Genomic DNA, 108642 nt, shown 5'->3' on the forward strand with positions numbered 1-108642 from the left:
TCAGACGAGCGGTTCGACGAGGTCTTCGAGCGCCGCCCGCGGGTCGTCGGCCTTCGCGACGCCGCTGGCCAGCAGGACCCCGGTCGCGCCGAGGTCGCTCGCCGAGACGAGGTCCTCGCCCGTCGAGATGCCGGCACCACAGAGGACGTCGACGTCGCCGTCGACGCGTGCCGCGGCGTCGACCGCACCGGTCACGACGTCCGGGTCGGCCTTGCTGACCGGGGTGCCGGTGCCGATGAGCGCCGGAGGCTCGACGGCGACGGCGTCCGGACCGAGCGCGGCGGCCGCACCGATCTGTGCGGGGTTGTTCGCACAGACGATGGTCTCTAGGTCCGCGCGGTCGGCGGCGTCGAGCGAGGCGTCGATGTCGGCCAGCTTCAGGCGGTTCTCGGAGTGGTTCAGCATCGTGCCGACGGCGCCGGCGTCGGCGACGGCCTCGGCGATCGTGCTGCCGGTGTGGCTGCCGTGCTCGTTGGGGCTGACGTGCTGGGCCCACGTCTCGACGCCCGTCTCGGCGACGGACTCGATGTGGGCCGCCTGCGGGGCGACGGCGACGCGGACGCCCGACTCGTCGCTGACGTCGGCAGCGGCGGTCGCTACTTCGACCGGATCACACGGGTAGGCCTTGAGGTTGACCAGAACGAACATGCGCGAATCAGCGATGGCCGCCCGCAAATAGGTTGTGCAATCCGGTCGACGCGTAGTGAAGGTTAAGGCCGCCCGGACGGAACGCACAGTCGAACCGTGACCCCCGGGGACTCGCCCGTGCCGACCGTGCTCGTCGTCGAAGACGAACAGCACCTCGCGGACCTCTACACCGACTACCTCGCGGACCGCTACGAGGTCCTGACGGCCTACAGCGGCGAGGAAGGTATCGCGCGACTCTCGAACGACGTCGACGTCGTCCTGCTGGACCGCCGGATGCCGGTCGTCTCGGGCAACGAGGTGCTGGCCGAGATCGAGGAGCGGGGGCTGCGCTGTCGCGTCGCCATGGTGACGGCCGTCAACCCGGACTTCGACATCATCGGCATCGGCATCGACGACTACCTGGTGAAACCTGTCACCCGCGACGACCTGTGCTCGGTGGTCGAGCGTCTCTCGAAGATCGCGACCTACAACGACAAGCTCCAGACGCTGACCAGCAAGAAACTGAAGCGGAACGTCCTCCGGGTCGAGAAGTCGCCCGCCGAACTCGAGGACAGCGAGCGCTACCAGCAACTGGAGGCAGACATCGAGGCGATAGCAGACAGCGTCGACGATCTCGCGACGGACCTGGACGTCGAGAAGTCGGATCTCAGGCTCTAGTCTTTGCGCTTGACGACGTCGCCGAGCGTGTACTCGCCGCTGCTGGACCCGCTGGACCACTCGGTGTCGTCGCTGCTCCCGCCCGCGCTGAGGTTGATGCCGAGTTCCTTCTCGAGTTTCTTCTGGACGTCGTCGCTGGGCAGCGAGTCACCGTGTTCGAGCTTCCGGATGAGACTCGCCTTCAGGTTGAGCTTCTGGGCCAGCTCCTTCTGGCTGAGGCCCTGTGACTCGCGACCATCACGGATGAGCTGGTCGTAGTCCTGTGCGAGCTCGTCCATCTCGTCGAACATGTCCCGGCGGCGCGTGCTCCCGCCCGAGGACGACCCGCCCGACGACGAGGACGACGAACTGCTGGACCCGCTCGAGGACGTCGAATACTTCGTGGAGGTCGAAGACGAGCTCTCCTGGGTCTTGACCTCCGTCCCGAAGTCCGTACACTCGTCACAGACGTCGAGTTCGGCCCCCTCGATCTTGACGCGGTTGGGGGAGGCGACATCCTTCCCGCACATCTCGCATTGAACCATGTTCCCACGGTAGACGGGCCGGCGGTATAAATGGTGCGCTGGCCCGTCAGTCCAGGGCCCGCATCGCGTAGTAGAACCGCTGGACAGCGGTGATGTGTCCCACGACGGCAAAGACCACGAGCAGCCAGCCGACGAGCGTGACCCCCAGCAGGTCCGGGTTGACGAACGCGGCCACGCCCGTCGTGAGGCCGACGAGCGCCAGCCGGTCGGCCCGGCCCAGCAGGCCGCCGTAGACACGGTCGAGCCCGACGGCCTCGGCCTGGGTCCCGAGGTAGGAGGTCATCAGGACGCCCGTGACGGCCGCGACGCCCAGTGCCCAGCGGTCCAGGCCCGCCGCCAGACCGACGATGATGACGAGGTCGGCGTAGCGGTCGAGGACGTGGTCCAGCAGGTCGCCACCGGCAGAGGCGACGTCGAGTTCTCGCGCCAGCGCGCCGTCGACGACGTCGAGCCAGCCGTTGAAGAAGACCAGGAGGGCGCCGGCGAAGTACAGAAGGGGGGTTCGCGCGGCGAACGCGTAGACGACGCCGGCGCCGACGGCAAGCAGGAACGCGATGACGCTGACGCCGTTGGGCGAGAGGCCGGCGGCCCGGGCGGCGCTGACGAAGGGCACGAGGGCGCGGTCCGCCAGCGAGCGGTACTGGTCGAGCGTCATAGCCAGTCGATGAAGGAGACCTCGCCCGCGCTGGGCTCGCGCTCGCCCGCGACGACGGCCTCGATGGCCGCCGCCACTTCGTCCGGGCCACGGTCGGTCGTGTCTAGCTCGTAGACCGCCTCGCGGCCGTGGCGGTCGACGGCCTCCGAGAGGACGACGTCCAGTGCCTCCGCCTCGGCGTTCTCGTAGGCCTTGGCGTCTGAATCGCCCCGCTCGCGCAGTCGCTCGACGATGGCGTCGGGGTGGGCACGGAGCACGACCACCCTGTCGGCCGGGAAGTGGTGGGCGAGGTGGGACTCGAAGACGATGTCGTCGCGGCCCTCGAGCCACCCCTCGACTGCGTCCAGGTCGGCCACGAGACTCCCCCGGTCCTCGTCGACGCCGGTCGAGAACCCCTCGGCTTCGATGACGTCGTTGAGGTGACCGACCTCGAGGTCGGTGTCCAGCCGGTCGGTCGCCGTCGTCTTGCCGGTCCCCGGGGTCCCGGTGACGGCGACCCTCACGCCTCGATCACCTCGATGACGTCGTTGAGCACCGCGACGGCCCGCTTCGTGTCGTCTCTGGTCCCGCAGGTGACGCGGATGCACTCGGGCAGGCCGAAGGAGGAGCAGTCACGGACGATGATGCCCTCCTCCTGGGCGGCCTCGGCGACCGCCGACGCGTCGCCCACCTCCGCGAGCACGAAGTTCCCCCCGCTCCGCCAGGTGTCGGCGGCCAGCTCCTCCCGGATGTACTCGCGGGCCCAGGCGGCCGTCTCGACGGACTTCTCGATGTGTTCGTCGTCGTCCAGTGCCGCCAGCCCGGCCCGGCAGGCGAGTTCGCTGGCCGCGAAGGGCGTGTTGATGCGCGCGTAGGCATCGGCCCACCCCTCGGGGACCAGGGCGTAGCCGAGGCGGACCCCGGCCAGGCCGTAGGCCTTCGAGAAGGTCCGCAGGATGGCGACGTCGTCACGCTCGTCCAGCAGCGGGCGCACGCTCTCGGATTCGCTGAACTCGCCGTAGGCCTCGTCGACGACGACCAGCGTGTCGTCGCCGGTCCCCGCGGCGATGGCCTGGATGGAGGCCGTCGAGAACTCCGCGCCGGTGGGGTTGTGGGGGCTCGTCAGGTAGACGATTCGCTCGCCGTCGTAGTCTTTCAGGACGGTGTCGGCCGTCTGGGCGAAGTCGAGCTCCTTCGAGAGGGTGTAGGCCTCGACGCCGCCGTGGTGGTAGCGGGCGCTCATCGGGTAGTAGGCAAAGCCCGGGTCGGGGACGAGCACGTCGTCGCCCGGTTCGAGCATCGCCCGGGCGAGGTAGTCCAGCGCGCCGTCGCCGCCGTTGGCCAGCCACACCTGCTGGGAGGTACAGTCCCACTCCGCCGCGATGGCGGCCACCAGGTCGGTGTGTGAGGCCTTCGGGTACGCGTGCATCCGCTCTGCCGACGCCCGGATGGCCTCGACGGCCCGCGGGCTGGGGCCGAACATGTTCTCGTTCGACGCCAGCTTCACCATGTCGTCGGGGTCGAGACCGAGCTCCCGGGCGACTTCCTCGATACCGCGACCCGCCCGATAGACCGTATGCGACGAGAGGTCCCGTGGTTCCATGGCTGACTCAAACGGGTGGGACGGCATAAACGTGGCCACATGTCCGTTCTGGCCGCCCCGGCGGCCGGGTGCCGGCAGGTCGATTCCCAGAGGTTCAAGAGGGGGCCGTCCTACCACCGGATATGAGCGTCGTCGACGCTGGCATGTTCGGTGTCCACCTGGTGTTCGCCGGACTCTGGTCGGGAAGCGTGTTGTTCACAACCTACGCCGTCTTGCCCCTGGCGATGGACGGCGAGGCACGTCCGGGACCGCTCTCGGCGATGACCGGGAAACTCCGGACCGTCTCGCGGGCCAGCGCGCTCCTGCTGTTGCTCACCGGCGGGCACCTCGCCGCGACCCGCTACACCGCCGAGTCGTTGACGGGGTCGCCCCGTGGCCATCTCGTCCTGACGATGGTCGCGCTGTGGTTCCTGCTGGCCGGCCTCGTCGAGGTCGCCGGGTCGAAACTCGAGGACGGGTTCGACGCACAGAAGGTCCGCGAACCGGCCCGCGAGGCCCGCCCCTTCCTGCTCGGAGCGTCGCTGGTCGCCGTGCTCCTGTTGCTCGACGCCGGCGCGATTCTCGGACTGTTCAGCTGACGGTCGGTCACTTTTGCAACCACTGAGGTCGAGATATATCCCGCTTAGCGGCGCTGAAGCGCGCGATCATGTTCTGGGCATCTGCCTCGTGGCTCGGCCCGATTATAGTAACTGATAGCCGGAGGGGAACAGTTTTTCTCGGGGTGTTTGATTGACCAAGATATGTCACAATCGGCTGCGACCGGCACGACCCGTTCGGGCGAAACAGGGTTGGAACACTCCGTGCGCGAGTTCCTGCATTACATCCCCGCTGGTGACACGATCCCCGACGAGACGTGGCGGCGTCGCCACCGAAACATCGTCGCCGTCGTCCTGGCGCACGTCCCCGTTCTCCTCTTGCTCGGACTCTACGAGGGGACCGAGTCGCTCGTAACCGGCGCGACGATACCGGCGATTCCGCTCTCGACGATTCTCCTCGAACTCGCCGTCGTCGTCGCCATCGCCGGGCTATCGGTGATCCCGAAACTGGACCGACGCGTCCGGACCGCGCTGGCCTCGACGAGTCTGCTCTCGTGTTCTGTCGTCCTCGTTCACTTCTCGGGCGGGTTCATCGAGGCACACTTCCACTTCTTCGTCGCGATGGCCGTCATCGCCATCTACGAGGACTGGGTCCCCTTCGCGCTCGGTATCGGCTACGTCGTCCTCACGCACGGCGTCTTCGGGATGATAAATCCGGAACGGGTATACAACCACACGGCCGCGATCAACAACCCCTGGGTGTGGGGACTCATCCACGGCGTCTTCGTCCTCGGTCTGGCCGCCGCACTGATGTCCCACTGGTACTCGACCGAGCGGTCCCGCGAGGAAGTGCAGTCGCGCCTGGCCGAGGTACAGGACAAGACGGCCGAGATAGACGACCTCGAGGCGCGGCGGGAGGAAATCGAGGCCGAGAAGGCCGAGGCCGAGCGGCTGAAGGCCGAAGCCGAGGCACGACAGGAGGAGGTCGAGGCGCTGGTCAGCCACCTCGAGGCCAAGGCCGACGCCTACAGCGAGGGGATGTCCCGGGCTGCCGAGGGCGACCTCACCGTTCGCCTCGACCCCGACAGCGAGAGCGATGCGATGACACAGATCGGCGAATCGTTCAACCAGATGCTCGACGAGACGGCCGAGGCGATGCGGGAGATACAGTCCTTCGCCGACACTGTCGCCACCGCCAGCGAGGAGGCCTCCGCCGGCACGGAAGAGGCCCGTGACGCCAGCAGCGAGGTCAGCGAGTCCATCCAGACCATCGCCAGCGGGGCCGACGAACAGCGCGAGATGCTCGAACAGGTCTCCGACGAGATGACCGACCTCTCGGCCACCGTCGAGGAGGCGGCCGCCTCCGCCTCGGAGATCGCAGAGCGGTCCCGCGAGATGACCGACGTCGCCGAGGAGGGCCAGTCGACGGCCGAGGACGCAATCGCCGACGCCCGCGAGGTCCAGGCCGCCATCGACGAGACGGTCGCGAACGTCGAGTCGCTCGACGACCAGATGGCCGAGATCGGCGAGATAATCGGTCTCATCGGCGACATCGCCGAGCAGACCAACATGCTCGCGCTGAACGCGAACATCGAGGCCGCGCGAGCCGGCGACGGCGGCGGTGGCGACGGTTTCGCCGTCGTCGCCAACGAGGTCAAGCAACTGGCCGAGGAGACCCGGCAGTCGGCGACCGAGATCGAGCAGCTCATCCAGGAGACCCAGTCCCAGACCGCCGAGACCGTCGAAGAGGCCCGGGCCGCCGAGTCGTACATGGCCGAGAGCGTCGGCGCCGTCGAGGACGTGGTGGCGGCGTTCGACACGGTCGCTGACAACGCCCGGGCGACCGACAGCGGCATCCAGGAGGTGCGCGACACCACCGACGACCAGGCCGCGAGCACCGAAGAGGTGGTCGCGATGGTCGAGGAGGTGGCAGACATCAGTCGTTCGACCGCGGGCGAGGCCCAGCAGGCGTCCGCCGCCGCGGAGGAACAGACCGCGTCCATCTCGCAGGTCACCAGCAACGTCGATTCGCTGCGCGACCAGGCGACGCGCCTCCAGGACCTCATCGAGACGTTCGACGTCGGCGGAGTGGAGGGCGCCGTGGCGTCCGGGGGGCGCGGAGCGAACATCGTCGACGGCGGCCGACTGGAGTAGCGCCCTACAACCGTTCTGCGACGTGGTCGGCGCCTTTCAGTGCGAGCGCGGCGATGGTGAGCGTCGGGTTCATCGACCCGCTGGTGACGAACGCCGACGAGGAGGCGACGGTGAGGTTCGCAAGGTCGTGTGTCCGCAACTGCGGGTTCACGACGCTCGTCTCGGGGTCGGTCCCCATCCGGGTCGTCCCCATGTGGTGGTAGGCCGGGCCGGTGTTCTCGGGCCCGACAGTCCAGGAGACGTCGGCGCCCAGTTCGCCCAGAACCGCGTGCTGGATCCCGTTGGCCCGATCGAGCGAGCGCTCGAGCCGGTCGCCGAAGGACCACCGAATGTCGGGGACTGGGTTGCCGTGGTCGTCGGTGGTGGTGGTATCGAGCGTGACCCGGTTCTCGCGTCGCGGCGGCTGGCCGACCAGGCCGCCCATCGCGATGCTGGTGCCGTAGTCCGCCCGGAGGTCCTCGAGCAGCGCGTGGCCCCAGTCGTCGGCGTCGAGGGCCAGTTCGACCGGTGAGGGGCCGGCGTAGTTCAGGAACTCCAGTTTGATGGGCGAGAGTCGCTCGCCGGACGACGGGACGACGGTCTCACCGGTCTCGACGCGTTCGACAGTCTGTCCCGGGTCGTCGTAGAACTGGTGACACTCGCTGGTGATGAACCCGACGTGGTTCTGTCTGGTCTCCCGGTCGAGGGTCCCCCCGGCACCCGCAAAGAGGTGGTCCATGAAGTACCGGCCGACCAGGCCCGAGGCGTTCGCCAGGCCGTCGGGGTGGGCCTCTGACCGAGACAGCAGGAGGAGACGCGGAATCTCGACGCCGCCGGCCGCGAGGACGAACTCGCGGGCCGCCTGTCGGTGCTCGGTCCCGTCGGGGGTGGCGTAACGAGCGGCGGTCACACGCCCGTCGCCGTCCGTCTCGAGACGCTGGACCGGGACGCGGTCGACGACCCGGGCGCCCGCGGCCTCCGCGTCCTCGATGTGGACGCTGGCGTCGTACTTCGCGCCGGAGGGACAGACCGGCTGACAGGTGCCGTAGCCGACGCAGGCGCTGCGGCCGTCGTAGCCCTCGGAGTTGCGGGCGTTGGGAACCGCGTGCGTCGTGATACCGAGCGCCTCGCAGGCCTCGGCGAACAGCGAGTCGCTGTAGGACGGCGGGAACCCCGGGAGCGGGAACGGTCCGTCGCGGGCCGGCGCGAAGGGGTTGTCGGCGTCACCCGCCACCCCCAGCGCCCGTTCGGCCTCGGCGTAGTACGGCCGCAGGTCGTCGTACCCGATGGGCCAGGCGGGGTCCTCGTTCCCGTGGTCGCCGTCGAAGTCTGCCGGATGGAGTCGCATCACCATCCCCTGCCAGTGCAGCGTCGACCCGCCGACGCCCTTCACGCGGGCGACGTTGAGCGGGTAGTACTGCTCGCCGGTGGCGCTGAACGCGTCTCGCTCGCCGCCCATCTCCCACACCGACCCGCGGTGGGCGGGGCGGATCGCCTCCTCCATGCGCCGCCGGCGACTCTCGAAGTCGAACCGCGGGCCCGCCTCGAGGACGACGACGTCGTGGCCGTCGCTGGCGAGCGTGCTCGCGGCGAGTGCCCCTGCCGGTCCGGCACCCACGACACAGACGTCGACGCGCGCTGACGGTTCCCGCCCCATCTGGCCCCGTCTTAGGCGGGCCTAAACTTATCCGTTGTCATCTCCGCGGCCGCCGCCCGCCCGGTCAGGGAATCTTGACCGAGTGTTCGAGCGTGCCGATACCCTCTATCTCGACTTCGACCTCGTCGCCGGTCGACAGCGGGCCGACGCCGGCGGGCGTCCCCGTCGAGATGACGTCGCCCGGTTCCAGCGTCATGTAGGCGGTTATCTCCGCGATGAGCTCGGGGATTGAGAAGATCAGGTTGTCACGGGACGAGGACTGCTTGGTCTCGCCGTTGACGCGCAGTTCGATGCTCGCGTCCTCGGGCACGTGCTCCGGCGTGGCCACCACCGGGCCGATGGGCGCGGCGTTGTCGAAGGCCTTCCCGCGCACCCAGTTCTGTTCTACGTCCTGGTCGTCCCGGTTCGAGATGTCGTTCACGCAGGTGAACCCGGCGACGACGTCCATCGCGCCCGACTCGCTGACGTTCTTGCACTGTTCGCCGATGACGACGCCCAGTTCCGCCTCGTAGTCGATCCGCTCTTTCCCGGACAGCAGCGTGAGGTTGGTGCCGTGGGAGGCGACGGAGTTGGGCGCCTTGAGGAACAGCATCGGCCGGTCCGGAATCTCGCTGTCGGTCTCTTCCGCGTGGTCGACGTAGTTCAGGCCGATACAGACGATCTTCGTCGGCTCACACGGCGGGAGGATGTCCACCTCGTCGGGGGAGTACATCTCGTCGCCGAACGCGATGCGACCGTAGGGGCCGGCAGCGGCGGTGACCTTGGGTTCGCCGTCCTCGACGGTCCAGTGGCCGCCTCGGACGTTCCCCGCGGAGTCACGGAATCGGACGCGCTTCATGGCTTTGCGGACTCGCGCGCGAGGGATAAGCGTTTAGGAGGCGGCCCCTTCCAGCAATCTGTTCGACGACTGTCTACCGCATCTACGTCGCCTGGGGTATCGCCACGTGGCTGAGTCCGGTCTGTCTCTTCGCGGTTGCTGGCCGCTCGCTCCCGATGTCTCGCACCGACACACCACCGGTGATAGGTGACCGAACCGCTTTTGAGACGTGACGGGCTACGGCCGGCAATGAACGTCCTCGTCGTCGGTGCTGGCGGGATGGGGCGCTGGTTCGCCCGGACCGTCCGGGACGTGGCGTCCGTCGCCTTCACCGACACCGACCCGGCCGTCGCCCGCGCCGCCGCCGAGGCCGTCGACGGGCGTGCGGTGCCGACCGACACGGACGAGCGGTTCGAGGTGGTCTGTGTCGCCGTCCCGATGCCGGCCGCCCGCGTGGCTATCGAGCAGTACGGCCCGCTCGCTGCCGACGCCGTCGTCGACGTGACCGGGAGCATGGCCGCTCCGGTCGAAGCGATGCGCGAGGCCGCGCCCGACGTCGCCCGGATGAGCCTCCACCCGCTGTTCGCGCCCGAGAACGCCCCCGGGAACGTCGCCGTCGTCACGGACAGCGGCGACGAGGCGACCGAGGCGGTGCTCGCGGTGCTCCGCGAGGCCGGCAACCACTGCTTCGAGACGACGCCGGCCGAACACGACGCGGCCATGGAGACGGTCCAGGCCGGGGCCCACGCGGCCATCCTCGCGTTCGCCCTGGCCGCCGACCCGGTGCCCGACGAGTTCCAGACGCCGGTCTCGGCTGGGCTGTTCGACCTCGTCGAGCAGGTCACCGGCGGCGACCCGCACGTCTACGCCGACATCCAGCGGGCGTTCGACGGCGCCGAACCCGTCGCCGAGGCCGCCCGTCGCATCGCAGACGCGGACTACGACGACTTCCAGCAGCTCTACGACGACCTCTCATGAACCAGGCGACGCGCGACCAGATCCGGGACAACGCCCGGTACCTTCGGAACGTCCGCCCCGTCGATCCCGAGGAGATATTCGAGTACGTCGAGGGCCATCCACACCCCGCCGTCGTCCGGCAGGTGCTGCGCGAGGAGGCCGTCGACCTCGGACTGCTCGAACGGGACGACGGGACGTTCGTGCCGGCACCGGAGGGCCCCCTCGAGGTTTCCTTCCACGGCGTCGACCGATTCCCGGCCGCGTACGAGTCGCGCCTCGACGACCTGCTGACCGACGCGTACGGCCCACACTGGGAGCGCGGCGACAGCGGCACCCGTCTCCGCGAGCGGATTCGCGACGTCAAGGAGGCGTACCTCCACGGAGCCGACGTGGAGTACGGCGCCCTCACCGCCCACGGGTACGCCGTCTACCACCTCCCGGATTACTACGCCGCGACCCAGTACCTCCTCGCTGCCCTCGTGGCCGACGGCCTGCTTCCCTCGCAACTGCGCGTACTGGACGTGGGCGCCGGCGTCGGCGGGCCGGCGCTCGCCCTGGTCGACCTGCTCCCCGACGACACCCTGCTGGAGTACCACGCCGTCGAACCCAGCGCCGCCGGGGACGTCCTCGAGACGCTCCTCGAGTCGACGGGCGCGAACATTCAGTGGACGGTCCACCGTGACCGCGCCGAGACGTTCGCCCCCGACGGCGAGTACGACCTCGTCGTCTTCGGCAACGTCCTCAGCGAGCTCGACGATCCTGTCGCGGTGGTCGAACGCTACCTCTCGGCGCTCGCCGCGGCCGGGACGCTGCTGGCGATGGCCCCGGCCGACCGGAACACGGCGACACAGCTCCGGACGGTCGAACGCGCCGTCACCGACGACGGGCCCGCGACGGTGTACGCCCCGACGGTCCGCCTCTGGCCCCACCAGCGACCGACCAGCGAGTCGTGGTCGTTCGACCGCAAGCCGGACATCGAGGTGCCCGAGATACAGCGGCGTCTCGACGAGGCCGGCGGCGGGACCGGCGAGTTCGTCAACGTCGACGTCCAGTACGCCTTCAGCGTCCTGCGGACCGACGGCCGGACCCGCATCGAGCTGACGCCCGACCGGGGCACCCACGCGCCGATGGCCGACGCGGAGCAGTACGTCACCGGCCGGGTGAACCTGCTGGCGGTCAAGCTCAGCCACGACCTCTCCGACAGCGAGGCTGCCAACCCGCTGTACCTGCTCGGCGACGGCAGCCAGTCGGTCGACCACTTCGCCGTCCGCACCGACCCCTCGATGCTCAACGAGGACCTCCGGACGGCCGACTACGGCGACCTGCTGTCCATCCAGAACGCGCTCGTCCTGTGGAACGACGACGAGGCGGCGTACAACGTCGTCGTCGACGGCGAGACGACCGTCGACCGGGCGCGGTGAATCCCGGGAGCACCGAACCGCGAGGAGACGGTGGGCTTTTCTCGGCCACGGCCCGACGGGGGGTATGGACGACCCGGCAATCCTGTTGACGAACGACGACGGTATCGACAGCGCTGGACTCCGGGCGGTGTACGAGGGCCTCTCGGACGTCGGCGACGTCACCGTGGTCGCTCCCGCGACGGACCAGAGCGCCGTCGGGCGAGCTATCTCCCACGAGGTCGACGTCCACGAACACGACCTGGGCTACGCCGTCGAGGGGACGCCGACGGACTGCGTCGTCGCCGGCCTGGAGGCGCTGGTCCCCCAGACGGACCTCGTCGTCGCGGGCTGTAACCGCGGGGCCAACCTCGGCGCGTACGTCCTCGGCCGTTCGGGCACGGTCAGTGCCGCCGTCGAGGCGACGTTCTTCGACGTCCCGGCCGTCGCCGTCTCGATGTACATCCCGGTGCGCGAGGACGCCGCGTTCACGGACATCGAGGCCAACGGGGACAGTTACGACGAGGCTGTGCGGGCGACGCGCTACCTCGCGGACCACGCCCTCGACGCCGGCGTCTTCGAGCAGTGCGACTACCTGAACGTCAACGCGCCCGTCGCCGAGTGGGGGCCCGCCGACATCGAGATCACCCGCCCCTCGCGACTCTACGAGATGGACGCCGTCCACGAGAACGCCCACGTGACCCTCCACGACCGCATCTGGGAGCGCATGGCCGACGGCGACATCCCCGACCCGGACGGGACCGACCGCCGCGCCGTCGTCGACGGGAAGGTGAGCGTCTCGCCGCTGACCGCCCCGCACACGACCGAACACCACGAGGCCCTCGACGCGCTGGCGTCGACGTACGACCCCGAGGCCAGCCCCTAACTTCATAGTCGTCGGTCGCCCCACGTTAGGTTGGATGGCGACGGCCCTTCGATACCGTTCCGGCCGGGTGCGTGCACTGGTCGGTGTCGTCCTGGCCGTCGTTTTGTTGCACCTGCTCGTCTTCTCGCTCGACACCGACGCGATATCGACTGCACTGCTCGAGGCGGACCTGCGGATGCTCGCGCTCGCGGCGGCGGCGGCGCTGTTCGCCCAGCTGTGCTGGAACCTGATGACGGTCTGGATACTGCGGACTGTCGACGACTCGCTGCCCCGGTATCGGCTGTTGCTCGCCGCGCTCGCCGGGACCTTCGGGAAACTCGTTCTCCCGCTGGGGAACCTCGGCGGCGCGGCGATCATCTCCTATGCCGTCACGGAGGACCTGGATCGGCGGTTCGGCGAGGTGTTCCCGCCCGTCTCGGCTAGCGAACTGCTCCGGTTCGGGAGTTCGCTCGGCGTGACCAGCGTCGGCCTGGCGGGGCTTGTCATCTCACCGGTCGCCGGTATCGAGGGCCCGTACGTCGTGGCGCTGCTCTCGACGGTCACCGCCGGGCTGTTCGCCGGCGCCGTGACCGTGGTCTACCGTCGCCAGGGTGTCGCCAGTCTTGTCGTACAGTTCGCGGCGCTGTTGCACCTGGTACTCGGCCGCGTATCGGCCCGCGCCACGCGGCGCCTGGCTCCCGAGCGCGTGGCCACGGGGGTCGAGTCGTTCCTCGAGTCCTTCGAGCGGGCGACCGCGGACCGCCGCCGCCTCGCCGTCGCCGGGACGCTCGGGATAGTCGGCTGGCTGGCCGTCGGCCTCGCGCTCTCGCTGTCGTTCTCGGCCGTCGGCGTCACCCTGCCGCTGGCGCTGGCGCTGTTCCTGGCGCCGGCGAGCGGCGTCGCGACGCTGCTGCCGACGCCGGGCGGCCTCGGAACCTCGGAGGTCGCGCTGACCGCGGCGGTCGTCGTCCTGGTGGTCACCTCGGCGGAGGTGGCCGCCGCCGCCGTCCTGCTCTACCGTCTCGTGTCGTACTGGCTGGTCGTCGCCGTGGGCGCGCTCGCGTCAGCCTACCTCTCGGCGTCGGTCTGGCGGGCACTGGAGTAGGGGCCTGGCCGGGCACGCTGCACCGTCGAACCGGCCCGGTTAAATCCGGGCCCCGACAGTCTCCTACCGACGCCCCGCCATGAGATTCAGAAACGCGCTCCTGTTCCTCGCGCTGGCCGTCGCCTGGGGCAGTGCGTTCACGGCCATCAAGTCCGGCCTGGCGTACTTCCCGCCCGTCCTCTTTGCCGCCCTGCGCTACGACCTCGCCGGCGTCCTGATGCTGGCGTACGCCGGCTACGCCACGGACCGCTGGCGCCCCCGGACGGGCGACGAGTGGCGCGCCGTCGTCGTCGGCGGCGTGTTGCTGATCGCGGCCTACCACGCCTTCCTCTTCGTGGGGGAACGCGGGACGACCAGCGCGACGGCGGCCATCGTCGTCAGCCTCTCGCCGATACTCACGACGGCGTTCGCCCGGGTCTTCCTGCCCGACGAACGCCTCACGCCGGTCGGCGTCGCGGGCCTGCTCGTCGGCTTCCTGGGGGTCGGTATCCTCAGCGCCCCGGACCCCGATACCGTCGTCACCGCCCGGACCGTCTCACTCGCGCTGGTCTTCCTCGCTGCCGCCTCGTTCGCCCTCGGGAGTGTGATCACTCGTCGCATCGACGCCCCGCTCCCCGTCGAGACGATGGAGGCGTGGTCGATGGTGCTGGGTGCGCTGGTGTTGCACGGTGCGAGCGCCGCCATCGGCGAGTCCCCGGCGGCGATTCGCTGGACGCCGGAGGCGTTCGTGGCGCTGGGCTTCCTTGTCGTCGTCGCCAGCGCGCTGGGCTTCCTGATATACTTCGACCTGCTGGACCGCCTCGGTCCCATCGAGATCAACCTGGTCTCCTACGCCGCCCCCGTCGTCGCCGCGGTGACCGGCTTCCTCGTCCTCTCGGAGACGCCGACGGTGCTCACCGCCACCGGGTTCGCGTGTATCGTCGTCGGGTTCGTCCTGCTGAAACGGCGCGCGATCCGGGACGAACTCCGCCGGCTCCCGGTCACAGCTCTCTGACGACGCTCGCGGGGTTCCCCTGGACGACGACGCCGGCCGGGACGTCCTCGGTCACGACGGCGCCGGACCCGACGACACTGCCGTCACCGACGGTCACGCCCGGGTTGAGCACGGCCTTGCCGCCGATCCAGACGTCGTCACCTACGGTGACGGGTTTCCCGTACTCGGCGCCCGCGGACCGCTCGGCCGCGTCGAGCGGGTGGGTTGCCGTGTAGACGTGGACGCCCGGGCCCAGCATGCAGTCGTCCCCGAACTCCACGCGACAGACGTCGAGTATCACGCACCCGAAGTTCGCGTAGAAGTCCGCCCCGACGCGGATGTTGTAGCCGTAATCACAGCGGAAGGGCGGCTCGATCTTCACCTCGCCACCGATGGATCCGAACAGGTCCTCGACGAGTTCCTCCCGCCGTTCCGTCTCGCCGGGGCTGGTCTCGTTGTAGGTACTGGTCCGCTCTCGCGCCGCGCGGCGCTCGGCGACGAGTTGCGGATCGCTCGGGTCGTACAGCTCCCCGGCGAGCATCTTCGCTTTCTCGGAAGGCATCGATGGCGCCTCGTACGCTCGGTCGCGGAATAAAAGTACGCTGCCCACCTCCGTCTCCGCTTTCAGATGGTGTATCGCACGATGTCGACCCGTCCACAGTCGGGACAGACCTCTCTGTCGGCGGTCGTGGAGGTCCCGCAGTGACGACACTCGTGAACGACCGTCTCGACGCCCGCACATCGGGGACACTCACGCTCGTCGCACGCGTGGTGCTGGCGCAATCGAGCGAGGGATAGCATCGCTATCGTACCCCTGGCCCGCTGTTCTCGTTGCTGGTCTCCGGTCGGGGCTGTCGGGTCTCGTGGTGTCTCATATCGTGTGTGCTCCTGTCTCAGCTGCCGGACTCGACTCGAATCTGGTGTTCGGTCACGTAGAGGGCTTTCAGCGTCGAGAACGGCGAGTCGATGCCGTCCGTGTTCTGCAGGCCGTAGTCGTAGTGCGCGGCCCCGTACTGGCCGACGGTCAGGTTGCCGGTGACGGCGAGGCCGTACAGGTCGCCCTGCTTGATGTAGAGGAACCCGGACCCGGTATCGCCAGCGGGCGCGTACACCAGCCCGTCGAACGACGCCCGGTTGTTGTTGGACCCTGCGATGGTCATCGTGAACTCACGCGGGGCGAACACGCTGAGCTGACTCGACTTCTCGCCGGGCACGTGGACGGCCGCGTTCTTGCCGACGTGGAAGTTCACGTCCTGGTTGCCGAGCCCGGTCGGCGAGACGGTCGTCGTACTCTCGCTCTCGACGATGATCTGCACGTTGCCGTCGCCTTCGACGGTGATGTTGCCGCCTTTGGTCAACTTCACGTAGTCGCGGACCACGATCGCCACGTCGCCACTGGTCGTATCTAGGACGAGCTCCTCGTCGTCGTCGAGCTCGATGTCGTGGACGTAGTACCTTCCGGCGTCCAGCTCGGCCGTCGATCCGTCCATGGTGAACTCGTCGGCCGTGATGAGCGGCGTGGCGCCGTTGTCGTTGTTTTGCTCGACTTCTGTCGCGACCCGGTCGACGAACGCGTCGATGGGGTCGACCGCCGTGACGCCGGATATCTGCTCGACGTCGCCGGCGATCTTGGTCTCCTCGGTGGAGTCGGGCGCCGGGTCACTGGTGTAGTCGACGCTCCCGTTGATATACGCGCTGCCCTGGACGTCGACGACGCCGCCGGACCTGACGTCTCCGTCGACGAGCGAGTCACCGCTCCCCTTGAAGTCACCCGCGGCCTGGATCAGGCCGTTGGCCGCTCTGGTCTCCGTGTAGTTGCCTTCGGAGGAATCGTAACTGTTGACGTACGCGCCCGTCCCCGCGATGGCGAGTTCGCCGTTGTTCGACGTCGCGATGAGGCCCGCGTCCACCGACGTGCGTCGCGGGAGGACGAGGAACAGTGCCGACACCTGCTCGTTCGCGTGGTCGTAGGCCACGATGGCGGTCGTCTCGTCCTCGAAGTACCGCCCCCAGGCCTCGTAGTACTCGCTCTGGACGGTCACGGTGATGGTTCCGCCAGCGGGCTGGTTCAGGAACCCGTCGGTCGCGTTGGGGTAGTGGCGAACCGGTTCGCTCCTGCGGGTGATCTGGACGTCACTGGTCAGTCCCTGATCGCCGTCGACGACGACCAGAGGCATCGTGAGCGTATTCTCGCGGTAGTGGAACTCGGGCCGCGAGAGCATCACGGAGCCCTCTCCGTCGCTCCGCCAGATGCCGCCGCCCTCCGAGGCGACGGTCGTCTCCCCGTTGACGTACTCGACCGTCCCGAGCGTGGCGTTCACGACCTCCGCGCTCGTGCCGTCGCTATCGTTGTACGCGTCCACGCGTATCCAGCTGGTCTCGTGGTGTCGAAGGTCGCCGTCGTTGGCGGTGAGTCCGAGGTCGACCGCTCTGGACGGCGAGTTCCCGAGCGCGACCGCGCTCGCCTCGCTGTCGAACGACGCCAGTGCGTTCTCCGCTGCCGAGACCTCCGCGTCAGTCTGTAGTTCTGCGATGACTGCAGACCCACCCACGACGACCGCGAGTACACCCAAAATGACGACCGAGAGCAGCAGGACCACACCGAGTACTTCCGATTGGCCGCGGCTCGCGGTTCGCCCGCCCGACAGCGGGGCGGTCACACGGTCGATCAATCGGTCGGGTTCTGCGTTCATGTATGGTAAATCGTTGTGTTGTCGGTTTTCGTTGCTGGTGTGGCCCCGCATTCCCGGTCTAGACCGACCCGATCTTCGAGGTCGGGTCCGCCACAGGAATCAGGGTAGCGTGTCGAATGTCTGAATGGTCAGTCGCGATTACGGTGCTTCAGAGGAGGCCAGAGTGGCGCTCTTGTCGTTGTTCGGGTTGTTGTAGACGACTCGGATGGTCTCGCCTGAGGTGACGGCTTGGCCCGAAACGAGTTCGACACCCGCTGAGACGCTCGTACCGTCAGCGACGGATTTTGGGATCGTATCCGAGGACGACCCCTTGACAGTCAGGTCATCCTCGGGGATGGTGTCACCACCGTCGTGCGTGACAGTCACGTCGCCACTGTCGTAGTCGAACTCGAAACTCGCCTGTGGCGTGGCGCTCGTCGAGCTACCGAGCCCGAGTACGAACGAACCGATGACGGCCGCGAGAATGACTGTGATCGCGACCATCAGGACGACCCCGATGACTGGCGACACTGCGTTTTCTTCGTCGAACATCGCTTTGAAGTTGCGTAGTTGCATGGTTCTGTTGGTTGTTGCTCGATGACCCCCGGGCGTGTTCGCGACACGATCGTCGACCCCCCGCGGTTTTCGTCAGTCTCTGGCCCGACCCGCTGTCAGCCCCGACACCCCGTCGCTGCCCTGCTGTCGTCAGCAGGGCACTCATCTGGTACCGGGATTCCGGTAACCCCGGCCGTATGTCACTGCGACTCCGCGCACCCTATCGGCCATCTCTGCAAGTTCTCCAAGCCGTCATGGGGTCATTGTTATTCGAGTGATAACGGAACGTTACTGGAAAGTAGAATACTTATTCCGGTGTATTAGTGGCCTAGTTCCGGTTTTTAACAGGCTCCTTCCGAGATGTTCTCGAGGGTTTGTGACAGTGTAACAACGAGTCCTGATTACGAACCGGGAGTCAACGCATGCCACTAGCAATCCGAACAGAAGACGGCACCGCGGCGACTCGCGCGTGTGAGCGCGGACGAGAACAGCTCGGAGGGTGTCGATGACGGACGTTCTCTCGACAGGGATCGACGTCCTCGACCGGAAGCTCGAGGGCGGCCTGCCGGCCGGGAGCCTCGTGCTCCTCTCGGCGGACCCCGCCAGCCAGTCCGAGCAGATGCTCTACGAGCTGACGGTCCCACGGTCGATGCTCTACCTCACGACGGCCCGCTCGCCGTCGGCCGTCATGGCGGCGGTCGAGAACGCTGGTGGCAACCTCGAGTCGACGAACGTTCACGCGCTGGGCGAACGACCGCTGAACGAGGCCTTCACACTCATCAGCAACTGTCCCCCGAACTCGACGATCATCATCGACACCATCGACATGCTCGAGACCCGGCAGACCCAGGAGTACCTCCACTTCCTGAACGACGTCCGCAGCGAGCTGCTGGCGAAAGACAGCTACGCCGTCCTCCACGGACTTGACGGTCGTCAGGTACAGGCCCAGCGAGACATCACCGAGTACCTCTCGGACGTCATATTCGAACTGTCGACGGAGATCCGCGGAGAGAACATCGAGAACCGGCTCATCGTCCCGAAGTTCCGCGGCGGCGTGCCCTTCGACGAGACGGTGAAACTGGAACTGACAAAGGAGGTCGCCATCGACACGAGCCGTGACATCGCCTGACTCTGTTGGCCTGCCACCGATTCTTCGTTCGTGGGTAGAGTGCGCTTCGGTTTCTAGTCTACTTCGTTCGTCGGCGCTCGTCCCGTCCCATCCGTCTCTACGCTCCCCCGTTTCAGTTGGCGGCTGCGTCTCTCTGGACCTCGTGTCCTCACACGAGTCCGCTCATTTGGGCCACGATTACCGCGAAGGAACTCCTTTATCATTCCAACGTCGCCTATCTCCGGGTCGTATCTGCCCATATAATATCATCTAATAGAATAACGAAAATAATGGCACTGCAGCCTGGTAGGTAATATCTTCTTACTCGGTGCGAGTCGTTTTCTGCGACCGTCAGGCCCTGCCTTCGTGGTAGCTGGTAGATACCGCCAGTTACACGAGTTATTACCAATTGGATCCCGGTCCTGTTAGGATACGTAAACACACGTAACGGGCGCAAGGGATGGCACCGGTGACTCGGTGACCGGGAACCGTAGCCGACGTGTGTTCAGGAGCGACACAATGAACGAACATACGATTGGAGCAGGGGCAGAATCGCGAGGTGGGGTCCACGATGGCTGCTGAGCAGCAGACAGCCACAGATGAGGGACCACAGGCGAAACCGGTGGTCGTCGGGACCTACACCTGGGACGACCTGATGGCAGAAGTCGGCTACGCCGACGACATCCCCTCGGTCGTCGAGACCGAACGGGACGAACAGGCGGACGACGACGGATTCCTCGGCTTCCTGGGACGAAAGAATCGGTCCAGTGGGACTGGACGCGTGCGGGCCTGGGACGCCACGGAGTTCTCTCCGGAAGCGTACCTGGGGTTCCACCCGGACGAACTCCCGGAGGTGCTCGGCCACGGCATCGCGTCGGCCCTTCGATTCCGGGCGCAGTTCGCTGCGTGGATCGAGAACACACCCGTGGTCAAAGACGAGTACACCTGGGAGCACTTCAAGTGGGAGTACTACTACGACGACCAGGGTGAGAAGCCGCGGGACGAGAACGGCGAGGTCGAACCGTTCGACCCCGAACAGTTCCTCGGTTTCGCCCCGGAGGAACTCGACTCGCGTCTCGCACGCGGAGCCGCGTTCGCCGAGACGCTCGACGACGTCTTCGAAGAGCGGACGGTCAACGTGAACCCGGATATCGACGAGGACCTGTTCTTCTCGGACGTCGACGGCGTCACGACCCTGGCGAACCGGTACGACCTCGAAAAGGCGGTTTCGATGGCCAAGAAGCGACATTTCGTCGAGATCGAACGCTACTGGGTCAACAAGCCCTACGCGTTCGTCGTCGTCTTCCACTCGATCAAGGAAAACGAGAAGAAGTACTACCTGATCGAGCCGTACCTGAACGACATCGAGGTCAACGTCAAGGACTACCTCACCGGTCGCCTCCGCAACGCCATCAAGTACTCGGAGGACGACGCGCTCATCGACGGGTCCGACGAGGACCGCTCGGTCATCATCGAAGACGAGACACTCCGGCTCTTAGACCAGTACGACCTCCTCGAGGGGAGCGACGACGACAGCGTCACGAGCCAGTTCAAAGCGCTCCTCTCGGACAGCGTCGAAATCGAGGAACACGACGGCGAACTCCGCGGTCTGAAAGCGCGACCGGAACCCGCAGTGCTCGCGGAGGACTCGGGCACGCTCACCGAAGCGCAGGTCGAACGCCTGCTCTACGAGCTCCAGCGCGACTTCCTGGGCTACGAGCGCATCGACGGCATCAAACACGACGTCAACGTCGAGGACATCTCCTGTGACGGGTACAACTCGCCGGTGTTCGTCTACCACTCCGAGTACGAGAACATCATCACGAACGTCTCCCACGACGAGACCGGACTCGACAACTTCGTGGTGAAACTCGCCCAGCGCTCGGGCAAGGGCATCTCGAAGCGCCGCCCACAGGTCGACGCCACGCTCCCAGACGGGTCGCGTGCACAGTTGACGCTGGGCCGCGAAGTCTCGGACCACGGGACGAACTACACTATCCGGCAGTTCAAGGACGTTCCCTACACCCCGATCGACCTGATCAACTGGAACACCTTCTCCCTCGACGAGATGGCGTTCCTCTGGCTCGCGATCGAGAACAACCGCAGTCTGGTCTTCGCCGGGGGGACCGCCTCGGGCAAGACGACCAGTCTGAACGCCGTCTCGCTGTTCATCCCGTCGAACTCCAAGATCGTGACCATCGAGGATACGCGCGAGGTGGAGCTGCCCCAGCGCAACTGGGTCGCCAGCGTCACTCGCCCCTCGTTCGGTGACGACGACACCGGTGACGTCGACGAGTTCGACCTGCTCGAGGCCGCACTCCGACAGCGCCCGGAGTTCATCGTGATGGGCGAGGTTCGGGGTGAAGAGGGTCGCACGCTGTTCCAGGTCATGTCCACCGGGCACACGACCATGACGACCTTCCACGCCGACTCCGTCGGCGAGGTCCTGAAGCGGTTCACCACCGCGCCGATCAACGTCTCGAAGACGATGTTCACCGGGCTCGACCTGGTGTCGGTCCAGACCCAGACCCGCGTGCAGGGCCGCAAGGTCCGGCGCAACAAGACCATCACCGAGGTCAACCACTACGACCCCGAGAACGACGAGATCAACGTCCGGGAGATATACGAGTGGCAGCCCGAGAGCGACGAGTTCCTGAAACTCGGCCGTTCCAACACGCTCGAAGACATCAAGTTCGACCGCGGCTGGGACAGCGACCAGCTCGAAGACGAGCTGTTCAAGCGCAAGACGGTGCTGGCCTACCTCATCGACAACGGCTTCTCCGACTACTCGGAGGTCGCCGCGACGCTCCAGGCGTTCATCAACGACCCGGACGCGATCCTGGGACTGATGGCCCGTGGCGAACTCGGCGAGAGCCTCGCTGACCTCCGCGAGATGGAGAGCGTCCAGATCGACATCGACCCCGAGAAGGAAGCACTCGTCCCCCGTCCGGAGCCGGACGACGAGACGGCCGAACTTGCGCGGGAGATCCTCGACACCGCGGAGTCGACGATACTCGGAGACTACCGAGAACAGGAGGCAGGGACGCTGTTCGGCGCGTTACCCGAAGCCATCCGTGCGGCGGGCGCGGAGATTCGGAGCGGACTGGCGACCGACGGCATGGGCGACGTGGACTCACAGCACTCCAGCGTCGTGGAACTGAGCGACGAACGAGCGGACGCGGAGCACACGGAGTAAGACGATGGAATACGTTTACGCAGCGCTCATGCTGCACGAGACTGGCACCGAGATCAACGAACAGAACCTCACCGCGACCGTCGAGGCGGCCGGCGGAGACCCCGAGGCGTCCCGCATCAAGGCTATCGTCGCGGCGCTCGAGGACGTCGACCTCTCGGCGACGGAAGCGGCGACGACGGAGTCTGCCGGGATGGACCTCGCACTCGAACGCGACGACTCGGACGACGGGTCGGACACGGAGCGCGACGAGTCCGACCGACTCGATGCGCTGTTCGACGTCGAGAACGACGCCGAAAGCGGGGGGCTTGAAGACGAAGACGACTCCCTCGAGGGAGGTGCACGTCCCAGTGACCCCGACGGCGAGGCCGAGGAGTCGAGCGACGAACCGGAGGCATAGATGAGTACGAAGACTGGTCAATCGCAATCCGTCCGCACGTTCGAGGGGAGTGCAGACCGGTTAGGGAACCTGTTCTATCCGGTCTACGAGTTCCTCTTCGACGACTCGGACGCGTTCGTCCAGTCCGTCGAGACGAAGCTCGCTGAGTCGCGGATGCCCGACACCGTCGAGATGTATCTCTCGCACGCCATCGCGGTCGGATTCCTCACGGGAACGGTGTTCTGGCTCCTCGGTATCGGACTGGGGTACGTCCTCGCCTCGCTGGGCTTCCTGGCCGGACCGTTACTGGGCGTTCCACTGCCGGACAGCGGCGTCCTCGTCGAGCTCGTGCGAACTCTCAGAGCGCCCTTCGTGGTCCTCTTGCTGGGGTTCGTCCTCGGCGGACTCGGCTTCGGGGCCGGGTTCGGGACCGTCGTCGGGATCCCGTACCTCCGCGCCAACGAGCGCAAGCGCGAGATCAACATGCTCCTGTCGGACTCGGTGTCGTTCATGTACGCCCTCTCGCTGGGCGGGCTGAACCAGCTCGAACTGCTCGAGGCGATGGCGAAAGCCGACGACACCTACGGCGAAGTCGCTCGCGAGTTCCAGGCCATCGTCCGTGAGACCAAGACACTCGACGTCGACTACCGGACGGCCATCAAGAACCAGATGGACCACTCCCCGAGCGACGAGTTCCGCGAGTTCCTCGTGGACATGCTCTCTGTCATCCACAGCGGTGGGAACATGACGCAGTTCCTCGAGGACAAGAAGCACAAGTACATGCGCACGGCGAAACAGGAACAGGAACAGACGCTCGACGTGCTCGAGCTCCTGGGCGAGATGTACATCACCATCTCCCTGTTCCCGCTGTTGCTCATCATCATCCTCGTGGTGATGAACATGCTCGGAAACGCGTCACAGATGATGCTGTACGTCACTGTCTACGCGCTCATCCCGATCATCGCGCTGGCGTTCCTGGTGCTGGTCACCACGGTCAAGCGCGACGAGTTCGGCGACGGGGTCATCAAGCCACGCGACGCGAGCATCTGGCTGGACACCGAGAACCAGTCCGGCATCAGCAACCTCGGGTTCATTTCCTCTTTCAGAGGCACGTACTACATCTTCGACCGCATCGCGGCGAAGCGAGGGCTCGAAGAGACCGTCGAACTGCTGTCCAAGCCACACCTGTTCTTCAGGGACAACCCGCTGTACACGTTCGCGCTGAGCGTTCCGGCGTCCGTCTCGCTGGTCGCAGCGGCGGCGCTGTCCGGTGCCGTGCCCACCTCGTGGGCCGACGTGGTCCAACAGCCGGTCTGGTCGACGTTCGTCTACGTCTACATCCCGCTGTTCCTGGTCGTGACACCGATGGCCGTGTTCCACACCTGGAACCAGCGGTCCCGGCGCGCGATACTCGGGAACCTCTCGGACACGCTCCTGAAGCTATCTTCCGTCAACGCGACGGGGGCGACCGTCCTCGAGTCGATCAAGACCGTCTCGGAGACGTCGTCGGACAAGCTCGCAGAGGAGCTCCGGATCATCCACCACAAGGTGCACTTCGGGATGAGCCTCAAGGAGTCGCTCATCGAGTTCAACAACAAGTACCAGATGCCGCAACTCGCGCGGACGGTGAAACTCGTCACGAAAGCTCAGGAAGCGTCCAGCCACATCGCTGTCGTCCTCGCGACGGCCGCGCGTGCCAGCGAGAACGCCGACGACCTCCGACGGGAGCGACACTCCCGCTCGATGATGCAGGTGGCGATCGTGCTCATGACCTACGTGACGCTGCTGGGCGTGATGGCGCTACTGAAAGTGCAGTTCATCGACGTCATGGCGGACTTTGGCTCCGCTGGGACCACGGGGAACGCAGGCGGGATGTCACTCGGCGGCGCCGTCGACGCGGACCTGCTGTCGTTGATGTTCTTCCACGCCGTGACCATCCAGGCCGTGTTCGCCGGCCTCATCTCCGGATACCTCCGTGAGGCGACCCTCCGCGCCGGCGCGAAGTATATCGTCGTGCTCCTCGCGCTCTCCCTGACCGTCTGGGCGGTGGTGGGATAGATGCCGTCGTCCCGTACCGCTCGCGGCCAGTTGACCCTCGACTTCCTGACGGGGATGGCGGTTTTCTTCGTCGTCGTCGGGTTCGTCTTCATGTTCGTCCCCGGACTCGTCTCGTCGGCTCCGGACGACCAGGAGGCACCGTTGGTCGCCGATCGGGTCGCGAACCAGCTCGTCGACTTCCACCTCGGCGAGCCATCGACTGCGGCGCTGGAGCCGACCTGCACGGCCGACTTCTTCAGCCAGAGCAGCCCCGATTCGTGTGGGACGCTCGATACGAGCCAGCCACTGCACGACCGGTTAGGTATCGACGACCGGTATCGAGTGAACGTCTCGATCCGGCCCGACGACGCCGGTAGAACCGACAGCACGGCCCTCTGTACGAGCGGTGGGTCAGTCGGCCCGTGTTCGGGCAGCGGCACCCCCCTCGTCGTCGGAGACACGTACCAGTCCGGCGAAGGCACGGTCGTAACTGTAGAGCGCCACGTCTCGATAGACGGGACAGACGCGCTCCTGGTGGTGGAGGTCTGGTGACGATGAGTGACAGAGCACAGGTGTTCACACTCGAAGCGCTGGTCTCCGGGATGCTCCTCCTGGGCGCGGTTATCTTCGCGCTCCAGGCGACGGCCGTCACGCCACAGAGCGCGACGACGGCGAGTTCCCACTCGGTGACCCAGCTCGAACGGGTCGCCGCCGGCGTCCTCGAGGACGCCGCCGAGGACGGCTCGCTCAAGCGGACCGTCCTCTTCTGGGACCCGTCCGAGGAAGCGTTCCGCGGGCTCGAATCGTACGAGTCGGGCTACCAGAACGGTGATCTCCCGACCACGTTCGGCGAGCAGCTCCGCCGGAGCTTCGCGACCGGTGGCGTGGCCTACAACGTCAACGTCCGGTATCAGGTGCCCGGAGACGACCCCGAGACCGTGACCGTCGTCGACAGCGGGACGCCCAGTGACGACGCCGTCCGCGTCGCGACGCTCGTGACGCTCTACGACGACGATCCCCTGTACTACGACGACGACGACAACGACTCGACTGCGGCAGTCCCGAGCGCGGACACCGTCTCGTCGGGGTCGTTCTACGCGCCGGACGATTCACCCGGAAGTGGCGTGTACAACGTCGTCTCCGTGGAGGTGGTTCTGTGGTCCACCTGATCTCGGTGCGAGACGCCACGGACCGCGGACAGGTCCTCCTCGTGACGACGTTCGGTATCGCCGTCCTGCTCGTCGCCCTGACGCTGGTGTTGAACGCCTCCGCGTTCGCCCAGACGATGGCGACGACCAGCAGCGACGACAGTCGAGCGGCAGTCGGCTTCACGACCGCCGCCACGGACGGCGTCGCGGGCTCGATAGCCTACGCGAACGAACACCGCAACGAGAGTCAGGTTGCACTCCGATCCGAACTCGAAACGAGCGTCGCCGACTGGAGTGCCAGTGCTGACGACGACGCAGCGATGCGGGGCGGTCGTACGAACGTGACCCTGACCGGGTCGACCCACGAGACCCGCATCTCACAGACCGTCTCGACGCGTGACTTCCGGAGCGGCGCGACCAGCCCCGAGGACGACTGGACGCTCGCCAGCGACGTCTCCGAGGCGAGAGATCTTCGACTGAACGTCTCCGAGAGCGCGCTCGTCGAGTCCGACCCCGACGGTGACGTCGGCACGCTGACCGGCGACGATGTGTTCCATGTGCTCGTCACCGAAGACGACGGCGACACCTGGCGGCTGTTCGTCTACACGAACCAGTCCGACGTGGTCGTCAGGGTTGAGGACACGAGCGGGACCCTGTACAGCGCGTGTACGGTCGACCCCGCGTCGGGCGAATCTGTCACCGTCGACCTGGTCGACGGGAAGTTCGACGGGAGCGACTCGTGCAGTGGTTTGGACACCTTCGGTGACGTCGACAGTCCGTACAGCCTCGCGTTCCGCTCGGCAGCCAACGTCGAGGGGACCTACACGATGCTCGTCGAACACGGTCCGACCGGCGTCGACGACAGCAACTACGCGGACGACGAGACCAGCGGCCCGACCGCAGAGGGCCAGATCTCGTCGGCCTCTATCCGACTCACGTACGTGAGTTCGAGCGTGGAGTACGTCACCGAGACGACGGTCGAGGCAGGTGATGGCGATGCGTGACCGAGGCGTCTCGCCGGCAGTCGGCTTCGTGACGACGCTGGCCATCACCCTGCTGCTGGTCGTCTCGCTTTTCACGTCGACGGGCACGCTCGTGGCGTCTGAACGCGACCAGACCGTCCAGGCGGAACTGTCTGTCCTCGGCAACGAGTTCGCGAACCAGCTGAGCAGCACGGACACGCTGGTCCGTGCGAACGGTTCCCCCACGACGGTCCGCGTCACCGACCGACTCCCCGAACGCGTCGGCGGTGAACAGTACCGCATCGCCATCGAACAGACCGGTACCAGTGGCGACGCCTACCGATACCGACTCATCGTCACGAGCGCATCGGTGGACGTCTCGGCGGTCGTCGACCTCAAGACGGGCACGCCCGTCGAAGAGACGACCGTCGACGGTGGCGAGGTCACCGTCTCGTACGACGAGGCGACGGGGACTCTGGAGGTGAACGGCTGATGGACCGCGGCCAGAGCACGACGATCGGCTTCGTCGTCATCTTCTCGATGGTCCTCCTGATGGTGGCACTCATCAGCGCCAGTGGCTTCGCGACGCTCGACCACGTCCAGGACTCCGAGCGCGTCAACAACGGCGTGCGCTCGTTCGAGATCCTCTCGGACAACGTTGACGACGTGGTCGGCGACGAGGTCCCGAGCCGGACGACGACGGTGAAGCTCTACGACTCGCAGCTCTCGGCGGCCGGGACCACCACTATCGAAATAGACGTCCCCGCGGACGGATTCTCCCACGCGTTCGAGGTCGCTCCGATCGTCCTCGACGCGGGAGCCGGGACGGACGTCGTCTACGAGAACGGCGCGGTCATCCGGTCGGACCCCGACGGAGAGGTGATGGTCGACGAACCGGCGATGCTCCTGACCACCGACTACACCGTGCTCCCAGTCGTCCGGACCGAGACCGTGTCCTCGACGGCCGTCGGCGGGCAGTCCAGTGCCACGATCCGCACCACGCGCGCCGGTACGACCGTCCTGCGGACTGACACCGAGAGCGGTGGCGTCTACGACGACGTCACGCTCACGGTGACCAGCCCGCGCAGCGAGGCGTGGTTCCGGTACCTTGACGCGCAGTCGGCGACCGACACCTGCACTCGCAGCGGAGACACCGTCACCTGTACGCTGACCACCAGCGAGGTGACGGTCTCCGTGACCGACGTCGACGTCCGATTCGACACCTGAACTACGCCCGTCGAGTGTAATCGCTGTCCGGTCACCCCCCGAACGCGCTCCCGACTGCTCCCGGCGTTCTCTCGTCCGGGAGCTGGCTTGGTTGGTGGTCCGCCGTGCCGTTGTACGCTTCCAGTTCCGAATCATCAAACGATTTATTCGAGCCACTCTCGCTATCCGGTATGAACCAGACTGTCCAGACGCTGCTCGAAGGTAACGCCGAACACGCTCGCGAGTTCGCCGGCCGCTTCGACGACGTGCAGGACGCCCAGTATCCGGCTGCCGTCACGGTCTGCTGTTCGGACTCGCGGGTACTGCAGGACCGGATGTGGGACAACGACCAGCCCGGCCATCTCTTTACCGCCGGGAACATCGGGAACCGCGTCGTCCAGCAGACGGCGTCGGGCCCGGCCGTCTCCGGCGACGTCCTCTACCCGGTCGCCCACACGGGCACCGACACCGTCGTCGTCGTCGGCCACACCGGCTGTGGCGCCGTGACGGCGACCTACACCGCCCTGACCGACGGCGTCGACGAGGCCCCGGGCATCCAGCACTGCATCGACATCCTGCAACCGCACCTCGAACCCGGCGTCGAGGCGCTGCCCGACGATCTGACCGACGGCGAGGCGGTCAACCACCTCGTCGAGTACAACGTCGACCGCCAGGTCGAGTTCCTGCGAGAGAGCGAGGACGTGCCCGAGGACACCGACGTCGTCGGCGTCGTCTACGACTTCCAAGATGTCTACTCCGAGACCCGCGGGGAGGTCCACGTCATCAACGTCGACGGCGAGACGGACGTCGAGGCGCTGCGAGCGGAACACGCCGAGGTCGCGGATCGGATCGCCCGTCTCTGGACGTACTGAGCGGGACGCGCCCGCCGGAGCTCCGCTGGGGACCTCGCAGCTATCGCTCACCGGTTCTCGCTGCTCAGGTAGCTGACATCCACGGTTCGCTGCACGTATCAAGGACACATGTCAGGGAGTCGTACGATCACCGCAGGAATCGACAGCCGGCAGACAAGTCCCTGTTCGTTATTATAAGAGTACTTATACAGATACCGCACCCTGTACCACTCGAAGATGAATTCGAAAGCAGCGTACAGTTCGACGCGGGGCGTGCCGGCTACCGGAACGACCCGCCGACAGATACTCGCTGCGAGCGGTCTTGTGGCGGTCGGTGCATTCAGTGGTTGTCTCGGCAGAGTCGCCAGTGCGACGACGAACACGGATGCATCGCCAGCAGCGCCGTTCGCAGGCATGGGCGAGTACACGGGCCCATCGCCCGCCGGCGAACCCGCCGTGTACAAACTGACCCCGACCGTTTCCGGAGATATCGGCCCCATCTCCGACGACATCGAGCTCGAAGCGTGGGTGACCGCGACCGCTATCGCAGCCACCTGTTGCTTCGACTATAACGATGACGATGAGAGTGGAAGCAACCGAGCCAACTACAACAACACTCGGAGCAACAGGTCGACGATCCGCGGCCCGGTCGACGCCGACTCGGACGCCGACGGCCTCGACGACGCGGTCGAACTCCGCTCGAACGCACTCGACCTGGAGAACCAGCTGCTCTCCCAGACGAAAGCAGCGGCCGACTCCATCAGCAAGCGCTCCGCACGCACGGGACGGAACCACCTCGCAGACATGGGCGACACCATCGAAGACGTACGAGCCACGCTCGAACGCTGCTCCGACGACGTGTGCGTGACGGTTCGAGAGCACGCAGACGGACGGACGAAACTAACCCAGCAGGCGGCAGCGCACATCGATAACGGCGAGTGGGACGCCGCCAGTGAGAACGTGCAGGAAATACAGGCCATCGTCGAAGGTGACATCGAACTGCTCGAATCCTCGGTGAACGACCCAAACACCTCGGAAGTGACCGGAGAAATCATTCTCGGGGAAGACAGAGATATGGTGATGCCGGGGGACAATATCAAAGCCCTGTACGGGTACCTCGCAGCCGAACCCATACTCAGCGAGCAGTTCACCATCACGGTGCCCGACGCTCGCGTCCCGGGTCGGGACCTCGCCATCGTTGACGAACTCACTCCACGCCGCATCATCGAGTACGTGACCGGCCGAGCCGACGACGATGGACACGTCTACGCGTGGGGTGACTCCATGCGTGCGTCCAACAACAGCCCCATCTACGAGGGCGACGCGGTCGGCGGTCAGAGCGCGATTTACCGTGGCTCACTCATGAATCCCGGCGGTGACGACGAGTCCCCGCTCTCCGACTCAGACGTGTGCCTGTCCGCCCTCTCCGGTCCCGTCGACACGGGCATCCACCTCGAAGCGCACGTCGTCGACGGGCGAGTCACCGTTCGTCCGGTGAACGACCCACCACAGGCCACGGAGACGACCCCGGCCCTCGCGGTCAGCGGGGACGGGACTGCCGAGCCCGCCGACTTCGACGAGTGGGGGCCCGAAGTCGGTGCGAGTTCGTCCACGTCGACGCTCGTGTGTCCGATTATGGTCGCGCCACCGGACTGTCCGACGCCGTTCCCGGCGCTGCTGTACGTTCGCCGCTGCAAGCACGCCGACCAGTACATCTACACGGGTGGGTGGGTCATCGACGACGGCAGTCTCTACGAGGGCTCGACGACGCTCGTCGCCGTGGGCGGTCCGACGGACGTCGTCGGTGTCGGAGCCGGTGATCTCGATGGAGACGGGTACGGCGACGTGATGGCTCGCCGACTGTCGGGAGAGGAAGCGCGACGAGGAGCGCGACTGTTCGACGGGACGGTCTCGGATGCGGTCGCCGAGGGTGTCCTCTCGGAAGCGCAGGGGAACGACAGGGTGGTCCGAAAGAAGCCGGGGCGAACGACGCGCGGAGCGGCGGGTCCCAACGATGGGGTGCCGGTGGTAATCGCTCAGCAGGGACGCCTGCCGATCGTCCACTTCACGGAGACAACCGCATCCGATACGGTGAAGTTCAAAGCTGGGGCGGAACTCTCGAAGAGCGTCAACTGAGCCACCGCCGCTCAGCGGTTCTCTCTCTGTTCGACCTTGTTCAACTCGATGAGCAACCGGAAGACGGCCTTCACCAGGTTCGAATCGACGTCGAACCGTTCGGCGTTCTCGCCGGCGCGGTCCATGACGGCCTGCTCCTGGGCCTCGTCGGTGGTCGGCAGGCCCTTTTCGGCTTTGACCTGTGCGATGGTGTCGGCCACGTAGGTCCGCTGGGCGATCTTCTCGACGATCTCCTGGTCTATCGTCCGGATCTCCTCGCGCAGTTCCTCGAGCGACATGTCCTCGGGGTTCGTGCTCATACTGTCTGTGTTCCCTCCGTCTGTGTCGTGGTCAGTAGCGTGTGGCCGTCCCGTCGGTCCCAGTACTCCCTTACCTGCTCGAGCGCCCGCCGGTCGCCGACGGCCGTGAACGACGGCCCGGTGCCCGAGAGCGAGACGCCGTCGACCTGACTCATGGCCTCGACGAGCGGTTCCGTCTCGAAGCCGAGCGCGGCACAGAAGGCGAGCCCGTTGACCGTCATCGCCCGCTGGTAGTCGCCGTCCAGCGCCAGGTCCTCCACGAGGCGAGCCATCGGCGCGATCTTGCGGCATCGCTCGACGTCGGCGTCCGCGCTGAACGATTGCTCCGGCGGCGTCCAGACGAGCACGTCCCATTCGACCTCGTCGCGGGCCAGCAGCTCGTCGGCGTCGTTGTCGGTGACGGTGACGCCGCCGAGCATCGACGCGGAGGCGTCGTCGAACGCCCCGGTCACGGTCACGCCGGCGTCCCGGGCAGCCATGACGCCGAGGCGCGCGACGTCCTCGCGGGTCATCCGCTCTGTCGCGTCCAGCGCGTCCAGCGTCGCGAGCACCGTCGCGTTCGCCGCCGCGCTCGAGCTCTTCAGCCCCGAGGCCATCGGGACGTCGCTCTCGGTGCGGACGTGGCCGCCCGACACAGCGGGGAACCCGACCGTCTCGGGGCCGCCGTGGGAGTCGATGACGTACTCGACGCACCGTTCGATCAGGCGGGTGTCGGCGTCGGGCGCGCCGGCCACCTCGCCCGTGACGCCCTCCTCGTCCTTCGACAGCTCCACCGTCGCGGTGGTGTACTCGTCGATGGCGAACGCCGAGCCCCGGCCGGTCGCGAGCGCGTTCAGGACCGTTCCGGCGGCGGGCGCGGCTGCCTTTCCTTCCATCGCTCCCTACTCCCGCCTGGGAGTATTTACTACCTGCGGAAGCGGCCACCGCCCCGGCCACAACGCGCAGTTTTTGGGCCAGGGGCCGAATGACCGGGTATGAGCAACCGGTCCGACATCGCACCCTCGACGCTGTCCGTGGAACTGACCGAGGACGGCGTCGCCGTCGAGTATCTGGACGGCCGGACGGCGTTCTACCACGGCGTCCCGTCGAAGGTCGAAGAGAGCGTCCGAACCGCCCCGGGCAAGGACACCCACGTGCTGATAACCGACGAGACTGAGACGACGGGCATCCTCGTCTACGTCAACGACCTGCGGACACACGACGACATCATCGAGGAGAGCGGCGTGGGCCGGGTCATCCTCCAGGACGGCACGGAGGACGAGCTGTTCCCCGGCGTCACGGTCAGGGACCACCAGATGCGCGTCGAGGTGGACGTCGACTTCGAGGTCGCGGACGGGCGCGTCTTCGTCTTCGAGGAGGACGAGATGGGCGAGCGGAGCTTCGAGGTCGTCCCGGAAGGCGCCTGAACGACTGGGCCGGGCACCGCGCGGCCCTCACAGCACACCGCGCTCGCTCACTGGATGTACGACGGGTCCTCGTCGTCGCAGTTCGACTCGTGCTGGCGCGCGTCGTCCTGGTCGTCGAACATCAGCCCACAGGTCTCGCACTTGTACCAGGTCATGTCGTCTCGCTCGGTCGTGACCACCATATGACACCCTCTGACGTGCGCCCGTATATTGTTTTCCCGCGACACGAAGGGAATCCTCAAGGGCGTCCGAGCGCTACGATCCGGCATGAGCGGGTCCAGCGACGAGGGAATCGAACTGACGGTCGAGGGGGCACACAAGCGTGACGCCGGACGCGGTATCGCCCGCCTCCCCGAGTCCGCCCGGAGCCAGCTGGGCGTCCTGAGCGGGGACCCCGTCATCGTCGAGGGCGACCGGATGACCGTCGTGAAGGTCTGGCCCGCAGACGAACAGGGCGAGTTCGTCCGCATCGACGCCGATACCCGCGCGAACGCCGGCGTCAACATCGGCGAGACGGTGACCGTCAGCCAGGGGTCCGTGGTGGCGGCCACCGACATCGCCGTCCAGCCGGTCGATCCCATCCCCGGGACCGACGAGTACGAGTACACCGTCCGTGACCGCCTCGTAGACCGGATGGTCCAGGCCGACGAGCGCGTCCACGTCGAGGGACTGGGCACCTTCCTGGTCCGGCAGACGACGCCGGCCGGCTCCGTGCAGGTCACCGACGAGACGCGCGTGACGGTCCTCGACCGGGAGGGAGAGGGAACGAAGAAGCGCCAGCAGTCCTCGCCCGCGCCGTCCGGGGCCGACCGGGTGACCCCCGACGCCACAGAGACCGAGACGGGCATCAGCTACGAGGATATCGGCGGCCTCGACGAGGAACTCGACCGTATCCGCGAGATGATAGAGCTGCCGCTGTCAGAGCCCGAGCAGTTCCGACGACTGGGCATCGACCCGCCCAGCGGCGTCCTGCTGCACGGGCCGCCGGGCACCGGGAAGACGCTCATCGCCCGCGCCGTCGCCAACGAGGTCGACGCCTACTTCGACACCATCTCCGGGCCCGAAATCGTCTCGAAGTACAAGGGTGAAAGCGAGGAACGCCTCCGTGAGGCGTTCGACCGCGCGGAGGCCAACGCCCCCGCTATCCTGTTCGTCGACGAGATCGACTCCATCGCGGGCTCGCGCGACGAGGACGCGGACATGGAGAACCGCGTCGTCGCCCAGCTGCTGACGCTGATGGACGGCTTAGAGGAACGGGGCAACGTCGTCGTCATCGGGGCGACCAACCGCGTCGACGCCGTCGACCCCGCGCTCCGGCGGGGCGGCCGGTTCGACCGCGAGATCGAGATCGGCGTCCCCGACGAGGCGGGCCGGCGCGAGATTCTCGACGTCCACACGCGGGAGATGCCAATCGACGACGACGTCGACTTCGACAGCATCGCCGCCCGTACCCACGGGTTCGTCGGGGCGGACCTGGCGTCGCTGACGACGGAGGCCGCGATGGTCGCCCTCCGCCGGGACCGCGACAGTCCGTCGGTGACGAAAGCCGACTTCGACGAGGCGCTGGCGAGCGTCGAACCCAGCGCGATGCGGGAGTACGTCGCCGAATCGCCCGACACGACCTTCGAGGACGTGGGCGGTTTAGAGGCGGTCAAACAGGTCCTCACCGAGACCATCGAGTGGCCGCTGGCCTACGGCGACCTGTTTACCGCGACGAACACAGACCCGCCGAGCGGCATCCTGCTGTATGGCCCCCCTGGCACCGGCAAGACACTCCTTGCCCGCGCCGTGGCCGGCGAGAGCGACGTGAACTTCATCCACGTCGCCGGGCCGGAGATCATGGACCGCTACGTCGGCGAGAGCGAGGAGGCGGTCCGGAAACTGTTCGAACGGGCCCGCCAGACCGCGCCGAGCATCATCTTCGTCGACGAGATCGACGCCATCGCCAGCCACCGCGGGCAGGGCAACGAGGTGACCGAGCGCGTCGTCTCGCAGCTGCTGGCCGAACTCGACGGTATCACCGAGAACCCCAACCTGGTCGTGCTGGCCGCGACGAACCGCCGGGACATGATAGACGACGCGCTCCTGCGGCCCGGACGCCTCGAACAGCACGTCGAGGTTCCCAATCCCGACTCGACCGCCAGGGAGGCGATCCTCGCGGTCCACACCCGGCAGAAACCGCTCGCGCCGGACGTCTCGCTCGACGACCTCGCGGCCGAGACGGCGGGGTTCTCAGGGGCGCAACTCGAGGCCGTGGTCCGCGAGGCGTCGATGCTCGCCATCCGTGAGGCCGCCGCCGAGCTGGGGCCCGAAGCCGCGAGCGAGCGGGCCGAGGAGGTAGTCGTCACCCGCGAGCACTTCGAGCGCGCGCTCGAACGGCAACGGGAGCGGTAGTCGTCGAACCGGCGGTGGGACTCGACGGTGGCGTTGACGACCGTAGCACGCGAAAGACGGGTGGATGAGGAGAAAGGCTGTCCGGACAGCCTTTGGCGGACGAGCGACGCCGTGTGGCCGAGCAGCGAGACGGGCGTTAGGTACCGGCGTGACGTGAAAAGCGCCGTGCCGGCGGTTACGATTACAAACCCCACCCTCAAAAAACGCCCGGTGTCGGCCGTATCTACCCGCTGCTGTCTCCGGATTCGCCGTCGTCCGTGCCCGACTCGTGCGCTCCGGCCTCGTCGGCGGTCTCGTCAGCCGTTCCGTCGGCGGTCCCGTCAGCCGCCTCCTCCTCTTCCGACCCGGAAGCACGGATGGACGGCAGCGAGAGACTGCGGCCTTTGAGCAGGCGCCGGACGCCCAGGGCCGGGACCGCGAGGACCGCCAGCCACGGAAGCGCCGCCGCGGCGGTCACCATCGTGGCCCGCCCGAAGACGTAGACGTCCTCGACGGACCCGAGGAAGACGGCCACGAGCGACTGCTGGTGGTACTGCGTCTGTATCTCGCTGGCGCCGGGGGCGGGTTCCCGGAGTTCGATCCGGAGCGTCGAGAACGAGACGCGCTGTTCGAGCGAGCGGCGCTGGGCTTCCAGGCGCTCGATCTCGCCCTGGACCTCCGAGAGCTGTTCCTCGATGCGGAGCAGCTCCTCGGTGTCGTTGGCGCGACTGTAGAAGGTCCGCAGGCGGTCGCGCCGCTGGCGGAGGTTCTCGAGTCGTGCCTCGAGGTCGACCAGCTGGTCCGTGACGTCTTTCGTCTCCGTCTCCTCGGAGACGACGGTGCCTTCCTCCGCGGCGGCCTCCTGCATCGTCTCGTAGTCCTCGCTGGGGACCCGGACGACGACGTGGCCGGTGTGCCAGGTCGCGTCGCCGGTCCGGTGGAGCTGCTGGTTGGAGTCGCTGACGTACCCGCCCATGCTCCGGGCCTCGCTGGCGACGGCGGTCCGGCTCGTCGAGAAGTTCTCGACTTCGACGACCATCCGGCCGGTCTTGATGATGGCTCGCTGCTGGCGCAACTGGTCTGCCTGCGCGACGCTCCCGCCGTCGCCGCCGTCACCGCCGCCGGACTCCGCTGCCTCTGGGACCGATTGCTCTGCACCGGCGTCACCGGCGCTGGCAGCCAACTCGGCGCCGTCGCCACCGTTCGCGCTGACCGGGTTCCCCGTGCCGGCACAGCCGGCGAGCAACAGCGCCGCGGCGACGAGGAGGGCGGCCGTCGTTCGTGAGGGCATGGTGCCCTCTCCTCGCCCCGGGGATAAAGTGCTCCGGGACGCTCAAAACGCGTCTTTTGTCAAAGAGCCGCTGTACATTCACCAGTCGCTACGGGCGTCTTCCAGCGCCGGGAACTCCTCGCGGACCCGCTCGACGTGGCCGGGCTCGACGTCGGCTGTCACCAGCGCCGGTTCGTCGCTGGAGCTCGCGAGCGTCGTCCCCCACGGGTCGTAGATGGTCGACCGGCCCAGCAGTTCCGCCTCGTCGAACGTCCCGACACCGTTGGCCGCGGCGACGTACAGGAGGTTCTCGACGGCACGCGCTCGCGGGAAGAGCTTCCAGTGCTCGACCCTCGGGTAGGGCCAGGCGCTCGGTACGAGCGTCAGCGTCGCGCCCTCGTCGACGAGTCGCCGGTACAGCGCCGGGAACCGCAGGTCGTAACACGTCGTGATGCCGACGGTGAAGCCCTCGTACTCGACGGTCGGCACACGCTCGCCGGGTGCCAGCAGGTCGGACTCGGCCGACCCGTAGCCAAAGAGGTGGTGCTTGCGGTATATCGCCCGCCGCCGGCCGTCCCGATCGAAGAACACCGCCGTGTTCGCGAGCCCCTCCTCGGCCGGGACGGCCAGCCCCGCCGCCGCGCTCGACTCGAGGTCCTCGACGATGCTCCCGGCGAGGACGGCGACCCCGTGGTCCGTGGCAGCCTCGCGAATCGTCGAGAGCGTCTCGCCGTCCAGTGCCTCCGCACGGCGACCGTACAGTTCGAACGCGAAGTAGCCGACGTTGAACAGCTCGGGGAGCACGACCAGGTCCGCCCCGTCGGCGGCCGCCCGCTCGATGGCGTCGGTCGCCCGGTCGACGTTGCCCTGGACGCTGCCGGGGTCGACCGAGATCTGGGCCAGCGTGAGCCTCATGCTGTGACTTCGAGGTCAGCGCGGAGCGCGGCTTCGAGGTTCTGCATCTCCGCGTCTAAGTTCCGCTTGAAGAACCGCTCGACGCCGGGGAGGCGCCCGTCGACGACGAACCGGTTCGTCAGCGCGGTCCCGCCGTCCTCTGTCTCCTCGAGTTCGTGTTCGCCCTGGACGCGCATCACCTTCGACTTCCCGACGAACCTGACGTATTCCGGATGGCGCCGCTCGACGTCCCTCGTCTCGACACACAGCGTCCGGTTTACGACCGGAATCGGGAGTTCGAGGTACCAGTTGGCCCGCTCGTCGTCGACGACCTCGAAGTCGGTGACGACACTGATGGGGCGCGCTCGCTTCTCCGGGTCGGCGATGAACTCCCAGACGCGTTCCGGCGGTGCGGAGACGGTGATCGTGCGTTCGACCCGGACAGTCATACCTGTGAGTGGGGTCTACTCCCGCAATAATCCACCGACTAGCCAGTGGTGACTCGCCAGGTCGTCGACCGAGCGCGGCCCCACTTTTCGATTTCTACCTCGTCGGCTTCCTCGGCGAGTCGGGGGAGGCGCGCACCGACCTGTTTCGCCGAGAGGCCGATCTGTGAGGCGATGTTCTTCGCGCGGAAGTAGCTCTCGCCGCGGGAGACCCTGTCACGGAGGAACTCCAGGATACGCTGGTCTTCCTCGCTGAAGTCGGCCATACTTCGAGTTGGGCCTGAGCAAATTTAACGGTTGCTCTTGCAGCCGAGCCGGCCGCCAGCGTACGATTAGGCGTCGTAGACGTGGATGGCGACGATTGACAGCCCGGCCGCCAGCAGGCCGACGCCGAAGACGATACCGCTGGTGACCCGGACCGATGCGACCCCGTTGAGCGCGTAGGCGTAGCCGTTGGCCGCGGTCAGGACGACGGCCGCCAGCGCGACGATTCCGAAGACCAGGCCGAGACCGATTCCCATGTCGGTCCCGGGCGAGTTCGATGCCATTGCCGGTGGTACCGCGGTAGCCCACTTAGTTCATTCGGGGTCGGGGAGGCCACACAGCAGTTATCGCCGCAGCATAGCGGGGTCACGATGGCAGGGAAGCTGAAGCTACTGGTCGTCGCCGGCCTCGCTGTCGCCACACTCCTCGGGGCCGGCGTCGCGTTCGGCGTGCCGGGTGCGACGAGCGTCGAGTCGGCCGAGAACCACTTCGGGAGCGTCTCGGAGACCACCACGGCCGTCACCACGGACCTCCGGGTGTCGAACCCGAACCCCGTCCGGGTCCAGCTGGGCGGCGTCTCGGCGAACGACACGGTCGGGACGAACGGTATCAGGATGCCCTCGTGGACCAGGGGTGCCCGGCCGTAGCGCGGGCATCGAGCGCGGCCGCGGAACAGCAGGAGGGGACGGCCACGCCGACAGAACTGCGACAGACGACGACGGCCTGCTCCAGACCCCCCGCCTACTGAATTTTCGTGTGTTCGGACTGCTCGTTGAGGGCGAGGTTCGTCGCTATCTCGGCGTTCCTGACGGCGTACTCGGCGGTCTGTTGGAGGCTGACCAGCACCTCGCGGACCTGCAGGAGGTCCTGGTTGTCCATCTCCGGGAGGTCGTTGAGTATCTCGTGTTCCTTGTCGCCGATCTCGCGGTACATCTTTCGGACCTCGATGGTCGTGTCGTAGTCGCGCTCGACGGCCGACTGCACGGCGAGTTCGGTTATCTCGTTGACCTGGTCGGTGAAGTCGCGGATGCGTCGCATGGTCGAACTGTCGACGGCCAGCGAGTGGTCGGTCGCCTCCAGGGCGATCTCGGCGATGTCTTCGGCGTTGTCGGCGGTCAGTTCGAGGTTCTTCGCGATGGAGCGGTAGCCGATGAGCGGGAAGCCGTCCTCCAGGCCGACCGCGCGCGCCAGGTTGGGGTTCTGGTAGGCGGTGAAGATGAGGCGAAGCAGGAGGACGAATATCTTGTTTGCCTGGCGCTCCCGGTTGAGCGCACGCTGGGCGAGGTCGGGGTTGCCGTGGGCCAGTGCCTTGATGGCCTCGTTTCGCATCGTCGAGCCGGTCGACTCCAGGCGCTCGAGCAGGTTGTCGAGCGTGAAGTCCTCGGGGTCGACCGAACAGCGGATGGCGATGCGCTCGGGCGTCTCCTCGATGACGCCCAGTCCCATCAGCTGCGTCTCGGCGTTGTAGACGGCGTTGATGTGGGCCGAGTCGAGGGTCCCGCCCTCGGGAGCCTCGACGTGGATGACTCGGCGGCCGAGCACGTACTGGGCGACGATGGCCCGTTCGACGGCGTCGGCGTCTAAGTTCTCCGCGTAGATGATCGCCTCCGATTCCTCTGTCTGGACGGACTCGGGCATGACCGTCAGCGTGCCTTTGCCGCCCATCCGGAGCGAGACTTCGTCGCCCTTCTCGACGTCGTGTGCGCTCGCCCACTCGGCGGGGAGCGTCATCGCGAGCGTCGAGGGACCCAGTCGCTGGACCTTCCGCGTTTCCATATCCCCTTGGTTAGCGACACTCGACCTTAATCTTGACTATACACAACTTAATCTCCGGGAAGGCATACAATCATATCCATAGCGGTGACTGTCTGGGCGGACGTGGTCATCGGACCTCGACGAGTCGGCGTTCGTGGCGTCCAACCCGCACCTTCAGCCACCCCCGCAGCTCCTCGTCGAGGGTCGGATCGCCGGTGTCGACGCGCACGGTCCCGATGGTGTCGAGCTTCCGCCGTGAGGCGACCACTTCGAGGTCACACCGCCGGATGACGTCGGGCGAGAGCTGCTGGTTGCCACGGCCGAAGACGAACCCCTGGCCGCCGATGGGTGAGACGACGACGACGTTCCGGTCACCCAGGGCGGTGAGGATGTCGGACTCCGCGGCGTCTTCGACCAGGACCTCCCCGTCGCGCCAGACGTCGACGCCTAGTGTCGTCCCCTGGAACCCGAGCGCCGCCTTGATGGCGCCGACGGTGCTCCCCGGGCCGAGGACGTAGGTGACGCCCGGTTCGACGCCGTCGGCGACGCCCTCGGCCAGCGTCTCGACGGTTCCCCCGCCCAGTTGCTTGGCCGACTGGCGCTGCTCGGCAACCGGGACGGTGGCCACTGCCCTGAGTTCGGTCACCACCTCGCCGCCGCGGAAGGCGTCCTCGTCGATGTCGTTGACCTCTGCCCGCTCGGTCTCGGAGAACGTGGCGACGATGCGGCCGGCCGCCCGCGGCGAGACGCCGAACACCGACGAGTACACCTTGACGCCGGCCGGGACGCCGAGTATCGGCGTCTCGTCGTCCAGCTCCTCGAGCGTCTCGGCCACGTCGACGGCCGTCCCGTCCCCGCCGACGAACAGGACGACGTCGACGCCGGCCTCGACGAAGGCCCGGACGGCCGCCCGGGTGTCCGCGCCGGTCGTCTCCTCGGGGTCCCGCGGGTCGCCGACCACCTCGGGGTCGAACCCGGCCCCGCGGACGAGCGACGCGCCCATCGGGTCTCCGTAGGTTACCAGCGCCACCCCGTCGGCCACCTCGGCCAGCGACTCCAGAGCGGCCGCGGCCCGGTCGGGGGCCCGCGGTTCCGCACCTCGTTTGCGCGCCTCGGCTACTTTCCCGTCGGTTCCCTTCAGGCCGACGCGGCCGCCCATCCCCGCGATGGGGTTGACCACGACACCGATTTTTCGCATCTGGTCACTCTAGCGCAACCAACGGCAAAAGGGACCCGGGAACGTGCCTTTGAAGCCACCCGCCACGCAACCCTTGGTATGGTCACGTTGCTCTCGAGTCACGTCCAGCCAGGCGTCATCAACGCCGCCGGCGCAGCCATCTTGCTCGGCGGTCTGCTGGTGACGTTTCTCTGGCTCCAGTACCTCTACCGGTAGCCGGTCGGGCCCGACCAGTCACTGGGCGTCCGGTCGCTCGACGCGGTCTTCCAGCCACGCCGCCGCCTCTTCGACGACGGCCTCGTCGCCGCCCTCGAACCGGATACGGACGTTGTCGCCGGGGTAGCTCCCGACCTTCACCGGGAACCGCTCCTGGACCTCCGCGAGACGGTCGAGCAACGCACTCTCGGGTTCGGCCGCGTCGACGGTGGCGACGTACCGGCTCTCGCCGGCGAACTCGTCGGCCACCTCCTCGAACATCCGCTTCATCTCCGCGGGGACGCCCGGAAGGACGTAGCAGTTCTCGACGACACAGCCGGGGGCGACCCCCGCGTGGTTCGGCAGGACGCGCGCCCCCTCGGGGACGTCGCCGGTACCCTCGGTCAGGTCGTCGCGGGTGTAGCCACCGTTCTCCTCGAGCCACGCCAGGGCCGCCTCGCTCTCGACGACGTCCCGGCCGAACGCGGCGGCGACGCCGTCGATGGTAACGTCGTCGTGTGTCGGCCCCAGGCCACCGGTGACGATGACGGCGTCGTACTCGGCGTGGTACTCGTTGACAACCCGGGCGATGTCGGCGAGGCGGTCGGGTATCGTCGTCACTCGCTCGACGGTGACGCCGCGGGCCGCCAGCTGCTGGCCGAGCCACGCCGCGTTCGTGTTGACCGTCTCGCCAGAGAGCAGTTCGTCGCCGACCGTTACCACCGCGATACGCATACCCTCGGGTAGGGAATCGTGATACAAATACTGTGGGACACGGGCGCGCGGCCCGGGTGGCCTACCGCATCCCCGGCGGCGGACCGCGGTCCCGGGGGTCGTCGTCGTCGTAGTCATCCTCCTCGAGGTCGATGCCGGCCTCCTGTCGTCGGCGTTTGACCTCCTGTAACTGCCGGTAGTAGTACAGCACGCCGCCCGTACCGACGACGATGGCGAAGAGCGCCACCCCGCCGAAGATCAAAAGGTCGCGCTGGAGGTAGTACCGGACGCTGACTCCGCGCGTCGTCACTTCCTCCCACCGGAGTGTCTGCCGGTCGTTCTCGACGGTCTTCCCGTCGGCCCCGGGACTGACCTGCGAGAGCAGCGGGATGCCCACGCGGGCCCCCGGCGGGAGCGTGATGGCGTACGAGCCCCCGTCGACGAGCGTCGGCGTCGCGAACGTCTTGCCCAGACGGGGCGCCGTGAACGCCACCTCCCCGGTGACGTTGCCCGGGAACTGTATCTCGGTGCGCCGGCCGCCCTCCGTGGCGGTCATCGACGAGTTGGCCGCGCTGATGACCGTCCCGTTATCGTACCGGAACCGGAGCGCACGGATGGGGACCGACTGTTCGCGGCCCAGCCCGTCACGGCTGTACACCTCGAACGTCGAGTTGTTCCGCACGTCGTAGACAGCGGTGTACGACGACCGGTCGACGACCAGCGTCGCGTCCGCCGGGGTCTCCCAGTCGTAACTCGCGTTCTGGTTCAGGCGCGCCGGGTCCGACTCCTGGGGGCCAAAGAGGCCGGTACAGCCCGAGAGGGCGAGCAGTGCGACGAGACCGACGAGCGCGTAGTGACGCCGTTGCATGGCTCTTTCAGGGGACGACCGCGAGCAGTTCCGATTGCATGAACCGGCCGATGTCGGCCAGCAGGCCCGGCGCGTCGGTGTCGGGGTTGCAGACGATGCTCTGTTCGAGCAGGCCGACGCGTTCGACGGTGACGATGTCCTGTGCGTGGCCGGCGCGGTTGACCGTCGCGCGGGCCTGCGAGCGGGTGACGCTGTTGGCGTTGACCCGGCCGTTCCCCCGCGACCAGTCGTAGAGCCGGTCGACCGTCTCGTCGGCCAGGCGGGGTTCGTCACCGGCGACGAACCGTAGGGGCATGTGCTGGACGATGCCGAACCGCTTGCGGATCTGGGCCGGGGACCCCTGCCCGAGGTTCAGCCCGTCGGCGGGGATCCGGACCGACTGGCCGAACCCGACGTCGAGGACGAACCCCTCTTCGTCCCACGAGTCGAGCGTCCCGACGTACGTCTCGTCAGGCTCGTGGTCGGTGACGAGCTCGCCGAACGCCTCGCGCAGGAGGTTCCGGGCCACCGTCGCGTCCGGGCCGTCGACGGTGACGGTGGGGAAATCGTCCTCCCGGTGGCCGACGTCGAACGACACGTCGAGCTCGCCGAACTCGTTCGTGACCAGCGACCGCAGGCCGTCGAGTGCACGCTGTCGGGCATCGCCCGTCACGTACACCTTCGTCCCGAGGACGACCATCAGGCTTCCACGCTGTCGACGTTCAGTTCGTCCCGCAGTTCCTCGATTCGGCCTTCCATCGCGGTCACGAGGCGGGTGTTCTCCATCGCTTCGACCTGGTTGCCACACTCCGGGCACTGGAAGCCAAACTCCATCGCCTCGCCGAACTCGAAGCGGATGCCACAGTGCTCACAGAGGTAGAACTCGTTGTCCCGCTCGTACTGGCGCCGCTCCTCTAAGCCCTCCAGCAGGCGGTGCATCTCCTCTTCGAGCTGTTCTGGGATCTTGTCGTACTCGAAGGTCCAGAGGTACGTGAGCCACCCGGAGTCCTCGTCGCGGAGGCGGCGATAGGTCGCCAGGTCGTTCTCGTAGAGGATAAAGAGGGCTCGCCTGACGTCGTTGAGTTCGAGTCCGAGCTCCTCGGCCAGTTCCTCGTCGGTCACTTCGCCGTCCGGCGGCGCGGCGGCGACCGGCATCCCCTTCGGTCCGACCAGTTCGTGGAGGTATTTCTGTATCACGGGGTCCTCCAGAAGGTCCTCGAAAGCCATTACCCGTGTTTCCGGCGGTCACGTGGTTAAATCCATCGGGTTGGGGGCTGGTAGATGGCCGCTAGAGGGCCCGAGTACCCGCCCGTCGTCCGGCCCGTGCGGTGGGGTCAGCCCCCCCACGGACCGACGCCGAAGGCCCGTCCGACCGCCCAGCCGACGGCGAACGGCGTCAGTACCGCGAGACAGGCCAGCCCGACCCAGCGTGCCGGCGGCGGCCGGGTGACGAGGTAGATGAGATACAGGGTGCCGACCACCGGAAGGACCCGCGAGGTCAGCCCCGTGATGCCGTCGAGCACGGTCAGTCACCGCGACGGGCGTCGCTCACGACCCCTCGTCGGCCGCGTCGTCGGGGTCGACCACGCGCTTGCCGGTCGCCTTCGGGACGACCACGCGGTCGGGGTCCTCCCACTCGCGGTCGAGTTCGGTCCCCTCGTAGAGGCGGTCGAGGAAGACAGCCAGCGAAGCAACCTCGGAGTGGGGCTGGTTGGTGACGCCGACGTTCCAGTCGGCCCGTTCGTACACCTCGAAGGGGACCTTCTCGGCCCCGACGACGACCAGGAGGGGGCCGTCGTCGTGGGCCGCCCTGACGTCGGCTTCGACCTCCTGAATCGGTTCGCCGTACATCGTCAGGTGGACCACCGCCCCCTCGAAGTCGCGGATGTAACGCCTGGGCTCGTCGGTCGTCTCCACGCCGAACGGGCCGCCGAACCGGTCGGTGATGTCCACGATGGTGTCGGTCCGGGAGCCGGCCGCCCCGGCCATCACGACCCGGTCGGCGCCCAGCGCGCGCGCCGTGAGGCCGACGTGGGTGGTCATCCGCTCGTCGCGGCCCGGCCGGTGGCCCAGTCGGAGCACCGTCACCGACTCGTGGCCCTTCATGTACCTCTCGCGGCCTCGACGGCCTCGCGAATCGGTTCGAAGGCGACCCTGCTCCACTCGACGGGGTCGCCGTCGACGAAGACGGTCGGGGTCCCCTCCACGCCGCGGTCGATGCCGGCCTGCCTGTCGGCGGCGACGGTCGGCCGGTACCGCTCCTCGTCTGCGGCCCGTCGTACCGTCTCGCCGTCGGCGTCTATCCCCTCGGTCAACTCGGCGTAGACGCTCGGACCGAGGCTGGCCTGGTTCTCGAACAGGCGCTTGCTGTAGGTGAAAAACGCCGCGTCGCCGGCCTCGTCTTGCACGGCGCGAGCGGCGCTGGCGGCCTGCCAGGACACCGCCTCGTCGACCGGGATGGGGAAGTCGTGGAACTCGTATCGCACGCTCCCGTCCTCGAGGAACGCCGCCTCGACCTGCGGGTACACCTCGACGGAGTAGGTCTTGCAATGGGGGCAGGCGTAGTCTTCGTAGACTGCGACGGTGACGTCGGCGTCCGGGTCGCCCGCGACGGGGGTGGGAAGCGTCTCGCCGGTGGGCGTCGGGGCCGGCGACTCAGCCGTGTCGCTCGAACCGGTGAGACACCCGGCCGTCGCGCCGGCGAGGGCAACGCCCGCGGCGAGCACGTCGCGACGCGTCGAGTTTGTCATACCCGTCACTCGCCCCGGGAGATATAAAACGGCGTTGTCATCGCCGGACCGCAACGCTATTTTACTCGCCTGCACCTGTTGAACCATGCGCAGTTCTTCACGGCGCGTCGTCGTCACCGGCGGTGCAGGGTTCATCGGGTCCCATCTCGTCGACCGGCTGGTCGGCGACCACGACGTCGTCGTCGCCGACGACGGGTCCAACGGACGGGCCGAGTGGGTACACGACGAGGCGACGTTCGTCGACGGGGACCTCACAGACCCCGCCGTCGTCGCCGAGGCCATCACGCAGGAGGTGGACCTGGTCGTCCACCTCGCCGCCTCGAAACTCGTCGACACGGACGCTCCCCGCAGGCAGTTCGAGGACAACAGCACCATCACGTACAACGTCCTGGAACGGATGGACGAGGTGGGCGTCGACGAGATCGTGTTTACGTCGTCGTCGACTGTATACGGCGAGGCGCCGCGGCCCACGCCCGAGGACTACGCGCCCCTGGAACCGATCAGCGTCTACGGCGCGACCAAGCTCGCCGAGGAGTCGCTCGTCTCTACGTACGCCCACAGCCACGGCATGCAGTCGTGGGTGTTCCGATTTGCGAACATCGTCGGGCCGCGCCTGCGCGGAGCCGTCATCCCGGACTTCATCGAGAAGCTGCGCGAGGACCCCGACTCGCTGACCATCCTCGGCGACGGTCGCCAGGAGAAGTCCTACATGCACGTCGACGAGTGCATCGACGCGGTGCTGTACGCCGTCGAGCACGCCGACGACGACCACAACGTCTTCAACCTCGGGACGCGGACGACGACGTCCGTCGACCGCATCGTGACCATCGTCGCCGAGGAGATGGGTCTCGACCCAGTTCGGGAGTACACCGGCGGTGACCGCGGCTGGACGGGTGACGTCCCGCGGATGCGCCTCTCCGTCGAGAAGCTGTCGGCGCTCGGGTGGGAACCCCGGCAGTCCAGCGACGACGCGGTCCGCCAGTCCACCCGGGAACTGCTCGAGGAGACCTAGGCCGGGTAGGTCCCGGTCAGCTCCCCTTTCGCCAGCGTGTGCCCGCTGGCGGCGTCGTAGACGTCGTCCTTGCTTGCGCCCGCGGGAAGGTCCAGCGTCGTATCCAGCGCGTAGACGATGAAGCGGTAGGTGTGTTCCCGGTCCGGGGGGTTCGGCCCGCCCCATCCCACCTCGCCGTAGTCGTTCTGCCCCTCGACCGCCTCGTCGGGCGACCAGTCCTCCGGCACGTGAGTCCGCTCGGCCGGGACGTTCCAGACCACCCAGTGGTCCCACACCTTGCCGGCCGGTTCCTTCGCGTCCGGGTCGTCGACGATGATGACCAGCGAGACCGCCTCCCCGGGGACGCCCCCGACGTCCAGCGGCGGGTTCGTGTTCTCTGCGGTGTATCCGTACTTCTCGGGGATGCGTTCCCCGTCGTCGAACGCGGGGCTCGTCAGTCGCAGGTCGTCCATGTACGAACAGATGACAGCCGGCTGTAAAAACCTGGCCCGGTACGCATTTGGGCGGCCACCGCCAACCCGCGTCCGTGCAGGTCGCAGGGTACCGGTCACGGGTCGAGTCGCCAGCCGCCCTCCGCATCGCCGCGGACGGCGCCGTCCGCACCGAGCCACTGGCTCCGGGCACCGACCTCGCCTACACGCTCGGCGAGCGACACTGCGCGGGGACGACAGACGGCGACGTCCACATCGCGTGTGCGAACGACCCCGCCCCGTACTGCCCGGACCACACGGACCGCTGGCCCTGTGCACGGTGTACCGGCAACTGCACCAAACCCATCGACGCCTGCGACCAGGAACACGCGATCTACCTCGCCGCGTTCGCCCCCGACACCGTCAAGGTCGGTGTCACACGCTCGTGGCGACTCGAACGCCGGTTGCGCGAGCAGGGCGCCGACCGCGCGGCCCACCTGCGGACGGTCACGGACGGCCGCATCGCCCGGCAGATCGAGGCCGACATCGCCGCCGATCTGGGAGACCGGGTCCGCGTCCCGACGAAGGTGGCCGGGTTCGCCGAGACCGTCGACGAGGCGTTCTGGGGCGCGTTGCTGGCGGAGTACGACCCGCTGGAGACGTTCGCGTTCGACTACGGCCTCGACCTCTCGGAGCGCCCGCTCGCGGAGACGCTGGCGACGGGGACAGTCAGGGGGACGAAAGGGCGGGTCGCCGTCCTCGACAACGGCGGGAGCACGTACGCCGTCGACCTGCGCGACCTCGTCGGCTACGAACTCACCGACAGCGGGACCGACCGCGACCTGCAGTCGAGTCTCGGTGCCTTCGGGTAGGTCGCTCAAAACCGCGCCGGTGTCTACACAAGACCCTTTATACAGGCGTCTGGAGTCCGTCGTGTGAGACGAGAAGTCACACTCGCCCTGGCCATGGTCCTCCTCGCGCTGGCGATGGTCGTCGGCGCGACGGCGGTCCCCGACGTCCTCACCGAACCCGACGAGGACATCCGGCCGAGCCACCTCGATCTGCGCGAGACGACGGTCAACGCCACCGACGTCGGCGGCGAGTCGGTCACGCTGGTGCTCGACTCGCGCATCGCCCACCGGGGTGGCACGGCGCGGAACGTCACTGTCGAGACGCGGGTCGTCGACGCGGAGACCGGGCTGGTCACGACGACGCGCCGCCAGTCCCTGGGCAACGTCACGGGTGAACGGGAGGTATCGGTCGAGACCGAACTCACCGTCGAACGCGAGGGCGGCTACCGAATCGAGACCCTCGTCTTCGCCGACGGCGAACGCCGTACCACCAGCCGGACCGAGGTACGAAACGTCGACGCGCTCACGCCCGCGTACGCACGTAGCAGCGTCTCTTTCCACCGCTTCGAGGGTAGCGCCGCCGGGCTCCGTCCCATCGCCTACCGCATCCAGTCGGTCGCGGACAACCGGACCACGCTGAACGTCTCCGTGTACTTCACCAACCGCGGCGACGAGCCGGCCGGCGACCTGACGCTGCGGCTGCGTGCCCGCCAGGCCGACTCGAACGTCGTCGCCGACGAGACCCGGCTCCGGGTCGGCCAGATTCGGCCCGGACGGACCGAGACCGTCACCGCGGAGCTCACCGTCCCGGACGGCTACAACTACTGGCTCGACGGCATCCTCCTGTCCGACGGCGTCATCGTCGCCACCGAGAGCGCCCCGGCGAACCTCGACCCACAGGAGACGCTGGCGGTCAACGAGACCCGCCGCGACGTGGGCTTCCAGTCCGGCGACTTCGCCGAGGAACCCGAGCGCGAGCGGGCCACCGAGGCTCCGGCCAGGGAATCGACCGTCGGCGGGAGCGGCCCCGGGTTCACCGCCGTCGCGGCGCTGACGGCGCTGCTCGCCGGCACCATCGCACTCGCACGGAGGCGACTATGACAGACACTGCTAGTTCGACCACCCCGACAGACGCCGACGAACAGTCCGACTCGCAAACCGAGTCCAGCGACGATGCCGAGGGCCGGTCCATCCGCACCTACGCGACGTGGGCGGCCTTCGCCATCCTGGTCCTGGTCGCGCTCGTGGCGACGTTCCAGTTCTACTTCGCCGCCTCCGCGGCCATCACCGAGTTCGTCACGCGGCGCTACCGGCCGCTGTTCCGGGCCGGGTTCAACCTGGTCATCGTGCTGGCCTGCGGCCTGGGTATCTCCCTGCTCGTTCGCCGACTCGCCTGAGGACGACAACCCTTTTCTGCGGCCCTACCGAATCCGCGTCCATGGCAGACGACGAGACAGAGAGCGGCGAGGAAGCGGGCGAAGAGACAGCGAGCGACGACGGCGAGGAGAAGTCCTTCCGCGAGCGCGTCGAGGAAATCCGCCAGCAGCGCGCCGAGGAGCGCGAGGGCGGCGAGGAGGGCGAGATGAGCCGTGAGGAGCGCATGGAGGAGATGATGGGCGGTGGCGGCGGCCCCGGCGGCATGGGCGGCAACCCCTTCGCCCAGATGATGGGCGGCATGATGGGCGGTGGCGGCCCTGGCGGCCCCGGCGGCATGGGCGGCCAGCCCGGCCCGAGTCGCGAACAGGAGAGCGGCGGCGACAACGAGGAACTGACGCGGGAGATCCGCAAACTCCGCGACGAGGTCCACGATGTCCGGCGGTCGCTCGACCGCATCGCTGACGCGCTCGAAGACTGAGGTTCTCGCGGCGCTTCTGAGCGGTTCGAGTGATGCGTCCGGCCGGAGCACGCCGTGACGGGCTCCCGGTGGCGAGTACCGGCGAGAAACAGCGCCGCGTCGTCCGACCCGGGGCTCAGCCCTCGTAGGCCAGGTTCATGATCCACTGCGAGAAGGTGTCGTCGTGGGGGTCGACCTCCTCGTCGCCGATGAACGGCGAGAGCTGGTCCCCGGCCATCAGCAGGGAGAAGTCGAGGTCCCTGGCCGCGGGGGTGAGATAGTAGGTGTTGTGGCCGTCGTAGACCGTCTCCTCGCGCTGGATGAGGTCCTTATCGAAGAGCGACTCGACGATGCGACTCCCCTTGCGCGAGGAGACGTCAAGCTCCTTCCAGAAGTCGCTCTGGTGGATGCCGCCCGACTCGCGGATGAGTTCCAGTCCTGCTCGTTCGTCTTCAGAGAGATCCGCCTCCGACGCTGCCGAGCTCATGTATGGTACACTGACGGTCGGCCGGTTAAATGTGACTTTCGACCGGGCGGTACTCGGTCTCGCAGGGCGGGCCATCCGCGAACCGGTACGTGTGGCGCGCGCCGAGCGTGATGAGCGACGACGAGCGGGTCCCGAAGCCGTCACCGTGGACACAGACGCCGAAGTCGTGGTCGCCTATCGCCGCGGCCGCCCGGTCGAGCCACGCGTCGCCGTCCTCGCCGGGCTGGACCTGGAGGTGGTCTCTGAGCCGGTCGGCGTTGACCGCCTGCCGCTCGCCCACGTCCGGACGGTGGCCTGGGATGCGGTAGTCCCCGTCGGCGCCGACGTTGACGACGACGTGGACGCCGGGGTCGAGGTTCCTGACGGCGAGCTGGCCGTCCCACTCGAAGAGGACCGGCGCGTTCTCGTCGGCGAGCAGGAGGTTGAATCCGTCGTACTCCGCCTCCCTGGTCGCCTGCTCGACTGCGCGAGCGGCGGACTCGGCGCTCTCGTGACTCAGCGCGTCCCGGACGAGCAGTCCCCGCGACCGCTCGGCGGCCAGGTCGGCGTCGACCCACCGGTTCGTCACCGCCGCGAGGAGGCCGTGTTCGTTGTAGCCGACCCAGGTCCCCTCGGCTTCCTCGTCGCTCGGTGCGACGACGCGGGCGCCCCACTGGCGTTCACTGGGCGGTTGCGAGGGCCGGTCGAGTCGTTCGTCGCGGTTCGCGCCGAAGGCGACGGGCGTCTCGGGGAACTCCTGCCACGCGAGGACGATGGTACACACGGCCGTTCGGTAGGGGCCGACGGTAAAAAACGGCTGGGCTCACCCCCCGAGCAGGTCGCGGACGGCCCCCCTGTCGACGGTTCCGGAGGGGGTCCGGGGGAGCGACTCAATCACCCGGATCGTCTTCGGAACCTCGTAGCTCGCGAGGCGGTCGCGACAGTGTGCGAGGACGGTAGCCTCGTCGACGTCACCGACGACGAGCGCGGCGACTCGCTGGCCCCACTCCGGGTCGGGGAGCCCCACCACGGCGGCCTCGCTGACGGCCTGATGCTCGCGAATCGCCGCCGCGACGTCGCCCGCGTCGACGTTCTCGCCCCCAGTGACGATGCGGTCGTCGACCCGGCCGACCACCCACAGCCGCCCGTCGTCGTCACGGTACCCCCGGTCCCCCGTGTGGAAGCCGTGAGGGCCGAAGGCCGCCTCGGTCCGCGCGTCGTCGAGGTAGCCCGGCGTCACCGTGGGCCCCGAGACCACGAGCTCGCCCCGTTCCCCGGGGCCGACCGGCGAGCCGTCGGCGACGACGCGAACCTCGGTGCAGAGGAGCGGCTGGCCCACCGTGCCCGGATAGGCCGCGGCCGTCTCCGGGCGCGCGGTAGCGATCTGCGAACTGGTCTCGGTCATCCCGTAGGTGGGACAGACCGGGAGGCCACGCTCCCGGCAGCGGTCGACCAGCGTCTCGCTGGCCGGCCCGCCACCCAGCAGGACGACCCGGAGCGACTCGTGGGGGGTCCATCCCTCGTCGAGCAACCGGGTGAGCATCGTCGGCACGAGCGAGACGCCGGTCACGCGCTCCGCGGCGAGTCGCTCGGGGGTCCGCTCGGCGTCGAACCCGCGCTGGACGACGACGGTCGTCCCGTAGAGGGCGCTCCGGACGAACGGCGCCAGCCCGCCCATGTGGTAGGTCGGGAGACAGACGAGCCACCGGTCGCCGGGGGCGACGCCGAGCCGGAACGCCGACGCCGTCGCGCTCGCGACGAGGTTGCCCACGGTGAGCCGGACGCCCTTCGGCTCGCTGGTGGTCCCCGAGGTAAACAGGACCAGTTGCGTATCGTCACGAGCGAACTCGACAGGGGCGGGTGACGGCTCGGCGGCCGCGATGTCGTCGAACGCGTCCACGTCTCCGTTGTCCGCACCGTCGAGCGAGACGACCGGACAGGGAGCCGCCTCGACGGCGAGCGAGCGCGACTCGCGCTCACAGACCAGCAGGTCGGGGGCGAGCGTCTCGAGGGTCGATTCGAGGACTCCGCTCCCCAACTGGAGGTTCAATGGCGCCAGCGTCGCGCCGGCGCGCATCGCCCCGAACAGCAGCGTCCCCACGGCCGCCCGCGTGTCGACGAGCGTCGCGACGCGATCCGCCTCGAACGCCTCGAAGACCGACGCGGCGTCGGCGACGGCCGCGTCCAGTTCGCGGTAGGTCAGTTCTCCGTCCTCGCCGACGACGGCCGTCCGCTCGGGCGTGCTCTCGACCCGGTGGGTCACCAGATCCCGCGTCGGCCAGTCGACGGGCTCAGGCATCCGGTCGCACCTCCGCCGGGTCGATGCCGAGGCCGGCCGCCTGTGGCACGGTCATCTCCCCGTCCCGGACCGTCGTCGGGTCGGGGCCGAGATCGCGCTCGAGTCTGTCGCCGGTCGCCAGCCCGCAGGGTGTGACGTCGGGGACGGCCGCCGCCACGTGCAGCGCCGCCAGTCGCGCGACGACGCCGTCGATCGTCGTCGTGACGACGGGTTCGACGCCGGCCTCGCGGGCGCGTACCGCCAGCGTGTGGGCGTTGCCGGGGCCACCCAGGGCCATCGGCTTCAGGACCAGCACGTCCGCGGCGTCGGCGTCCAGGACCGCGTCGACGCGGCGGCCGACCAGCGACTCGTCGAGTGCCACGCCAACGTCGAACGCCGCCTCGCGCAGGGCGGCGTGGCCCGCCAGGTCGTCGGCCGGCAGCGGTTGCTCGACGTACGAGACGCCGAGATCCCCGAATGCCTCGAACGCCGCCTCGGCCTCCTTGCTCGCCCAGGCCCCGTTCGCGTCGGCCCGGAGGGTGACGGCTTCGTCGACTCGCTTCCGGACCGCGCGGAGTCGGTCGACGTCCGCGGCGACCGGCCGGTTCCCGACCTTGACTTTCACGCAGTCGTAGCCCGCGGCGACGGCGTCCGCGACCGCCCGTGCCGTCTCGGTGGGCGGGCCGTCGCCGACCGTCGCGTTCACCGGGACCGACCTGCAGTCCCTGTCCCCGTCGAACCACCGGTACAGCGGCAGGCCGTCGGCCCTGGCGTCGGCGTCGAGCAGCGCCGTCGAGACGCCGTGGCGGGCCGCCGGGACCGCGAGCGCGTCGAGTTCGAGCAGCGCGGCGCTGTGCCCGCCCGACGCCTCGGCGTCGGCCGCCGCGTCGAGCGCCGCCCGACACTCCGGGAGCGACTCGGTCCATCCCGGCAGCGGCGTCGCCTCGCCCACGCCCGTCTCGCCGCGGTGGTCGTACTCGACGACGGCCCCCTCGCGGGCCTCGATAGTCCCCGTGGCCGTCCCGAGCGGGCGCGCCAGCGGGAGCGAGAACGCCGCGAGCCTCATAGCACCTGCGGGAGCGCCAGGCCCCCGGCGAACAGCAGCGAGTGGACGAACAGCGTCTGGCCGACCCGTTCCAGCGCGGGGTTCAGCGCCGCCCCTTCGGTCTCCGTGAGGACGGTCCGCGAGACGGACCCGGCGAGCGGCAGCGAGAGCAGCGGTGCCAGCGCCCACGGCCCGAACGCGGCGTCCAGCGCGAAGACCACCGGCACCACGTAGGCCATCCCGACCAGTGCCAGGAACTCGACGCGACTCCACGTGTACCCCAGGTAGACCGCCAGCGTCTTCTTGCCCGCGGCCCTGTCCGTCTCCCGGTCGCGAATGTTGTTGACGACGAGGATGGCAGTCGAGAGTGCGGCGGCCGGGAGGCTCGCGGTCACCGCCGTGGCGGTGATGCTCCCGGCGGGGATTGTCGTCGGGAACACCCCCACCGCGGGCATGTTCGCCACGGCCTGGACGTAGTAGGTCCCGGTGACGGCGACCAGGCCGAAGTAGACGAACACGAAGAGGTCACCCAGGCCGCGGTACCCGTACGGGAGGGGACCGCCGGTGTAGAGGATGCCCGCGGCGATGCCGGAGAGGCCCACGACGACGATAGGGAGGCCGCCGACGGCCACCAGGTAGACGCCCACGACGACCGCCAGGCCGTACGTCGCGGCCATCGCCCGCCTGACCTCTGCCGGTTCGATGAGGCCGCCCGCCGTCACGCGCGTAAAGCCTTCCCGCTCGTCCGTGTCCGCGCCCTTCACCGCGTCGTAGTAGTCGTTCGCGAAGTTCGTCCCGACCTGGATGAGCAGCGCCCCCACCAGCGCCGCGAGCGCCGGGCCGAGCGCAAACACCCCGGCGTGGACGGCCACCCCCACGCCGACGACGACTGGCGCGGCACCGGCCGGGAGCGTCTGTGGCCGGGCCGCCATGACCCAGGCCTTCCGTCTCGAGACGTCCGCCGTCGCTGTACTCATTGGCCGGATTTCAGGGCCACACCCCCATATCGGCTGTGGTTGTGCCGACTGGACGCCGCCGGGTCGACCGTCGGGACGGAGGGAGTTCCAACCGGCCTGTCCCGCCTCGTCTCTCGCGGCGAGCGGAGTCAGTAGTGCCAGGGCACGTCGTCGAAGTCCGGCTTTCGCCCCTCGTTGAACGCGTCGCGCCCCTCCTGGGCCTCGTCGGTCATGTACGCGAGCCGAGTGGCTTCGCCGGCGAACACCTGCTGACCGACCAGCCCGTCGGAATCGAGGTTGAACGCGTATTTCAGCATCCGCATGGCCGTCGGCGACTTGTTGTTGATGCGCTCGGCCCAGTCGATGGCCTCCGCTTCGAGGTCCTCGTGGGCGACGACGTCGTTGACCATCCCCATCTCCGCGGCCTCGTCGCCGCTGTATGTCTTCCCGAGGAAGAACACCTCGCGGGCCTTCTTCTGGCCGACCTGGCGGGCGAGGTACGCCGACCCGAACCCGCCGTCGAAACTGCCCACGTCGGGGTCCGTCTGGAGGAACTTCGCGTGCTCCTCGCTGGCGATGGTGAGATCACACACGACGTGTAGCGAGTGGCCGCCGCCGACCGCCCACCCCGGCACGACTGCGACGACGACCTTCGGAATGTGCCGGATCTGGCGCTGGACCTCGAGGATGTGCAGGCGGCCGACGTTCTCCGGTGCGTCCTCGTCGCCGACGTCTCGCAGCTCGCCGCGCTCACCGCTCGACTTCTCCGAGTCGCGCTGCGACTCGCTGTCGTCCTCTGCGTGATACTCGTACCCGCTCTCGCCGCGGATGCTCTGGTCACCGCCGGAGCAGAACGCCCAGCCGCCGTCTTTCGGCGAGGGCCCGTTCCCGGTCAGCAGGATACAGCCCACGTCCGTGAGGCGCTTCGCGTGGTCGAGCGCTCTGGCGAGTTCGTCGACCGTCTCCGGTCGGAAGGCGTTGCGCTTCTCGGGGCGGTCGAAGGCGATGCGCACCGCGCCCGTCTCCGTCGAGCGGTGGTAGGTGATATCGTGGAAGTCGAACCGGTCGACGGCCTCCCACCGTTCCGGGTCGAATATCTCTGAGACCATACCGTGGGTGACGCCGGCCGGTGCAAAAAGATTCCCAGTGGGCGAAACGTTTTCCTGGGTGTTGTGTGTGCATACTCGTGTATGCCCTCCACCTTCGACGACCGACAGATCCGCCTCGCGCTGCTCGGTTTCTCGGTGCTGGTCGTCCTGTACAGCCTCATCATCGTCCAGCAGATACTCCTCGGGTTCCTGGTAGTCGTGGCCCTGTGGTCCGTCTACCTGTTCTACCACCTCGTGGGGATACTGGCACGCATCGCGTCCGCCCTAGAGGACCTCGCCCGCCAGCGGACCGACGGCGGCGGTGACGCCTGGGGCGAAGACGCGACCGGGACCGGGGCCCGCGAGCCCGGGAACCACGACTGAGAATCGGCGGTGAAGATTCACTTCCGCTCCGCATCGACCCACCACCGCCCGCGCACATGACAGAGACGTTCTACGACGTGCTTGGCGTCGAGCCCGACGCGACCACAGACGAGATCGAGGCCGCCTACCGGGAGCGCCTGAAGGAGGTCCACCCCGACGTGAACGACGACGCGGACGCCGGGGCCACGACGCGGGAACTCATCGACGCCCGGGACGTCCTCGTCGACGAGGCCGAGCGGGCGCGCTACGACCGCCTCGGCCACGAGGCCTACGTGGGCGACGAGCCCAGCGCCGCCAGCGCGAGCGAGAACGACGTCGCCAGTGCGGCCCGTCGTGCCGGGTACGGCGAGGAGACGTCGACCAGCGGGCAACGGCACACACGGTCGACCGTCGCGGACGCTCGAGAGCGAGCACGGGCCCGTCGTGACCGAGAGCGCCGTGCCAGCGAACGCGTCCGGCAGGGACGGGCAACCGAGGCGACCACCGACGCCGCCGGGTCCGAGGCCAGCCCACAGGGGACAGCGTCCGACGCGTCCGGCGACTCGCAGTCGACCGCGACTCGGACGTCAGGGGCCCGCGACGGGTCCGGGTCGGACTGGACCGTCGGCGCCGGCTACAGCGTCAGGAACTCCCCGAGCTGGGGATCCCAATCCGGCAACCTGATTCCGACCGGTCGGGACCTGACGCTGCTCGGCCTCACGTTCTCGCTGTATCCGGTTTTGCTGTTCAGCGCGCTCGTCCCGGCCTTCCCACTCTTCGTGAACGTCGTCCTCGGGGGGTGTCTCCTGCTGGTCGTCGGCTACCTCCAGTCGAGGCCCCGCATCGCGCTCCTGGTCTTTGGTCCCTGGAGCATCGTCGTGCCGTTCGTCCTGCTGGGGCTGAACCTCTCGTTCGTGTCACTGGTCGGTATCGCCGCCCTGCTGGCCACCTGGCTGCCCTTCGGGTTCACCGTGCTCACCATCTCCGTCCTCCGCCTGTAGGACACCCATCCACGGTGCGCTGGCCCCCTCTCGAGGGCCCCCCCCGAACGGTCTCTCGTCGGTCACTCGCGTGGCAATCCGCTCGCCGACCCTCCGCGAGTGGCGACAGTCCCGCGGACCCGTGCGGCCAGGTCGTCCCGGACGGCGTGGCTCTGTCCGGCGTCGAACCGCACTTCGAGCACCTGCGTGCCGTCGCGTTCGACCGACTCACCGAAGGCGTCGAGGAAGTCCTCGCGGCCGTCGACCCGGCGGAACTCCAGGCCGTAGAGGTCGCCCGTCGGACCGAAGTCCAGCCCGTGGGGGGTCTTGAACTGCGTCTCGAACGTCTCGTGGTCCTCGATGGGGAGGACGTGGAAGATGCCCCCGCCGTCGTTGTTGACCAGCACGATGGTCGCGTCGACGCCACAGCGGCCGACCGCGAGCAGACCGTTCATGTCGTGGTAGTACGCAAGGTCGCCGGTCACCAGCACGAGCGGGTCGTCCGTCGCACTCCCCGCGCCGAGCGCCGTGGACGTGATGCCGTCGATGCCGCTGGCGCCGCGGTTCCCGAGGACCGTGAGATCGGCGGTCCGCGGCCGGCCGAACCGGTCGGCGTCCCGCACCGGCATGCTGTTCGAGACGAACACCGTCGCCGGGTCCGGTACGTTCCCGAGGACGTCGGCCAGGACCCCGCCCTCCCAGTACGTCTCGCCGAGTGTCGCCTCGACGGCGTCCCAGTGGGCGTGCTCGGCGGCAACGAACCGGTCGCGCCACCCGTCGTCGGCGCGACCGACGACTCGCTCGGCGAGGCCTTCGGCGGTGCCGTCCGCGTCGGCAACGAGCAGGTCCGTCGCGGTGAACTCCGCCTCCGTCCAGCCGCCCGTCGGATCGACGACGAACTGCCGGCAGTCGGCGTCGCGCAGGTAGTGCCGGAGCGGTTTCGAGGTGGGCGAGGCGCCAAAGCGGACCACGACGTCGGGGTCGGGCCAGTCGGCCGTCGCCTCGGAGCCCAGGTACGCGTCGTACCCGCCACAGACGGGGGCCTTGAGGGTGCCGACGTGTGGGCCAAAGCGGAGGTCAGAGAGCGGGTCGGCGAGCATCGGCGCGCCCGTCGCCCCGGCGAGTCGCGCGAGCGCGTCCGGGCCGAGTCCGTCGTCGTCCGGACCCGCGACGACGAGGGGTCGCTCGGCGTCCTCGAGCGCACCTGCGACGCGCTCGAGCGGCGCGTCGTCGAGCGTCGGCCGTCCTGACGCCGTCGTCACGAACGGACCCTCGCGTCCGTTCGCCTCGAGCGGGTTGGCCTCGGCCCAGTCGTCGGGCACGCCGTCCGGGTCGTCCCCGGGGACCGGCGTCGGTTCCAGCGGCTTGCGGAACCGACAGTTGAGGTGGACCGGCCCCGGGTCGGCGCCGGTCGCCGCGGCGAGCGCCCGGGCGGCCGTCGTCCGCAGCATCCGCACCTTCCGCGGTTCGGCCTCCGGTTCGGGCATGTCGCGGTACCACCTGACGGCGTCGCCGTACAGCCGCTCCTGGTCGACGGTCTGGTTGGCCCCGCTGTCGATGAGCTCGGGCGGCCGGTCGGCCGTCAGGACGAGCATCGGGACGTGCGACTGCGTGGCCTCGACGACTGCGGGGTGGAAGTTCGCCGCCGCGGTCCCGGAGGTACAGACCAGCGGGGTCGGCCGCCCCGTCCGGCGGGCCCGGCCGAGCGCGAAGAAGGCCGACGAGCGCTCGTCCAGGTGCGAGTAGACCGTCACGTCTGGGTGCTGGGCGAACGCGACGGTCAGCGGCGTCGACCGGCTCCCGGGCGAGATACAGACGGCGTCGACGCCGCCGGCGGCGAGTTCCTCGACCAGCGTCTCGGCCCACAGCGTGTTTACGTTCGGGTGGCTCATTCCAGTTCGTCGAGCATCGGCCGGTACTTGAGCTGGACCTCGTCCCACTCGCGGTCGGGGTCGCTGTCCGGGACGATGCCGGCGCCGGCAAACAGCGTCGCGGTTCGTCCGCGGGCCACCGCGGAGCGGATGCCGACCGCGAAACTGCCGTTGCCTGCGGCGTCGACCCACCCGACTGGGGCGGCGTACCACCCGCGGTCGAACGTCTCGGTCTCGCGGATCGTCCGCAAGGCTGCGTCCGGTGGGAGCCCGCCCACGGCCGGCGTCGGGTGGAGCGCCTCGACCAGGTCCAGCACGTGCCGGTCGCTGTCGAGTTCGGCGGTGATGGGGGTCCGGAGGTGCTGGACCGTCGCCAGGCGGCGGACGCTCACCTCGCCGGCCCGTACCGACGAGGCGAACGGCTCGAGCTGGTCGCGGATGGCGTCGGCGACCAGCTGGTGTTCGTGGCGGTCCTTCTCGCTCTCGAGCAGTTCCGTCGCGAGCCACTCGTCCTCGGCCGGGGTGTCGCCCCGTCCGGTCGACCCCGCGAGCGCCTCGGTCCTGACCGTGCGCCCCCGCAGGGAGACCAGCCGCTCGGGCGTCGCGCCGAAGAAGGTTCCGCCGTCCGACAGCGAGAGCATGAACCGGTAACACTCCGGGTACGTCCGTGCGAGACGCCCCAGCGCGTCGGGCACCGAGAGCTCGTCGCGCAGGGTGGCCGCGAGCGACTGGGCCAGGACGACCTTCTGCAGGTCGCCCCGTTCGACGCTCCGCAGCGCCGCCCGGACCTGCTCGCGCCACCCGTCGCGGGTCGGCGTCCGCTCGACGTGGTCGATGCCGGGTGGGTCGCCGACCGGCCCCTCGTCGACGTCCGCCAGGCGCTTTCGCCACGTCTCGAGGGACGCCTCTGCCGTCTCCCTCGCGTCCGGGCCGGTGGCGACCGTCGTGAGCCAGGCGCCCTCGGCCGTCTCGGTCAGCTGGGCCACAGGCAGGAAGAAGGCGGCCCCGGGAAAGCCGTTCCACGGCGACGTATCGCCGGTCGCGTCCCCGTCGTGGAAGGCGAACCCGCCGAACAGCCGGGGCCGCGCCGCGCGTGGGAGGTCGGCCTGGGCCGGACACGACTCGAAGAGTGACTCGGCGACCGCTCTGACGTCGTCGAAGCGCGTCGGGCCGTCCGCCGTGACCGTCGCGGCCGCACCGCGAGCGGCCACCGTCTCGGTCCCCGTCGCCCACGCGAACCGCGGGCGAGCGTCCGTCTCGAGAAGCCCCCTGACCGGGGCGCGGTCCACGCGACACCCACGTGCGACGACTGACGTCTCGCCGACCGTCGCCTCCTCGCCACGCAGTGGTTCCATTGGCCCGGTCTTAGGAGTCCGTCCCTTTGAGCCTAACTATCGTGTGAACGGCCTGGCGGCGTCCCGCGAACGCGGCGGGAATCGCCGAGCGTCGGCGGCCGGCCACGGTCCGACCCGAACGTCTCAGACCCCCGCCAGTTTTAAATACGGGTTGCTCTAAGCACCCCATGTTGCGATGCCAAAGGTAGAGATAACGGTCCCGGAGCACCTCGAGATGCAGATCGCCCAGCTGGTCGAGCAGGGCGAGTTCCTCAACCGCGAGGAAGCCATCGAAGACCTCCTCTCGACGGGTCTCAAGGCATACAAGACATCCGGGCCACAGGATCAGGACGAGGAGCCAGGCTTCGAAGACGACGGGATGATGGGACACGACGACGAGTACGTCTTCTGAACCCACGCGTGCCGGTCTGGTATCCCTTCCCGGGTAATTCTTATACCGCTCCCATCACATAGAGTAGACAACCATGCACAAAGACGAGCTGCTGGAACTCCACGAACAGATGGTGACGATAATGGAGTTCTTCCGTGACGAGATGGACTCCGTCGATGCCGACCTGTTCGACCCGTACCAGGAACTCGACGTCCGCCCGTCGGACGTCCACAAGTCCAAGAGCGAGCACAAACACGCCGTGTTCGTCCTCGGGAACGCGCTGGCGACTGCGATGAGCGAGGACGAGTTCTCCGACGCCGGCCGCGTCGGCAAGCGGATGCAGGAACTGGCCGAAGACGCAGAGCGCAAGCTCTGAGTCGGCGAGTGGACGTGGCTCTCTTTTTCTCTCTCTACCGGTCTACAGTGACTGCTCCGTGTCGGCCGCACGGGTGACTGCCGGCCGGCTCACCGCCCCTCGAACTCCGGGTCGCGCTGTTCCATGAACGCTCGCGCCCCCTCGTCGTGGTCGCGAGTCGTGAAGGCCACTCCCTGGGCGGTGGCCTCGCGGTCGAGGGCCTGCTCGAACGAGGACTCGACGCCGCGGTCGACGAGTCGTTTCGACTGGGTCAGGGCGACGGTCGGCCCCGACGCGATGGTCTCGACCATCGCCGTCACCTCCGACGCGAAGGTCCCGTCGTCGAAGACGCGCGTGACGAGCCCCAGCTCCAGCGCCTCGTCCGCACCGACCGTCTCGCCGGTGAACACGAGTTCTTTGGCCTTGTTCGGGCCGACGAGCCGGGGCAGGAAGTACGAGATGCCCGAGTCGACCGCCAGACCGACCCGGCGGAAGCCAAAGCCGAGCGCCGCGTCCGGACTCGCGAGCTGGACGTCACAGGCGAGCGCCAGGCCGGCCCCCGCGCCGAAGGCGGCCCCGTCTAGCTTCGCGACGACCGGGAGCCGGCAGTCGTAGACCGCTGCCACCGCGTCGTTGATGGCCCTCGCGGCGTGTTCCACCCGGTCGGCCGGCGGGACGTCGGTGGCCACGCCCTCGACCATCGCACCGATATCCCCGCCCGCACAGAACGCCTCGCCGGCGCCCTCGAGGACGACACAGCGGGCGTCGCTGTCGGCGATGGTCTCGAACCGCCCGACGAGCGTCCGCGCGGTGTCGACGTCGAGGGCGTTCCGCAGGTCCGGCCGGTTCAGCGTCACCGTCGCCACGCCGTCGGCGATACGCAACGCCACGATGTCTGTGGACATGGCTCACCCGACGCCGGGGAGCAGCAAAACCCTGGCGTCCAACCTGGTTTGGTACGGTCTTTTGTAACGGCCGACACAAGGGAGACGTATGCGCATCCACTGGCACCGCCGGGACCTGCGGGCGACCGACAACGCCGGCCTCGCGCGGGCGACCCCCGCTGACCCCGTCGTTCCGGTGTTCGTCTTCGACCGCGACGTACTCGCCCACGCGGGCCCGCCCCGCGTCGCGTTCATGCTCGACGCGCTAGACCGGCTCGCCGAGCGGTACCGCGAGGCGGGTGGCCAGCTGCTCGTCGCCAGCGGCGACCCCCGGGAGGTCCTGCCCGAGCTCGCGACCGAACTCGGCGCGGACCACGTGACCTGGGGCCGGGACTACTCGGGCCTCGCCCGCGAACGCGACGCGGCGGTGCGACGCGCGCTCGACGACGCGGCCGTCACTCGCGAGGCCGTCCAGAACGCCGTCCTGCACGAACCGGGCGAGATAACGACCAACGACGGCGACCCCTACAGTGTCTTCACCTACTTCGGCCGGAAGTGGCGGGACCGGGAGAAGACGCCGCCGTACGACCCGCCGAGCGACGACGCGCTCGCGTCCGTGGAGGTGGCGTCGATGGGCGACCTTGCCGGGACCGACCTGCCGACGCGCTCGGACCTGGGCTTTGCCGACCCCGAGGCAGACGTGCCACCGGCGGGGACGCCGGTCGCCCGGGACCTGCTCGCGCAGTTCCTCGAGGCGGACGTGTACCGCTACGACGACCGGCGGGACTACCCGGCCGAGGAGTGTACGTCGCGACTCTCGCCCCACCTCAAGTTCGGCACCATCGGCATCCGGGAGGTCTACGAGCGGACGGCCGCTGCCAGGGATACCGTCGAACCGGGGAGCGAGCGGGCGGCGTCGGTCGACGAGTTCCTCTCGCAACTGGCCTGGCGCGAGTTCTACACGCAGGTGCTCGCCGCGAACCCGAACGTCGTCACGGCGAACTACAAGTCCTACGAGCGTCCCATCGAGTGGAACCACGACCCGGCGGCCCTGCAGGCCTGGAAGGACGGCGAGACGGGCTACCCGATCGTCGACGCGGGGATGCGACAACTGCGGGCCGAGGCGTTCATGCACAACCGCGTGCGGATGATCGTCGCCTCGTTCCTGACCAAGGACCTGCTGATCGACTGGCGGGAGGGGTACGACTGGTTCCGGGAGAAGCTGGTCGACCACGACACGGGCAACGACAACGGGGGCTGGCAGTGGGCCGCCTCCACCGGGACCGACGCGCAACCGTACTTCCGCATCTTCAACCCGATGACCCAGGGAGAACGATACGACCCCGACGCCGAGTACATCAAGCGATACGTCCCGGAACTCCGGGACACGGACCCCGAGATAATCCACGGCTGGCACGAGGCGTCGCTCACCCAGCGGCGCAACGCCGCCCCCGAGTATCCCGACCCTATCGTCGACCACAGCGAGCGCCGCGAACAGGCCATCGCGATGTTCGAGCAGGCTCGCGGCGAGGACTAGCCGTCGTCGCCAGTACTCGTCGCGGTCTCCGGTCGACCTGGAGGTCGGTACGAAACCCACCGCCTCCTAAACGTTTAACAGGTGTCCGGCCCTGAGAGATATTGGAGGCGATTTGATATGTCCGAACACTCTGACCCGGAACTTCCACCACTTCCGTACGACTACGACGCACTGGAACCCCACATCTCCGAACAGGTGCTCACCTGGCACCACGACACCCACCATCAGGGCTACGTAAACGGCCTCGACGCCGCCGAGAAGACGCTGGCCGAGAACCGCGAGTCGGGAGACCACTCCTCGACCGCCGGGGCACTCGGCAACGTCACACACAACGGGTGTGGCCACTATCTCCACACGCTGTTCTGGGACAACATGGACCCGAACGGCGGCGGGGAACCCGAGGGCGCGCTCCGTGACCGCATCGAGGCGGACTTCGGCTCCTACGAGGGCTGGAAGGCCGAGTTCGAGGCCGCCGCGGGCGCCGCCGGTGGCTGGGCGCTCCTGGTCTACGACCCCGTCGCCAAGCAGCTGCGCAACGTCAAGGTCGACAAGCACGACCAGGGCGCGCTCTGGGGCGCACATCCCATCCTGGCGCTCGACGTCTGGGAGCACTCCTACTACTACGACTACGGCCCGGACCGCGGCAGCTTCATCGACGCCTTCTTCGAGGTCGTCGACTGGGACCACGTCGCAGCGGAGTTCGAGAAGTCGGTCGGTCACTTCGAGTAAGGGGCTCCGACCAGCATTTCTTTCGACGCGACCCGACCAGCGACGCGTACTCCGAGGGATTTACCCACCCGCTGGGCATACCCGCGGGTATGCCTGCGAAGAAAGCCGACTACGACGAGATTCTGTCGTTCGAGTTGCACGAACCGGTGGACATCCTCGACTCCGAGCTGCTCTACACGATTCCCGAACTGGCCCGGCTGCTGCAGGGCCTGCCCGCCGATGCCGAGCTCAACGAGTTCAACGAGTCGGTGTTCATCGACTGGGCCATCCCGTGGATGATTTACAACCAGGACGACCTGGTCTTTGCCGAACCGAGCGACGAAGACGTGGTCGGCCTCTACGGCCTCGCAGACGAATGAACCTCCTGGTTGCCGGCGCCGACCGGGTCGACGCCGGCAAGACGACGTTCACCGTCGGGTTGCTCGAACGGACCGGCGCGCGCGGCTTCAAACCGAGGGCCGGGAACAACTACTGGTTCGACCACGACGACTACGAGCGGGCGTCGGCCGAGGAGCGCCTCTACGGGAAGGACGCGAAGCGACTGGCCGCGGCGACGGCCGACGACGTCTCGCCCGAGGACATAAACCCCGTCCATCGCCTCTGGCACCCCTCGGCCGGCGCGGGGACCGGCCTGTTGGGCCGCGAGCACGAACAGTTCGTCGTCGACCGGGTGGGTGAGGAGTTCGTCGTCAACGGCACCGTCGACCTGCCGCCCTCCGTCGAGGAGCGCCTCCCGCTCGCGAACGCGCCCCGCGTGACGTCGGTCACCGACTTCAACGACCTCATGGCCGCGATGCACGTCCCGGCCCTCGAAGCCGTCGCCGAGGACATCGCCGCGGCGAAGCGTGCGGTCGTCGAGTCGTACGGCGACGTCGCCCGCCCGCTCTCGGGGTTCGAACCCGACGCCGTCGCCGTCGTCGAGCCCGGCCGCGCGCGGTTCTACGACGGCCGGCGGTACGCGAAGGCCTGCGAGATCGCGTCCGGGAGCCCCGAGGAGGGACAGTTAGAGGAGCGGGTCGGGAACGTCGTGGACCTCATCGAGCGAACCGGCGCCGTCAAGCTCCCGGCGCTGACGAGCGAGGCCCGACGCGACCCGGCGGCGGTCGCAGAGGCCTACGACCACGCCTACGACACGCTGCTGGCGACGGCGTTCGACTGAGGACGCTATTCGACCAGGTGCCCGTCTCGGGGTCCGTGCGGAGCGGTAAGGCGGCCGTATCGGGCCGGCGCGCTCAGTCGTCGTGGACGCCCCGGTGGAGTTCGTGGGCCTCCTCGAGGGTCACGGTCCGCCACTCGTCGTCTCCGTCCAGTCGGATCTGCACCTTCCCGGTGGGGACGTCGGCGTCGACCGTCGTAGCGTGTTCCGTGGCGACGTGGTCGGCGAGTTGCGCACGAGCGGCGACCTCGGAGGGCGCGATGGCCCGCCAGGCACACCCCTTGTGCATGCAACGCACCATTGGCGTACCAGGGGTTTGCGATTCCGGTACATTAGCGTTCCTCCACCCGTCGGCGATGCTGGCGCTCCGTCGGCACGCGGTCAGAACCGGGCCGCCTGCCAGGACAGCTCGACGTCGCGGTACGGAGTGTCGGTGACGCTCGGGCCATGGCCGGTGTGCATCTCGCCGAAGTCCTCGTCGACGACGTCGAGTACCCTGTCGATGCTGTCGACGAGGACGTCCCTGTCGCCCTCCTCGAGGTCGGTGCGGCCGAAACCCCCGTTGGCGAAGACCAGGTCACCCGCGAAGAGCACGCCCGCGGTCGCCGAGTAAAAGCAGAGGTGGTCGTCCTTGTGACCCGGCGTGTGGACGGCCAGGTAGCCGTGGTCGCCCAGCTGGACCGTCTCGCCGTCGTCGACGGCGTGGTCGACGCCGTCCTGTGTCGGGTCCTGGCCCCACACGTCGACGTCGAAGGCGTCGACGACGGCTCCGAGGTTCCCGACGTGGTCGTGGTGGGTGTGTGTCAGCACGACGGCGTCCAGGTCGTCGGTGTCCTCCCGGACCGCACTGACGATGTCGAACTCGTTGCCCACGTCGACGAGGACGGTTCGCTCGCCGGTGACGAGGAACGCGTTGCTGGTAAACGCCTGGACGCCGCGTGCGAGGTTCCGAATCATGCCCGACCGTTCGGCGGGCGCGCCAATGTGGGTGTCGCTCTCTCGGTCGCTGCCGCCCCCACTCCGGTGTTCGATTCACAGCGCTGATAACTACACCCACAGGGCTATGTACGTGGATACGGTACCCGCCCACTAGAATCACTGATGTCCGATGTGGACCCCCCTGTCGTTCTCATTGTGGAAGACGAACCCGACGTCGCAGAGACCTACAAGCTCTGGTTGCAGGATGACTACGAGGTTCGAATGGCAAAGAACGGGGAGGAGGGCCTCGAGATGCTCGACGAGTCCGTCGACGTGGTTCTCCTCGATCGGATGATGCCAGGTCTCTCGGGCGACGAGGTGCTCGAGAGCATCGGCGAGCGGTCGCTGGGCTGTCGAGTGGCGATGGTGACAGCCGTGGAACCGGACTTCGACATCCTCGAGATGGGGTTCGACGCCTACCTCTCGAAACCGATCCGGAGCCAGCAGCTCCACGACACCGTCTCTAATCTGCTCGAACGCTCCGAGTACGACTCCATGCTCCAGGAGTACTACGCGCTCGTCGAGAAGCAGGCGACCCTCGAGGCCACGAAGTCGAGCGCCGAACTGGCCGAGAGCGACGAGTACGACGCGTTGACCGATGACATCGCGGAGATGCGCGACGGCCTCTCGGAGACCCTCGGCGGCATCGAGGACGACTCCGACTTCATCGCGACGCTCCGTGGCCTGAGTACAGACGAGGAGTAACGGAGCTACTATGTACGATCTATCATCTGTCCTCGATTTCGAGGAACTGCGCGACGTTCAGCCCGGGTCGAGTATCCTCCTCTCCGGCCCGGCGATGAGCGGGAAGCAACGCCTTGCGTACGACATCCTCACGAACGGGGCCCGAGACGGCGAGGGTGCGGTCGTGGTCAGTACAAACGACAGCGCGAGAAACATCGCGCAGGTGTTCCAGGACGAAGTGCCGGAACTCTCTGACTCCCAGCTCGGCGTCGTCGACTGCCGGGGCGAGGGCGGCGTCGAGGCCGACGCGCTCGACGGGACCTTCGTCCACCAGGTGTCGTCGCCGGGCGACCTGACCGGCATCGGTATCGGCATCACCAAAGCGATCGAGGGGCTCCACACCGCCGGCCGCACCAGGGGGCGACTGGCGCTCGTCTCGCTGTCGACGATGCTGACCTACACCGACAAGAAGACCGTGTTCAAGTTCTGCCACGTTCTGTCGTCGCGGCTGGACACCGCCGACTACATCGGCGTGTTCACCATCGACTCCGGCGCCCACGACTCCCAGACCCTCCAGGTCATCAAGCAGGCCTTCGACGGCCTCATCGAGGTGCGCGAGGCGGAGGCCGGCGGCCGCGAGGCCCGGGTCCTGGGACTGGCGAGCGAACCGACGGCCTGGAAGCGGCTCTGAACCGCGGCCCGGCCGCGGGAGGAAGTATTTTCACCCTCGGGTTCACCCACCCGATATGGAAGTCACGCTGCTCGAGTCGACGGACGACCCCGAAGAGCTCATCTGCACGGCGGCCCGGAACGACTACAGTGCGGGGTTCGTCGGGGACCAGTCCTTCGAGGAGACGATGGACACCGTCGAGGGCGAGACCATCGAGGACAAGAAGCGGACGCTCATCGGCCACCTGCTGGACCACGGCCACTTCGGGCCATTCGAGCACGCGCAGGTGACATTCGCCGTCGAGGGTGTCTCGCGGTCGTGTATGGCCCAGATTACCCGCCACCGGCACGTCTCCTTCGACGTGCAGTCGATGCGGTACGTCTCCTTCGACGACGTGGACCCGGCCGACGTCCGCGAGGGCGAGATGGTCGTCGTCCCGCCCTCGGCGACGGACCCCTCCTGGGTCGGGCGCAACCAGCAGTCCGGCCAGGTCGACGAGGAGACTGTCGCGGAGCGCGAGGAGATATTCACGGACGCCATCGAGAACGCGGTCCGGTCCTACCAGGACCTGCTCGACCTCGGGATGCCGCCCGAGGACGCCCGATTCGTCCTCCCCATCGGGACGGAGGTCAACATCGTCATGTCGATGAACGCCCGGATGCTGATGCACGTCGCCGACATGCGGGCGGCCGCCGACGCACAGTGGGAGATTCGAGGGCTGACCGAGGAGATGTTGGACCTGGCCGCGGAGTGGTGTCCCATCACCTTCGAGCACTACAACGAGCACATGAAACACCGGAAGAACCGTCTCGCACCCTGACAGGACCGGCCCGCAAAAGCGTCCGAATCGGTCGTCCTACTGTCTCTATCCGGCGCAGAAACCGTTGCGGAACGGGCAACATATTTCTACTAGTGGGGCGAACAATCGGAAGACATGAGTCGAGACCACAATCGACGCACGTTCTTGAAACGGACCGGAACAGTCGGCACCGTCGGCCTCCTTGGAGGGCTGGCCGGCTGTTCCACAGGTGGCAACGGCGGGGGCGGGGACACTCCGGACGTCCTCATGGTCGTCGGCTACCCACAGAGCGGGGTCCAGCTGTTCAAGGACTACTACGCCGACTACAGCGACGACGACGCCAGCATCCTCGTGACCGACGGCCTCCAGTCGGGGGACCTGCCGGGCGACGTCGGCAACGACATGTCCAACGTCCGCGGGACGGCCCCGACGTCGTCCGGTCCCGGGAAAGACACCTTCGAGAGCCTCTTTCTGGGGGAGTTCGACTACGACCAGGCCGGCGTGTTCACCTCGCAGGCCTACGACGCCTCGGCCGTCCAGATTCTCGCCAACCTGATGGCCGGCGCGAACGACGGGGCGTCCATCCGCGACCACATGCGCGTCGTCGCGAACCCCGGCGGGACGACATACACGCCCGAGCAGCTGCCCGAGGCCGCCGAGGCCGCCGCGGCGGGGGAGAACATCCAGTACGAGGGCGCCTCGAGCGCAGTCGACTTCGACGAGGCCGGCGACATCACGACCGCACGCTACCAGGTGTTTGGCTTCACCGAGTCGGGCGTCGAGACCCGCGAGACGGTCGACTTCGGCGGCTCGGGCGACATCCCACAGCCCGAACCGGCCGGCAGCGGTAGCGGAGCGGACCGCACCGTCCGACTCGGCGTGCTCCAGCCCGAGACCGGCGACCTCGGGCCGCTCGGCGTGGCCATCCGCGACGGCGCACTCCTCCCGGCAATCCAGCTGCGCGACTCCATCGACCAGACCATCGAGACGCAGGTCGGTGACACCCAGTCCCAGGCCCAGGCCGGCATCGACGCCGCGAACTCCCTGGTCAGCGCCGGCTTCCCCTCCATCACGGGCCCGGCGGGCTCCGAGACGACCATTCAGGTCGCCCGGAACGTCCTCGTCGACAACCAGGTCGTGGGCTGCTCGCCGTCGGCGACGTCGCCGGCCATCACCGGGCTCGAGGACGATGACTTCCTCTTCCGGACGCCACCGAGCGACGCGCTCCAGGGGCAGGTGCTGGCACAGGTCGCCACCGAGAACCTCGACGGCACCACGGCATCGACCCTGTACCTCAACAACAGCTACGGTCAGGCGCTCCAGCAGGCGTTCGCCGACGCCTTCGAGAACGCCGGTGGCACCGTCGCCCAGCAGGTCAGCTTCGAGTCCCAGCAGTCCTCCTACACCTCGCAGCTCAACAGTGCGATGTCGCTCTGAGGCCGAGCAGACACCACCGCTTTCTTTCGACCCACCCCGTCAGCGGCGGGTCCCGCCGTCTCACCCCTGGTGTGGCGTCGGGGCCGCGAACTGACCGTCCTCGAACGCGACGGGGGCTGCCTCCCGAACCACGCGCAGGTCGTCCCGGTCACGGGCGGCCTCGAGCAGCGCCGTCGAGGCGTACATCCGGTCCAGTCGCATCGTGTCGGTCACGCGGAGCACCCGTGCCTCGTCCGCCGGAACCACGCCGCCGGTCGACAGCGACGCCGTCAGTCCGGCCCGGTCTGTCTCGACCACTGGCGGGAGGCGGACCCCACGGACGGTACTCGCCGTGATCGCGTTGATGAGCGTCTTCTCGGCCTCGAGCTCGTCGAGGACCGCCTCGTGGACGAAGTCGGCCGACCCGATGCCCATGGCGTTGCCGTGGGTCGTCTCCGTGAGGCCGCGAGCGAAGATGCGCTTGATGTCCGGTCGGTCCGGCGCGGGTTCGTTGATGGCGAAGGGCCGGCGGCCGATGACGTTCGTGTCCATCCCCTGCCCGCTGACGTCCTTCCCGACCCGGTCGACGACGACCACGTCCAGTTCGTCGAAGGGGATCGTGGGCATGATGTCGTAGGCGGTCTCGAGGAGTTCTGCCTCCCGGTCTAAGAAGCCCGACGGCCGGACCCCCTCGACGATGGCGGTGTCGTCGTGCTGGTCCTCGACGACGGCCACGCCGCCGACGACCGGGAGGGCCTCCAGCAGCTGCTCGGTTATCTCCGGGATCATGTTCCGGAAGCTCCAGTCGACGGCCCACTCGTGGGCGATCTTCGCCCCGCGTTGCTTGCCCATCCCGATGACCAGCATCTTCGAGAGGCCGCTCTCGACGGCCCCGTCGAAGTCGGTGTGGGGCTTGACGCGGTTGACCGGCAGGATGGCGTCGGCGGCGACGGCGGTCGCGTCCGCGACGACGGGGACGTCTCGCTCCGCCGTGCGCCCCACCTCGACGACGTCCATGCTCGAGCGTATCTCACAGCCCACGGAGGACTCGGTGACGCCGAGTGCTTCGAGTTTCTCCCGTTGACCCTGGGCCGTGGCGCCGCCGTGACTCCCCATCGCCGGGAAGACGAACGGCTCGTACCCCAGGGCCTCGACGGCAGCGACGACGCCACCGACGATGGTCGCGAGGTTAGCGATGCCGCGACTCCCCGCGCCGATCGCCACCTCGCCGCCGTCGGGCACTTCGGACCAGTCCAGCGACTCGACGGCCTGGCGGGTCAGCGCCTCCATGTCCGCGGGGTCGATCGGGTCTGTCTCCCACACCTGTTCGACGACCCCCATCTCGGGCAGCGCCTGTTCGCCCGTCGCTTCGAGGACGACCGATTCCGGGACCGAGAGCGAGCTCCTGTCCATACGGTAGCCGGGTCGGGCAAGGAGAATAAACGTGGGGGTGACCGCGAGGGTCGAAGCGGGCTGCCCGGTGTCGGGCTACCGTCGGCTCAGGCCCCGGCCAGTTGGGTCCCGCGGGCGACGGCGTAGACGATGACGACGCCGGCACCGACGGCGAGCACGAACTGGCCGAGCAGTCCCACGAGCAGGCCAAGGGGGGAGTCGCCCAGGAGGAAAAACACCAGCGCGAACGGGACCAGGCTGACGGCGACGAACAGGCCGATCAGCTTCGCCAGCGGCACGGCTTCGACCAGTATCTGCTGTTCGTCCAGCGAACCTGTGGCGGGGTCGACGAAGGGCCTCGAGGAGGGCATACAGACGGAGCTGCGAGCCGTGTGGTAAGTGTTTCCCGGTTCCGGCGGTCTCCAGGTCCGCTCGCGCCGCCTACCTGGCGGTCAGCCGCCGAGGAAGTCCTGGCGGACCTGCTGGTCGTTCAGCAGCGTCTCGCCCTCGTCCTGGTAGCGGTTCTGCCCCTGGACGAGGACGTAGCCCCGGTCACACCGTCGCAGCGCCTCCTTGGCGTTCTGTTCGACCATCAGGACGGCCGTCCCGTCGTCGTTGATAGTGTCGATGCGGTCGAACATCTCCGAGACCAGGTCCGGCGCGAGGCCGGCCGAGGGCTCGTCGAGCAAGAGGAGGTCCGGTTCGAGCATCAGGGCCCGGCCCATCGCCAGCATCTGCTGCTGGCCGCCCGAGAGCGTCCCCGCCTTCTGCGTCGAGCGCTCCCTGAGAATGGGGAAGCGGTCGTAGATGCGCTCGATCCGGTCTTCGGGCACCTCGTCTAGGATGTACGCGCCCATCTCGAGGTTCTCGCGGACGCTCAGGCTCGCGAAGACGTTCTCGTTCTGGGGGACGTAGCCGATGCCCTCGTGGATGATCTGATCGGGCGAGCGTCGACTGATGTCGGTGCCGTCGAAGACGACCTGTCCGCCCATGTACGTCGTCAGGCCGAAGACGGACTTCATCACCGTCGACTTGCCCGCACCGTTCGGGCCGACGATGACGACGTACTCGCCGTCGCCGACGTCCATGTCGACGTCCGAGAGGACCTGCAGGTCGCCGTAGCCGGCGTCCAGGTCGCGGACCGCCAGCAGACTCTTGTCGGGGGCCGGCAGCGTCACCTCGTCGGACCGCTGTGCCTGCTGGCTCATACGTCACCTCCGAGGTAGGCCTCGAGCACGCGTTCGTCGGACTGTATCGTCGCCGCGTCGCCCTCGGCGAGCACTGCGCCCTGGTGCATCACGATGATGTGTTCGCAGTGGTTCATGATGACGCCCATGTCGTGTTCGACCAGCAGGAAGGTCAGCCCGTCCGCGCGGAGTTCGTGGATGCGTTCGAGCAGCTTCTCCTCTAGCGTCGGGTTCACCCCCGCCAGCGGTTCGTCTAGCAAGACCATCTCCGGGTCGGTCATCAGGACCCGTGCCATCTCCAGCAACTTCCGCTGGCCGCCCGAGAGCGTCCCGGCGTTCTCGTGTGCCAGGTGGTCTATCTCGAAGAACTCGAGGGTCTCCCAGGCCCGGTCGACCACGTCGCGCTCGTCGTCCTTGACGCCCGCGCGCAACCCCGGGGCGACGGCCCGGAGTGCCGACTCGCCGACCTGGTCCGGGGGGGCGAGCATCACGTTCTCCAGCACCGTCATCTCCGAGAGCTCGCGGGCGATCTGGAACGTCCTGACGAGACCGGCCTTCGCGAGCGTGTACGGCGGAAGCCCGGTGACGTCCGTCCCGTCGAAGCGGACCTCGCCGGCAGTCGGCGTGTGGATGCCGGCGATACAGTTGAACGTCGTCGACTTCCCGGCCCCGTTCGGCCCGATGAGGCCCGTGAGCGCGCCCGTCTCGACCGCGAAGGACGCGCCGTCGACGGCGGTGACGCCCCCGAACTCCTTGCGCAGGCCGTCCACCTCGAGCAGCGGGTCGGCGATGTCGTCGCTGCGCACCGCGAACTCGCGGTCCGTCGCGGCCGTGGTTTCGGTCTCACTCATCGTGGCCACCTCCACTATCGGCACGTCGCTCGTTCAGGTCCACGCTCGCCGCCGGTTCGTTTCGGTGACCGAGCAGCCCCTTGGGCTGGTTCTGGATGATGTAGATGAGGACGACGCCGATGAGGACGAACCGGAGCGTGCTGATGTTCCCGACCGTGTACGCGACGAAGGGCGTCGGGTCGAGCGCGCCGAGTGCGGCGACGGCCTCGACGATGTTGCCCGCCGACCCGCCGCCACCCAGCGGGATGTTCTCGCCGATCCGCGCCGGGAGGTAAAAGAGCAGCGCCGAGAACGTCGCCGCGCCGAGGATGCTGCCCGTGTTCGATCCCGACCCGCCGATGATGAGCGCCGCGAACACGTAGAACGTGATGGCGGGGCGGAACTGCTGGGGGCTGATGTAGCCCGCACCGCCGCGAAAGAGGATGCCCGCGAGCCCCATCAGCGCACAGCCGATCATGAACGCCTTGATCTTGAACAGGCGGGTGTCCTTCCCGAGTGATTGCGTGACCGTCTCGTCCTCGCGGATGGCCTTCAAAACCCGGCCGAAGGGCGAGTTCGAGAGGCGGGTCAGCACCCAGTACGAGCCGGCGACCACGGCCAGCAGCGCGAGGCCGTAGGCGATGTTGACCACGTTCGGACTCGAGACCCCGACGGCCCCGGCGGCCGAGACGAACGGGCCGCCGACGCCGGTCACGAGGTCGGCAACGACGTCGTCGGGGGCCGCAAACGAGATGCCCGTCGCGCCCCCGGTCCCGAACGTCGCACCGAACAGGGTTATCTCGGCCACGCCGCTCCAGTTGACGAACAGCCGGATGATCTCCGAGAGCGCGACGGTCACGATGGCCAGGTAGTCGGCCTTCAGCCGCAGCGCCGGGAGCGCCGCGAGGCCGCCGACGACGGCTGCGACCACCATCCCGCCGACGACGCCGACGACCAGCGGGAGGCCGAATCCCGGGACGCCGCCGGCACCCGGGTCGCCCGGCGCGGTCAGTATCGCCATCGTGTACGCGCCGACGGCCATGAACCCGGCGACGCCGATGTTGAACAGTCCGGTGTACCCCCACTGGAGGTTGAGCGCGAGCGTCAGAATCGCGTAGGCGCCGATGAGGACGGTGACGCTACCGACGAACCCGGCCGCGAGGTTCGGCCACTGACTGCCGCCAACGACGCGTGCGAGGACGACCAACGTCAGCCAGATGGCCACGATGTAGCCGCCGACGAGGACGATGTCGGGCAGCGCGTCGAGTCTGTCGCGGACCGTCGGTTCGCTCATGCGGTGGTCACCCCCCCGAAGATGCCGGACGGACGGAGCAACAGGACGACGATGAGCACGAGGAACGCCGCCGCGCGCGTCAGCCCGGACGGGAGCCAGATGAGCGCCAGGCTGTCGACGAGGCCGATGAGCACGCCCCCGGCCATCGCACCGTATATCGACCCGATGCCCCCCACGATGACCGCCGCGAAGATGAGCAAGAGGAGAATCCAGCCGAAGTTAAACGAGATGGTCCCACTCTCCAGGACGAGCAGGTAGCCGCCGACGCCGGCCAGGCCGCCGCCGAGAATCCAGGTCAGGCGGATGACGCGTTCGGTCGGGATGCCGCTGACCAGTGCCAGGTCCTCGTTGTCGGCCATCGCCCGCATCGCCTTCCCGAGTTTGGTCCGCTGGAGCAGGAGGTGGACGCCCAGCATCAGGGCGACGGCGACGACCAGCAGGGCGAGTTCGTTGTCGGTGATGGTCACCGCGCGCTGGCCCGCCAGGTCAAGCAGGACGAACTGGACACCACTGGTCGCGACGCCGCTCGTCTGTGTCCCGAAGACGAAAGCGATGATATACCGCATCGCGAGGGCGACGCCGATGGAGGCGATGAGCAGGGAGATGTTGCCCGCGTCTCGCATCGGGCGGTAGGTCAGTCGGTCGACGAGCAACACCACGGCGACGGTGCCCACGCCGGCGACGACCAGCCCCAGCAGGACCGGCCCGAGTGCGGTAAGCGCGCTGAGCTGCTGGCCAGAGCCGAACATGAACAGGTCGGCCAGCGAGGCACCGGTCCCCAGGCCACCGACGACGTAGGCGGCGACCCACCCGATGAACGCGCCCGCCGTCACGGTGTCTCCGTGGGCGAAGTTGGCGAAATCGAGGATGCTGTAGGTCATCGACAGACCGATGCCGGCCAGTCCCACCGCCAGGCCGACCAGGATGCCGTCGAGCACCATCGACGCGAGCGACGAGACGGTCAACGTCCCACCCAGGAGTTTGACGCCGAAGAAGAACACCGACGTACCGGAGAGTTTCACCACGAGGTCCAGCACGAGGAACCCGACGACGGCGCCGATAACCGCCGTCCCGGGCCGCGCTACGAACAGTCGCCGACCGTCAGCTACTGTGTCTACGATACTCATCTATTGGCAGGCATTGTACCCTCCAGCGTAAATAAGTCTCTGATGCCGTCCAGACAGTGGTCGAGCGCGGTCATGCCGGGTTCGTGGGGCCCCGTCGCCGCCTTCGTCGGGTATCGTGACGAAACCCCCGGAAGGCGGCGGGACGGAGCGGCGATTTCGGGGCTATTCACAGTGCTTTTATGGGGTCCTCGGGTCATTGTTGGTAGATGCCGCGCCCGGTCGCTGCCTGTGCCGTCGGCCTCCTCGTCCTCGCCAGTATCGGTGCAGTACCGGTAGCTGCTGGTGCCCAGCAGAACGCAGCGGTCCAGACACCGGACGGGTTCGACCAGACCGCGTTCCGCGTCACCGTCTACGAGAACGGGTCGGCGCGCTGGACCATCGAACACCGTACCCCGCTGAACAACGAGTCCGAACGGCAGCAGTTCGAGGACTACGCGGCGGCCTTCGAGAACAACGAGACGCAGCTGTACACGAACTTCGTCTCGCAGGCCGACGTCCTCACGCGGGTCGGAACGAACGCTACCGGGCGGGAGATGGACGCGCGGAACTTCCGGCGGTCGGCGGCCGTCGACCCGATACAGAGCAGCGGCACCGTGCGGATGTCGTTCCTGTGGACGAACCTGGCCGTCGTCTCCGGGGAGCGGGTCGTCGTCAACGACGTCTTCGCCGGCGGGTTCTACATCGGTCCCAGCCAGTCGCTGGTCTTCGAGCGTGGCCCGTCGCTCGCGTTCACGGACGCCCAGCCGAGACCCGACTCGATCAGTCAGCCGGACTCGCTGGCCCGCAGCGCCAGCGTCACCTGGAACGGCGAGCAGTCGTTCAACGACCGTCGTCCCTTCGTCGAGTTCGGGCCCCGATCCGCCGTGGGCGACGGGACGACAGCCACGGACGGGGAGACGCCCGGGACCGACGGGACGGCCGCTCCCCCGGCTGACAGCGAGCCGGCGTGGCTGATGCTGCTCGCGGTCGCTGCCGTCGTGGTACTCGGTCTGGGCGGTGCCGTGGCCTGGCGCTCCGGTGCGGCCGCGTCCAGGGGGTCCGACGAGGGCGGTGACGGGGGCGTGGTAACCGCCGAGCCGACGCCCGACCGGGAGCCAGCCGAACCCGACGTCGCCGAGGAGGAGCTGCTGACCGACAGCGACCGGGTGGTGAAGCTCCTGGAGGCGAACGGCGGTCGGATGAAGCAGGTCGACATCGTCGACAGCACCGACTGGTCGAAATCGAAGGTGAGCATGCTCCTCTCGGACATGGAAGAGGAGGGCGACATCAGCAAACTGCGCGTGGGCCGCGAGAACATCATCAGCCTCGCCGGGCACGAACCCGACGCCACGAAGTCGCCCTTCGACGAGGAGTGACCCGCGGGGCCTCGACCGCGCCGCCGACTGGGACTGTCGAGTGAGAAACCCACACAGGGCGGCCGTGAAGCGCAATGATTATACGTCACTCCTCGTTACAGTCGAATGCGCTCCGTTGGTGTAGTCCGGCCAATCATATCACCCTCTCACGGTGATGACCAGGGTTCGAATCCCTGACGGAGCATCCTGCGACTTCTCGTGGCGAGTGATAGCGAGGCCGAACCGTATCGATGCGATGGAAGGGCTTCGAATCACGCGAGAGAGCACAGCGAATCTCGCCTCGGGTTCGAATCCCTGACGGAGCATCTGACGACTTCTCGCCGCGAACGACAGCGAGGTGGCGGTCCCGTCGTCCTTCTGCTACTGCCGGCTGTAAGTTCGTCACAATTCTCGACACCCCGGGGTGCCGAGAATTGTCTAGATGCTACAGCCGGCAGTATGAGTCACCGCACCGAGAGGGTCGCCTGCCGCGGCGCGGACCGCACCCGTTCGGTCCGGTGCTCGATGGCGTCGAGGGTTCCCCGCCAGTAGGGCACCGGCCCGTCCGGGAGGTCCCACTCGACCGACGCCCGCGTCGGCACGAGCCGACCGTTCCGGTCCCGGTACGCCTCGAACCGGCCGGTCCAGGGGGCGTACTCGTCGGCGGCCTGGCGGTAGCGGTGGCCAGTGACTCGCTCGACGAGCCCGTCGTCGTCGAAGTGGAAGACGGCCGTGGCGGTGGTTTCCAGAAGCTCGAGTCTCGCCCGCGCCGCCGAGTCGCTCACGGCCTCCCACTCGACGCCGCTACCGGGCAGGAGGGCGGTCGGGAACCACACGGCCTCGGCGAGGTACCGGAGCAGCTCGCCCGCGTCCATCTCGGGTGACGGCCCCGCTCTTGCGACCCGGAGTGCGGAGAGCACTCGGGCCTCCAGGACGCCGGCACCGTCGACGTAGGCGTCGACCACGCGGACCGGGAGCAGTGGCGCCAGGTCGATGGTCGCGTCCCAGACGAATCCGGGCGGCGCGGACGTGTAGTGCTGGGTCGCAGCAAGCGGCCGCCACGAGGCGTCGGCACCGCCGAGGCGGAACGCGCCGGTCTGTTCGAGGCGAACCGCCGTCGTGTACGGCAGGCCGGGCTCGAGGACGGCGTCGAAGTACCTCGCCACCGGGGCCGGCACCCCGTCGAGGTCGTCCCGGTCGAACTCCCCCTCCCGAACCGACCCCGCCGTGAGCAGTCTGTCGATCTGTGCGTCGACGTCGCGGGCGAACCGGCGTCGCTCGATACCGGCCGCGACCAGTCCGGCGGTGCCCAGCAGGCCTGCGACCGCCAGCGCCGCCCGACGGCCGGCAGGGACGCCATCTCCAGGGGACCAAACCATCAACTGGCCGATACGAATGCCTCGAGATAAAACGTGGTGGTCGCCCGGTCGAACTATCGACCGCCGCGCGTGCCCGTGACCCTGACCAGCAGGTCCCGGACCCGTCGGGGCCGTGGCGTCCCTTTCCTCGGCGATGCCTGATGAGTGCCTGCGAGCACCGGCGCAGACCAGTCGGCCGTCGTCACGTAACTGGCACCGACGCTGCCGAGCGACAGCAGGAGCGCCACGAGCGACGTCGTCCACAGCGGCGTCCGGCCCCGGCCGTGCACCGCGTATGCCGACCCACCGCCGGGCGAGTAAAAGTGGTCCTGGAGAATCAGTTTGGGTTTTGATCGACTACTCCGTGTCCCAGTTCATCCGGCAGTCCTCGTCACAGAAGTGCGCCGTCTGGACGGTCCCCTCCTCTATCCACGTGATGACTCGGTGTGTCACTTCGTTGGCGATGGGGTCGCCACAGGTCGCACAGTTCGGCGCGTCCTCCTCGTCGATATCCTCGTGGTGATCCGATGTCGGGTCGACCATTCTTACCCGAGAGTGGAATCGGCCGTACTTAATCCCACATATTCGTGCCGAGAAAACGTCCCGCACTACCGGTCGCGCGTGACGCTCTCGCCGGGCACCGTCGTCGCCCCGGGGGAGAGGACCACCCCGGCGTTGAGGCTGGTGTTGATGGCCGTCCTCGCGCCGTCGCCGGCGACGACGCCGAATTTCCGCCGGCCGGTGGAGACGCGCTCGCCCTTGACGGTCATCCGGACCGGGTCGTCGTCGTGGCGGAGGTTCGCCACCTGCGTGCCAGCACCGAGGTTGACGTCGCTGCCGAGGACGCTGTCCCCGACGTACGAGACGTGCGGGACGTTCGACCCCGCGAACACCACGGTGTTCTTGACCTCGACGCCGTGGCCGACGTGACAGTCCTCGCCGACGAGCGTCGCGCCCCGGATGTAGGCGTTCGGGCCGACGTGGGCGCCGGACTCGACGAGCGTGGGCCCCTCGATGGTGACGCCCGGTTCGACGACGGCTCCCGCTTCGACGACGACGGTGCCCCTGAGGTCGGCGTCGCCCCGCACGTCGCCGTCGATGCGCCGTTCCATGTCCGCGAGCTTCCACTCGTTTGCCTCCAGCAGTTCCCACGGGCGGCCCACGTCGAGCCACTGCGCTACTTCGACGGCCGTTACGGAGTACTCGTCGACGACCCGCGCGAGGACGTCCGTTATCTCGCGCTCGCCCCGTTCGCTCAGCGGGACGTCCAGCCAGTCCCGGGCTTCGGCGGGGAAGACGTACGCGCCGGCGTTCGCGAGCTCCGTCGGCGGGTCGTCGGGCTTCTCGACGATTCCGGTCACCGTCTCGCCGTCCGTCGAGAGCACACCGTAGTTCCGCGGGTCCTCGACGCGGTAGGCGGCGATGGCCGGGGCAGCGTCGAACAGCGCCGAGACGCTCGCCTGGTCGTAGAGGTTGTCGCCGTTCAGGACGGCAAAGGGGCCGTCCAGATGCGCACTGGCGGCGTCGACGGCGTCGGCCGTCCCGAGTTGCTCCTCCTGGACGGCGAAGGTCACGGGGACGCCCCGGTAGGTGTCGCCGAAGTACGACCGGACGTCGGCCGCCTCGTAGCCGACGACGAAGATGAGTTCGTCGGCGCCCGCGTTCACGGCGGTGTCGGCTGTGTGTGCGACCAGCGGCCGGTCGGCCACCTGCAGCATCGGCTTCGGCGTCTGTGCGGTCAACGGCCGCATTCGAGTCCCCTCGCCGGCCGCGAGTACGACAGCTTGCATGCACGAGACGTCACGCGGCCCCGAAAAATACCTACTGCTGTCGGAATCGCCAGTGTTCACTGTCACAGCCGGTCGGTGAGCAAGCGGGGCGGGGCAGAACGTTCGCTTCGTCGGCTCACTCGCCAGATTCGCACGTTCCCTTCACCTGGGCGACGCGGGTACACGTGACCGAACCGAGTCCGCCGACGAAGTTGCCCACCGCGACGAAACCGGTCGAATCCAGCTCGACCGGATCTCGGCCGAGTCGTCGTTCGTCCTCCTCGGCGGCTCTGTGAACTTTCTCGCCAGGGTCGGGCGTCCCGTCTACGTCTCCGCTACCGGTTCGAGAACCGAAAACCGAGGCACGCGGTGACCGGCGATACGCGCTGGAATCACCGCCTGGACGGTCACAGTCGAACACGCCATCGGATCAGCTCCTTGCAGAACCCGCGACCACTGCTCGTCTCTGGCGTTCGAGAACCGAGCGACGTTCGGAGGCGACCGTGTCGACGTAAAAACCCATCCGATGATGACCACAATTGCCGCCTATTACTGTCTAAAATTCGGGATATCTCCCTTCTGCGGAGAATTTCCCCGGTATTACGTCGGACTTTCCCCAAATTATAATGTCCCTGGGGCGACCTGTTGTGAAAAGATGGAATCAGCTTCGGACGACGTCGCAGTGATTGGCGGTTCGGTTTCCGGACTTGCGGCCGCAGACAGTCTTGCTGATGTGAGCAAGATAGGCGAGGTTCGCGTATTCGAGCGACAAGAGTATGACAACAAGCGAGTCGATTGTGGGGAGGCAATCAATGATTCTACACTCGTACCGCTCGAGAAGACCGAAGCAAACGGTTTCCTGAACAACGTCCGTGGGTTCCAGCTTCGGGTGTACAGTGGCATGAATCGGCGTGCAACCGAGACGCCGTTGGGTACCTCGGATCTCCGATGTGAAGCGGGCTATATCTGTGATCGTGACGTCGTCGAACGTCGATGGGCAGACTCCCTGTCGGAGGACGGTGTGCTCTTCGAAACCGGTCGTTCGGTCTCACATTCAGAATACCGTGACATCTGTGATGAGTACGACTACGTCGTCGATGCGACGGGGCAACCCTCTCTCACACACAAGGTTCACGACCGAGTTCCGGAATACACGGGCGACATGGTCGCATTGAATGCGACTGTCGAGGGGGATTTCAGTGACTACGTCGAGTATCCCCGGATCTATTTCGAGGGGTACGTTGGCTACTCGTGGTCGTTTCCGAAGTCCAGGACCCATGCGAATGTCGGTATCGGCTGGGCGGGCGATCAGCGACCGGACGACTACATGAGTGCATTCGAAGCGGCGGCAAAACGCAATGGATTCCCCGTCCCGGACAGATCGGACGTGAATATTTACACAATTCCGCGTGGACCGAGCCTCGATCCAACGAAGACACATCACCCTGAATCAGACGTGTTCCTCGTCGGCGATGCGGCAGGTATAGCTAACCGGTATCAGGGCGAAGGCATCTGTCAGGGAATCCGGTCCTCGTATCTGCTGGCGGACTTGATCGCGGCCGGGAACGAAGAGGAGTATTCCGCACGGCTGTACGATACCATGAAATCGGAATACAGGTTGGCACACCTGATGCGGGGTGCGTGGGTCGAACACGAAGATCCAGCGTTACTGGCCGATGTCGCCGAAGCGCTTGAGGGTTTAACGATCGATGACATTACTCGACGGCCGAACGTCGTGATTCGACGACTCTTGAGGTCACCGAGTGTGGCCACCAGATTAGTGGCGAATGGGGGAATCATAAAGCGCCTCTTCGATGCCTACACCGATTCGTGGGAGTATACGAATGCCTGAGCGTACCTACGATAAATTCGATTACGACACCCACTGGGTGAGTGAACGACTAGAACAGGGGCTATGGGGGATAGAGAACCCACTGATCCTGGGGATTCTGAAGTTCTCTATGCCCTGGAACGTGTTGGCAGTGATCTACTCCGTCCTCTTTTGGGAGACTCTGACGCCAGTCTTCATCTACTCATCTGCTCTTGGATTACTGTGGGTCAACATCGCACCGTATCTCATCTGGTATTATGACGAGCGAGTTCTCCCGGAGTTTTTCACGAGCTTCTCAGAACTGCTCGCTGACGAACAAGAACGTGCTAGCATAGCGAAGAAGTACAACGAATTTTTTGCCCGCCATCGACTTTCGGTGTCGGTGTTCTGGACGATCAGCATCGTGTCGATCATCTATGTCAGTGAGCCCGCACTGACAACGATGGGCATGAGTGGGGCAGGCGCTCTCTTTCTCTACACGACATACGCATACGGCATCTACATCGGAGCCGTTCTCGGACACGGGTTCGTCGGCCCAGTTACGACGATGCTACTAATCCATGAAATAACGACGTACGATTTAGAGATAGATCCTCTCCATCCCGATGGACTGGGGGGACTGAGTATCGTCGGATCGATCGCGATCCGGACAACGCTCCTCTTTTCGTCGGCCTCCTTGTTTCTCCCCCTGCTCTTTTATTTTGCAGAGTCGGGTGGTACGACTGCAGTCATATTTGGCATCACCGGCATCTACATCTTGACGATATTCCTCTCGTTCCTGTATCCGACGGTCATCGTGAACCGGCGCGCCCAACGATATCGCGATTCGGTACTCGAGGATCTCAGACAGCAGTATGCCACGGTAGAGCAGCAGATACATACTCCGGATAAGAATGAAATCTCGGAACTGAACAAGCGACTGGAACTGCAGCGAGTACAGCGGAACTTCGAGAATTATAACTCTGTAAGCCTCTATCCGCTACAACTGAGCATCCTCACTAGACTTGCCGGGTCAATCCTGCTGCCAATCTTGATCACCATCTTCCAGATTTACCTTTCAGACATGCTCTAGGTGACCCGGCAGTGGTTAGTTTAGAGCAGTGTGCCAGCGAGATCCCCGGACCGTTTCGTGGCGGCACGGGACGGTCTGACGAGGACACTCACGGATCTCTGTGGGATCTCGAGGGATCGACCCCGGCGTGTTCGATCACCCTATAAAAAACCATCGTCGCTCTGCGACCATCTGTGGTCGATGGGCCATTTATATTCGCTTGCCGCTGGATGCTCGTCCTGTAGGATGCCCCCTGACTCATATCGGCCCTCCCCCGATCGGACTCGAAGACAGTTCCTCACCCGGAGCGGTACCGCAGTGGCTGGCTCGCTGTCGGTTCTGACGGCCGGCTGTCTCTCCAGCCTCCCCCCTCTCGGTGACGACCAGCGGTATGGACGTCTCGACGCACCACCCGCATCAGATCCGACGTACCGAAAGTGGCTCCCAGCCCCTTCCAGCCTCGATCGATTCGATGGACCGTACCACTTCGTGGCTCTCGATTCGACGACGCGTCGCCCGGATGCACCCGAAAAATTCGTCGCCGGACGGGCTCACCTGAAAGCGAGTCTCGATTACTTCGGCATCGGCTTCGAGAGTTACGATCGGGTGGTGAGTTCCCGCTTTGGAACTGTAATCGAAGCATCGTTCGAGCCGTCGGCCGTGATTGGGACTGTCGCAGACAGCGGGTACGAGCGGACGGGCGAGTATCGGGATTTCACGGTCTTCGCTCGGTCGGACACCGTTCGCCGTGTTGCGGTCGGAGACGACGCCATCGTGTGGACGAGCGCGTATCGACATGCGGCGCCGAATCTCGACGCCATCATCGATGCGGGCACCGGACACCGGCTTCGATATCACGAGGAGAACCGGGCGTTCGACCGACTCGTCACTGCCGCCGGAAGTAATCCGTATCTCGGCGTCAACACAGCTATCCACGACCCGACTGGCCGTCCGGTGCTGATGGCAGACGCCTTCCGGTTCGACGAGGAAGCCGCCTATCAGGTGGTCTTCTACTATTACCAGCAGCCCGACAACGTGGCCACGAGGGAGGCACTGGAGCGTGGTCTCCGGGAGGAAGACTATCGGTTCACATCCGAAGCCGAGACGTTCGACGTCTCCGTCGACGATCGGTTCGCCACGGTGGAAACGCGAATCCCGCTCGACGACACCGATGAACTGCCTCCCGAGTACGACCTCCCGCAAGTAACGTGGGGTCTGACGTACGGAGACGAGCCAATGCAGGCGACCGTCCGACACGAGGCGGGAGAGTCTGTTCCCGCCCATAGACTCTTCTACGATCTCGAATCCCAGTCCGCCCCCGGCAGAATCGACAAACACCCGCTCTGGACTGCACAGAAATCTATCGAACGGGGTTCGACTGCGACAGTCGACCTGGAAAACCAGCCGGACGCGAGGGGGTTGAATCTCGTCTATTCGGCCGGTGATGTGAGATTCCACGTCCTCTTCGGTGCCGACTTGCAGAGGACCACCGATGACTAGTGAAGCGGTTACCCCGAGGAGCACGTCACAGCAGCGTTTGCACCGTTCCACACCCCATCCGGACCTCCACAAACTATGTACGAGGGATAGTACCCGTGACATATCGATGACCGATTCGGACCTCGCAACCGTCCTCACTCTCCTCGATGACGAGCACGTCCGGTCGATACTGGCCGCCACGAGCGAGCGTCCGATGTCGGCCAACGAACTCGGCGAGCACTGTGGCCTGTCGACGACGTCTATCTATCGACGACTCGACCGACTACGCGATGCAGATCTCGTGGCGGAACAGACGCGTCCGCGCTCAGACGGTCATCATGAGGCTGTGTACGTCTCCCGGCTCAACCGCTTCGAACTCGCTGTCCGGAATGGCTCTCTATCGTGGGAGATCGACCGACAGCAAGCCGACATCGCAGATCAATTGACCGAATTGTGGGGGCGGTTCTGATGGTCGTGTTCGGTCTGGATTCGCCGATCAGTGTCCTCGCCGGAATCGCCGCGACCGCGTCGGCCGTGATCGGGGTCTACATCGGTTATCAAGCGTATCGTGGACTGCGACGCAACGACGACCCATCGATGCGGTGGCTCTCCGTGGGTATGATCCTCCTCTTTGGATTGACATACCTGCTCGCCGTCGCCGGACAGGGACTTATCGCGTTCCGGGTCGTTCCGATCCACCTACAGAGCGTGTTTCGCCTGCTGGTACGCGTGACACAGGTAGTCGGATTGGGGTGCATCGCGTACTCACTGCGGGTCGCGACGACGACCTGACGAGGCGGTCCCATCCACACGGCACTATTCGGTGTCGACAGGACGAGACACCAATTCCCGTGGAATGATCGACGTCCTCCCCGCCCTGACACACGGGTTTTCCCCTGGACTCCCTGTACGGAACGGTCGGTCGCTGAATTCATCCGCTGTCTCGGTCATCCCGGTACTGACAGAGAGTGGACAGCTGGCGCAACCACTGAATTGCGGGCACACAGCCCACACGGAGTCACGTCTCGCTTTGCGGGGCACACTGCCGAGAGCATTTTCACCACTGAACAAACAATCGATGCCCGGCAGATACGTACGAGACGCCCTCCAACACGTGACCCCGACATACCGATAGGGGTGCGGTACTTCTACCTGATACGCAACACGTATTTATATACTGTATAGTTAGTGCTGGTATGGCTGACACTCACTCAGACCCAGAGTCACGGAGTGAGGGGACTTTCTACAGACAGGTCTTCGAGGGGGTTTCCGACGCAATTTTCGTGTACGATCCGGCGAACGGCTCGATAGTCGATGTGAATCCGGCGGCCGCGGAGTTGACCGGGTACAGCGTCGGGACACTCAGAGGCCGGCCGGTCACGCAGTTCACGGCTGGGTCACCGGACCACGTCGAGACAGCAGTCGCCGAGCTCGTTGAGGATGCCTTTAGCGGCGACCAAACGTTCCAGTGGTTCATCGAACGTGCGGACGGTGAGATCCGCACAACCGAGGTATCCATACACCGGACGACCATCGCCGGAGCGGACAGAGTCCTCGCTCTCATGCGCGATGTGACTGACGAGAAACGAAAACAGGCCGAACTGGAAGCGACTCGTGACAGATTGTCGCTCCTCACGGAAGCAAGCCCCGACGTGTTCTGGATGTTTAGCGCCGATTGGGAACAGTGCTTGTACATCAACGACGCATACGAAACGGTCTGGGGGCGGTCTACCGATTCGCTCACAGCAGATCCCACCGACTTTCTCGCGGGAGTCAACCCTGACGATCGCGATATCGTCCGAAACGCGATGGAGAGGATGTCCAACGGCTCTCGCGTCACTGTCGAATACCGCGTCAACGAGGGCGAAGGGTTCGGGCGGTGGGTCTGGGTCGAAGGTGTCCCCATCTACGACGACGACGGTGAGCTGATACGCCACGCCGGATTTGCGAGAGACATCACTGAACGCAAACAGCTCGCGGTGGAACTCAGTGAACAGACGGAGGCGCTGACCGCGCTCACCGACAACGTTCCCGTGGTCCTGTTCGAAATCGATGAGGATGGGCGGTTTACCCAGCTGAAAGGCCGTCAAGTCACTGCACTCGATATCGATGCTGACCGGAGTATCGGGCGGTCAATTTTCGACGTGTTTGCAGGGAACGACGCGATATGTGACGCCGCGCGCGAGGCACTGGATGGGAATGCCGTGAGAGAGACGATAGACATCGGGGGTCTGACGCTCGACGCATGGTTCGAACCGACACACGCTGAGAACGGTACCCTAGAGGGAGTGATAGGCGTCGCAGTCGACGTGACCGAACGCGAGCAGTACCAGACAGCACTACAGGCAAACGAACAGGCACTCAGTGACCTGTATCGGCGTGGGTCACAGAGCGACTTATCGTCTCCCGAGCGGATAGAGGCGTTACTGGATGTCGGGCGAGAACGGCTGGGTCTCGGGTACGGGTTTCTGACACGGATCGACGACGGGACACAGCACATCGTGGAGGCCCTGGGCACGCACGAAGCGCTTCAAAGTGGGGCTTCGGCACCGCTCGAAGAAGCCTATTGCCGCAAAACGGTTGTCGCGGACGGGTTGGTCGGCGTCGAAAATGCACCGTCTGAAGGGTGGGAAGACGACCCGGCGTACCAGAGATTCGATCTCCACTGTTATCTCGGTGGGAAAATCGAGGTCGACGGCGAGGTGTACGGAACGGTCTGCTTCGCGGACTCCGAACCCCGAGACCAACCGTTCTCGCAGTTCGAGCGTACGTTCGTCGAATTACTCATCCAGTGGCTGGAGTTCGAGTTACAACACGAGCAACAGGAGGCGGTGCTGAGGACGGCACGCGACGAACTGTCCTCTGTGTTATCGACCTCGCCGCTGGCAATCGTCGAACTGGATACGGACGCGGCGGTCAAACGGTGGAATGACGCCGCGGAGACGATGTTCGGCGTGCCGGAATCCGAAGCCGTCGGCTCGACCTTTCCCGCAGTCCCGAGCTCGATGCGAGAGACGCTTACGGAACTGTTTGACCGCGTTCTCGCTGGAGAGACACTCACCGGGTACGAACTCTCACAGACACGTCCGGATGGCACAGTTCGTACCCTGGCCCTCAACGCGGCACCGATAGAAGCCACGAGCGGCACGTACAGTGGTGTCGTCGCGACGTTTGCAGATATCACGGCCCAGAAACGGTCAGAGAGCCGAATCGACGCCTTGCGACGGGCGACGCGGCAACTCCTGGCAGTTACGGACGAGACGGAGGTGGGGACCATCGCTGTTGAGACGGCTGCCGAGGCCCTCGGGTATCCAGTGTGTGCAATGTGGATCTACGACGATACCGACGACGTCCTGCGACCGCTGGCAGAAACCGACACAGCCCGGGAGGTAGTCGGACCAGCACCGACGGTACAGCGCGGTGAGGGACTGTTTTGGGAGGCGTTTACGACCGGCGAGATACAGCGACTGGATTCGTCAGCGGACCGCGCTGATATCTTCAACCCCGAAACGGAGCTGCACTCGGAAATCATCGTTCCGATCGGGAGGTACGGGGTGTTTGCCGTCTCCTCGACTGCGACAGATGCGTTCGGTGACAGCGACGTCGACCTCCTCGAGACGCTGTCAGACACGCTCACAGCCGCCTTGAACAGCGTCTCTGACCGCCGGTTGCTGAACCGGCGGCGCGAAGAACTCGAGCGCCAGAACGAACAACTCGACGAGTTCGCCAGCGTTGTAGCACACGACATTCGTGGCCCGTTGACGGCCGCACGGGGGTTCCTCGAACTCGCACTGGAAACGAACGACGAGCAGCTGTTCGAGCGGGTCGATCAGGCTCACGCTCGCATGGAGCAGTTCATCAACGATTTGCTGACTCTCGCGCGTCAGGGCAAATCGATATCCGACCCGGAACCGACTGATTTCCGAACCGTCGTCGAAGCGGCCGGGACGGCCGTCCCCAGTAGTGCGACCCTCGTTATCGAGGGAGACTTGCCAACCCGGCCCGGGGATGGGTCTCGTCTGGAACAGGTGTTCAGCAACCTCTTTCGAAACGCCGTTGAACATGGGGGCGCGGACGTCACTATCACCGTGGGGTCACTATCGGACGGGGCTGGGGTGTTCATCGAAAACGACGGGGAACCGATTCCACGGGCGAGACAGCCCCACATCTTCGGCTTCGGCTACACCGATAGTCCCACCGGAACCGGGGTCGGATTGGCTATCGTCTCGGAGATCGTCGAGGCCCACGGCTGGACGATATCCGTGACCGATGCCGAGGGTGGCGGTCCGCGGTTCGAGATCCTGTTCGGGGCCGACGGCATCCCGAACCCATTGGCGGAACCCGCCGAGTAGTAGCGGTCACCGTATCCTTGTCGGCACTGTGTCGTCGGTGGCTCCGATGGAGTCGGGCCGGGTCAGCACGCCGAGGAACGCTCCCGGGACGACTCCGATGTGGGCAGCGACCGGTAGTCACCGGACAGTTCGTGCGCTCTTCGGCCGCGCCAGCCGGCGGTGTACGACCTGTCCTGGTGGTCCAACCCGCGCCGACTGACGGTCCGTGAGAATCTCCCCCGTCGGCCGTATCGCCTCCGGGTCGTCTGTGACCATCTCCGCGAAGGTGTTCTCGACGCCCGCCGGGTGGATTCCCGGCTGTTCGGGTGTGACGATGTCGACGTCGAGCGCCTTCCCGTGCTGGTGGTCGGTGTTCGCTGATTCAGCGTCTCTCCCCGGGCCAACCGGTTGGCACGTACTGGCCGAAGTTCGGCCGTGGCGACAGTGCTGTGGGACGAAACGCCTGCATGCCATTCACCTCGAACTCCGCGATGGCTGCTTGCCCGGGGCCGGTCAGATACCCCGCGAATCCCATGGCGAGGGGATATGCGCTCTCGTGTCTGGCGGGGTTCACCGGGATGACCGCGTAGTCGTTGCGAAGCAGCGGCGGTGGATCCGCGAGTCCACCGGCGACGTGTGCCGCGAGTGGTCCGTCACTGCTCACGTTGAGAAACGTCCCCCGGTCGCTCAACGTGTACGCCCCGATCTGTTCAGCGGTGACCAGTGTACTCCCCATACCCTGACCGGTCTCACGGTACCACGCCCCCGACGGAGTGATACCGGTCTCCGCCCACACCTGGCGTTCTCGGAGGTGCGTCCCCGAGCGATCACCCCGTGACAGAAACGGAACCTCCGCTTCGGCAATCGCGCGAAAGGCCCCGGTCGGAGAGCGCTCGGTCACGCCCGCCGGATCGTCGGACGGGCCGACGATCATGAAATCGTTGACCATGAGACGCCGCCGGTTGATTCCGTGTCCGGCGCGGATGAACTCGTTTTCCAGCGGCCGGGCGTGGACGAGGACGACATCACAGTCGCCGTCCCGGGCCGTTCGGAGCGCGGCCCCCGTGCCCCGGACGACTGTCTTCAGCGTCGCGCCGAACGACGCTTCGAACTCGGGCGTCAGTGCCCCCAGAAGTCCACTATCGTGGGCGGTGGTGGCGGTTGCGAGCGTTAGCGTCTTCACCGGTCGGTCGGCGTCGGTAGCGGGCAGACGAGTCCCGGCGCAGCCGGCGACCGATAGCGACCCGCCCACACCGAGCATCTGGACGTATTTCCGTCGACGCACGCTATTGTCAATGTACTGTGGCTACGTTATATCACCAACGAAACCAGAATTGGTTACCCCCTGGTGCTTACACGTCGTTGACGACCCAGAGGTCACCTGTCTCTACCGCTCCAAGCGACTCGTTACGACTACCGACTCGTGACCCACTCGCGCGCTATTGAGCACGGCTGTCGAAAGCTATCACCGGCTGGGAGGTCCACCGAGGCAGTTATCTTAAATCGCCAACAGTAGCCTCCTCGGAACACGCTCGGACAGGCACACTACGCTGATACATAGTGGGGACAGCCTCGATCCACCGGGTTCGAGACAACAGTTACGGGGAGGCACACCGACAGGCCGGGTATGGCTCTCGAACGACTCGGCATCCACCCGACTGTATCGACGGTCTTTCCACCGGCGGTATTGCGCGACGAACTGGCCGATAGCCCGATCGAGACGGTCGTCCTCGAGGACACGCCCGACTCGATTACGGGTTGTGACGCCATCGTCACCTTCGCCCATCGGGAGGCGTTTTTCGATGTCGATTGGGTCCACTCGATACAGGCCGGCGTCGATCGGTTTCCGGAGGATCGGTTCGACGCTGCGGGCGTCGTGCTGACCAACAGCACCGGGATCCACGGTGATGCGATCGGGGAGACGGTCGCGAGTTACGTCCTCGCGTTCGCTCGGCGACTGCACGAACACGTCGCCCATCAGCAGGCCCGCGAGTGGTCCCAACCAGACTGGGACGACGGCTGGACCGTCGCCGGCGAGCGTGCCTGTGTCGTCGGACTCGGTGGTCTCGGGCGCGGGATCGTCGACAGACTGACCGGTCTCGACCTCGATGTGACGGGCGTCCGGCGGACACCGACACCCGAACCCGGAGTCGACCGGACGTACACCCCCAGCGATCTGGAGACGGCCGTCGCCGATGCCCGGTTCGTCGTGCTGGCGGTTCCGTTGACCGACGAGACCGAACAGCTCGTCGACGGGGCGATTCTGGACGCCATGGCGGAGGACGCATATCTGATCAACGTCGCTCGCGGTGGCGTCATCGACCAGGATGCGCTGCGCGATGCGCTCGACGCAGGTTCGATCGCCGGTGCAGCGCTGGACGTCTTCGAGACCGAACCCCTGCCGGAGTCCTCACCGCTGTGGGCGATAGACGAGGTGATCGTCTCGCCCCACTGCGGGGCGTTCACCCGCGACTACGGGCGACACGTCGCTGCCATCGTTCGCGAGAGTGTCCGACGGTTCCGCGACGGGCGATCCCCCGTCAACAGAGTCGTGTAATCTACTCTACGAGCCCCACGCCTCGCCCGGCGAGGTGACCAGCGCCAGCGTGATCAACCCCCGGTGCGAAAACCCACCATGCGTGCGGCTCGACTCGTGACGGACTGTTTCCTGTACTGCGGTGTGGTCCTCCTGCTGAACAACCTGGTCGTCTACGGCGTGCGGGTCAGCGTGGAGAGCGTCGCGAACTACGGGCTCGCCGTTGTCATCGCGTTCGTGGGGTTCTCTCGGCTCTTGCGACCCGAGATCGAAGCACAGCGGCCCGCCGAGTACGGCTTTTTCACGTACGTGATGGTCGGGCTGGCCGTCGTATTGACTGTCCTCGTCGTGGCCCAGCTGGTCGCCGTCTGAAGGTGGCCGGCTCGAGACTCCCCGACGAACCCGGGTAGTCGGTCAGATGAGCGAGCGCGAAGACAGTCACCCGCCCGACGACCGCGGTGACGCGACCGAAGCGGTCCCGGAGCAGTCCCTGGGGAGAGCCGCAAAGAGCGTCTCCTCCTGGGACGCGGCGACGGCGAAGCCGAAGAACCACCCCAAAAGGGGCGTCGTGACCCATGTCGCTCCCCGTGCTCGCGGTGTCCGTCGGCGCTGGTGCGGCTCCGGCCGCCCCGACGGGGCCGAGCCCGGGCAGAATCGCCGAGAGCGCGAGCACGCCACCCAGCGTCACCGGGAGCACGGCGACGGTGCCGAGGAGACCCCGTGTGCGGTCACCGCGAAGTCGACCACGGTCGACCCACCACGCACGGAGGTCGACACCGACCCGGCGCGTGACTCCGAGGTAAACCGGTCCGACCGCGAGGTGGAGGAAGACGCCACCGAGAAACGCGAGCAAGAGCAGGGCGGGCGGCGGGGACGACCCCACTCGGAGACCACGCCCTTTACCCGGGCACCCGGATAATCGTACGTTATGTGGGTACGGGACGTTTCTGGGCGACTCGAGGCGCTGTTGTCCGTCATTTTCGTCCCTGCGGTCATCGCTCACGAATACACCCACCACCTCACGCACACGCATCTGTACGGCCGAGAAACGAAAATCGAATTCGAGGTATTCGACCTCTCCTCGACGAAAACGGACAGAGTCGTCTTCGTCGACGGTGCGACTGACCAATCTCGACCAGCCGCTGGATCGAACGGGTCACCGATACCGGCCGAAACCGCGACCGAATCACTGGTAGCGACGATTCTCGCCCCGTTTGCCGTCGCGCTCCCGCTCGTCGTCTTCGTGGTGGTCCCGGGACTGATCATCGACTCGGGTCAGGGGCCGATCTTCGCTGCGGTGGAGCTGTTTCTCATCGTACAGGGGTTCGGATTCGTGTTTCAAACCGGTCCATCGGAGGGTGATATGAACCGGCACTTCACACTCTTTGGAGCGGACAGCGGGTACAGAGACACCGTCGTCTACAATGTCATCCGGCTGGTCGAGTTCGGACTGCTGGTGGCATATCTGTTCGTCGTCGTCCCGATGCTCGGCAGGGTTCCGTAGGTCTCGCTGTCTCAGCACTGTGGATCGGTGGATACGTTCGGCCACGTCCCTGATATGGGGAATGGCCCGTGACGGTCTTGTTGACGTGGTCAGCACGCCGCGGGATATTTTCGGCTGGTCTTCCACCGGGCCGAGATTCCGAGTGCGAAACCGGCCACCCACTTTACTATCCTGGGGGGTGTGGGTCGGACTGTGAAACGATGTCCCGAGACCCCCACTGGTAGCGACGTCGACTTCTCCGGACACGTCTGGGTGCAGGAGCTACCGACCGGCGCGGAGTTTCGGTTCCGAGTGGCAGCCTCCGGTCTCGTGACATTCGCGACAGCTCGACAGTCCTACGACACGGCTACAGCTGTGCCACCGCAGTGCCGACTGGCGGCACAACTCGTCAGTGAGCGACTGGACCGTGATGTACTTGAATCGGCGACGGACGATCCGGGCGACGTGACGTTCTGTGGCATCGCGACCCGAAACGAGGGTATCGAGTTCGACTGGCAGCGGGTCCCGGCGTTCGTTGGCGTCGACGTGTGGTCCGGTCGGCGAGACCGATTCCTGCCCCCGGATTCGGCGACCGGTATATTCGAGCGTCTGGGTGTGCCCACGTTACCAGCCATCGACAAGGAGGTGACGGCTGCACACGCTGACTTCTCGCAGTACGAAGACCCGTCGACCGCGCCGCAGTCGGAGTGGCGAGACGGGCACGCAGCCGGCGTTCTGATACGCGACAAATCCGGTCGGCGTGCTGTGGTCCGGTGTGAGGAACACGACTCACAGCCGGCGCCCGACGCTCGGGAAGCCACAGCGTTGGCAGCGAAGTACGCGACTGACGACCGGATCGAGCGTGCCGCGGCGGCGTTGCGAGTGGACGCACAGGCAGCGACGGTCGACGCAGTCTGTGACCGGCTCGTTTCGGAGGTCGCCCGGGAGTCGTACGTGGACCTCTTTTCCGACGGCGAGTTTGTCGCCTCACTGTCGGCGTTTCGGTCGGCTGTTGCCGAACGGGTCCAGCAGAATCGATCGACTGGGCAGTGACGTTCGACGAACTGCCGTTTCACGCCGTCGGACGTGTGGCGACTCTCGGGTCGATTCTCCCGATGGAGATGGGCCGCTCTATCCCTTTCGACACTCTCCCGAGCAGTACCCTCGACGTCGCTATCCGTTCGATGGCGCTTACTCGGGACGGTGCGTTTCTGCGCGAACAGGATAGAGGGCGGCAAGGGGGACGCTCGCGACGGCGACCAGCGCTGCGGTCCCAGGCCCCACGTGGAAGCCGACGCCTTGTGTGGGGATATCGGTTATAGAAATTCCGACACGAATCGGGGGAACCGGGCCGAAAGGCACAATCATTCATGTGGTCTGGTCCCGTTGGGGCGACTATGTACGAACGGATCCTCGTTCCGACGGACGGTAGCGTCGGCTCGGCACACGTCGCCCTCCAGGCAATCGACATCGCTGAGACGTACGGCGCGACGGTTCACGTGCTGCACGTCGTCGACGAGAGCCTGCGGACGCTCGTCGGCAGTCTCACCGACGAGGCGGAACTCGAAGACCGCGGGCGGGAGGTGGTCGACCGCATCGCTGGGATGGCTCGTGCCCATAGTCTCGACGTAGAGACGGCCATTCTGCAGGGCGACCCGGCACAGCGCATCGTCTCCTATGCCGACGAGATCGACGCCGACCTGATCGTCTCGGGGACCCACGGTCGTTCCGGCGTCGAGCGGCGCCTCATCGGGAGTGTCGCCGAACGCCTGGTCCGGCAGGCCCGCTGTCCCGTCATGACCGTCAGACTCCCGGAGACCAACGTGACCGTCGAAGACAAAGACGAGGCGATGGACATCGCTCGCGACGCCCTCGAGCGTGAGGGGATCGATGCGACCGTCTCGGCCGCCGAACGGCAGGTGAGCGTGTGGGTCGTCGACGCCGAGAGCGACGAGGACTCGTATTTGATTTACGTCGACCCCGTTACCCAGCGGACGAGCATCATCCCGTGACCCGCAGAAACCCGTGGCCAAGCCTCCCAGAACGATGGCCGTACCGGTGAACCAGCCGAACCGGAGGGTCCTTGTCTGCCGGTCGAACGGCGTTCAACGACCCTGTCGACGGAACGCGCGAGGGTGTGGAATCGAAGTCGGGCAGGACGACACCGAAGCGGATGACCGCCGAACACACGACTGAAGACAGCCACAGGGAGCAGGTCCAGACATGATTTTCGACAACGGGCGAGGTATCGGGATCACCGACGCGGTTCATACGGCCGCAGACTGGCCAGTGCTCGTGTTCTCCGGCCTGCTCACCCAGCTCGGCGACGGGTGGTTTCTCTTTCTCCTGGGTGGCACGCTCTACGTGACCGGTGACCAGCTGCCCCGGTGGGGAATCGAACGACGCCGTGGGCTCTTCGTCCTGGGGCTCGTGTTCATGGCCGTTGCACTCACCGGGACGCTCAAGGCGTATTTCCAGCTGCCCCGTCCACCGTACGTCAGTGGCGCCGAGGTGCTGGTCCTGCCGTCGGTCCTCCAGTCCCTGTTCGGGGATATCACGACTGCCGACGGCTACGGGTTCCCGAGCGGGCACGCCCTCGGCAGCACGATGGTCTGGGGCGGCTGTGCGCTCGTTCTGCAGCGGGGCTCGTTCGGGAACCGGGTCGGGGCTGCCGGCGTCATCGTCCTTCTCGTCGCGGTGTCGCGGCTGGTCCTCGGCGTCCACTACCTCGTCGACGTCATCGTCGGTGTCGTCGTCGGCGGACTCGTCCTCGGCTCCCTCTACCGGCTCACGGACGGGGGAACCAGGCCCGGGTGGGTGCTCCTCGTCGCTACCGGCGTCGGGTTGCTCGGCGTTCTTCTCGGCGTCACGTTCGAAAGTGTCGCCGCCACCGGGGGTGCTGGCGGCGCGTGGGTCGTCTGGCGGGCCGTCGCGGACTCGACCCCCGCCCATCCAACGACGCGGCGTGCGGTGGCTACCGGATTCGGCGTCCTCGGCGCCGTGGGCGGCCTCTTCGTCGCCATAGCCACGTTCGAACCGCCACTCGCAGTCACGTTTCTCGGATCCGCGGTCGGCGCCGGGGGAGCCGTCGGAGCACCGCTGTTGGGTGAAAGACTCGCAGCGACGTAGGCCGGGTCGGAACCCGGGCCCCGACGGTCGCGTCGCTCGCGGGGTTACTCCGTGAGAATGTGCTCGGTAGGGGATTTGAACCCCTGTCCTCGGCTGTCTTCCTCGCGGAGGGGTCGAACCTCCGGGCGAGCCGAAAGGCCAAGATGATTGGCCGGACTACACCAACCGAGCGCAGTCGTGGCTTTCGGGTGCTTCAATTTAACCCCATCGAAATCGGGGCCCTACGTGGACTGCTCTCACTGTGGCCCGCTTGTCACGAGGGGCGACACCGAAGCCGGGCGGTCGGCCTACTTGCCTTCGAACTCGGGGTCGCGGTCGGCGGAGAACGCGGTGATGCCCTCCATCAGGTCCTCGGTGCCAAAGAGGTGGCCGAAGGCCTGGGATTCGACCGCGAGGCCGGCGTCCTCGTCGTCCCGGCCCGCGTGCATCGCGCGCTTCGTGAAGTCCTGTGCGATGGGCGGCCCGGCGGCGAGCTTCTCGGCCAGAGAGAGTGCCGCCTCGAGCAGTTCGTCGTTTGCCACCACGTCGTTGACGAATCCGTAGTCGGCCATCTCCTCGGCGTCGAAGTGGTCGGCGGTGAAGATGATCTCCTTCGCGCGCCCCTCGCCGACGATGTTCGCGAGCCGCTGGGTGCCACCCCAGCCCGGGAGCAGGCCGAGGTCGTGCTCGGGCTGGCCGAACGTCGAGCGCTCGGAGGCGACACGGAGGTCCATCGCCGTCGCCAGTTCCATGCCGCCGCCGAGGATGTAGCCGTCGATGCCCGCGACCACGGGCATCGGGCACTCCTCGAACTTGGCGAACGTCTCCTGGCCGGCCCTCGAGAGTTCGATGCCGTCGAGCGGGTTCGCGCTGCTCGCCGCGGAGACGACGTCGGCGCCGGCCGAGAAGGCCTTGTCGCCCGCCCCGGTCACCAGCACCGCACGCACGTCGTCGTCCTCGCTCAGCACGTCGATTGCGTCGCCGAGTTCGTCCAGCATCTCGGTGCTGACCGTGTTCATCCGGTGTGGCCGGTCGAGTTCGATGTGCCCGACGTGTTCGCGTGGATACTCGACGTTGATGGTGTCGTACTCCGTCGATTTCTCGTCGGCACCGCCGTAGAAGCCGCCCTCCTCGGCGGCGTTGCGGAGCCCCTCGCTCGCCTCGAAGCGCGGGTCGCCGGTCTCCTCGTGCAGTTCGTCGAGCGTCCCGACGAGCGTCTCCAGTCCGGCCTCGTCGGTCATCTTCGCCGGCCCCTCGGGCCACCCGCCGCCGAGCATCACCGCCTCGTCGATGTCGCCGACGGGCGCGACGTCGTTCGCGACGAGCTTGCCGACTTCGTTGGCCAGCAGGGCCAGCAGTCGGGTCTCGATGTCCTCGCGAGCCGCGTCACGCGGGATCTCGACGCCGCCGTCCTCGTAGTCGTAGAACCCCTCGCCGCTCTTCTTGCCGAGTTTCTCCGCCTCGACTTTCTGTTCGAGGAGCGGACACGGCGTGTAGGCATCGCCCAGCACCTCGTGGAGGTACTCGAGGACGTGGAGGCCGACGTCGTTGCCCACCTGGTCGGACAGTTCGAGCGCACCCATCGGCAGGCCGATGCCGAACTTCGTCGTCGCGTCGACCGCCGCGATGGTCGCCTCCTCGTCGTGGACGAGCCAGCAGGCCTCGTTCATCAGGGGGACGAGGATGCGGTTGACGATGAACCCGGGCGAATCCTTGCGGACCCGGACCGGCGACTTGTCGAAGGCCTCGGCGAGCTGTTCGATGGCCGCGAGCGTCTCCTCGCTCGTGTGGGCGCCGGAGATGACCTCGACCAGGGCCATCCGGACCGGCGGATTGAAGAAGTGCATCCCGCAGAACTGCTCGGGTCGGTCGGTCACTTCGGCGAGCTCGGTGATAGAGAGACTGGAGGTGTTGGTCGCGAAGATAGCTTCGTCGGGCGCGTACTCGACGACTTCCTGGTAGACATCTTTCTTGATCTCCATCTTCTCGGGGACGGCCTCGATGACCACGTCGGCGTCGCCGACGGCGTCCTCGACGTCGACCAGCGGGGTGACCCGGTCGAGCGCCGCGTCGGCCTCTGCCTGGGTGAGCTGGTCTTTCTCTGCCAGCTTGTTCAGCGACCACTCGATGTTGTCGTACCCATCTTGGACGAGCTCGTCGTTGATGTCCCGCATCCGGACCTCGTAGCCGGCGAGGGCGGCCACCTCGGCGATGCCGTGGCCCATGTTCCCCGCGCCGAGTACCGCGATAGTGTCGATGTCCTCGAAATCCATGACGTTCGTCACCACAGTCGGCCCACGTTTCAACGTTTCTCTCGGGTGAAAACCTCGCTTGAGTTTATTCCGTTCGCCAAATAGTTATTGTGGGCTACGACAACGGGTAGCGTATGGACTTCGCACTCTCAGACGAGCAACGACAGGTCCGCGACGAGATCCGCCGCTTCGCGGAAAACGAGCTCCGGCCGGTCGCGACCGAGTACGACCGCGCGGAGAAGTATCCGGGCGAGATCGTCCAGAAGGCCGCCGAGATGGGCCTGACGGGGAGCAACATCCCGTTGGAGTACGGCGGCGCCGGCTACGACACCCTCACGAACGTCCTCCTCGCCGAGGAGCTGTTCGCGGCCGACCCCGGCATCGGCCTCTGCATCCAGTCGGCGGCCTTCGGAGCCGACGCCGTCGTCGAGTTCGGTACCGACGAGCAAAAAGCGCAGTTCCTCGAACCCGTCGCCACTGGCGAGGCGGTGATGGGGGCCGCCATCTCCGAACCGGACACCGGGTCCGACGTCTCCTCGGTGTCGACCCAGGCCCGCAAGGAGGGCGACGAGTGGGTCGTCGACGGCACGAAGATGTGGATAACCAACGGGTCGGTCGGGGACTACTTCGTGGTTCTCTGTGAGACCGACCCCGACGCCGAGGGGCGCTACAACGGCTTCTCGCAACTCGTCGTCGAGGCAGATCGCGACGGCTTCGAGGCAGAGAAGATCACCGGGAAGCTGGGCATCCGTGCCTCGGACACGGCCGAACTCGTCCTCGACGGCGTGCGGGTCCCCGAGGAGAACCTCGTCGGGACTCGCGGGGCGGGGTTCCTCCAGCTCATGCAGTTCTTCGACGAGACGCGGACCGGCGTCGCCGCTCAGGGCGTCGGCATCGCCCGCGGGGCCGCCGAGCGTGCCCTCGAGTACGCCCAGGAACGCGAGCAGTTCGGGCGCCCCATCTCGGAGTTCCAGGCCATCCAGCACAAGCTCGCAGAGATGTTCACCGAGATAGAGGCCGCGCGCCAGCTCACTTACAAGTCCGCCTGGAGCGTCGACAACGAGGACGAACAGCTCACGCAACTCGCTTCGATGGCAAAGGAGAAGGCGTCGCGGGTAGCCGTCGAGGTTGCCGACGAGGCGGTCCAGATCCACGGCGGTGCCGGCTACGTCGACGACTTCGACGTCGAGCGGTTCTACCGCGACGCGAAGATCACCCAGATATACGAGGGGACCACCGAGATTCAGAAGAACATCATCGCCCGCGAGCTGCTTGGCAAAGGCATCGTCTGACGGCCTCGTCGTCGTCCGCCGAACCGTCGGGTTTTAGTCCGCTCTCGCGTATAGGTGGGGGTATATGGGTCACCACCGACGGCCACTCCGGTCCGACCCGTTCGCCGACGAGCATCGCCGCCCGCACGGCCCCTGTTGTCGCTGTTGATTCTCCGTCCCCTCACAGAGGAGTGTCCTGCCTGCCCGATAGCCGACTACCCACACCACACCATGTTCACCACACTCAGAGACGACGTCCGGACGGCGATAGCGAAAGACCCGGCTGCGGTCAGCCCCGTCGAAGTCGTCCTCACCTACGCCGGACTCCACGCCGTCTGGCTGTACCGCCTGGCCCACGCCCTGTGGGTCCGTGACCACACGCTGTCTGCGCGCCTGCTCTCGCACGCCGCGCGCTTCCTGACCGGGGTCGAGATACACCCCGGCGCGACCATCGGCGACCGGCTGTTCATCGACCACGGGATGGGGACCGTCGTCGGCGAGACGGCCGACATCGGCGACGACGTGCTGATGTACCACGGCGTCACGCTCGGGGGCGCGTCGATGCGGCGCGAGAAACGCCACCCGACGATCGAGGACGGCGTCACCCTCGGTGCGAACGCGACGCTCGTCGGGCCGATAACGGTCGGGGAGAACGCCACCGTCGGCGCGGGCGCCGTCGTCGTCGACGACGTCCCTCCGGAGACCACTGTCGTCGGCAACCCCGCGCGCCCGATCGAGGCGACGGATGCCGTCCCGACGCGGGACCCCGCCGTCGTCGACGGCTGATCCCGAGACAGACAGGTTCTTTCCGCCCGAGGCCGACCTGTGCCCATGAGCGATTCGCCCCACCGGACGCTGCGAACGGACGACGACATCGGCCCGCTGGTCGAGGCCCACGGCGAGCTCACGCTCGAACCCGCAGCGGACCTCTTCGAGCGCCTGGTCGTCTCGATTCTCCGCCAGCAGGTCTCGATGGCGTCGGCGGCGGCGACCCGCGAGCGGTTGTTTGACGCCGTCTCGGTCACGCCCGAGAGCGTCCTCGCTGCGGACGACGCGCTCCTTCGGGACGCCGGCCTCTCCCGGCAGAAGACCCGCTATGTCAACGAGGTCGCCGAGGCATTCCGGCGAGAGGGCTACTCCATCGAGTACTTCGATGGGATGAGCAACGATGCTGTCCGGGCGGAACTGACCGACATCACGGGTGTCGGCCGATGGACGGCGGACATGCAACTGATGTTCGCACTGGGCCGCGAGGACGTCTTCCCGGTCGGCGACCTGGGCATCCGCAAGGGGTTCCGGGCCGTCGTCGGCGACGTCGAGGACCGCGCGGCCATGGCGGCGTACGCCGAGACGTGGGCACCGTACCGGAGTTACGCTTCGCTGTACCTCTGGCGGGCCGGCGAGGACATCGCCGAGAGTGTCGACGAGGTCGTCGAGTCGTAGCTACTCCTCGGCGGTCTCCTCTTCTTCCTCCTCCCCGTCGGGTTCGCTGTCGGCGCGCTTGTTGACGTCGACCTGGTAGTGGGTGAGGATGTCCCGACCCAAAAGGAGGGGGTAGTCCATGTGCGAGCGGTCCTCGACGCTCGCGGTGACGGTGTGCTGTTCGCCGCCGATGCCGACCACGAGGTCGACGACGGGGCGCGAGCGACCGGACTTGAGGCTCCCGGACTTGATGCGGACGATGTCCTTGATGGGGCCGGTCCCGATGTCGGCCGCCAGCTGCGAGTCGATGCTGGTCCGGGTCGCCCCGGTGTCGGACTTCGCGAGGATGGTCTCGGTCCCGCGGGTCCCGGTGACCTGGACCTCCTCGATGTAGCCGATAGTGACCCGCTCGGGCTTGCGCTTTGTCTCCTCGCGGGGCATGCACGCCGGGCGGGAGTCGTCGAGCACGCCGGAGATACGGTCGACGGCTTCCTCCGGCACGTGGCCGCCCGCGCGTTCCACGGCCAGCTTCGCGATGTAGGGTGCCGGACTGATGCCGCTGGCCTCGAAGAGGCCCCGGAACCCGGCCGTGGGGTTGACCTCGAGGACGTAGTAGCCGTCCTCGCCCTCGATGACGTCGACGCCGGCGTAATCGAGGCCGATGGCCTCGGCCGCGTCCAGCGCGATTTCGCGGACTCGGCTGGGGAGCTTGTTCGTCATGTCCTCGACGTCGCCGCCCAGGGCCACGTTGGTCCGCCACTCGCCCTCGGGGGCGTAGCGGTTCATCGCACCGACGATGCGGTCGCCGACGACGTAGACGCGCAGGTCGTGGTGACGACTCCCGTCGTGATCGATGAACTCCTGTAAGAAGGCGTGGCGGTTCCCGACCTGGGAGTTGACGGGGTTGTCGAGGTCGACCATCCACGTCCCGCCGCCGTGGGTTCCGATGGCAGTCTTGTAGACCGCCTGCTCGCCGAAGCGCTCGCGCGCAGCGTTGAGCTCGCTGTTCGAGAGCGCGAGCACCGCGTCGGGGACGGGGACGCCCGCGTCGACCAGCGCCGTCGCGCTGGCGAACTTGTGGAGCGCCCGCGTGGCGGCGATGGGTTCGTTCAGCATCGGCGCCAGGCGCTCGAGGGTCAGCGCCAGTCCGATGCCCTCGGCGGGGTGCTCGTCGCTCGAGAGCAGCAGGCGGTTGGCGATGACGTCGACCTCCGGGAACAGTGTCGCCTCGCCGTCTTCGACCTCGACGCGCGTGTTCTGTGCGCGCAGCCACTCCGTGTCGTAGCCCATCTCGTCGACGGCGTTCAGGATGGCCTTCGACTCCTTGCTCGAGTGGAGGCTCAACACGCCCACTGTAATGTCTTCCTCGCTCATGGCGCGACATTCTCCCTGCCTCAAAAAAGGGTTGCTGGTCCACCTGCCGTATCACAGGGTGTCTCACTCCTGGCGGTGACGTTTATATACCCGGACCCGCTCGTAGGTGGCATGGACGAGGCCACGCCGTTCACGTACGACGGCGGCCGGGTGGACCCAGGTGAGATTCAGAACGTGCGGTACACCGTCAGCGAGACGTACATGGGCGATGCGGTCCGGATGCCGGTCACCATCGTCAACGGCGGACGGCCCGGACCGACGGTGTTTCTCAGCGCCGCCGCCCACGGCGACGAGCTCAACGGCGTCGAGGTCGTCCGGGAGGTGGCCCAGGAGTGGGACCACGAGGACCTCGCGGGCACGCTGGTCTGTCTCCCGGTGTTGAACGTCCCCGCGTTCCTCGCCCAGGAGCGGTACCTCCCTATCTACGACCGCGACCTGAACCGGTCGTTCCCCGGCCACAAGGACTCGACCAGCGCCAAGCGGATGGCACACCGTATCTTCCGGAACTTCCTGGAACCGTGTGACCTGGGCCTTGACTTCCACACCTCGACGCGCGGGCGGACGAACATGCTCCACGTCCGGGCCGACATGTCCGACCCGGAGGTGGCCCGCGTGGCAAACGCCTTCGCCTCGAATCTCATCATCGCCTCCGAGGGTCCTGACGGGTCGCTCCGCCGTGAGGCCAGTCGCGCGGGGACGCCCACAATCACCATCGAGATGGGCGAGGCCCACCGGTTCCAGCGCGGACTCATCGACAGCGCCCTGGAGAGCGTCCGCTCTGTCCTCGCGGAGTTCGGGGTGCTAGAGAGCGAAGTCGTCCGGTGGCCCGGGTGGCGGGCCGTCGTCGAAAACGGGGTGGGCGACAAGACCTGGCTCCGGGCCGACGCGGGTGGCCTCGTCGACATGCACCAAGAGCGGGGCGGCATCGTCTACGAGGACGAGACCATCTGTACGATCACGAACCCGTTCAAGACAGAGACCACGGACGTCACCGCGCCGTTTACCGGCCTGCTCGTCGGCGTCCTGGAGAACCCGCTGGTCTACCCGGGGAATCCCCTGTGTCACCTCGTGCACCTCGACGAGCGGACCCGACGAGCGATCGAGCAGACGGGTGCGGTGTCGATCGAGGGCCGCTAGCCGGAGCCACCGCGTTCGGGCAGGAACGTACAGGTTTCTGACAGGACACCGGCAGTTCTATATGTCCACGAGCGAATTATTCATGTTAGTGACAACACGCACGCGGTCGACGGCACCGCACGGCCCCAATCCCTACACCACCGCATGATCTCCCCACAGACAACTCTCGGCGAACGGCGCTGTCGCCACGGCAGAGCTTGCCGGCCCCGCCGACGGGCGCTTCCCGGAGGACCATGCCCCTAGACGCCCCGGAACGGTCCGAGGTGTCGGTCCCGGCCTCGGTCCGCATCGTGGAGACGATAGCCGAACTCGAGGGCGTCGACCCGCTCGATCTGGAACCGGGACTGGACACCGTCATCGACACGGACGCGCTCGATTACCTCGTCCGCCACGAGGGCGGGTCTTTCACCCTCGAGTTCACTTACGGGACACACCACGTGCTCGTGACCGAGGACGCCATCCACGTCGACGGCACGGTGTCGACCCCCCTCGACTGACCCCGCCACCCTGTGGCAGTCGAGGCCCCGTTTCCGTCGGATATTGCCGGGAACCGCCCGCCAGTCGCGGCGATTCGCGCACGCGGTAGTAACTACTATCTGTCCCCGGTCCAACCCCCCACTGTATGAGTCAGTCTTACAATCGCGGCACCGTCGAGGACTTCGGACGGTGGCGGGAGTTCACGGCCGGGATGTGGGCCTGGATATTCCACAAGTTCACCGGCTGGGTGCTCGTGGGCTACCTCTTTACCCACATCGCGGTCCTGAGCACCGCGATCAACGTCGATCCGGCGGCCGCACAGTCGAGCGCGGACATCTACACGAACACGATTGCGGGCCTGGAGAGTCTCCTCGTCGTGCGGTTCCTGGAGGTGGGGCTCCTGGCCGTGGCCGTCTTCCACATCCTGAACGGCATCCGACTGCTGATGGTCGACCTCGGCGTGGGTCTCGAATCACAGGACAAGAGTTTCTACGCGTCGCTGGTGCTGACCGGCGCCATCGTCGTCGCGAGCGTGCCGACGTTCCTCGGGGGGAAGCTCGTCTGATGGCCGAACACTACTCCTCTTTCGAGCGGGGCGGCCGCCGCTGGCTGTTCCAGCGTCTGACAGCCGTCTTCCTCATCGGCGTCCTCGCCTTCCACTTCGTCTTGCTGCACTTCGTGAACCACGCCGCCGACATCACGTTCCTCGGTACGCAGGCCCGGATGAGTCAGGTGGGCTACTTCGCGACGATGTGGCTGTTCCTCGTGACGGCGACGTTCCACGGTGTCAACGGCGTGTACAACGCCCTCCTCAACCAGGGACTCACGGGTTCACAGAAAAACGCCGTCAAGTACCTCCTCGGCGTCGCTGGCCTCCTGCTCGTGGTGCAGGGGACCCGCGTCGCCCTCGCGATGACCAACCTCGTCTAACTATGAGCACACAAATCGAACAACAGGAGACGGAGACCGAAGAGCAGGAGGCGGAACCGGAGGTCGAATCCCCCGGCGACCGCCGTCGAGCGGCGAAGCGACAGCGACTCGACGAGCAAGAGGCCCAGCGCGTCGCCGAGGAAGAGACCCTCGACGACGAGGAGACGGTCCACCTGAAGGTGTTCCGCTACGACCCAGAGGTCGAGGGCAAGCAGGAACCCCGGTTCGACGACTTCACGGTCCCCTACCACAAGGGGATGACCGTCCTCGACGCGCTCATCTACGCCCGGGACCGCTACGACTCGTCGCTGACGTTCCGCCACTCGTGTCGCCAGGCGGTCTGTGGCTCCGACGCGCTGTTCGTCAACGGCCGGCAGCGACTCGGCTGTAAGACCCAGCTGTCGGACCTCGACGACCCGGTCCGCATCGAACCGCTCCCCCACCAGGAGGTCGTCAAGGACCTCGTCGTGGATATGGAGCACTTCTACGACCAGATGGAGGCCGTCGAGCCGTACTTCGACGCCGACGAACTCCCCGAGGACGACCTGGAAGAACAGCGCCAGACCCGCGAGAACCGCGAGAAGGTGAAGATGTCCACCCGGTGTATCTGGTGTGGCGCCTGCATGTCCTCGTGTAACATCGCCGCCGGCGACAACGAGTACCTGGGCCCCGCGGCCATCAACAAGGCCTACCGCTTCGCGATGGACGAACGCGAGGGCGAACAGCGCAAGCAGGAACGACTGCGCATCATCGAACAGGAGCACGGCGTCTGGCGCTGTCAGACCCAGTTCTCCTGTACCGAAGTGTGCCCGAAGGACATCCCGCTGACCGAGCACATCCAGGCGCTCAAGCGGGAGTCGGTGAAGAACAACCTCAAGTTCTGGTAATCCTAAGACGATTCAACGACCAATGTACGAACACGACGTTATCGTGGTCGGCGCGGGCGGCGCCGGCCTCCGGGCGGCCATCGCAGCGCACGAAGAGGGCGCAGACGTCGCCCTCGTGACGAAACTCCATCCGGTGCGAAGTCACACCGGGGCGGCCGAGGGTGGCATCAACGCCGCGCTCCAGGAGGGCGACTCCTGGGACCTGCACGCCTACGACACGATGAAGGGGTCGGACTACCTGGGCGACGCCCCCGCCATCGACACGTTCGCGAAGACGGCCCCCGAGGAGGTCATCCAGCTCGAACACTGGGGGATGCCGTTCTCCCGCGAGGACGACGGTCGCGTCTCGCAGCGACCGTTCGGCGGCCTCTCATACCCGCGGACGACCTACGCGGGCGCCGAGACGGGTCACCACCTGCTGCACACGATGTACGAGCAGGCGGTCAAGCGCGGCATCGAGGTCTACGACGAGTGGTACGTCACGAACCTCGCCGTCACCGACCACGACGACCCCGAGGACCGCGAGTGTCACGGCTGTGTCGCCTACGACATCAAGTCCGGGAAGATAGCGGGGTTCCGCGCGAAGGGCGGCGTCATCCTGGCGACGGGCGGCCTGGGCCAGGCGTTCGACCACACGACCAACGCCGTCGCCAACACCGGCGACGGCTGTGCGATGGCATACCGCGCCGGCGTCCCGATGGAGGACATGGAGATGATCCAGTTCCACCCGACGACGCTGCCGTCGACGGGCGTCCTCATCTCCGAGGGGGTCCGCGGCGAGGGCGGTATCCTCTACAACGACGACGAGGAACGCCTGATGTTCGAGTACGGCTACGCGAACAACGACGGCGAACTCGCCTCCCGCGACGTCGTCTCCCGGTCCGAGCTCACCGAGATCAACGAGGGTCGGGGAATCGAGGACGAGTACGTCCACCTCGACATGCGGCACCTGGGCGAGGAGCGCATCCTGGACCGCCTCGAGAACATCCTCCACCTCGCGGAGGATTTCGAGGGCGTCGACGGCCTCGATGAACCCATGCCGGTCAAGCCCGGCCAGCACTACGCCATGGGCGGCGTCGAGACCGACGAGAACGGCGAGACGTGCATCGAGGGGCTCTACGCCGCCGGCGAGACGGCCTGTGTCTCCCTGCACGGTGCGAACCGCCTGGGCGGCAACGCCCTACCGGAACTGCTGGTCTTTGGCGCCCGCGCCGGCTACCACGCCGCGGGCAAGGACATGAAGACCGCGGAGATCCAGACCGGCCCGTCCGCCAAGAGCGAGGCCGGCGACGTCCACCCGCCGGTCGAACCCGGTGCCATCGACGCCGGCGGCGAGGACGTGGCCGCCGACGGGGCCGCCGTCGAACCCACGGCCGTCATCGAGAACGCGGTCGAACGGGAGCGCCACCGCGTCGAGACCCTCCTCGAGTCGGACGGCATCAACCACGCCGAGGTCCGCGCCGAGGTCCAGGAGACCATGACGGACAACGTCAACGTCTTCCGCGAGGAAGACAGCCTGAAACAGGCGCTCCGCGACATCCGGCAGGCACGCGTCGACTACGAGGACGTCGCCGTGGCCGACCCGTCGCGGACGTACAACACCGACCTCATCCACACCATCGAGACGCGCAACATCCTGGACGTCGCCGAGGCGATCACGCTCGGGGCGCTGGCCCGCGAGGAGTTCCGTGGCGCCCACTGGCGCGCCGAGCACCAGGAGCGCAAGGACGACGAGTGGATCAAACACACCATGCTCGCCTGGAACGACGGGACCCCTGAACTGTACTACAAGCCCGTCATCCTCGAAGGCGACGAACAGACCTACGAGCCCAAGGAACGCTCGTACTGAGCGCCGTTCCGCGGCCGCTTGCCGATTCTCCCGTCTCCGACACGATGTCACGTCCAGTACATATTTTCGTGACGCGCGCCTACTGACTCGTCGCGGAAGGGTGGCTCAGTGGTAGAGCGTCTCCGGCCGGGGACTCCCCCGGCCGGGAGTCGACCCGCACAGGGCTCCGCGTGGTTCGAATCCCGCCCCTTCCATGTCGCCATCGCTGGACGGGCAGCCACGGCTGCGACGCTGTGAGAGCAGGGAAAGGGGGAAAGGAGTGGAGGACCAGGCACCACCGAGGTACCTATATCGACAGTATCGGGAACTGGATATAACTCTTGACTTCCAATTTCAAATATTGAGAACGACGCCCGTCGGGGCGGCCTGGACCTGCCGGTGGTCGTCCCTGCGTGTATCGATTGCTCCCTCGCAACACACGTCCGGGGACGTCTCTCACCGGGTGATTCCGGGAGGAATTGTGCGTGGGTGCTGACCCATGTAGGGAAAGCACCTGCATCGTACTCGGCGGCAGCGCCGCCTCGTGTCGAGGGCCGCGGGATGCACGCCCCTCGCGGGCGATGCGTGGGACCGGATTCGAACCGTCTGCAGACGGTCGCTCGCGCGCTGCGTCTGCCGGGGTTCAAACCGGTCGTGCATCGACCGGCACTCGCGGTCCGCTCGTGCCGTAGCGATGCGTGGGACCGGATTTGAACCGGCGGACCCCTACGGGACAGCGCCCTCAACGCTGCGCCGTTGGCCTGGCTTGGCTACCCACGCTCGCTCTGTCTTGCTGCGTTATTTCGTATCCCGTGGTATAATAAAAGCGCTTTCCTTTGTACCCGACCGCGCCAGGGTGTCCCACCCCTGACGAACCGGGCGTTTCAAATACGACGAGGACGCTACCGACCGCATGGCCAAATACTCGACCGGCAGCGGGGGCGACAGCGCCGGCGGGAGCTGCGGGCTCTGCGGTGCCGAAGGCGGTGACCTCCAGACCGCCGACGTCGCGGGTGCGACCCTCCAGCTGTGTCGCGACTGCGCACGCGACCACGGCAAGACGGACCGGACACAGACCAGCGACGACGACGAGCGAGCCCGCCGGAAGAAGGCGGCACAGAACACCGCGCGCCTCCGGGACGCCCAGCAGGGCGACGCCTCCCACTGGGAGGACGGCGCCGACTACGACGACGACCAGCTGCCCTACCTCGTGAAGGGGTACGGCAAGCGCGTCACCGAGGCGCGACAGGCGGCGGGCCTCCAGACCGCCGACCTGGCCGCGGAGATCGACGCCGACGAGTCGGCCGTCCTCGCCGTCGAACAGGGCCGTGCGACCCAGGCCGGCGTCGGTGGGTCGCTCGTCGCCAAACTCGAGGAGTTCCTCGACGTGGAACTGGTCGAAGACTGACCCCGATACCTTTCTCCGTGCCGCCCCAACCGGGGCTATGGACCTCTCGCCCGACCAGCGTGCGATCCGGGACCTCGTCAGAGATTTCGCCGTCGAGGAGGTCCGTCCGACGGCACGCGAGGCCGACCGCGACCAGTCGTTCCCCGAGGCCGTCTGGGACGGCCTGGCCGCCCTCGACGTCACGGGGCTCACCACTCCCGAGGCATACGGCGGGTTCGAGGCGGACCGGCTGACCTACGCCCTCGTCAACGAGGAGCTTGCCTACGGGTCGCTGTCGGTCGCGACGGCGCTGTCGGTCCACTGCCTGGCGACGTCG

The 108642-nt window shown here is 67.0% G+C and carries 115 protein-coding genes, 4 tRNA genes and 1 pseudogene (1 of these 120 running past the window's edge); 66 read left to right on the top strand and 54 right to left on the bottom strand.

Features of this window, described 5'->3' with window-relative positions:
- On the bottom strand, positions 1–648 hold the full coding sequence (tpiA, locus tag P1K88_RS09405) for a triose-phosphate isomerase (RefSeq protein WP_276409920.1): 648 nt from the start codon (positions 646–648) through the stop codon (positions 1–3).
- 96 nt (positions 649–744) lie between these two features.
- Here tpiA and P1K88_RS09410 point away from each other — a divergent pair, with 96 nt between their 5' ends.
- The gene (locus P1K88_RS09410) at positions 745–1305 is read left to right on the top strand and encodes a response regulator (protein WP_276409921.1); all 561 of its coding nucleotides are present in this window, start codon (positions 745–747) and stop codon (positions 1303–1305) included.
- Here the strand turns inward: P1K88_RS09410 and P1K88_RS09415 are convergent.
- From P1K88_RS09415 to hisC, 4 genes are read right to left on the bottom strand one after another with little or no spacing between them, the layout of a single operon-like run.
- Complete coding sequence (locus P1K88_RS09415; RefSeq protein ID WP_276409922.1) at positions 1302–1829, bottom strand: multiprotein bridging factor aMBF1; 528 nt, start codon at positions 1827–1829, stop codon at positions 1302–1304. The genes P1K88_RS09410 and P1K88_RS09415 overlap by 4 nt on opposite strands.
- 46 nt (positions 1830–1875) lie before the next feature.
- Positions 1876–2484, bottom strand: a complete 609-nt coding sequence (locus P1K88_RS09420; RefSeq protein ID WP_276409923.1) for a CDP-alcohol phosphatidyltransferase family protein — start codon at positions 2482–2484, stop codon at positions 1876–1878.
- Complete coding sequence (locus P1K88_RS09425) at positions 2481–2987, bottom strand: adenylate kinase family protein (RefSeq protein ID WP_276409924.1); 507 nt, start codon at positions 2985–2987, stop codon at positions 2481–2483. Before P1K88_RS09425 ends, P1K88_RS09420 begins: the two co-directional genes overlap by 4 nt.
- Positions 2984–4066 carry a histidinol-phosphate transaminase gene (gene hisC / locus P1K88_RS09430; protein WP_276409925.1) on the bottom strand — a complete coding sequence of 361 codons (1083 nt, stop codon included), beginning with the start codon at positions 4064–4066 and terminating at the stop codon, positions 2984–2986. Before hisC ends, P1K88_RS09425 begins: the two co-directional genes overlap by 4 nt.
- Before the next feature lie 122 nt (positions 4067–4188).
- Here hisC and P1K88_RS09435 point away from each other — a divergent pair, with 122 nt between their 5' ends.
- A complete protein-coding gene (locus P1K88_RS09435) occupies positions 4189–4644 on the top strand; it encodes a transporter (RefSeq protein WP_276409926.1) in 456 nt (151 codons plus the stop codon).
- A gap of 162 nt (positions 4645–4806) precedes the next feature.
- Positions 4807–6756, top strand: coding sequence for a methyl-accepting chemotaxis protein (locus P1K88_RS09440; RefSeq protein ID WP_276409927.1), 1950 nt, complete (start codon positions 4807–4809; stop codon positions 6754–6756).
- 4 nt (positions 6757–6760) lie between these two features.
- Here the strand turns inward: P1K88_RS09440 and P1K88_RS09445 are convergent, their stop codons facing one another.
- Together P1K88_RS09445 and P1K88_RS09450 are read right to left on the bottom strand one after the other, a co-directional pair.
- A complete protein-coding gene (locus P1K88_RS09445) occupies positions 6761–8392 on the bottom strand; it encodes a GMC family oxidoreductase (RefSeq protein WP_276409928.1) in 1632 nt (543 codons plus the stop codon).
- Positions 8393–8456: 64 nt separating this feature from the next.
- Positions 8457–9230, bottom strand: a complete 774-nt coding sequence (locus P1K88_RS09450) for a fumarylacetoacetate hydrolase family protein (protein WP_276409929.1) — start codon at positions 9228–9230, stop codon at positions 8457–8459.
- 228 nt (positions 9231–9458) lie between these two features.
- On the opposite strand from P1K88_RS09450, the gene P1K88_RS09455 reads away from it, so the two are divergent.
- From P1K88_RS09455 to P1K88_RS09475, 5 genes are all read left to right on the top strand, one after another.
- Positions 9459–10187 carry a prephenate dehydrogenase/arogenate dehydrogenase family protein gene (locus P1K88_RS09455; protein ID WP_276409930.1) on the top strand — a complete coding sequence of 243 codons (729 nt, stop codon included), beginning with the start codon at positions 9459–9461 and terminating at the stop codon, positions 10185–10187.
- Positions 10184–11587, top strand: coding sequence for a small ribosomal subunit Rsm22 family protein (locus tag P1K88_RS09460; protein ID WP_276409931.1), 1404 nt, complete (start codon positions 10184–10186; stop codon positions 11585–11587). Before P1K88_RS09455 ends, P1K88_RS09460 begins: the two co-directional genes overlap by 4 nt.
- Positions 11588–11651: 64 nt before the next feature.
- Positions 11652–12449, top strand: a complete 798-nt coding sequence (gene surE, locus P1K88_RS09465; protein WP_276409932.1) for a 5'/3'-nucleotidase SurE — start codon at positions 11652–11654, stop codon at positions 12447–12449.
- A 34-nt stretch (positions 12450–12483) separates the two neighbouring features.
- Positions 12484–13533, top strand: a complete 1050-nt coding sequence (locus P1K88_RS09470) for a flippase-like domain-containing protein (protein ID WP_276409933.1) — start codon at positions 12484–12486, stop codon at positions 13531–13533.
- 79 nt (positions 13534–13612) lie between these two features.
- Positions 13613–14527, top strand: a complete 915-nt coding sequence (locus P1K88_RS09475; protein ID WP_276409934.1) for a DMT family transporter — start codon at positions 13613–13615, stop codon at positions 14525–14527.
- On the opposite strand, the gene P1K88_RS09480 is transcribed toward P1K88_RS09475, so the two are convergent.
- From P1K88_RS09480 to P1K88_RS09490, 3 genes are all read right to left on the bottom strand, one after another.
- The gene (locus P1K88_RS09480; RefSeq protein ID WP_276409935.1) at positions 14514–15068 is read right to left on the bottom strand and encodes a sugar O-acetyltransferase; all 555 of its coding nucleotides are present in this window, start codon (positions 15066–15068) and stop codon (positions 14514–14516) included. The genes P1K88_RS09475 and P1K88_RS09480 overlap by 14 nt on opposite strands.
- Before the next feature lie 331 nt (positions 15069–15399).
- Positions 15400–17199, bottom strand: coding sequence for a DUF7289 family protein (locus P1K88_RS09485; RefSeq protein ID WP_276409936.1), 1800 nt, complete (start codon positions 17197–17199; stop codon positions 15400–15402).
- A 138-nt stretch (positions 17200–17337) separates the two neighbouring features.
- A complete protein-coding gene (locus P1K88_RS09490; protein ID WP_276409937.1) occupies positions 17338–17730 on the bottom strand; it encodes a type IV pilin N-terminal domain-containing protein in 393 nt (130 codons plus the stop codon).
- 508 nt (positions 17731–18238) lie between these two features.
- Here P1K88_RS09490 and P1K88_RS09495 point away from each other — a divergent pair.
- The 11 genes and pseudogenes from P1K88_RS09495 (at position 18239) to P1K88_RS09545 (ending at position 30753) form a co-directional block, all read left to right on the top strand.
- Complete coding sequence (locus tag P1K88_RS09495) at positions 18239–18862, top strand: RAD55 family ATPase (RefSeq protein ID WP_276409938.1); 624 nt, start codon at positions 18239–18241, stop codon at positions 18860–18862.
- A gap of 550 nt (positions 18863–19412) precedes the next feature.
- Positions 19413–21869: pseudogene (locus P1K88_RS09500) on the top strand (type II/IV secretion system ATPase subunit); the annotation flags it as partial.
- Between the two features lie 172 nt (positions 21870–22041).
- On the top strand, positions 22042–22434 hold the full coding sequence (locus P1K88_RS09505; protein ID WP_276409940.1) for a P1/P2 acidic ribosomal protein: 393 nt from the start codon (positions 22042–22044) through the stop codon (positions 22432–22434).
- Positions 22435–24471, top strand: a complete 2037-nt coding sequence (locus P1K88_RS09510) for a type II secretion system F family protein (RefSeq protein WP_276409941.1) — start codon at positions 22435–22437, stop codon at positions 24469–24471. It abuts the gene before it with no gap.
- A complete protein-coding gene (locus P1K88_RS09515; RefSeq protein ID WP_276409942.1) occupies positions 24472–25002 on the top strand; it encodes a DUF7287 family protein in 531 nt (176 codons plus the stop codon). It abuts the gene before it with no gap.
- A 2-nt stretch (positions 25003–25004) separates the two neighbouring features.
- Positions 25005–25619: a DUF7288 family protein gene (locus tag P1K88_RS09520; RefSeq protein WP_276409943.1), complete on the top strand. Its 615-nt coding sequence runs from the start codon at positions 25005–25007 to the stop codon at positions 25617–25619.
- Positions 25607–26602 (top strand): hypothetical protein, encoded by a 996-nt coding sequence (locus P1K88_RS09525; protein WP_276409944.1) that lies wholly within the window; start codon positions 25607–25609, stop codon positions 26600–26602. Before P1K88_RS09520 ends, P1K88_RS09525 begins: the two co-directional genes overlap by 13 nt.
- Positions 26589–27053, top strand: coding sequence for a DUF7266 family protein (locus tag P1K88_RS09530; RefSeq protein ID WP_276409945.1), 465 nt, complete (start codon positions 26589–26591; stop codon positions 27051–27053). Before P1K88_RS09525 ends, P1K88_RS09530 begins: the two co-directional genes overlap by 14 nt.
- Positions 27053–27787, top strand: coding sequence for a DUF7289 family protein (locus tag P1K88_RS09535; protein ID WP_276409946.1), 735 nt, complete (start codon positions 27053–27055; stop codon positions 27785–27787). Before P1K88_RS09530 ends, P1K88_RS09535 begins: the two co-directional genes overlap by 1 nt.
- Positions 27788–27957: 170 nt before the next feature.
- Positions 27958–28638 carry a carbonic anhydrase gene (locus tag P1K88_RS09540; RefSeq protein WP_276409947.1) on the top strand — a complete coding sequence of 227 codons (681 nt, stop codon included), beginning with the start codon at positions 27958–27960 and terminating at the stop codon, positions 28636–28638.
- Between the two features lie 393 nt (positions 28639–29031).
- Positions 29032–30753, top strand: a complete 1722-nt coding sequence (locus tag P1K88_RS09545) for a hypothetical protein (protein WP_276409948.1) — start codon at positions 29032–29034, stop codon at positions 30751–30753.
- Between the two features lie 11 nt (positions 30754–30764).
- Here the strand turns inward: P1K88_RS09545 and P1K88_RS09550 are convergent, their stop codons facing one another.
- Positions 30765–31052, bottom strand: coding sequence for a chorismate mutase (locus tag P1K88_RS09550; protein WP_276409949.1), 288 nt, complete (start codon positions 31050–31052; stop codon positions 30765–30767).
- Positions 31049–31927, bottom strand: coding sequence for a shikimate kinase (locus P1K88_RS09555; RefSeq protein ID WP_276409950.1), 879 nt, complete (start codon positions 31925–31927; stop codon positions 31049–31051). Before P1K88_RS09555 ends, P1K88_RS09550 begins: the two co-directional genes overlap by 4 nt.
- Before the next feature lie 99 nt (positions 31928–32026).
- On the opposite strand from P1K88_RS09555, the gene P1K88_RS09560 reads away from it, so the two are divergent.
- A complete protein-coding gene (locus tag P1K88_RS09560; RefSeq protein WP_276409951.1) occupies positions 32027–32458 on the top strand; it encodes a DUF5796 family protein in 432 nt (143 codons plus the stop codon).
- A gap of 47 nt (positions 32459–32505) precedes the next feature.
- Here the strand turns inward: P1K88_RS09560 and P1K88_RS09565 are convergent, their stop codons facing one another.
- Positions 32506–32640, bottom strand: a complete 135-nt coding sequence (locus P1K88_RS09565; protein ID WP_276277162.1) for a DUF7128 family protein — start codon at positions 32638–32640, stop codon at positions 32506–32508.
- 85 nt (positions 32641–32725) lie between these two features.
- On the opposite strand from P1K88_RS09565, the gene P1K88_RS09570 reads away from it, so the two are divergent.
- Positions 32726–34852: a CDC48 family AAA ATPase gene (locus P1K88_RS09570; protein WP_276409952.1), complete on the top strand. Its 2127-nt coding sequence runs from the start codon at positions 32726–32728 to the stop codon at positions 34850–34852.
- Between the two features lie 223 nt (positions 34853–35075).
- Here the strand turns inward: P1K88_RS09570 and P1K88_RS09575 are convergent, their stop codons facing one another.
- From P1K88_RS09575 to P1K88_RS09595, 5 genes are all read right to left on the bottom strand, one after another.
- Positions 35076–36122 carry a DUF4349 domain-containing protein gene (locus P1K88_RS09575; RefSeq protein WP_276409953.1) on the bottom strand — a complete coding sequence of 349 codons (1047 nt, stop codon included), beginning with the start codon at positions 36120–36122 and terminating at the stop codon, positions 35076–35078.
- Between the two features lie 78 nt (positions 36123–36200).
- Positions 36201–37016: a carbon-nitrogen family hydrolase gene (locus P1K88_RS09580; RefSeq protein WP_276409954.1), complete on the bottom strand. Its 816-nt coding sequence runs from the start codon at positions 37014–37016 to the stop codon at positions 36201–36203.
- On the bottom strand, positions 37013–37444 hold the full coding sequence (locus P1K88_RS09585; RefSeq protein ID WP_276409955.1) for an SRPBCC family protein: 432 nt from the start codon (positions 37442–37444) through the stop codon (positions 37013–37015). Before P1K88_RS09585 ends, P1K88_RS09580 begins: the two co-directional genes overlap by 4 nt.
- A 38-nt stretch (positions 37445–37482) precedes the next feature.
- Entirely contained in the window at positions 37483–37707 is a 225-nt protein-coding gene (locus tag P1K88_RS09590) for a DUF7123 family protein (RefSeq protein WP_276409956.1), read from the bottom strand.
- A gap of 66 nt (positions 37708–37773) precedes the next feature.
- Positions 37774–37989, bottom strand: coding sequence for a DUF7525 family protein (locus P1K88_RS09595; RefSeq protein ID WP_276409957.1), 216 nt, complete (start codon positions 37987–37989; stop codon positions 37774–37776).
- A gap of 87 nt (positions 37990–38076) precedes the next feature.
- On the opposite strand from P1K88_RS09595, the gene P1K88_RS09600 reads away from it, so the two are divergent.
- Positions 38077–38352, top strand: a complete 276-nt coding sequence (locus P1K88_RS09600) for a hypothetical protein (protein ID WP_276409958.1) — start codon at positions 38077–38079, stop codon at positions 38350–38352.
- A gap of 94 nt (positions 38353–38446) precedes the next feature.
- Here P1K88_RS09600 and P1K88_RS09605 read toward each other — a convergent pair whose 3' ends face one another.
- From P1K88_RS09605 to P1K88_RS09645, 9 genes are all read right to left on the bottom strand, one after another.
- Positions 38447–39481: a phosphate uptake regulator PhoU gene (locus tag P1K88_RS09605; protein WP_276409959.1), complete on the bottom strand. Its 1035-nt coding sequence runs from the start codon at positions 39479–39481 to the stop codon at positions 38447–38449.
- Positions 39482–39587: 106 nt separating this feature from the next.
- Entirely contained in the window at positions 39588–40658 is a 1071-nt protein-coding gene (locus P1K88_RS09610) for an ATP-NAD kinase family protein (RefSeq protein WP_276409960.1), read from the bottom strand.
- A 213-nt stretch (positions 40659–40871) separates the two neighbouring features.
- The gene (locus tag P1K88_RS09615; RefSeq protein ID WP_276409961.1) at positions 40872–41567 is read right to left on the bottom strand and encodes a competence/damage-inducible protein A; all 696 of its coding nucleotides are present in this window, start codon (positions 41565–41567) and stop codon (positions 40872–40874) included.
- A gap of 61 nt (positions 41568–41628) precedes the next feature.
- A complete protein-coding gene (locus P1K88_RS09620; protein WP_276409962.1) occupies positions 41629–42414 on the bottom strand; it encodes a DUF5803 family protein in 786 nt (261 codons plus the stop codon).
- Positions 42415–42421: 7 nt separating this feature from the next.
- A complete protein-coding gene (locus tag P1K88_RS09625; RefSeq protein ID WP_276409963.1) occupies positions 42422–43093 on the bottom strand; it encodes a DUF2110 family protein in 672 nt (223 codons plus the stop codon).
- Entirely contained in the window at positions 43093–43620 is a 528-nt protein-coding gene (gene tfe, locus P1K88_RS09630) for a transcription factor E (RefSeq protein WP_276409964.1), read from the bottom strand. Before tfe ends, P1K88_RS09625 begins: the two co-directional genes overlap by 1 nt.
- 107 nt (positions 43621–43727) lie before the next feature.
- Positions 43728–43916 (bottom strand): hypothetical protein, encoded by a 189-nt coding sequence (locus P1K88_RS09635; protein WP_276409965.1) that lies wholly within the window; start codon positions 43914–43916, stop codon positions 43728–43730.
- Between the two features lie 25 nt (positions 43917–43941).
- Entirely contained in the window at positions 43942–44499 is a 558-nt protein-coding gene (locus P1K88_RS09640; RefSeq protein WP_276409966.1) for a tRNA (cytidine(56)-2'-O)-methyltransferase, read from the bottom strand.
- Positions 44496–45143, bottom strand: a complete 648-nt coding sequence (locus tag P1K88_RS09645) for a DsbA family protein (protein WP_276409967.1) — start codon at positions 45141–45143, stop codon at positions 44496–44498. Before P1K88_RS09645 ends, P1K88_RS09640 begins: the two co-directional genes overlap by 4 nt.
- Before the next feature lie 85 nt (positions 45144–45228).
- Here P1K88_RS09645 and P1K88_RS09650 point away from each other — a divergent pair, with 85 nt between their 5' ends.
- Positions 45229–46155, top strand: coding sequence for an NAD-dependent epimerase/dehydratase family protein (locus P1K88_RS09650; RefSeq protein WP_276409968.1), 927 nt, complete (start codon positions 45229–45231; stop codon positions 46153–46155).
- On the opposite strand, the gene P1K88_RS09655 is transcribed toward P1K88_RS09650, so the two are convergent.
- On the bottom strand, positions 46152–46607 hold the full coding sequence (locus P1K88_RS09655) for a YbhB/YbcL family Raf kinase inhibitor-like protein (protein ID WP_276409969.1): 456 nt from the start codon (positions 46605–46607) through the stop codon (positions 46152–46154). The two genes, P1K88_RS09650 and P1K88_RS09655, sit on opposite strands and share 4 nt — an antisense overlap.
- Positions 46608–46681: 74 nt before the next feature.
- Between P1K88_RS09655 and P1K88_RS09660 the strand changes: the two genes are divergently transcribed.
- From P1K88_RS09660 to P1K88_RS09675, 4 genes are all read left to right on the top strand, one after another.
- Positions 46682–47437 (top strand): DUF2797 domain-containing protein, encoded by a 756-nt coding sequence (locus tag P1K88_RS09660; RefSeq protein ID WP_276409970.1) that lies wholly within the window; start codon positions 46682–46684, stop codon positions 47435–47437.
- A gap of 63 nt (positions 47438–47500) precedes the next feature.
- Positions 47501–48517 (top strand): DUF7490 domain-containing protein, encoded by a 1017-nt coding sequence (locus tag P1K88_RS09665; RefSeq protein ID WP_276409971.1) that lies wholly within the window; start codon positions 47501–47503, stop codon positions 48515–48517.
- A complete protein-coding gene (locus P1K88_RS09670) occupies positions 48514–48813 on the top strand; it encodes a DUF8060 family membrane protein (protein ID WP_276409972.1) in 300 nt (99 codons plus the stop codon). Before P1K88_RS09665 ends, P1K88_RS09670 begins: the two co-directional genes overlap by 4 nt.
- 41 nt (positions 48814–48854) lie before the next feature.
- Positions 48855–49271, top strand: coding sequence for a hypothetical protein (locus P1K88_RS09675; RefSeq protein WP_276409973.1), 417 nt, complete (start codon positions 48855–48857; stop codon positions 49269–49271).
- Positions 49272–49386: 115 nt separating this feature from the next.
- Here the strand turns inward: P1K88_RS09675 and P1K88_RS09680 are convergent, their stop codons facing one another.
- From P1K88_RS09680 to P1K88_RS09705, 6 genes are all read right to left on the bottom strand, one after another.
- Complete coding sequence (locus P1K88_RS09680; protein ID WP_276277209.1) at positions 49387–49737, bottom strand: helix-turn-helix transcriptional regulator; 351 nt, start codon at positions 49735–49737, stop codon at positions 49387–49389.
- Between the two features lie 25 nt (positions 49738–49762).
- Complete coding sequence (locus P1K88_RS09685) at positions 49763–50500, bottom strand: NRDE family protein (protein WP_276409974.1); 738 nt, start codon at positions 50498–50500, stop codon at positions 49763–49765.
- 39 nt (positions 50501–50539) lie between these two features.
- Positions 50540–52015 (bottom strand): class I adenylate-forming enzyme family protein, encoded by a 1476-nt coding sequence (locus P1K88_RS09690; RefSeq protein WP_276409975.1) that lies wholly within the window; start codon positions 52013–52015, stop codon positions 50540–50542.
- On the bottom strand, positions 52008–53060 hold the full coding sequence (locus P1K88_RS09695) for a mandelate racemase/muconate lactonizing enzyme family protein (protein WP_276409976.1): 1053 nt from the start codon (positions 53058–53060) through the stop codon (positions 52008–52010). The genes P1K88_RS09690 and P1K88_RS09695 overlap by 8 nt, the downstream gene beginning before the upstream one ends.
- A complete protein-coding gene (locus tag P1K88_RS09700) occupies positions 53057–54016 on the bottom strand; it encodes a 1,4-dihydroxy-2-naphthoate polyprenyltransferase (RefSeq protein WP_276409977.1) in 960 nt (319 codons plus the stop codon). Before P1K88_RS09700 ends, P1K88_RS09695 begins: the two co-directional genes overlap by 4 nt.
- A gap of 128 nt (positions 54017–54144) precedes the next feature.
- Positions 54145–55104 carry a 1,4-dihydroxy-2-naphthoyl-CoA synthase gene (locus P1K88_RS09705; RefSeq protein WP_276409978.1) on the bottom strand — a complete coding sequence of 320 codons (960 nt, stop codon included), beginning with the start codon at positions 55102–55104 and terminating at the stop codon, positions 54145–54147.
- A gap of 81 nt (positions 55105–55185) precedes the next feature.
- Here P1K88_RS09705 and P1K88_RS09710 point away from each other — a divergent pair, with 81 nt between their 5' ends.
- Entirely contained in the window at positions 55186–55467 is a 282-nt protein-coding gene (locus P1K88_RS09710) for a DUF8066 domain-containing protein (RefSeq protein WP_276409979.1), read from the top strand.
- A gap of 56 nt (positions 55468–55523) precedes the next feature.
- Positions 55524–56447, top strand: a complete 924-nt coding sequence (locus P1K88_RS09715) for a J domain-containing protein (protein ID WP_276409980.1) — start codon at positions 55524–55526, stop codon at positions 56445–56447.
- A 62-nt stretch (positions 56448–56509) separates the two neighbouring features.
- Here P1K88_RS09715 and menD read toward each other — a convergent pair whose 3' ends face one another.
- Both menD and P1K88_RS09725 read right to left on the bottom strand, forming a co-directional pair.
- The gene (menD, locus tag P1K88_RS09720; protein WP_276409981.1) at positions 56510–58318 is read right to left on the bottom strand and encodes a 2-succinyl-5-enolpyruvyl-6-hydroxy-3-cyclohexene-1-carboxylic-acid synthase; all 1809 of its coding nucleotides are present in this window, start codon (positions 58316–58318) and stop codon (positions 56510–56512) included.
- Positions 58315–59652: an isochorismate synthase gene (locus P1K88_RS09725; RefSeq protein WP_276409982.1), complete on the bottom strand. Its 1338-nt coding sequence runs from the start codon at positions 59650–59652 to the stop codon at positions 58315–58317. Before P1K88_RS09725 ends, menD begins: the two co-directional genes overlap by 4 nt.
- 175 nt (positions 59653–59827) lie before the next feature.
- Between P1K88_RS09725 and P1K88_RS09730 the strand changes: the two genes are divergently transcribed.
- Both P1K88_RS09730 and P1K88_RS09735 read left to right on the top strand, forming a co-directional pair.
- On the top strand, positions 59828–60043 hold the full coding sequence (locus tag P1K88_RS09730; RefSeq protein ID WP_276277220.1) for a ribbon-helix-helix domain-containing protein: 216 nt from the start codon (positions 59828–59830) through the stop codon (positions 60041–60043).
- Positions 60044–60116: 73 nt separating this feature from the next.
- On the top strand, positions 60117–60398 hold the full coding sequence (locus P1K88_RS09735) for a UPF0058 family protein (protein WP_276409983.1): 282 nt from the start codon (positions 60117–60119) through the stop codon (positions 60396–60398).
- A gap of 89 nt (positions 60399–60487) precedes the next feature.
- On the opposite strand, the gene P1K88_RS09740 is transcribed toward P1K88_RS09735, so the two are convergent.
- Positions 60488–61282, bottom strand: coding sequence for an enoyl-CoA hydratase/isomerase family protein (locus P1K88_RS09740; RefSeq protein WP_276409984.1), 795 nt, complete (start codon positions 61280–61282; stop codon positions 60488–60490).
- Between the two features lie 88 nt (positions 61283–61370).
- On the opposite strand from P1K88_RS09740, the gene P1K88_RS09745 reads away from it, so the two are divergent.
- The 4 genes from P1K88_RS09745 (at position 61371) to P1K88_RS09760 (ending at position 64686) form a co-directional block, all read left to right on the top strand.
- Positions 61371–62798, top strand: coding sequence for a cryptochrome/photolyase family protein (locus P1K88_RS09745; RefSeq protein ID WP_276409985.1), 1428 nt, complete (start codon positions 61371–61373; stop codon positions 62796–62798).
- A 117-nt stretch (positions 62799–62915) separates the two neighbouring features.
- On the top strand, positions 62916–63527 hold the full coding sequence (sod, locus tag P1K88_RS09750) for a superoxide dismutase (protein ID WP_276409986.1): 612 nt from the start codon (positions 62916–62918) through the stop codon (positions 63525–63527).
- 89 nt (positions 63528–63616) lie between these two features.
- Positions 63617–63886 carry a DUF5827 family protein gene (locus tag P1K88_RS09755; RefSeq protein ID WP_276409987.1) on the top strand — a complete coding sequence of 90 codons (270 nt, stop codon included), beginning with the start codon at positions 63617–63619 and terminating at the stop codon, positions 63884–63886.
- A complete protein-coding gene (locus P1K88_RS09760; protein ID WP_276409988.1) occupies positions 63883–64686 on the top strand; it encodes an ATPase in 804 nt (267 codons plus the stop codon). The genes P1K88_RS09755 and P1K88_RS09760 overlap by 4 nt, the downstream gene beginning before the upstream one ends.
- Before the next feature lie 73 nt (positions 64687–64759).
- On the opposite strand, the gene P1K88_RS09765 is transcribed toward P1K88_RS09760, so the two are convergent.
- The gene (locus P1K88_RS09765; protein WP_276409989.1) at positions 64760–64984 is read right to left on the bottom strand and encodes a hypothetical protein; all 225 of its coding nucleotides are present in this window, start codon (positions 64982–64984) and stop codon (positions 64760–64762) included.
- Between the two features lie 80 nt (positions 64985–65064).
- Positions 65065–65640: an MBL fold metallo-hydrolase gene (locus tag P1K88_RS09770; RefSeq protein ID WP_276409990.1), complete on the bottom strand. Its 576-nt coding sequence runs from the start codon at positions 65638–65640 to the stop codon at positions 65065–65067.
- Positions 65641–65784: 144 nt separating this feature from the next.
- On the opposite strand from P1K88_RS09770, the gene P1K88_RS09775 reads away from it, so the two are divergent.
- The 4 genes from P1K88_RS09775 to P1K88_RS09790 all read left to right on the top strand — a co-directional run bounded on the left by P1K88_RS09775 (position 65785) and on the right by P1K88_RS09790 (position 69251).
- Positions 65785–66366 (top strand): HalX domain-containing protein, encoded by a 582-nt coding sequence (locus P1K88_RS09775; RefSeq protein WP_276409991.1) that lies wholly within the window; start codon positions 65785–65787, stop codon positions 66364–66366.
- Between the two features lie 10 nt (positions 66367–66376).
- Positions 66377–67036 (top strand): RAD55 family ATPase, encoded by a 660-nt coding sequence (locus P1K88_RS09780; protein ID WP_276409992.1) that lies wholly within the window; start codon positions 66377–66379, stop codon positions 67034–67036.
- A 55-nt stretch (positions 67037–67091) separates the two neighbouring features.
- Positions 67092–67835 (top strand): FAD-dependent thymidylate synthase, encoded by a 744-nt coding sequence (thyX, locus tag P1K88_RS09785; RefSeq protein ID WP_276409993.1) that lies wholly within the window; start codon positions 67092–67094, stop codon positions 67833–67835.
- A gap of 114 nt (positions 67836–67949) precedes the next feature.
- Complete coding sequence (locus P1K88_RS09790; RefSeq protein WP_276409994.1) at positions 67950–69251, top strand: ABC transporter substrate-binding protein; 1302 nt, start codon at positions 67950–67952, stop codon at positions 69249–69251.
- A gap of 60 nt (positions 69252–69311) precedes the next feature.
- Here P1K88_RS09790 and P1K88_RS09795 read toward each other — a convergent pair whose 3' ends face one another.
- The 6 genes from P1K88_RS09795 to P1K88_RS09820 form a co-directional block, all read right to left on the bottom strand.
- Positions 69312–70643, bottom strand: coding sequence for a nickel pincer cofactor-dependent isomerase, group 22 (locus P1K88_RS09795; protein ID WP_276409995.1), 1332 nt, complete (start codon positions 70641–70643; stop codon positions 69312–69314).
- An 86-nt stretch (positions 70644–70729) separates the two neighbouring features.
- On the bottom strand, positions 70730–70993 hold the full coding sequence (locus P1K88_RS09800) for a hypothetical protein (RefSeq protein WP_276409996.1): 264 nt from the start codon (positions 70991–70993) through the stop codon (positions 70730–70732).
- 81 nt (positions 70994–71074) lie between these two features.
- Positions 71075–71830 (bottom strand): ABC transporter ATP-binding protein, encoded by a 756-nt coding sequence (locus tag P1K88_RS09805; RefSeq protein WP_276409997.1) that lies wholly within the window; start codon positions 71828–71830, stop codon positions 71075–71077.
- The gene (locus P1K88_RS09810; RefSeq protein ID WP_276409998.1) at positions 71827–72660 is read right to left on the bottom strand and encodes an ABC transporter ATP-binding protein; all 834 of its coding nucleotides are present in this window, start codon (positions 72658–72660) and stop codon (positions 71827–71829) included. The genes P1K88_RS09805 and P1K88_RS09810 overlap by 4 nt, the downstream gene beginning before the upstream one ends.
- Positions 72653–73933 (bottom strand): branched-chain amino acid ABC transporter permease, encoded by a 1281-nt coding sequence (locus P1K88_RS09815; protein ID WP_276409999.1) that lies wholly within the window; start codon positions 73931–73933, stop codon positions 72653–72655. Before P1K88_RS09815 ends, P1K88_RS09810 begins: the two co-directional genes overlap by 8 nt.
- A complete protein-coding gene (locus P1K88_RS09820; protein WP_276410000.1) occupies positions 73930–75060 on the bottom strand; it encodes a branched-chain amino acid ABC transporter permease in 1131 nt (376 codons plus the stop codon). Before P1K88_RS09820 ends, P1K88_RS09815 begins: the two co-directional genes overlap by 4 nt.
- A 206-nt stretch (positions 75061–75266) precedes the next feature.
- Between P1K88_RS09820 and P1K88_RS09825 the strand changes: the two genes are divergently transcribed.
- Both P1K88_RS09825 and P1K88_RS09830 read left to right on the top strand, forming a co-directional pair.
- Positions 75267–76415: a helix-turn-helix transcriptional regulator gene (locus P1K88_RS09825; protein ID WP_276410001.1), complete on the top strand. Its 1149-nt coding sequence runs from the start codon at positions 75267–75269 to the stop codon at positions 76413–76415.
- 109 nt (positions 76416–76524) lie between these two features.
- Positions 76525–76599: transfer RNA gene (locus P1K88_RS09830), tRNA-Glu, on the top strand.
- Positions 76600–76858: 259 nt separating this feature from the next.
- Here the strand turns inward: P1K88_RS09830 and P1K88_RS09835 are convergent.
- The 4 genes from P1K88_RS09835 to glmU all read right to left on the bottom strand — a co-directional run bounded on the left by P1K88_RS09835 (position 76859) and on the right by glmU (position 79542).
- Positions 76859–77773, bottom strand: coding sequence for a DUF6544 family protein (locus P1K88_RS09835; RefSeq protein WP_276410002.1), 915 nt, complete (start codon positions 77771–77773; stop codon positions 76859–76861).
- 53 nt (positions 77774–77826) lie between these two features.
- On the bottom strand, positions 77827–78042 hold the full coding sequence (locus P1K88_RS09840; RefSeq protein WP_276410003.1) for a hypothetical protein: 216 nt from the start codon (positions 78040–78042) through the stop codon (positions 77827–77829).
- Positions 78043–78109: 67 nt separating this feature from the next.
- Complete coding sequence (locus tag P1K88_RS09845; RefSeq protein WP_276410004.1) at positions 78110–78295, bottom strand: DUF7576 family protein; 186 nt, start codon at positions 78293–78295, stop codon at positions 78110–78112.
- Between the two features lie 65 nt (positions 78296–78360).
- Positions 78361–79542 carry a bifunctional sugar-1-phosphate nucleotidylyltransferase/acetyltransferase gene (gene glmU / locus P1K88_RS09850; protein ID WP_276410005.1) on the bottom strand — a complete coding sequence of 394 codons (1182 nt, stop codon included), beginning with the start codon at positions 79540–79542 and terminating at the stop codon, positions 78361–78363.
- Between the two features lie 634 nt (positions 79543–80176).
- Here glmU and P1K88_RS09855 point away from each other — a divergent pair.
- From P1K88_RS09855 to P1K88_RS09880, 6 genes are all read left to right on the top strand, one after another.
- Entirely contained in the window at positions 80177–81373 is a 1197-nt protein-coding gene (locus P1K88_RS09855) for an NAD(P)/FAD-dependent oxidoreductase (protein WP_276410006.1), read from the top strand.
- A complete protein-coding gene (locus P1K88_RS09860; RefSeq protein ID WP_276410007.1) occupies positions 81366–82424 on the top strand; it encodes a hypothetical protein in 1059 nt (352 codons plus the stop codon). Before P1K88_RS09855 ends, P1K88_RS09860 begins: the two co-directional genes overlap by 8 nt.
- A 297-nt stretch (positions 82425–82721) precedes the next feature.
- Positions 82722–83903 carry a hypothetical protein gene (locus P1K88_RS09865; RefSeq protein ID WP_276410008.1) on the top strand — a complete coding sequence of 394 codons (1182 nt, stop codon included), beginning with the start codon at positions 82722–82724 and terminating at the stop codon, positions 83901–83903.
- Positions 83904–84009: 106 nt separating this feature from the next.
- The gene (locus P1K88_RS09870) at positions 84010–84351 is read left to right on the top strand and encodes a winged helix-turn-helix domain-containing protein (protein ID WP_276410009.1); all 342 of its coding nucleotides are present in this window, start codon (positions 84010–84012) and stop codon (positions 84349–84351) included.
- The gene (locus tag P1K88_RS09875) at positions 84351–84674 is read left to right on the top strand and encodes a DUF7521 family protein (protein ID WP_276410010.1); all 324 of its coding nucleotides are present in this window, start codon (positions 84351–84353) and stop codon (positions 84672–84674) included. The genes P1K88_RS09870 and P1K88_RS09875 overlap by 1 nt, the downstream gene beginning before the upstream one ends.
- 404 nt (positions 84675–85078) lie before the next feature.
- Complete coding sequence (locus P1K88_RS09880; RefSeq protein WP_276410011.1) at positions 85079–88234, top strand: PAS domain S-box protein; 3156 nt, start codon at positions 85079–85081, stop codon at positions 88232–88234.
- Positions 88235–88595: 361 nt separating this feature from the next.
- Here the strand turns inward: P1K88_RS09880 and P1K88_RS09885 are convergent, their stop codons facing one another.
- The gene (locus P1K88_RS09885; RefSeq protein WP_379786694.1) at positions 88596–89498 is read right to left on the bottom strand and encodes an ABC transporter substrate-binding protein; all 903 of its coding nucleotides are present in this window, start codon (positions 89496–89498) and stop codon (positions 88596–88598) included.
- A gap of 342 nt (positions 89499–89840) precedes the next feature.
- Here P1K88_RS09885 and ddh point away from each other — a divergent pair, with 342 nt between their 5' ends.
- The 7 genes from ddh (at position 89841) to P1K88_RS09920 (ending at position 95361) form a co-directional block, all read left to right on the top strand.
- Positions 89841–90770, top strand: a complete 930-nt coding sequence (ddh, locus tag P1K88_RS09890) for a D-2-hydroxyacid dehydrogenase (RefSeq protein ID WP_276410013.1) — start codon at positions 89841–89843, stop codon at positions 90768–90770.
- Positions 90771–90848: 78 nt separating this feature from the next.
- Complete coding sequence (locus P1K88_RS09895; protein WP_276410014.1) at positions 90849–91121, top strand: hypothetical protein; 273 nt, start codon at positions 90849–90851, stop codon at positions 91119–91121.
- Positions 91122–91167: 46 nt separating this feature from the next.
- Complete coding sequence (locus tag P1K88_RS09900) at positions 91168–91668, top strand: hypothetical protein (RefSeq protein ID WP_276410015.1); 501 nt, start codon at positions 91168–91170, stop codon at positions 91666–91668.
- A 9-nt stretch (positions 91669–91677) separates the two neighbouring features.
- Positions 91678–92253, top strand: a complete 576-nt coding sequence (locus tag P1K88_RS09905; RefSeq protein ID WP_276410016.1) for a hypothetical protein — start codon at positions 91678–91680, stop codon at positions 92251–92253.
- Between the two features lie 252 nt (positions 92254–92505).
- Complete coding sequence (locus P1K88_RS09910) at positions 92506–93285, top strand: hypothetical protein (protein WP_276410017.1); 780 nt, start codon at positions 92506–92508, stop codon at positions 93283–93285.
- A gap of 344 nt (positions 93286–93629) precedes the next feature.
- Positions 93630–94244, top strand: a complete 615-nt coding sequence (locus tag P1K88_RS09915; RefSeq protein ID WP_276410018.1) for a universal stress protein — start codon at positions 93630–93632, stop codon at positions 94242–94244.
- Between the two features lie 211 nt (positions 94245–94455).
- Positions 94456–95361 carry a phosphatase PAP2 family protein gene (locus P1K88_RS09920; RefSeq protein ID WP_276410019.1) on the top strand — a complete coding sequence of 302 codons (906 nt, stop codon included), beginning with the start codon at positions 94456–94458 and terminating at the stop codon, positions 95359–95361.
- A gap of 60 nt (positions 95362–95421) precedes the next feature.
- On the opposite strand, the gene P1K88_RS09925 is transcribed toward P1K88_RS09920, so the two are convergent.
- Positions 95422–95532, bottom strand: a tRNA-Glu gene (locus P1K88_RS09925).
- 116 nt (positions 95533–95648) lie between these two features.
- Positions 95649–97613, bottom strand: coding sequence for a 3-hydroxyacyl-CoA dehydrogenase/enoyl-CoA hydratase family protein (locus P1K88_RS09930; protein ID WP_276414137.1), 1965 nt, complete (start codon positions 97611–97613; stop codon positions 95649–95651).
- A 113-nt stretch (positions 97614–97726) separates the two neighbouring features.
- Here P1K88_RS09930 and P1K88_RS09935 point away from each other — a divergent pair, with 113 nt between their 5' ends.
- The 3 genes from P1K88_RS09935 to P1K88_RS09945 all read left to right on the top strand — a co-directional run bounded on the left by P1K88_RS09935 (position 97727) and on the right by P1K88_RS09945 (position 100306).
- On the top strand, positions 97727–98884 hold the full coding sequence (locus tag P1K88_RS09935; RefSeq protein WP_276410020.1) for an acyl-CoA dehydrogenase family protein: 1158 nt from the start codon (positions 97727–97729) through the stop codon (positions 98882–98884).
- A 210-nt stretch (positions 98885–99094) separates the two neighbouring features.
- Positions 99095–99649 carry a serine O-acetyltransferase EpsC gene (gene epsC, locus P1K88_RS09940; RefSeq protein ID WP_276410021.1) on the top strand — a complete coding sequence of 185 codons (555 nt, stop codon included), beginning with the start codon at positions 99095–99097 and terminating at the stop codon, positions 99647–99649.
- A 45-nt stretch (positions 99650–99694) separates the two neighbouring features.
- On the top strand, positions 99695–100306 hold the full coding sequence (locus tag P1K88_RS09945; RefSeq protein WP_276410022.1) for a DNA-3-methyladenine glycosylase family protein: 612 nt from the start codon (positions 99695–99697) through the stop codon (positions 100304–100306).
- On the opposite strand, the gene P1K88_RS09950 is transcribed toward P1K88_RS09945, so the two are convergent.
- On the bottom strand, positions 100307–101659 hold the full coding sequence (locus P1K88_RS09950) for a RimK family alpha-L-glutamate ligase (protein ID WP_276410023.1): 1353 nt from the start codon (positions 101657–101659) through the stop codon (positions 100307–100309).
- A gap of 111 nt (positions 101660–101770) precedes the next feature.
- Between P1K88_RS09950 and P1K88_RS09955 the strand changes: the two genes are divergently transcribed.
- The 7 genes from P1K88_RS09955 to P1K88_RS09985 all read left to right on the top strand — a co-directional run bounded on the left by P1K88_RS09955 (position 101771) and on the right by P1K88_RS09985 (position 107133).
- Entirely contained in the window at positions 101771–102796 is a 1026-nt protein-coding gene (locus P1K88_RS09955; protein WP_276410024.1) for a succinylglutamate desuccinylase/aspartoacylase family protein, read from the top strand.
- A gap of 233 nt (positions 102797–103029) precedes the next feature.
- Entirely contained in the window at positions 103030–103293 is a 264-nt protein-coding gene (locus tag P1K88_RS09960) for a HalOD1 output domain-containing protein (protein ID WP_276410025.1), read from the top strand.
- A 125-nt stretch (positions 103294–103418) separates the two neighbouring features.
- Positions 103419–103838 (top strand): succinate dehydrogenase, cytochrome b556 subunit, encoded by a 420-nt coding sequence (gene sdhC / locus P1K88_RS09965; RefSeq protein ID WP_276277263.1) that lies wholly within the window; start codon positions 103419–103421, stop codon positions 103836–103838.
- Complete coding sequence (locus tag P1K88_RS09970) at positions 103838–104203, top strand: succinate dehydrogenase hydrophobic membrane anchor subunit (RefSeq protein WP_276410026.1); 366 nt, start codon at positions 103838–103840, stop codon at positions 104201–104203. The genes sdhC and P1K88_RS09970 overlap by 1 nt, the downstream gene beginning before the upstream one ends.
- 2 nt (positions 104204–104205) lie before the next feature.
- Complete coding sequence (locus P1K88_RS09975) at positions 104206–105090, top strand: succinate dehydrogenase/fumarate reductase iron-sulfur subunit (RefSeq protein WP_276410027.1); 885 nt, start codon at positions 104206–104208, stop codon at positions 105088–105090.
- A 22-nt stretch (positions 105091–105112) separates the two neighbouring features.
- Positions 105113–106939, top strand: coding sequence for an FAD-binding protein (locus P1K88_RS09980; RefSeq protein WP_276410028.1), 1827 nt, complete (start codon positions 105113–105115; stop codon positions 106937–106939).
- A 94-nt stretch (positions 106940–107033) separates the two neighbouring features.
- A tRNA-OTHER gene (locus P1K88_RS09985) sits at positions 107034–107133 on the top strand.
- 480 nt (positions 107134–107613) lie between these two features.
- Here P1K88_RS09985 and P1K88_RS09990 read toward each other — a convergent pair.
- Positions 107614–107698 (bottom strand) — tRNA-Leu (locus P1K88_RS09990).
- 133 nt (positions 107699–107831) lie between these two features.
- Here P1K88_RS09990 and P1K88_RS09995 point away from each other — a divergent pair.
- Both P1K88_RS09995 and P1K88_RS10000 read left to right on the top strand, forming a co-directional pair.
- A complete protein-coding gene (locus tag P1K88_RS09995; protein WP_276410029.1) occupies positions 107832–108326 on the top strand; it encodes a helix-turn-helix domain-containing protein in 495 nt (164 codons plus the stop codon).
- Between the two features lie 37 nt (positions 108327–108363).
- A protein-coding gene (locus P1K88_RS10000) for an acyl-CoA dehydrogenase family protein (protein ID WP_276410030.1) crosses the window boundary here: on the top strand, positions 108364–108642 show its start. It continues 849 nt past the right edge of the window; 279 of the gene's 1128 nt are visible here — the first part of the coding sequence; the start codon lies at positions 108364–108366; its stop codon lies beyond the right edge, outside the window.

It is taken from the genome of Haloarcula halobia (assembly GCF_029338255.1).
Lineage (GTDB): Archaea > Halobacteriota > Halobacteria > Halobacteriales > Haloarculaceae > Haloarcula > Haloarcula halobia.

What these genes read in the sequence shown, in the direction of transcription:
- tpiA (WP_276409920.1), bottom strand. Translation starts at nt 648, where the DNA reads ATGTTCGTTCTGGTCAACCTCAAGGCCTACCCGTGTGATCCGGTCGAA.
- P1K88_RS09415 (WP_276409922.1), bottom strand. Translation starts at nt 1,829, where the DNA reads ATGGTTCAATGCGAGATGTGCGGGAAGGATGTCGCCTCCCCCAACCGC.
- P1K88_RS09420 (WP_276409923.1), bottom strand. Translation starts at nt 2,484, where the DNA reads ATGACGCTCGACCAGTACCGCTCGCTGGCGGACCGCGCCCTCGTGCCC.
- hisC (WP_276409925.1), bottom strand. Translation starts at nt 4,066, where the DNA reads ATGGAACCACGGGACCTCTCGTCGCATACGGTCTATCGGGCGGGTCGC.
- P1K88_RS09435 (WP_276409926.1), top strand. Translation starts at nt 4,189, where the DNA reads ATGAGCGTCGTCGACGCTGGCATGTTCGGTGTCCACCTGGTGTTCGCC.
- P1K88_RS09440 (WP_276409927.1), top strand. Translation starts at nt 4,807, where the DNA reads ATGTCACAATCGGCTGCGACCGGCACGACCCGTTCGGGCGAAACAGGG.
- P1K88_RS09445 (WP_276409928.1), bottom strand. Translation starts at nt 8,392, where the DNA reads ATGGGGCGGGAACCGTCAGCGCGCGTCGACGTCTGTGTCGTGGGTGCC.
- P1K88_RS09450 (WP_276409929.1), bottom strand. Translation starts at nt 9,230, where the DNA reads ATGAAGCGCGTCCGATTCCGTGACTCCGCGGGGAACGTCCGAGGCGGC.
- P1K88_RS09455 (WP_276409930.1), top strand. Translation starts at nt 9,459, where the DNA reads ATGAACGTCCTCGTCGTCGGTGCTGGCGGGATGGGGCGCTGGTTCGCC.
- P1K88_RS09460 (WP_276409931.1), top strand. Translation starts at nt 10,184, where the DNA reads ATGAACCAGGCGACGCGCGACCAGATCCGGGACAACGCCCGGTACCTT.
- surE (WP_276409932.1), top strand. Translation starts at nt 11,652, where the DNA reads ATGGACGACCCGGCAATCCTGTTGACGAACGACGACGGTATCGACAGC.
- P1K88_RS09470 (WP_276409933.1), top strand. Translation starts at nt 12,484, where the DNA reads ATGGCGACGGCCCTTCGATACCGTTCCGGCCGGGTGCGTGCACTGGTC.
- P1K88_RS09475 (WP_276409934.1), top strand. Translation starts at nt 13,613, where the DNA reads ATGAGATTCAGAAACGCGCTCCTGTTCCTCGCGCTGGCCGTCGCCTGG.
- P1K88_RS09480 (WP_276409935.1), bottom strand. Translation starts at nt 15,068, where the DNA reads ATGCCTTCCGAGAAAGCGAAGATGCTCGCCGGGGAGCTGTACGACCCG.
- P1K88_RS09485 (WP_276409936.1), bottom strand. Translation starts at nt 17,199, where the DNA reads ATGAACGCAGAACCCGACCGATTGATCGACCGTGTGACCGCCCCGCTG.
- P1K88_RS09490 (WP_276409937.1), bottom strand. Translation starts at nt 17,730, where the DNA reads ATGTTCGACGAAGAAAACGCAGTGTCGCCAGTCATCGGGGTCGTCCTG.
- P1K88_RS09495 (WP_276409938.1), top strand. Translation starts at nt 18,239, where the DNA reads ATGACGGACGTTCTCTCGACAGGGATCGACGTCCTCGACCGGAAGCTC.
- P1K88_RS09505 (WP_276409940.1), top strand. Translation starts at nt 22,042, where the DNA reads ATGGAATACGTTTACGCAGCGCTCATGCTGCACGAGACTGGCACCGAG.
- P1K88_RS09510 (WP_276409941.1), top strand. Translation starts at nt 22,435, where the DNA reads ATGAGTACGAAGACTGGTCAATCGCAATCCGTCCGCACGTTCGAGGGG.
- P1K88_RS09515 (WP_276409942.1), top strand. Translation starts at nt 24,472, where the DNA reads ATGCCGTCGTCCCGTACCGCTCGCGGCCAGTTGACCCTCGACTTCCTG.
- P1K88_RS09520 (WP_276409943.1), top strand. Translation starts at nt 25,005, where the DNA reads ATGAGTGACAGAGCACAGGTGTTCACACTCGAAGCGCTGGTCTCCGGG.
- P1K88_RS09530 (WP_276409945.1), top strand. Translation starts at nt 26,589, where the DNA reads ATGGCGATGCGTGACCGAGGCGTCTCGCCGGCAGTCGGCTTCGTGACG.
- P1K88_RS09535 (WP_276409946.1), top strand. Translation starts at nt 27,053, where the DNA reads ATGGACCGCGGCCAGAGCACGACGATCGGCTTCGTCGTCATCTTCTCG.
- P1K88_RS09540 (WP_276409947.1), top strand. Translation starts at nt 27,958, where the DNA reads ATGAACCAGACTGTCCAGACGCTGCTCGAAGGTAACGCCGAACACGCT.
- P1K88_RS09545 (WP_276409948.1), top strand. Translation starts at nt 29,032, where the DNA reads ATGGGCGAGTACACGGGCCCATCGCCCGCCGGCGAACCCGCCGTGTAC.
- P1K88_RS09550 (WP_276409949.1), bottom strand. Translation starts at nt 31,052, where the DNA reads ATGAGCACGAACCCCGAGGACATGTCGCTCGAGGAACTGCGCGAGGAG.
- P1K88_RS09555 (WP_276409950.1), bottom strand. Translation starts at nt 31,927, where the DNA reads ATGGAAGGAAAGGCAGCCGCGCCCGCCGCCGGAACGGTCCTGAACGCG.
- P1K88_RS09560 (WP_276409951.1), top strand. Translation starts at nt 32,027, where the DNA reads ATGAGCAACCGGTCCGACATCGCACCCTCGACGCTGTCCGTGGAACTG.
- P1K88_RS09565 (WP_276277162.1), bottom strand. Translation starts at nt 32,640, where the DNA reads ATGGTGGTCACGACCGAGCGAGACGACATGACCTGGTACAAGTGCGAG.
- P1K88_RS09570 (WP_276409952.1), top strand. Translation starts at nt 32,726, where the DNA reads ATGAGCGGGTCCAGCGACGAGGGAATCGAACTGACGGTCGAGGGGGCA.
- P1K88_RS09575 (WP_276409953.1), bottom strand. Translation starts at nt 36,122, where the DNA reads ATGCCCTCACGAACGACGGCCGCCCTCCTCGTCGCCGCGGCGCTGTTG.
- P1K88_RS09580 (WP_276409954.1), bottom strand. Translation starts at nt 37,016, where the DNA reads ATGAGGCTCACGCTGGCCCAGATCTCGGTCGACCCCGGCAGCGTCCAG.
- P1K88_RS09585 (WP_276409955.1), bottom strand. Translation starts at nt 37,444, where the DNA reads ATGACTGTCCGGGTCGAACGCACGATCACCGTCTCCGCACCGCCGGAA.
- P1K88_RS09590 (WP_276409956.1), bottom strand. Translation starts at nt 37,707, where the DNA reads ATGGCCGACTTCAGCGAGGAAGACCAGCGTATCCTGGAGTTCCTCCGT.
- P1K88_RS09595 (WP_276409957.1), bottom strand. Translation starts at nt 37,989, where the DNA reads ATGGCATCGAACTCGCCCGGGACCGACATGGGAATCGGTCTCGGCCTG.
- P1K88_RS09600 (WP_276409958.1), top strand. Translation starts at nt 38,077, where the DNA reads ATGGCAGGGAAGCTGAAGCTACTGGTCGTCGCCGGCCTCGCTGTCGCC.
- P1K88_RS09605 (WP_276409959.1), bottom strand. Translation starts at nt 39,481, where the DNA reads ATGGAAACGCGGAAGGTCCAGCGACTGGGTCCCTCGACGCTCGCGATG.
- P1K88_RS09610 (WP_276409960.1), bottom strand. Translation starts at nt 40,658, where the DNA reads ATGCGAAAAATCGGTGTCGTGGTCAACCCCATCGCGGGGATGGGCGGC.
- P1K88_RS09615 (WP_276409961.1), bottom strand. Translation starts at nt 41,567, where the DNA reads ATGCGTATCGCGGTGGTAACGGTCGGCGACGAACTGCTCTCTGGCGAG.
- P1K88_RS09620 (WP_276409962.1), bottom strand. Translation starts at nt 42,414, where the DNA reads ATGCAACGGCGTCACTACGCGCTCGTCGGTCTCGTCGCACTGCTCGCC.
- P1K88_RS09625 (WP_276409963.1), bottom strand. Translation starts at nt 43,093, where the DNA reads ATGGTCGTCCTCGGGACGAAGGTGTACGTGACGGGCGATGCCCGACAG.
- tfe (WP_276409964.1), bottom strand. Translation starts at nt 43,620, where the DNA reads ATGGCTTTCGAGGACCTTCTGGAGGACCCCGTGATACAGAAATACCTC.
- P1K88_RS09640 (WP_276409966.1), bottom strand. Translation starts at nt 44,499, where the DNA reads ATGAAGGGCCACGAGTCGGTGACGGTGCTCCGACTGGGCCACCGGCCG.
- P1K88_RS09645 (WP_276409967.1), bottom strand. Translation starts at nt 45,143, where the DNA reads ATGACAAACTCGACGCGTCGCGACGTGCTCGCCGCGGGCGTTGCCCTC.
- P1K88_RS09650 (WP_276409968.1), top strand. Translation starts at nt 45,229, where the DNA reads ATGCGCAGTTCTTCACGGCGCGTCGTCGTCACCGGCGGTGCAGGGTTC.
- P1K88_RS09655 (WP_276409969.1), bottom strand. Translation starts at nt 46,607, where the DNA reads ATGGACGACCTGCGACTGACGAGCCCCGCGTTCGACGACGGGGAACGC.
- P1K88_RS09670 (WP_276409972.1), top strand. Translation starts at nt 48,514, where the DNA reads ATGACAGACACTGCTAGTTCGACCACCCCGACAGACGCCGACGAACAG.
- P1K88_RS09675 (WP_276409973.1), top strand. Translation starts at nt 48,855, where the DNA reads ATGGCAGACGACGAGACAGAGAGCGGCGAGGAAGCGGGCGAAGAGACA.
- P1K88_RS09680 (WP_276277209.1), bottom strand. Translation starts at nt 49,737, where the DNA reads ATGAGCTCGGCAGCGTCGGAGGCGGATCTCTCTGAAGACGAACGAGCA.
- P1K88_RS09690 (WP_276409975.1), bottom strand. Translation starts at nt 52,015, where the DNA reads ATGCCTGAGCCCGTCGACTGGCCGACGCGGGATCTGGTGACCCACCGG.
- P1K88_RS09695 (WP_276409976.1), bottom strand. Translation starts at nt 53,060, where the DNA reads ATGAGGCTCGCGGCGTTCTCGCTCCCGCTGGCGCGCCCGCTCGGGACG.
- P1K88_RS09700 (WP_276409977.1), bottom strand. Translation starts at nt 54,016, where the DNA reads ATGAGTACAGCGACGGCGGACGTCTCGAGACGGAAGGCCTGGGTCATG.
- P1K88_RS09705 (WP_276409978.1), bottom strand. Translation starts at nt 55,104, where the DNA reads ATGGTCTCAGAGATATTCGACCCGGAACGGTGGGAGGCCGTCGACCGG.
- P1K88_RS09710 (WP_276409979.1), top strand. Translation starts at nt 55,186, where the DNA reads ATGCCCTCCACCTTCGACGACCGACAGATCCGCCTCGCGCTGCTCGGT.
- P1K88_RS09715 (WP_276409980.1), top strand. Translation starts at nt 55,524, where the DNA reads ATGACAGAGACGTTCTACGACGTGCTTGGCGTCGAGCCCGACGCGACC.
- menD (WP_276409981.1), bottom strand. Translation starts at nt 58,318, where the DNA reads ATGAGCCACCCGAACGTAAACACGCTGTGGGCCGAGACGCTGGTCGAG.
- P1K88_RS09725 (WP_276409982.1), bottom strand. Translation starts at nt 59,652, where the DNA reads ATGGAACCACTGCGTGGCGAGGAGGCGACGGTCGGCGAGACGTCAGTC.
- P1K88_RS09730 (WP_276277220.1), top strand. Translation starts at nt 59,828, where the DNA reads ATGCCAAAGGTAGAGATAACGGTCCCGGAGCACCTCGAGATGCAGATC.
- P1K88_RS09735 (WP_276409983.1), top strand. Translation starts at nt 60,117, where the DNA reads ATGCACAAAGACGAGCTGCTGGAACTCCACGAACAGATGGTGACGATA.
- P1K88_RS09740 (WP_276409984.1), bottom strand. Translation starts at nt 61,282, where the DNA reads ATGTCCACAGACATCGTGGCGTTGCGTATCGCCGACGGCGTGGCGACG.
- P1K88_RS09745 (WP_276409985.1), top strand. Translation starts at nt 61,371, where the DNA reads ATGCGCATCCACTGGCACCGCCGGGACCTGCGGGCGACCGACAACGCC.
- sod (WP_276409986.1), top strand. Translation starts at nt 62,916, where the DNA reads ATGTCCGAACACTCTGACCCGGAACTTCCACCACTTCCGTACGACTAC.
- P1K88_RS09755 (WP_276409987.1), top strand. Translation starts at nt 63,617, where the DNA reads ATGCCTGCGAAGAAAGCCGACTACGACGAGATTCTGTCGTTCGAGTTG.
- P1K88_RS09760 (WP_276409988.1), top strand. Translation starts at nt 63,883, where the DNA reads ATGAACCTCCTGGTTGCCGGCGCCGACCGGGTCGACGCCGGCAAGACG.
- P1K88_RS09765 (WP_276409989.1), bottom strand. Translation starts at nt 64,984, where the DNA reads ATGGTGCGTTGCATGCACAAGGGGTGTGCCTGGCGGGCCATCGCGCCC.
- P1K88_RS09770 (WP_276409990.1), bottom strand. Translation starts at nt 65,640, where the DNA reads ATGATTCGGAACCTCGCACGCGGCGTCCAGGCGTTTACCAGCAACGCG.
- P1K88_RS09775 (WP_276409991.1), top strand. Translation starts at nt 65,785, where the DNA reads ATGTCCGATGTGGACCCCCCTGTCGTTCTCATTGTGGAAGACGAACCC.
- P1K88_RS09780 (WP_276409992.1), top strand. Translation starts at nt 66,377, where the DNA reads ATGTACGATCTATCATCTGTCCTCGATTTCGAGGAACTGCGCGACGTT.
- thyX (WP_276409993.1), top strand. Translation starts at nt 67,092, where the DNA reads ATGGAAGTCACGCTGCTCGAGTCGACGGACGACCCCGAAGAGCTCATC.
- P1K88_RS09790 (WP_276409994.1), top strand. Translation starts at nt 67,950, where the DNA reads ATGAGTCGAGACCACAATCGACGCACGTTCTTGAAACGGACCGGAACA.
- P1K88_RS09795 (WP_276409995.1), bottom strand. Translation starts at nt 70,643, where the DNA reads ATGGACAGGAGCTCGCTCTCGGTCCCGGAATCGGTCGTCCTCGAAGCG.
- P1K88_RS09800 (WP_276409996.1), bottom strand. Translation starts at nt 70,993, where the DNA reads ATGCCCTCCTCGAGGCCCTTCGTCGACCCCGCCACAGGTTCGCTGGAC.
- P1K88_RS09805 (WP_276409997.1), bottom strand. Translation starts at nt 71,830, where the DNA reads ATGAGCCAGCAGGCACAGCGGTCCGACGAGGTGACGCTGCCGGCCCCC.
- P1K88_RS09810 (WP_276409998.1), bottom strand. Translation starts at nt 72,660, where the DNA reads ATGAGTGAGACCGAAACCACGGCCGCGACGGACCGCGAGTTCGCGGTG.
- P1K88_RS09815 (WP_276409999.1), bottom strand. Translation starts at nt 73,933, where the DNA reads ATGAGCGAACCGACGGTCCGCGACAGACTCGACGCGCTGCCCGACATC.
- P1K88_RS09820 (WP_276410000.1), bottom strand. Translation starts at nt 75,060, where the DNA reads ATGAGTATCGTAGACACAGTAGCTGACGGTCGGCGACTGTTCGTAGCG.
- P1K88_RS09825 (WP_276410001.1), top strand. Translation starts at nt 75,267, where the DNA reads ATGCCGCGCCCGGTCGCTGCCTGTGCCGTCGGCCTCCTCGTCCTCGCC.
- P1K88_RS09835 (WP_276410002.1), bottom strand. Translation starts at nt 77,773, where the DNA reads ATGGTTTGGTCCCCTGGAGATGGCGTCCCTGCCGGCCGTCGGGCGGCG.
- P1K88_RS09845 (WP_276410004.1), bottom strand. Translation starts at nt 78,295, where the DNA reads ATGGTCGACCCGACATCGGATCACCACGAGGATATCGACGAGGAGGAC.
- glmU (WP_276410005.1), bottom strand. Translation starts at nt 79,542, where the DNA reads ATGCAAGCTGTCGTACTCGCGGCCGGCGAGGGGACTCGAATGCGGCCG.
- P1K88_RS09855 (WP_276410006.1), top strand. Translation starts at nt 80,177, where the DNA reads ATGGAATCAGCTTCGGACGACGTCGCAGTGATTGGCGGTTCGGTTTCC.
- P1K88_RS09860 (WP_276410007.1), top strand. Translation starts at nt 81,366, where the DNA reads ATGCCTGAGCGTACCTACGATAAATTCGATTACGACACCCACTGGGTG.
- P1K88_RS09870 (WP_276410009.1), top strand. Translation starts at nt 84,010, where the DNA reads ATGACCGATTCGGACCTCGCAACCGTCCTCACTCTCCTCGATGACGAG.
- P1K88_RS09875 (WP_276410010.1), top strand. Translation starts at nt 84,351, where the DNA reads ATGGTCGTGTTCGGTCTGGATTCGCCGATCAGTGTCCTCGCCGGAATC.
- P1K88_RS09880 (WP_276410011.1), top strand. Translation starts at nt 85,079, where the DNA reads ATGGCTGACACTCACTCAGACCCAGAGTCACGGAGTGAGGGGACTTTC.
- ddh (WP_276410013.1), top strand. Translation starts at nt 89,841, where the DNA reads ATGGCTCTCGAACGACTCGGCATCCACCCGACTGTATCGACGGTCTTT.
- P1K88_RS09895 (WP_276410014.1), top strand. Translation starts at nt 90,849, where the DNA reads ATGCGTGCGGCTCGACTCGTGACGGACTGTTTCCTGTACTGCGGTGTG.
- P1K88_RS09900 (WP_276410015.1), top strand. Translation starts at nt 91,168, where the DNA reads ATGAGCGAGCGCGAAGACAGTCACCCGCCCGACGACCGCGGTGACGCG.
- P1K88_RS09905 (WP_276410016.1), top strand. Translation starts at nt 91,678, where the DNA reads ATGTGGGTACGGGACGTTTCTGGGCGACTCGAGGCGCTGTTGTCCGTC.
- P1K88_RS09915 (WP_276410018.1), top strand. Translation starts at nt 93,630, where the DNA reads ATGTACGAACGGATCCTCGTTCCGACGGACGGTAGCGTCGGCTCGGCA.
- P1K88_RS09920 (WP_276410019.1), top strand. Translation starts at nt 94,456, where the DNA reads ATGATTTTCGACAACGGGCGAGGTATCGGGATCACCGACGCGGTTCAT.
- P1K88_RS09930 (WP_276414137.1), bottom strand. Translation starts at nt 97,613, where the DNA reads ATGGATTTCGAGGACATCGACACTATCGCGGTACTCGGCGCGGGGAAC.
- P1K88_RS09935 (WP_276410020.1), top strand. Translation starts at nt 97,727, where the DNA reads ATGGACTTCGCACTCTCAGACGAGCAACGACAGGTCCGCGACGAGATC.
- epsC (WP_276410021.1), top strand. Translation starts at nt 99,095, where the DNA reads ATGTTCACCACACTCAGAGACGACGTCCGGACGGCGATAGCGAAAGAC.
- P1K88_RS09945 (WP_276410022.1), top strand. Translation starts at nt 99,695, where the DNA reads ATGAGCGATTCGCCCCACCGGACGCTGCGAACGGACGACGACATCGGC.
- P1K88_RS09950 (WP_276410023.1), bottom strand. Translation starts at nt 101,659, where the DNA reads ATGAGCGAGGAAGACATTACAGTGGGCGTGTTGAGCCTCCACTCGAGC.
- P1K88_RS09955 (WP_276410024.1), top strand. Translation starts at nt 101,771, where the DNA reads ATGGACGAGGCCACGCCGTTCACGTACGACGGCGGCCGGGTGGACCCA.
- P1K88_RS09960 (WP_276410025.1), top strand. Translation starts at nt 103,030, where the DNA reads ATGCCCCTAGACGCCCCGGAACGGTCCGAGGTGTCGGTCCCGGCCTCG.
- sdhC (WP_276277263.1), top strand. Translation starts at nt 103,419, where the DNA reads ATGAGTCAGTCTTACAATCGCGGCACCGTCGAGGACTTCGGACGGTGG.
- P1K88_RS09970 (WP_276410026.1), top strand. Translation starts at nt 103,838, where the DNA reads ATGGCCGAACACTACTCCTCTTTCGAGCGGGGCGGCCGCCGCTGGCTG.
- P1K88_RS09975 (WP_276410027.1), top strand. Translation starts at nt 104,206, where the DNA reads ATGAGCACACAAATCGAACAACAGGAGACGGAGACCGAAGAGCAGGAG.
- P1K88_RS09980 (WP_276410028.1), top strand. Translation starts at nt 105,113, where the DNA reads ATGTACGAACACGACGTTATCGTGGTCGGCGCGGGCGGCGCCGGCCTC.
- P1K88_RS09995 (WP_276410029.1), top strand. Translation starts at nt 107,832, where the DNA reads ATGGCCAAATACTCGACCGGCAGCGGGGGCGACAGCGCCGGCGGGAGC.